Origin of the sequence: Paenibacillus shenyangensis (assembly GCF_000346635.1) — a bacterium.
Classification (GTDB): domain Bacteria; phylum Bacillota; class Bacilli; order Paenibacillales; family Paenibacillaceae; genus Saccharibacillus; species Saccharibacillus dauci.
The window spans coordinates 1-115343 of the sequence record NZ_AOIG01000012.1 but is presented as its reverse complement, the minus strand read 5'-3'; the positions used below and the strand labels follow the sequence as shown (position 1 = coordinate 115343).

The following is a 115343-nucleotide window of genomic DNA, read 5'->3' as shown; positions in this document are numbered from 1 at the left end:
TTCCGACAGCTCCTGCCAATTCTCACGGAAAGAATGATCCGCCATGGGCGAAGTCACACGATACGTATTCCAGCCTTTCAGCGGACCAATTTTCAACGTGATTCCTTTGTTGTGAACAACCGGTTTTTGGGCAATGCGTCCCATTTTGAGTGCCAGATTCAGCCGTTTGGAATTAGCCATCAGCACGGCAAATCCCTTCATGCCGAGCCCCTCCCAGCGGTTGCCGTGTCCTCGTTCCACTTTGCGGCGGCGCAGATAGACCAGCATATCATGCAGCGGAATCTTGACCGGACAGGCTTCCGAGCAGGCACCGCACAGACTGGATGCATTGGCGATATCATCCCATTCCGCGACATTGCGGTTCAGAGCCGGTGTCAGCACCGCACCGATCGGGCCGCTGTACGTACCGCCGTATGAGTGACCGCCAATATGCCGGTAGACCGGACATACATTTAGACAGGCACCGCAGCGGATACAATTCAGCAATTCCTGGAACTCAGGATCGCCCAGCTGCTCCGAGCGTCCATTGTCTACGATAATAATATGCATTTCTTCCGGACCATCACCATCGGCAGTACGTTTCGGGCCAGTGATACCGGACATATACATGGTCAGACGCTGACCGGTAGCAGACCTCGGCAACAGTGTCGCCATAACCTCCAGATCTTCCCATGACGGAATAATACGCTCCATGCCCATCAAAGTAATCTGGGTCTTCGGCAGCGTTGTTACCATACGGGCATTGCCTTCATTTTCAAAAAGCACCATTGATCCGGTCTCTGCGATCGCAAAGTTGCATCCGGTCATTCCGATATCTGCTCCAAGAAACTTCTCGCGCAGCTTGCGCCGCACATAACCCGCCAGAATGGTCGTGTCCGGCGGCAGCTCTTCCCCGGCATCCTCTGACAGCAGCTCAGCGATCTGATAGCGGTTTTTGTGGATCGCGGGAATTACGATATGCGATGGTCCTTCACCGGCAAGCTGGATAATGTATTCTCCCAGATCACTCTCAATCGTCTCGATCCCTGCCAGCTCCAGGGCACGGTTGATATGCAGCTCTTCAGATACCATCGATTTGGACTTGACCACCGATTCGGCCTGCTTATTCCGGGCAATTGTCATGACGATATCGGTCGCTGCCGCTGTATCCGGAGCAAAATGTACATGTACACCGTTTTTGCGGGCATTGTCTACAAATAGATTCAGATAATAATCCAGATGGGCGATGGTATGCAGACGAATCTGCCGACCGCGTTCCCGCCACTCTTCCCAGTTGCCATGCTCTGCCGATGCAGCCTGCTTGCCACTACGCAGCCGCTCGGTCGTGAACTTGACAGCATTACGCAGAAAGTCATTATTCAATGCGACGCCGGCTCTTTCCTTGACGGTGCCCTGTGTGGATTGTGCCGGATTCATGATACCCCCACCCCTTCATACAGCAGCTCTGCCAGATGCATAACCCGTACCTGTTCACCCCGATGGCGCAGATTACCGGCAATATTCATCAGGCAGGCCATATCCAGTCCGACCAGTACCTGTGCTTCCGTTTCCTTGATATGATCTACCTTCTCTTCCACCATCGCGCCCGAGATATCGGACATCTTCACGGCAAATGTCCCTCCGAACCCACAGCAATCTTCGGCAAAAGGCAAAGGCACCAGCTCCAGCCCGCGTACGTGCGACAGCAGCGCGATCGGCTCTTCCTTGACCCCAAGCAGGCGGCTACCATGACAGGATGGGTGATAGGTAACTTTATACGGAAAATGTGCCCCCACATCGGTGATTCCCAGTACCTGAACGAGAAACTGGGTAAATTCATATGTCTTGGCTTCCAGTTCATGGGCAAGCTGCAGCCAGTAGGGATCATCTTTGAACAGTTCCGGATAGTGATGCACCATATAGGTACAGGAACCAGATGGTGAGACGACAAAATCGCTCGATTCAAACGCTTTCAAAATCGTTTTGGCAGCGGTTCGTGTTTCTTCCCAATAGCCGCTATTATACGAAGGTTGTCCGCAGCAGGTCTGTACCGGTGGAAAATCCAGCTGTACGCCATGTGCAGCCAGCAGACGAACCATGGCTTCTCCTACACGGGGATAGATGGCATCGCTCAGACAAGTAATAAACAATGATACTTTCATGCTGCACCTCTTTTCGCTCCATAATACACAAAAGATGGCAGTATGCAGGAAACCCGGCTGCCATCTTTTCATTTTGTGCTTCGGTCGTGATGCTAATATGGTACATTTATTCCGATTGCATGATATGCAAAATCCAAAAATCCGCTCTGTACTTGTATTTGCTATCGAAGCGGCTTGGACTGTGAGCATTAAATAATTTTGCTTATTTTATCAAAATTCCATAACACTCGCTTAGACGATGGTCATCTGGAGTTCACGTTCTTCCAGCTGGCGAATGGTTTCCTGGGGAAGACGGGTATCGGTGATCAGATGATCGACCTCGCCAAGATCCATCACATGGGCAAAAGCCTGTACACCGAATTTGCTGGCATCGGCCAGTAGAATGACCTGATCAGCCATACCGACCATCTTTTGCTTGACCCGCGCCTGCAGTTCATTGGATTCGCTGATACCACGGTCCAGATGAAGACCTTTGCAGGACAGAAACAGCTTGTTCACATAGTACGTATCCAGTGAACGTTCTGCCAGCGGACCGACAAAGGATAGTGAGCGAGAAACCAGCTGGCCGCCGGTCGAGATGACTTCAATCTTCTCTCTGGTGCTGAGCTGGGTCGCTACACGAATCGAATTGGTCAGTACGGTCAGTGGAATATCCGGCAGACTCGCTGCCATATACCATGCTGTCGTACTCGCATCCAGCAGAATCCGGTCCTGCGGCTGAATCAGCCTCACCGCTTCTTCGGCAATGCGCCGTTTCTCTTCGGTGTGCATAATCTCGCGCTCCGAAAATGGGGTCTCCGGCTGTTCATCCTTGACACTGACTGCGCCGCCGTGCGACCGTTTCAGCAGCCCCTGCCGCTCCAGCCGGTCCAGATCGCGGCGAATCGTCTCTTCGGTGACCTGGCAGCGCTCACTCAGCTCCGTCACCCGCATACTGCCTTTCTCATTCACCAGCTTTACAATCATGTCATACCGTTCCACGACTAACATAATGTCCTCAACTCCGAATCGTTATTGTACGGGAATCGCCGTCAATCTCAGGAAGCGTCCGTAGGCATCTTCCCACGCTTCACTCTCCTGCGGTTCATATACATCCACCGGAAAGGAATCTCGGATAACCGCCCGGGCTTCCCGGATATCGCTAAATGTCCCCTGTGCTATCCATTGTACCGCTAAATTGCCAATCGCGCTTCCCTCTGCCGGTCCTGCCCATACCGGGCGTCCGAGTGCATTGGCTGTCCACTGGCATAACAGACGGTTCTGGATTCCTCCACCGACCATATGCAGCCCGTCGAACTGCTTGCCTGACAGCTGTTCGGTCTGCTCCAGTACATAACGATATTTTAATACCAGACTCTCAAAAATGCAGCGGGCTACCGCACCATACGTATCCGGCAGCTGCTGTCCGGTCTGACGGCAATATTGACGCACCCGGGAGCGCATATCACCTGCATGCAAGAACAGTGTATCATCCGGATCGATAAAGGAAAGAAATGGCTCCGAACCTGCTGTATGCTGAATCCATTCGTTATAGGAAGCATGATGACCGTCACGCTCGCACTCCCGCTTGTATTCCTGAAAAATCCATAGTCCCATAATATTTTTGAGCAGTCGATAGGTACCATAGGCGCCGCCTTCATTGGTAAAGTTCAGTTCCCTCGCCTGCTCGGTAATGACCGGTTCGGATACTTCCGTACCCATTAGCGACCAGGTCCCACAGCTCAAGTAGGCAAATGAATCCGATAATGCTGGAACAGCGACTACTGCCGAAGCCGTATCATGCTCTGCCACAGCCGTAACCGGAATCGCAGGCAGCCCCAGATCCACCATTAGGGAAGAGCGGAGATTCCCTGCGGGAGCTCCGGGCTGTACCGGTCTGCCGAACCAGGATGAAGGAATCCCGATATGCGACAGTAGCTTGCGATCCCAATCCTGCTGCCTTGAATTATACATCTGGGTCGTTGTTGCATTGGTAAATTCATTGATCATCTCACCGGTCATAAAATACCGCAGCAGATCCGGAATCATCAGAAAACGCTCTGCCTCTTTGAGCACCGGAGAACCTGCCCGGCGCATGGCCGCCAGTTGATACAATGTATTAAAGCTCAAAAACTGAATGCCGGTCGATTCAAAAATTTGCTCTGCTCCGAATTCTTGTTGCATCTGTTCCATCACGCCATGGGTATGCCAATCCCGATAATGGGATGGGTTCGCAAGCAGCTCACCCGTACGTCCAATCAATCCAAAATCAACTGCCCAGGAGTCGATACCGATACTTTCGGGCAACATTCGCTCCTGCTTCGCGATGATCAGTCCCTGCTGGATCTCATGATACAGGCGCAGTATATCCCAGTAGAGGCGATCTCCCACCTTCACCGGATCATTGCTGAACCGGTGAATCTCCTGTGTCACGATCCGGTTATCATTCAGTCTGCCGATAATCGCTCTGCCGCTGCCTGCTCCAAGATCATAGGCAAGGATGGTCACCAGCTGGCACCACCTTTGCCTCTCGCCAAAATCGATTGTCCGTAGCTGTCTGACAGGTACGCTTTCATCGGATCAAGCGGCAGTCCCTGTTCTTCGCGCACGGCATGCAGCAGCGGAGTTACATCGAATTCAAATGCACGACGCACGGCATCCTCTGCGCCCAGTACATCATTATTCGCCTGGGCTTCCGCGACTTCATCATGATTGATCAGCAGCGCTTTGGCATACTGGGTCTGTACATTCAGTACCGAGCGGATCATTGCCGGAATTTTCATTTCAATATTATGCGACTGGTCAATCATATAGGCGATATTGTTCACCGCCTGCACAAGACGGTCTTCCCCACTCTCTGACGCATCCAGAATCTGATAGAAAATTAGGAACAGCTCATACGGATTGATTGAGCCGACGATCAGATCATCATCCGCATATTTATAACTATTAAAGTGGAATCCGCCCAGGCGGCCTTCATCGATCAGATAAGAGACGATATGCTCCACGTTTGCTCCCGGCAGATGATGACCGGTATCGACCAGCACATGTGCCTGCTCGCCCAGCTTGACTGCGTAATTGTATGCCATCCCCCAGTCGGCAATATCCGTATGGTAAAAGGCCGGCTCAAACGCCTTGTATTCGATCAGCATACGCATCTCCGGTGTCATCGCACGATACATCTCGCCAAGCGATTCCAGCATCCAGTTTTTGCGCTTGCGGATACTGCCTTGTCCGGGATAATTGGTACCATCGGCGAACCATAGACTCAGATCACGCGAACCGGTCTCTTTGGCTACATCGATACATTCCAGCAGATGATCCGTTGTTTTGCGGCGAATAGCAGGATCGCTGTTGGTAACGCCGCCGAGCATGTATTCTTCTTCCTGAAACATGTTCGGATTGATCGCGCCGATCTTCAGATTCAGGCTTTCTGCGTGGCTGCGCAGCTTGCCGTAATCTTCCACCTTATCCCACGGAATATGGATCGCTACCGATGGACACAGACCGGTGACTTTGTGCACCTGTGCAGCATCTTCCAGTTTCTCGAATGGATCGCGTGGAACGCCTTCTTTCTGGAATACTTTGAAGCGGGTACCGGAATCACCGTATCCCCATGACGGCGTCTCAATTTGTAGCGCTTTCAAACGGGATTTAATTAACTCCAGATCCATTCCCCTGTTCTGCTGCTGTTCCTCGAATAAAGCATAGGCCTTGTCTGTCATCCTGTATCCTCCTCCATAAGTTTTGCCCTGATTATGCTATCTGTTTATTCTAACATTATCTGGTAAATGCTGCCGGTACGCCACCATCAATCGTCAGCATACAACCTGTTGTTTTGGCCGCTTTGGAAGAAGCAAAGTAAGCTACTCCTTCAGCGATATCATCAGGATAAATATTCACGAGCAGTGTTGTCCGTTTGCGGTAATGATCTTCCAGCTGATCGGGTTCGATACCATAGGCAGCTGCACGTTCGTTACGCCAGTTGGAGTTCCAGATTGCCGACCCCTGCAGAATGGCATCAGGGAGAATGGTGTTAACACGGATCCCAAATTCGCCGCCTTCGGTTGCAATACAGCGGGCCAGATGAGCTTCGAGCGCTTTGGCAGAACTGTAGGCGGTTACATTTTTACCGGCATAGACGGAGTTTTTAGAGCCGATAAACACCATACTGCCGCCGAGTTCCTGATCTTTCATGATTTTAAAAGCTTCACGGGCGACGAGGAAATAACCGGTTCCCAGTACATTCATGTTCAGTTCCCATTCTTTGAGCGACGTCTCGTCAAATGGGCTGGAAGTCGCCAGACCAGCATTATTTACGATAATATCAACGCCGCCGTAGGCCAGTGCTACTTCAGAATAGGCATCCTTGACCATTGTTTCTTTGGTCACATCCATCTGGACAGCCAGTGCCCGATTCGCTCCATATTGTTCATTGATCTCATCTGCTACTTTTTGTGCGCCCTCCAGATTGAGGTCGGCCAATACGACATGAGCACCTTCCTGAACCAGACGACGGGCTGTTGCACTGCCGATTCCACCTGCTCCACCGGTGATCAGTGCCACCTGACGGGAGAATTCTGCTTCGGCAGGTGCCAGAGTCAGCTTGTACAGCTCCAGCGGCCAGTATTCCACATTGTATGATTCCGATTCGCTGAGTGACACGAATTGTCCCAGTGCAGTAGCACCGCCCATCACAGCAATTGCTCGGTGATACAATGCGCCGCTCACCAGCGACATGGCATGACTCTTGCCGGTATTGATCATCCCAATGCCGGGAATCAGAATAACACGGGGTGCCGGTTCGAACATGATATCGCCTTCGTTGCGATTACGTTCAAAGTAGGCCTCATACTGCTCCTTGTACGCATGGATGCCCTGAATAACCGCCTGCTTCAGACCTTCTGCATCTCCTGCCGATGGTGTCCATTCGATGAACAGCGGCGTCATTTTGGTATGTACCAGATGATCCGGGCAGGCAGCTCCCACCTGGGATAATCGTGCGGAATCCTCTCCATTTACAAACTCCATTACATCGTCTGCATCGTCAAACGTCAGAATCATCCGCTTGCTGTCACTGACTGCACCGCGTACTGCCGGCATAATGCCTGCAATCAGCTGTCTGCGCTCTTCTGATGGAAGAGATTCTACTCTGGCACCGCCAAATGCCGGTTTTTCTTCCGCTTTGCGGGCAATATATTCTGCCGCCTGATTAATAATCTCGATCGTTTTGTTGTAACATTCTTCCTGCGTCTCTCCCCATGTCACCAGACCATGCTTCTCCATCAGCACCAGTTCGGCACCCGGATGATCCAGTACACCCTGTGCAATCATTTTAGAAAGGGTAAAGCCAGGACGGATATAAGGTACCCACACGAATTTGTCACCAAAAATTTCGCTGGCGATCTGTTTACCGTTATCGGCGCAGCAGAGGCTGATAATCGCATCCGGATGTGTATGATCCACATGCTTGAACGGGAGAAAAGCATGCAACAATGTCTCAATAGAAGGCCGCGGCGCTTTGGCATCGATCATGCAGTTAGCCAGGTAAGCTACCATCTCTTCGTCCGGCATCTCATCACGCTCAAACAGTGGACGAATATCCTCCATGCGCAGTCCGGTAAAATGCTGTGCCTTCATGGATGCGAGATCAGAGCCGCTTCCTTTGACATACATGACTTCAATCTCACGACCGCGAAAATCGCGTACCGTTCCTTTGGTAGAAGTATTACCGCCACCCCAGTTGCATACACGGCGATCCGAACCGATCAGGTTGGAACGGTATACGAGCTTGTCCACACCTTCATGAATAGCATCCGCCTGCTGTACATTCCATTGATTAGGTATCATTCTTCATCCTCCATTGATCTGCGTATTCGTGGCAGTGCCGCTATGTATATTCCAGCGATTCGCTGCCCGTCAAAAAATTATTTGAATTTGTTACATTGAATCCAACTATATTTCTGGAACATGATGCCAAAAGCAGTTTCTTTGTTTGCAGTATATCACTTCTGTTTTTATTTGAAAATATACAAAACAAAAATAAACAAAAATAAATTTAAAATTGATAACGCTTAACCAATACTAAATAAATAAAAATTCTTTAATCTACCTGAAAACGCACTCCTCCATATAAAAAAACAGTCGCCTCAAAATAAGTGACGACTGTTTTTATAAAATGCTTGGATGCTATTCATTTATCGTTTGCGCCTAATCATTCATGATGATCCAGCTCCCGTACTTCAAAAGGCAGCAAAATCTGTTTCAGTTTGGCACGATGCTGTTCATATTGCTCCGGCAGCTTCAATTCGGTACCCAGTGTTTCCGGCGATTCGTCATGTACAAACCCCGGTGGATCGGTAGCAATCTCGAACAGAATCTCTCCATGCTCCCGGAAATAAATGGCGTTAAAATAATTGCGGTCACGTACCGCAGTTACGCTGTATCCGAGATCATGCAACTCATTTTGCCAATTCAATTGATCGCTGTCATCCACTGCGCGCCAGGCAATATGGTGAACCGTACCGACACCCATTTCGCCGCGTACACCAGTCGTCATTTTCAAATCAATAATATTGCCGATATCGGCCGTCGAACGATAACGCGTATAATCGCCTTCCTGTGCAATCAGTTCCAATCCCATTACCTGTTCCAAGAGCTGTGCTGTCTGGTCAGGATGAGAGGAAAATAGCGTCGCGCCACCAAATCCCTTGATCGCTACCTCAGTCGTTACGCCGCCAAAGCTCCATTGACTATTCGCACCGGCGCTGCGTTCTACAATCTCCAGATGCAGACCGTGCGGATCGTCAAATGTCAAATATTGCTCACCAAAGCGTTCCACTTCACGATACGAAATATGAAATTGCTGCAAACGTGCTTTCCAGAAAGGCAGTGCGTGCTCCGGTACAACATAAGTAGTGACACCTACTTGACCATCACCGATCACACCCTGCTGTGCGCCTGCCCAAGGGAAAAAAGTAATAATCGTGCCTGGATGACCGGCTTCATCGCCAAAGTAAAAGTGATACGTTCCTGGATCGTCAAAATTTACCGTTTGCTTTATCATCCGCAAACCAAGCACACCTGCGTAAAAATCAACATTCTCCTGAGGATGTCCTACAATTGCCGTAATGTGGTGAATACCTGCTGTTGATCTGTTCATTATTTATCCGCCCCTTTTCCCTTAAATAATAAATCTTAATTTAAAGATTATTAATCATGAGATAATAATAAGTTCATTTCAAAATAATGTCAACCCTTTATTTTCATATTCATTTGAGAGATCATTTGTAACTATTCTGGACATTCGTTTATATGACCTTTTCGCTATTAGCCTGTTTCCCTTTTGTCCAATCGGGTAATGAAGAACAGAGCATACTAAACAAAATAAAGTGAATTATTCACTGAGGAGGAGAGCATCATGACAGAAGACAACAAAATGGAAAATCCAAATTCAGAAGATACACTAATGGAGAAGCACAAGAAGGAACAAGGTGCAAATCCTGAAACTCAGGCAGACGATTGGGCATCCAAACCGTCTCCAGTTGCCTCGGGCGACGATGATAAAGACAAAAAAGATTCCGACAAGTAATCCATATTAGTATTGGATCGCTAAAGGAACTTGATACATGCATACAAGCAGGCAGTACCGATCACAATCATCGGTGCTGCCTTTTTATTATGCGGATATAATACCTATAAACAAATCTACTCTCTATACCATTACGATTAGCCTATACTAAGCGAAACGTTCAATTTTGGCATAGTCGATAAAACATATGCAAAAGCGTGTATGACGTTTATCCTTCGTCATACACGCTTTTTGGCTATACCTACAATATTGATAGTTACCCTTCAGGCTGTAACACAGTTTATATTCAAGCCGATCTGCGCGGTTGCGCACTGTTGTCTCCCGATGTGGCACGACGGATTAGTTTTTCCAATTCCATCAATACCAGCGCTGCTGCAGCAAGGCCGGTAGCAATCGCCCACTCCTGTACGCCAAAACTATCCGGAATCGAGAAGATTCCGCGTACACCCGGTAGCAGAGTAATACCATATAGACCAAAACATAATACGACCGAACCGATTACATATTTATTGCTGAACAATCCTGCTTCTATGGCGCTCTGTACATTGGAACGAGCAGCAAAGGTCTGCAGGGTACGTGCCAGGATCAGCGTTGTAAAGGCCATCGCTACACTCATCTCCGGCGAATGCTGCAATCCAATATACTGGGATAGTATAACTGCTGCACCAATCATAATTCCCCGTGTAATAACGGCTCTCAGCGTACCGCCGGCAAATAGTCCTTCATTGATATCACGCGGCTTGCGATCCATAACACCTGGCTCTTCTTTTTCCATACCCAGCGAAATGGCCGGCAGCGAATCATTCGCTAGATTGATAAATAGCAGTTGAATCGCTGTGAACGGATTTACCCAATCCATAATAAGCGCAAAAATAATCGCGATAATCGCACCCAGATTGCCTGCAAACAGATAGGCGATCGACTTTTTGATATTATCGAATACGGTCCGGCCGACACTGACTGCATTGACAATCGAGACAAAGTTATCATCCGTCAGAATCATCGCTGCCGAATCTTTGGCTACATCGGTTCCGCTGCCCATGGCAACTCCGATATCTGCCTGCTTGAGCGCAGGTGCATCGTTTACGCCATCGCCGGTCATTGCGGTGATCTTGTCTTTTTTCTGCCAGGCACGTACGATACGAATCTTGTTCTCCGGTGATACCCGGGCATAGACCGATATATTTTCCAGATTGCGGTCCAGCTCTTCATCCGACATTTTGTCCAGTTCCTGACCGGTCACTGCAATATCATTCTCATCCATCAGTCCGATATCACGACCAATCGCCTGAGCGGTCGTTTTATGATCTCCGGTAATCATAATGGTACGAATACCAGCACGTTTGGATTGTTCGATCGAACCATAGACCGCTTCACGCGGTGGATCGATCATCGCTGTCAATCCTACCAGGATCAGCTCCTGCTCGTCTTCTATACCGACAGTCATCTGATTATCGGGGATCACCTTATATCCATAAGCGAGTACACGAAGTGCCCGACTGGAAAAGTCCTCGTTTGCTTCATAGAGACGCTGGCGAATCTCTTCATCCAGCGGAATGACCTGTTCGCCCAGCAGTACCTGGGTACAGCGGCTGATGAGTACATCCGGTCCGCCCTTGGTCAGCAGCATTTTCTGATGATCAAAAGTATGCACAGTAGACATCAGCTTACGGTCAGAGTCAAAAGGAATCTCCGCTTCCCGTGGAAAGCTATCGCGGATCTCGGTATATTTTTTATTCTTTTTGTTGCTGAATGCGATCAGTGCAACCTCGGTAGGATCGCCCATCTCCTTGCCTTCTTCATCGATATTGGAGTCGTTGCAGAGTACGGCAATATGAACCAGCTTGCGCTCTCCCTCCGACCATTCTGCCGGATTGTCCGGGAAGTCATCGCGGCTACCATCCGGCAAGTAATAATCGACAACGGTCATCTTGTTCTGGGTCAGTGTACCGGTTTTGTCCGTACAGATTACACTGGTGGAGCCGAGTGATTCCACGGCAGGCAGGCGGCGGATAATCGCATGCTGCCGGGCCATCTTGTTCGTTCCGGCAGATAATACGATCGTTACAATAGAAGACAAAGCTTCCGGTATGGCGGCCACTGCTACAGCCACTGCGAACATCAGCGCTTCCAGAATCGCAGCGGTCGTATCTACTGTATCCGCAGAGAACCAGATACGAGCAGCTTCTACTGCAAAAATCAGAATACAGAGCAGTAAAATGAACACACCAAGCTTTTTGCTAAAGCTCTCCAGTTTGCGCTGCAGCGGTGTCTGCTTGGATTCGGCACTCTCGATCAAGCCGGCAATCTTGCCGATCTCGGTATTTAGCCCGGTACCCGTAATAACCGCTGTACCGCGACCGTACACGATTAACGCACCACTGAATACCATATTTTTGCGATCTCCAATCGGTGACTCTTCCTCGATTACCTGAATATGTTTTTCGACTGCTTCCGATTCACCGGTCAGCATGCCTTCATCTACCTTGAGACTCTCTGATGTCAGCAGACGCGCATCTGCCGGTACAAAATCTCCGGCGTCCAGCTGAATAATATCACCAGCAACCAGTTCACGGGCAGGCAGTGATTTGCGCGTACCGTCACGCAGTACCTTGGCTTCCGGGGTGGACATCTGTCGCAATGCTTCAATCGAGCTCTCTGCTTTGCGTGTCTGTACTACACTGATAATCGCATTCAGGATCAGTACGAAAATAATAATTCCCGCTTCAACCACATGCCCGAGCACGATCTGTACAATCGAGGCAATCAACAAAACAACCACCATCGGGTCCCGCAGATTTTCCACAATCAGCTTCCAGGTAGGCGTACGTTCTTTGCCCTTGAGTTCATTGTACCCATCACGTTCCAGACGCTGCCGGGCTTGCTCCGAAGTCAATCCTTTCTCGGTCGTATCTACCTTTTGCAGCGCTTCTTCTGTACTTGTCTGATAGAATTCCATTCACAACACTCCTATCCTCAAAATGTGAAGAACTGTCTCTAATCTGTTCTCCCGTTTGCTGCATGTACGATAAGGCGTGTATCTGTACCAGTCGTTATGTATATCTTTTTATATCGTATAACAACTGGTTATCCCTACTGATTTTTACCCTTTAAAATACATTTGGTTTCAAAAAGAACGTGTAGATTTGATGACGATTGTTGTCGATATTAGTGGAACTATAAAAAAGAGACATCATTTACAAGTACCTTCCGTTTATTCGTAGGTTTCTTGTAAATGATGTCTCTTGCTCTTATATGGATTACATTCAGTTATATTAAAGTATTAAAATTCCTGCACGAGAATGTATTACATTAGGATATTCCCTTAAATGATCTGAAGTTTGCGCGCCTGTTCTTCTGTCAAAATGTACTGCTCTTGCGGATAAGTCTCATCTTCATTCTGTACACCGAACATCTGCATAACTTCATTCCAGATTCCTTTTTGTACTGCTTCTTCCTGTGTAATGATGATTTTCATTATAATCGCCGCCTTCATATTAGAATGTATAGTACTTATCGTATAGAGATCGCTATGACATTTATTTAAACGAATTACAGCAGTAATCAAACGTGCCTGCAGATTCTCATTGCAGAACTTCTGCAAGTGATCAGGATGATCGTTGTGTCACCCATTTACAAGTGCACTGTATCCATGGCTGAATGTGACTGTATAGAGGATAGACCGCATAAAAAATCCCCATACCAATGATCCTGTTCAGGATGCACCATATGGGGATTTGCTATTAATCTGAATATTCAATCATTGGCAGCCTAATGAATGGTTTATCAGTATGGATCGGCCTCGTGTCCTTTTTCTTCGGCTTTTTTGGCAGCCATATGGGCACGATGCATTGGCTTTCCTTTTTCCGGGTCAGCCTTTACTTTTTCCATCATTTCTCTGACACGCTTTCCATAATCAGCATCGGCTTCTGTAATATTGGTGAGTACTTTCTCCTGAATCACTTCATTACACTGGGCCAGATTGCCGCCCAGGTTGCTGATCAGTTCATCGCGCTCCCAATCTTCAAAGTTACGATACGTCTCGCCAGCCTGCGCAAAGTCATTCGGACGGTCAATCTTCTGACGCATCAGACGGGTATTGTAATATTCCGGTTCATGATCTTTGCCTGCTTTTGGCGCTTCCTGAAGACCACCCAGTGAAGACGGCTCATAATTCACATGCGGGTTCTGACCCGGCGCACGATCCGTCTGATAACGCATCTGACCTCCGGAATGGTTGGTTGCCACTCTCGATTTAGGTGCATTGATCGGCAGCTGCTGATAGTTCGCTCCGATACGGTGACGCTGGGTATCCGAATAGGAGAATGTGCGACCCTGCAGCATTTTATCATCCGAGAAGTCCAGTCCGTCTACCAGTACACCTGTACCGAAGGCTGCCTGCTCCACTTCATTGAAGTAATCTTCCGGATTGCGGTTGAGCGTCATTTTGCCTACTTTGAGGAACGGGAATTGATCTTCCGGCCACAGCTTTGTATCATCGAGTGGATCAAAATCCAGCTCTGGATGATAGTCATCGCTCATGATCTGCACACACAGCTCCCATTCCGGATACTCTCCACGCTCGATCGCATCATACAGATCAACAGTCGCGTGGTTAAAGTCGAGCCCCTGAATCTGATTGGCTTCCTCCTGCTTGAGGTTGCGAATACCCTGCAGTGGTTCCCAGTGGTACTTGACCAATACCGCTTGCCCTTCGGCATTCACCCATTTGTACGTATTAACACCAGATCCCTGCATCATCCGGTAATTCGCCGGAATCCCCCATGGGGAGAACAGGAAAGTAATCATATGTGTAGCCTCTGGACTATTCGCTACAAAATCCAGGAAGCGCTCCATATCCTGCACATTTGTAATCGGGTCCGGCTTAAAGGCATGTACCATATCCGGGAATTTGAGCGGATCACGGATAAAGAAAATTTTCAGATTGTTACCGACCAGATCCCAGTTGCCATCTTCAGTATAGAATTTGGTTGCGAATCCGCGCGGATCACGCAGTGTCTCCGGAGAATGACCTCCATGAATAACGCTGGAGAAACGTACGAATACCGGCGTGATTTTACCTTTTTCCTGAAATAGTTTGGCGCGGGTATATTTGGATACAGGCTCATCACCTACAGTTCCATAAGCTTCGAATACGCCATGCGCTCCCGCTCCACGGGCATGAACAACACGTTCAGGCACACGCTCACGGTCGAAGTGTGTTATTTTCTCGAGAAAATTGTAGTTCTCCAGTGTAACAGGACCCCGGTTCCCTACAGTTCTTACATTTTGATTATCAGTGACAGGGTGTCCCTGCCGGTTAGTCAGCGTTACATTTTCTTCTTGATCATTCGATTGCGGTTGCTTCTTGTTCTCATCTGCCATAAGATCTTCCGCCTTTCAAGAAAGTATAAGTGTGCTGAATCTGTATTCTTCATGACACAGGAAAACAAAACATACGCCCGGCATAAGGACATATTACCTTTTTTTACCTGCTCCTACTCATTATAAAACACTTTTCAATCAAAAAGTGAACCGATTTCATAAATTTGTCCAATTTGTGAATGAAGATGATATGAAACCGCATTTTGCTTTTGTTTTTGCCCTCCTTTATACTGGGCCTATTCCAGAATTATGACTTCTATGCAAATCTCTTTGTAAGAATATCGGGCAGTAGGCTGTCTTACAATATAGACGTATTTCAATAACGAGAGGTGGAGTATTATGTATTTGCGAAGGATTACCCTGCTCAAAGAAAACATCGATGATTACACTGTTTATCCCTTTTCTCTACCGCTGATTCAGCGTATGGATATGCTGGAGGTGCGCAGTCCAGTTACTTTTTTCGTTGGAGAGAATGGTTCGGGCAAATCAACACTGCTGGAAGCGGTAGCTTACCAGTGCGGATTTCATACAGCCGGCGGTTCACGTCATAACAGTTATGAAGTTCAGTCCTCTGAAGCGGCGCTCGGTGACCATGTTCGTCTCTCCTGGCTGCCCAAGTTGACCGATGGGTTTTTTCTGCGGGCGGAATCTTTTTATCAATTTGCCAATCATATTGACGAGATGGATATGAACAACTATAAGTATTACGGTGGCAAATCACTACATCAGCAGTCACATGGAGAATCTTTCCTTAATTTGTTCAAGCATAAGTTCATGAGTACAAGGGAATCCGCTATCTATCTGCTGGATGAGCCGGAGGCAGCGCTCTCTCCTGCCCGTCAGCTGTCTCTGATGCGGATCATTCATGATCTCACACCGCGCTGCCAGTTTATTATTGCCACGCATTCTCCGATTCTAATGGGCTATCCGGAAGCCGATATTATCAGTTTTGATGAGGATCGGCTGCAGCGAATCAATTACCAGGATACCGATCATTACCAGATTACCCGGCGTTTTCTGGAAAATCCGAAGCCTCTGCTTCGTGAACTGTTCAGCGATTAGGTAACTACATTAGCCGCATCATTGTATAGGTTTTTTTATACATAAATATGCCAAAAACGCTGCAGCCCATAAGCCGCAGCGTTTTTTGACAGATTTGGATCAACAGTTCGAAATCGGCAGACTGCCGGGAAGCATGCAAATCCTATGACCAGCTTGATCCATCTTACCAGACTGGCAGCACTTATGCTAATCCCAATCCTTTATAACTTTCCCCAATCTATCGGTTTACAAAATATCCAGGCGCAGACGCTCCAGACGGGTATGCTTGATATACCAACGTCCTTCAAGTTGTACAAAAGTCTCATGATAATATCCATATCCATGAAATGACTTATGCGCGCTGCCTTCCGGAAAAGTCACATAATCCTCCATCGGGGACAACACTCTGGCTTCTGTTGCCGATAGTAGTTCGATATCCGCACTATGTACCTGATGCACCGTCACCGCCGGATCTACCAGATCCTCGAATACCCGTACAATCGTATCGCGTCCTTCCAGTACCGGAATCGGGTTGCCTTCCGTGCTGAAGTCCGCGACTGCATCCGGGGCAAATATGTCCTTGAGTGCTTCCCACTGCTTGGTATCAATCAACCGGCAGTAGCGGGATTTGACCATGCGAATCTCCTCGTAAGCGAGCAGCAGATCCGTACCTGACAAAAATGAACTATTCATTGTTTGATTCCTCCATAATGACGATTAGGTTACTGTCCAGTTACCTGAATCTCCATTATAAGTCATCTGCAATAGAATCAGCCAGTTATTCCAGCTCCAGCCCTTTGGTTTCTTTGCCCAGGAATAGCACAGCTGCTGCTCCAATCAGAATCGCCACGAAGAAAATCGTGAAAATTGTACTCACTGGTATACCGTCTCCTACGAGCATACCGACCATAAATGGTGCAATCACGCCGCCAATCCGTCCAAATCCTGCAGCCATACCCGTACCGGTCGAACGTACCCGTGTCGGATAGAGCTCCGGTGTATAGGCATACAATCCGCCCCATGCACCCAGGTTGAAGAATGACAGACACACACCTGCCAGAATCAATGACAGTTCGCTGGTTGCATAACCAAACCAGATTGCACTTACCGCCGTCAGTACCAGATAGACGACCAATACGAACTTGCGGCCGAATTTCTCGATAAAATACGCTGCGGTAAAGTAGCCTGGCAGCTGCGCGATTGTCATAATCAGCACATACTCAAAACTTTTGATCAGTGTAAATCCTTTGAGCCCCATTACCGATGGCAGCCAGAGGAACATACCGTAATAAGAAAATACGACAGTAAACCAGAGAATCCAAGCCATCAGTGTGGTACGACGATGCGGACTGCTCCATATTTCCCGAAGACCACTGCCAAAAGAAGCCTGGCGACCAGCACCGTCTTTGATAAAGCGTGGTGAATCATCGATTGCACGACGAAGATACAGCGCATACAGAGCCGGTATCGCTCCAATTACGAATCCCCACTGCCATCCATAACGTGCGATGACAAAATAAGCAACTACCGCCGAGATAATCCAGCCAAATGCCCAGAAGCTCTCGAGCAATACTACTGCGCGTCCCCGATCCTTGACAGCGACCGATTCTGATACGAGTGTCGAAGCCACAGGCAGTTCTCCGCCCAGACCGAATCCGGCTATAAACCGAAGCAGCAACAAGACGCCAAATCCGGTAGCCAGTGCGGATAATCCGCTTGCGATCGAGAAAATCAGCAGCGTCCACAGCAGAATCGATTTGCGGCCATAACGGTCTGCCAGATAACCGGCAGCCACTGCGCCGACTGCCATCCCTACCGAGTTAATACTGGTAAGGTACCCAATCTCCTGTGGACTGAGACTCCAGCTTTTGGCCAGCGCCGCTGCGATAAAGGAAATCATACCGACTTCCATCGCATCGAACATCCAGCTGAATCCCGCACTGAACAGCAGCTTGCGCTGTTTGGGATTCTGAAGTAATTCCATCTTGCTCATGTGATTAACCCCTTCTTTCTGTTTCGCTTGTACTTTTTTGAACATACTTTTAGCTGCTTACGTCTGCTGATCGAATCCACGTCTCTGTTGTCTTATTATCCAGATCCATTATCGATAGCAGTTCCCCTTTGTATTTTTCACGCTGAGGTACAGACAGCTGCATAATTGTAGTCACGATTTTTATTATACTCAAATCGTGGAAATTTACCTCACATTATTTTCAAATTGTTAAAATTTAATTCATTCTTCCTGTATAGCCAAACAAAACAAATACATAAATAAGTAACAGCTTTAATACTCGCCTACTACATTAGGAAAGGGAAAAATATTCCCAATTATTACATATCAAGGAGGAATATCATGTCTATTCAACGTAAACTGCTGGTCTGTACGCTTGCTGCCGGACTGGCACTATCCGCTTTTCCATCTCAGGCCTTTATGGCTCCTGCTACTCCGGCTGTAGCTGCTTCACCAGGAGCCTGGGCAGCAGGACAGACGCCTGCCAATGGTTCTGCCGACAAACCTGTTATTTTGTTTGTACATGGTCTGACCAGCCAGGCCAAAGTCTGGTACGAGAATAATGATATGTACGAATACGCCTACAATAATGGTTATCAGACAGCTTTTATCAATATGTATGATATTTCCGGTACACCGGAAGATATGTGGAAAGACGGCGAACTGCTCGCCGCCAAGATCAAGGAAATCAGTCAGTACTTTGGCAAAAAAATTGTTATCGTCGCCCACAGTAAGGGTGGCGTGGATACCGAATCCGCTCTAGTTCGCTATAATGCCTATCCGTATGTGAATCGCGTGATTACACTCAGTACCCCTCATCACGGCTCACAGCTAGCGGATCTGGCATACAGCAGCTGGGCTGGATGGCTGGCAGATCTGGTTGGTTCGCAGAGTCCGGGTACCAATTCTCTTCAGACTTCCAATATGACCTATTTCCGAACGGAGATGGCCAAAGACCCCGATGTTAACAAAGTGCCTTTTTATACACTTAGCGGTAACAAGTGGTCCGGCTCCGGCAAATCCTCCTATACCTTTGGCGGCGCCTATCTGGCTCTATTTGGCAGCAATGACGGCGTAGTTACGACCGAGAGTGCACTGCGTCCGAACAGTACGCTTATTCAGATGGGTCCATGGAATCATGCTACCGTACGCACCGGTTCCTACACTTTTGATCTGTTCAAATCCTACATCGGCAATGCTGGTGTCCGCGCGGCTGCCTTATCCAGTGCTTCAGTAGGTTCCAGCGTCTACGGCGATGTATATACTTCCCCATCCTCAAGTTTACCGACTGTCGATATGTCCGGCTCCGGTCTGGCCGCTTCAACCAATTATGGACAATACTATGTACGCGGCGGCGAATATAAGGGTACTGCCACCGAGACCCTGACTGTAGAAGACCATGTAAAATCCATCACTCTGGACTGGATTACCAACCAGCCAATCGACGAGCTTCGTCTGATCTCTCCTCAGGGCAAAGTACGTCATGTACAGATCAGCACAGACCGTGATGAAGAAATCTTCAAAGGTGCTTACCATCAGGTGACTGAGCTAAAGAATCCGGAAGCCGGTGAATGGCAGGTTCAGGCGGTCAGCCATCAATCAGGAGCCTATCTGATGACTGCAATCTATGCACCAGGCACAGAGAAAGCGCATATGAATGCTTCTTTCTCCGGTCAATCGCTGGATATGACCATCAATACGCACGGACTGGATACCGAGCAGACGACACTTACTTCCAAAGTCGAATATTATGATGCCCAAGGCAAGCGAATAGCTCCAGCAGCCGAAAGTCATCGTTCCCTGTCCGCTAACAGCGTGGAGGAAAGTCTTCCCGTTCCTGATTCCGGACAGGCTTCCAACTATGTAATCACAACAGACGTTGAAGGTAAAACAGCCACTGGCGCGCCTTATAAACGTACACTCATTAAGTCCGTCTATGTAGATGCAGCAGGTCATACGTATTCACAACAGGATTGAGGACAAGTTGTAATATGATTGATCAGCTAATTACAAGATAATGCACGAACAGCCTGTATGATGCCGAAGGCAGCATGTACAGGCTGTTTTATATGGAATAGCGTATATTCGAAGTTCACATTACTATAGCATTTTCCGTTTTCTGTATCTATTCTTCCAATTTTGGAACCTGTTTTGATGGGTTATCACCTGTATTCGACACTTTTTGGTCTGCAGCAATATGGTAATATTCCAGTTCATATTCATTATCACTGAACACAATCAACCGATCCGGACGGAACAGGATCAATGTCATATCCCGATTCCCCTGATATTCCCATAATCCTTTTAGAAAAAGGTCCTTATCGGTAATAGTCATACTCAGCCAAAATGCAGGATCTACCGCTTGAATGACTTTGTTCACCCCCGCCTCCTGCAGCTGGCTTTTGACCCAGATATGGGCAAAATCCGTATCTGCCGTATAAGGCAGTACTGCTGTAGGTACAGGTCGATGCGTATAGCTGTAAATACTACGCAGCATCTGTTCATGCCAGGCCGTATCGACAGATTGACGATCCATAATCATTACCCCTGATACACCTTCCAGCTGATTTGCATATTTTTTGATTTGACTGTAAGCCAGTTTCTGCTTCATTCGTTCATTACCGGACAATGACATCATATCCCTCTTTTTATATCCATTTCAGTACGCGTATACGTGTATAAGTCACCTACGTTCGGACGGAATATCTGCTGTATCAACAGCATTATGTAAAACACCCCGGCTTCCGCGTCTGCGTACATGCCGGGGTGTTAAATTCAATGCATATTACTTCGCAGATTCTTGTGCTTCTACGATAGGGAACCAGCCTGGAATATTAATAACCATATTCCAGAGTGGATCTGGCAGTATCAGCGCTTTTTGATCGTTTTTGCTAATAGTGTACAGAATCTCGTCTTCGCGACCGGATTCTACTTTTTCAACCCATGTTGGATCTACAATCAGCTGACGGCCCAATGCTACCAGTGGAGCACCTGTTGCCAGTACCGCTGCTGCATCATCAGGTGTTTTCACGGAGCCTACACCGATTACCGGAACTTTGGCACCCACACGTTCCTGGATGATTTCCAGACGGGAGCGTGTATCTTCTACACCACGACGTGGTACAGAAGTATACTCCATCAGGGAAGTGTGCAGATAGCTGAGGTTTTTGTCAGCCAGTGCATCGATCAGCACCAGAGTGTCTGCCATTGTGATTCCCGGAGTTTCCGGTTCTTCTGGCGAGAAGCGATAGCCAACGATGAATGGACCTTTCGCTTGTTCTTTGACAACACGCTGAACTTCATCTACAACGGCCAGTGGGAATGCCAGACGCTGATGCACATCGCCGCCCCATTTGTCTTCACGACGGTTGGAGTGCGGGGAGAAGAACTGCTGAATCAGATAGCCATTAGCGCCGTGGATTTCCACGCCGTCAAAGCCTGCCGCGATCGCATTCGCTGTTGCTTTACCGAAATCTTTGATAATATCTTCGATTTCCTGGCCGGTCAGCTCACGTGGAGTAGGACCTTGACCACCATCACCGCGCTCGCTTGGCACTGCGCTTGGTGCAGTTACGTCGCCATCTACCAGCTCAGCTGGAGCCAGACGACCTGCATGGAAAATCTGCAGTACTGCTTTGGCACCATTCTTTTTCAGTGTTTCAGCCAGACGTGTCAGTCCTGGAGTGAACTCTTCGCCTACAGCACGGAACTGGTTGGCAAATCCTTTACCACCCGGAGTTACGTGTGCAACTGCAGTAATTGCCAGACCTACACCTGCTGTACGGCTTGCATAGTATTCCAGTTCTGCATCGGATACAGTCTCATCCGGGTTGGAAGAAGAGTGAGTCATCGGTGCCAGCACCAGACGGTTTTTCAGCTGAATACCATCATTCAGTGTAAATGGTTCAAACAAAGCATTATATTTTGGATTCAAGGTTTCTCTCTCCTATCTAATATGTGTAATGGATGAAGCTTTTCTACTGCTCAAAAGCTATTATTAAAAGTAACAATATATATTATAGTAAACAATTATATTTTTCACAAGTTATTTTAATGCATATCTTTATTTTTATAAAATAAAGCAATTTGGGACTTTTAAACGGACATAAATTCTTCATTTTTATACAAAAACAGGTCTGTCAGCAAAGTGATTTATTCCTTTGACTGACAAGACCTGCTGTCATATTGTTTGGTAATCCTGCGTACAATTTATTTATATTCAGGACTGGGATGCAGGCTTGGCATGTTTGCCGGAAGCTTCGGCAGCCTGCTCTTTGGGTCTTGCATCTGCGCGCGGTGGTTCTTTGAGGAAGAACATCATGATCAGCGCCAGTACCGACAGTGCCGAAGCGACCAGGAAGGCCATATTCGTACCGTGTATCAGTGACAGATCTGCTCCCTGACCAGCAGAAGTCGCCGAGATCGAAGCATTCGTATAAATGGTGATTAATACCGCTGTACCGATCGATCCCCCTACCTGACGGAGGGTATTGTTCATCGCCGATGCGTGTGACAACAGATGCACCGGCAGCTGATTCAGACCGGCTGTTGTTACCGGCATCATCACCATCGATAGACCGAACATCCGCAGGGCGAACATAATTACAATAAATGGAACCGGAGTCTGATCTGTCAGGAAAGCGAATGGAATCGTACCAATCGTCAGCATCAACAGACCGATAATCCCAATACGCTTGGCACCGAATTTATCAAAGATTCGTCCTGTAATGGGTGACATAATCCCCATTAGTATGGCACCCGGCAGAACGATCAGACCGGACTGCATGGCTGTAAGATGACGTGCATTTTGAATATACAGCGGCAGCAGTGTCGATGCACCGATCATCGCCGTAAATACAATCACTGTAATAATCATCGAAATGGTAAACAGTCGATTCTGGAATACGCGGAACTCCAGCAGCGGCTGCTTCAGCTTGAACTGGCGTGTCACAAACAGAATCAGACTGACGACACCGACGGCTATCGTAACAATGACCACCGGATCTGCCCAGCCTTTGGAAGCCGTACTGAATCCGTACAGCAGTCCACCAAATCCAAGTGTAGACAGAATAACCGAAGGGATATCCAGTTTGGGATCACGCAGCTGCCCTACATTTTTGAGAGCAAAGATAGCGATCACCAGATCGATCAGGGCAATCGGCAGAATAATGTAAAACAGATCGCGCCAAGAGAAGGTATCCACAATCCAGCCGGATAGTGTCGGACCAATCGCAGGTGCGAACGAAATGACCAGACCGATCATCCCCATGGCTGCCCCGCGGCTTTCTTTGGGGAAAATAACCAGAAATACGGTCTGCATTAGCGGCATAATAATCCCCGCTCCGGCAGCCTGTACGACCCGTCCAACGAGCAACGTGCCAAAGTTGGGCGATATGGCCGCAATCAGCGTACCCAGCGCAAATAATCCAATCGAAGTAATAAACAAAGCTCGTGTATTAAATTTGTCAATCAAATAAGCAGTGACCGGAATCATAATCCCGTTCACCAGCATAAAAATCGTCGTCAGCCATTGTGCAGCTGTGGCATCAATATTCAGATCCTTCATAATATGCGGCAGCGCCGTCACCAGTAGTGTCTGGTTCAGTATCGCCACAAACGCACCTGCCAGCATAATGCCGACAATGAGCTTGATATTCACTTTTGGTTGTGGCTGTTGTGCTACAGCATTACCCATGTTTCTCTTCCTCCCAATTTGCAAAATAGACATGTTGAAGATAGGAGACTTCTTCACTCAATTCTTCACGCTGCCGAAGATAGGCGATCAGTGCATCCATCATGAATGCCTGTGGTACTTTTTTGCGGCGTTCTACATCCAGCCGCTCTACGGCTGCCAGCAGATTGGCACGGATATGCTCCGGTGAACGCTGATGTACAGCCAGGGTTAGCTCGCGTACCGATTTGCGCCACTCACTTTCACCAAAATACTTGCGTCCGACCTCGGGATCATACAGATTCAGATGGGCAGCCAGCTCCGTATTAACGACCGGTTCCTTGCCCATACGCTTATGGATCACCGCTTCCATGCTCTCTACAATAAAGGCAGCCAGTGCTTCCAGGTCGAGCTTGGTTTTGCGATCTACATGGGACAAAAAGACAAACTCTCTCAGCATCCCCTGCATAGCTACCGCCAAATCCCATACAATCGGTTCGATTTCGGTACCAAATGCCTGGACAAGAGCTTCCTTTTGCCAGCTGATCATCGTTCGTTTGAAGTTCAGCATCACATTTCGTATCTGACTGCCCAGTTCCATCGGCACATTTTGGTTCAGGTTAATAAAAAAGTTGTGTCTGACTATAAATTCACGCAACTGAACAACCAGTTTCTGAACCAGCTGTTCCCGCGGCGGCACGTTATCTTCAAAATGAAGCGTACTGCTCGCCTGTACAATCTCTTCGTGCAGCGTGCTTACGATCTGAAGCAATATGTCTTCTTTGGACTGAAATAATTTATAAATGGAAGCCTTGGACATATTGCACTGCTCGGCAATATCCTGAACAGTTGTTGCAAAATAGCCTTTTTCTGCGAATAACTGGCTTCCTGCATACAGGATCGTTTTCTTTCGGTCCTCTACCATAATCGTGCATCTCCTATTTTCTAATATACCCCATAAAACCTGACGGTACTCAGAAAACCCGTCAGTTCTTACTTACTATTTTATATGAACTTATTTACAAAGTCAATCATTGTCACAACAAAAGTATGTATACAATATATATTGCAGTTTCTATTCTTTTATACAAAAAGGGATATAAAAAAGCATCCATTACCTTGGTGGTAAGGATGCTTTACAAAGATCCGAAGCTGCCTTGCAGCCAACTGACGGATGATCCAAATTATTCGTTGAGCGCTTTTGTCAGAGCCGCCAGATTTTCACGCATAACTGAAATATAATTCTCTCCAGCTGCTTCTTGTTCACTGGTCAATCCTTCTAACGGGTTCAGTACAGCTGTTTGTGCACCTACTTCATTCGCGATGGTGTCAGCTACTTTGGAAGATACCAGCGTTTCGAAGAAGATGGTTTTCACATTATTACTCTTGGCAAAATCAACTACTTCTGCCATCTTGGCAGCTGTAGGCTCTTCTTCCGGAGACAGTCCGCTTATACCGACCTGGGTCAGACCATAATCACGTGCCAGATAACCAAATGCGGTATGCTGGGTAATAAAGTCTTTACGTTTGGTATTGGACAGGTCCGTCTTGTAATCGGTATCGAGCTTTTGCAATTCTGCCAGATAGGCATCTGCATTTTTCTTGAAATCTGCAGCATGATCCGGTGCCAGTTCACTCAGTGAAGACTCGATATTACGAACCTCGGTCTGTGCCTGCTGCGGAGACAGCCATACATGCGGATCAAAACCGCCATGATCGTGATCATGGCCTTCTTCTGCAGCAGCATGAGCTTCTTCACCGGCATGAGCTTCTTCGCCTTCGTGCTCTTCCTCTTCATGGTACCCATCCATCACTTGTATACCTTTGCTTGCTTCTACCATTTTCGGTCCATTGGTACCCACAGCATCCTGCACCTGAGTCATCCACGATTCAAGACCCGCACCATTGTAGACGAGCATATCGGCATCAGTAATTTTGGCAATATCCTGCGGAGTAGGCTCCCAGTCATGCGGTTCGGTTCCAGGTGGAATCAGTACCTGTACATCTGCCAGATCGCCAGCAACTTTGGAGGTGAATTCCTGCATAGGATAGAAACTGGTTACAATATGAAGCTTGTCCGTACTGCCTTCGCCGGCAGTTGTACCTGTTGCAGCCGGACTGCTGTTTCCACATCCTGCGAGCACTGTGCTCATTCCCAATACGACCACCGCAGGCAATGACAACCAATTACGCTTGTTCCATTTCATTTCAGTACTTCTCCTCCCCACTCCATCTACTGTACCCAAACATGATCTTTATCTATATTTGCAAAAGATTCATACTCGTTGATGACTGCTTGCTTGATGATATTCAGTACAATGGATATCCCTATTAAGTGGTTATATTAGTTTTTGTTCAATACTTCTGTTTTGACATTGCTTTTCTGGGAGCTGCGGCTCTGACGTTGCCAGAAACGACGGCTATCCACATCAACGACATAGCCAGGGTCTTTGTCCCGGCGAATGCGATATACGATGCGCTGAACTCCCATACCTATCAGCAGGAAAGCCAGCAGCAGCAGTGCTACCGTTGCTCCCGGAGGCGTGTTGACATAATAAGAAGTGGTCAGTCCGCCGAACATGCCGATCAGACCAATGCTAACCGCCATGATTAGCGCGGAAGTAAATCCTCTGGCAAAACGAAGAGCAAGAGCCGCAGGCAGTGCCATCAGTGCCGATACGAGCAGCACGCCGACAATCGGCATGGCTGCTGCTACAGTCATCCCGGTCAGTACCGAGAATGTCTGGGATAACCAGCGTACATGCGTACCGCCAATCTGCGCAGTCTCTTCATCAAACGTAATATTGTACAGCGGCCGTCTCATCACTGCCCAATAAATCAGTACCAGCAGGAACACCGTACCAATAATCCACAGCTGGGTCGTACTCACTGCTACAATCGAGCCAAACAGATAGGAACTGAAACTGCGATTCAGCCCGGAATCCATACTCATCAGCACCAGTGCCAGTGCCAGACCACCGGTCATAATAACAGCAATAGATACTTCCCCATAACCACGGAAATTCTGCCGCAGCCGCTCTATAACCAGCGCACCGGCAACTGCAATTACAAATCCTCCCACCGAAGGATTAATGCCCAGAATAGCCCCGATCGCTACACCTGCCAGCGAGACATGAGACAGCGTATCTGCCATTAGAATCTGCCTGCGCAGAACCAGATAAATACCGAGCAGCGGAGCGATGACAGCAATCATTCCTCCGGCCCAAAACGCGCGCTGCATGAACTCGTAGTCAAACATGCCCATCCTCCACCCTCCTCTCGTTCCAGACGGATCATACGATCCAGATAAGGCTCTGCTTCTTCCAGCCCATGGGTTACCATTACTACTGTACGTCCATGTTGTTTTACATGATGACGCATCAATTCGTAGAATCCTTTGCGACTCTCCAGATCCATCCCGGTTGTCGGCTCATCCAGAATCAGTACATCAGGCTCCTGTGCCAGTGCACGTGCAATACATACACGCTGTTTCTGCCCACCGGACAGTTCACCGATTTTGCGATCGCGCAGTTCCCACATACCTACTGCTTCGAGCGAGGAACGCACCAGTGCTTCCTGTTTATCACCAAATCGCTTGAACAGGCCCAATCTCATATAACAGCCGGAACGTACCAGCTCAAATACCGTACTCGGGAATCCACTATTAAATGATGCCACCTGCTGAGGCACATAACCGATCACCGGACGTTTGCCTTTGTCATTACGGTTAATCTGTACCCGTCCGCTCCAGGGCTTCAATATACCGAGCAGCAGCTTCAACGATGTTGTTTTCGCAGCACCATTGGGTCCGCTAAGCGCCATAAATTCATTACTATATATTTCCATCGACAACCGATTAACCACCGGTTCCCGGTCATAGCCAAACACTATATCCTGCATGGAAGCCAATAACAAGATTAGCCCTCCTTTCGTTCTTATCGTAACCGTTACGAATACCACCTGACTTACTTTACTCCTCGTATGTCAGCATTGTCAATATGTTTATCCAAAATTATTACGATCTGGCGCATCAAACTTCTTGTGGATCGATCACACTTTACTCAAAACAAACAGACACAATGCTTCTACAGATTATTAACCCGTAGTATGCATCGTGCCTGCTCATGCTGTGGATTTACAGCTTATTGACTTGCTTGGATGAATATTTGTAGCCAAAAATAACTACGCGCTAAATCACTTTGAATCAGATACCGTCTATAACTACACGCTTAATCACTTCTGGATCAGATACAGTCTGGATGTTTCTTCCCAGATCTCTCCCTGCTTCAGGCTGAAGAATCCTTTTTCTTCATCCGGCAAATCTACATTCGGTGCATTGACCAGATTGGTCTGCGGCTCGGGACAGAGGAATGTACCTGAAGCTTCGCTATTCCAGATCATCCAGTGTTTGTAACCTGTACCTACATCATAGACCAGCTTCTCCCCAAGACGATTGTCGATAATCTCGGCATAGTTGCGTCCATTTTGAGGAACAGCAGTATAGTGGTTGTCCATCACTTCGCCATAAGGATTGGCACCTTCTGCTTTGAGTTGCTCTTCCCAAGAAGACAGCGGCTGAAACTCACCTGTAGGCAGCATACGCTCGGTCATCTGACGGCGCTCTCCATAGGTAGCACGGAACGTCACATCGTCTGCAGTACTTTCCGGTGCAAATGGTGCATTGATCGCTGTATGGAATGCCAGCATCATCGGCATCGGATCATTGCCTTCATTACGTACGGTCACCTGCTGCTGCAGTCCATCTTCCGACAACGTGTACTGCAATTTTACCGTGAACTGGTGCGGCCAGTATTGATAGACTGGATGGGAATCATCAATACTCACGCTCAGACAGACAGTACTGTAATATTCATTCGCATCATAGGACACCACATCCCATACAATCGTATGCAGGAAGCCATGCAGATGATTATTGGTTGCTTCTTCATTAATAGGGAAGCTGTATCTGCGGCCGTTCCATGTAAATGTACCATCTTCATAACGGTTTGGCGGGAACAGTACCGGAATACCATGTGTACCCGGACTGGAGCGGAACTCTTCCATTTCAGCCTCTTTAGGCTCGCGCAGGAAATTATATCCTTTGACCGTATCGCGATAAGCAATCAGATTTGCTCCTACTCCTGGTAGCACAGCTGCTTCATAAGGACCATATTTCAGCCACACAGCAGGTTCTCCCTGATAAGATTGTTCATAAGCACTGGAATGATTGGACATAATGAAAGTCTCCTTTGTGGTCAAATCAAAATGACATAGACAGAGAATTCGATATGTAATGGATACTCCGTCTATGCAACTGCAAGCATTGTTAATATTTTCATTTACTAATTAATAAATAAAACAACTATTAATGAGTGTAGCATAATTTTGCTTATTCGCCAAAGGCAATACAGGACCTGAATCTAACTTGATCCTGTGACCTTTCTTCTGCTACTATATCGCGGACTGCGCTTAGACAATACGAACTTTTTCACCTTTGCGTGCCGATTCCAGACAGGCAGCAATGACTCTGGTATTGCGCACCGCATCTTCGGGACTGTAGGGTAATGGCGTTCCATCGAGCACGGAAGCAGCAAAAGCATCCATTTGAAGTGCAAAATGATTAGCAGGTTCAATATACTCTTCTCGTTTGCCTTCATCGGTATAGATAGTAATCTGCGGTTCTCCATGAATATCATCACGGCGAAATGCATAAGGCAGCTTGATTCTCCCCTTGGTCCCAATGATCTCCAGCGCACAGCTCGAATACGCCCACATCCCGCATTCAAAAGTAGCCGATCTTGCATCCGGAAATTCCATTAATCCCGAAGCCATCATATCCACATGATCATGCTTGGCCGAGAACATGGCATGTACGGTTACCGCTGTAGGCTCAGCCCCAAAGTACATACGGGCTGCAGATACCGGATAGACTCCCAGATCATATAACGAGCCTCCACCCATAGCCCGCTGGTACCGTACATTATCCAGATCATCTGCATTGCTTGAAGTAAAACGCCCATGCATACTGCGTAGTACACCAATTTCTCCGGATTGAATAATTTCCCTTACCCGATTATGCTTGGGATGATAACGGTACATAAATCCCTCGGCAAAAGTAACACCTGCCTTGCGACAGCGGTCAACCATCTCGGCAGCATCTGCTGCATCAAGCGCAGCAGGCTTTTCACATAATACATGTTTGCCTGCTTCTGCCGCTCTGATTGTCCATTCTTTGTGCAGATGATTGGGCAGTGGAATATAAACTGCATCAATATCAGGATCTGTCAGCAATGCCTCATAACTGCCATACGATCTGGGAATTTCGCAGTGCGCCGCTACATGTTTGGCAACTTCTGCGTCACGACTGGAGATCGCTAGTATTTCATTGCGATGTGATTCTTTGAGAGCAGGTATAATAGCGCTTACAGCAATTTCCGCAGTGCTGATGATTCCCCACTTTAATTTACGTTCAGTCATGGCTGTATTCCTTCCCTTCGCTTCAGATTCGGTCTGCCTGCTTGCCGGATATACGTCCATCCTGAACGAAACCCGATCCCCGATTTCTGCTGAAGATTAGATTTCTTCTATAATATAGAGCAATACACCTGTCTGCACCATTTGACTCTCCAAAAACCCGTATTCATTTATCTACTGCCATCAAGCTCTGCAGCAATTGCTTCGCTTCTGTAGATTATCGACGCAATCCCTGCAGGGACAATAGGCAGTCTATCGGCCGCACAACTTAATTACCATGCAGCTTGTCAGTTATAGTTATCCGCTTCCGCTTTGGTCAGCATCCCTATACAACGATCAAGATCGGTTTTGACCTGCTTTTTGTAGAGTTTGGCTTTTTCACGGCCATCGTCTGTAAAATGATAAATAACAATTTCCTGAAAATCAACCTTCGGATCATTCCCTTTTAACTGCTTGGTCCGATAAAAAACGCCTTCATGCACCAGTTCGTGAAGTGCACGATAAATTTCGCTTTGTGGTGGAGAATAGCCGAATGATTTGAAGCGTTCCTTCATGTTCTCCAGCATCTCGTAGCCATAGCCACGGTGCTCTTCCACCATCGTAATCAGATATAATTTGATAAAGGCGCGCTGGGCGATCATAAATGCCATATCACTCTGCTCCTTTCCATAGTTGCCTGTACATTTATCGCAGTGGAACAAATTATTCCACTTGTTCTATTATATGAAACTTTCACTACTTTGAAAAGTTAAGTAAAGGTAACAAAAAGACCTGTTCATCAGCGAACAGGTCTTTGATCCATCTAGGTTGATTTGGGAACTTTCCGGTATGGAATTCCAGTGAGCCATGCACCGTAAGGGATACGCGATAGCAGATAGGTGAGTAGTATGGACAGCCCCAGAGTAATAAGAGCCGTAATAAGGGTCCGCACAGTTACATCCCATCCCGCCATGATCCAATCGTCTACTCCATACGTAATTCTGAGCATCAGGGCATGTGCCAGATAACCACCATAGGAATATCGGCTGATTATGATCCACCATTGACGATGCCTACTGCTCTCCGACCGCGTAATACTAAGCGCCAGCTGATATACCAATAGCACAGATGCCGTCAGAAATATAGCCATTAACGGCTGCAGTAGCGTAAGTCCAATAAATCGTCTGCCGTAAGAGGCATCTGCTGGAAATCCTCCGGTAACCATGCCTGTATAATACAGTACAAATAACCCGCATAGCAGCATTACCGGGAATTTGACCCGTTGCAGCATACCCAGGAAACTATTAATATGTAGACCGGCTAATGCTCCCAAAAAGAAATAATACAGATAGTACACAATATTCCGGTCCGCATACGTAGTAAAGTACGGAGTCAATACCGGGATTTGCCAAGCTTCCGCCAATTCCGATAGCCAAGGCCGTAAAAACAAAATAAGCTCATAACCCGCAAACAGGATCAAGAGCAGTAGCCATAACGCATATTGCCGTTGACTCGTCCACTGTACCGATTTTCGTACAATCGTACGCAGAAAAGGAAACAGCAGATACATAGGTATAATCATGACAATATACCATAGATGGTAGCTGGACTTGCCAGTATACCAGTACCGGGTAACATCCGGCAGCCATTCTATAACCGGTCTGGCATAGGTTCCATTCAGCCCGGCATAAAGTAGTGACCATAATAAATAGGGCACAATAATATCTTTAAACCGTTTGCGGATAAAAGAGCTGTAGGATATCACCCCGTCATAGTTATAAAAAAGCACCAGCCCAGTAATAAAGATAAAGGCCGGTACCGCAAATTTGGCCGCTAATAGCATCAATGTGAGTCTGACACCATCTCCCGCCGTCACTTCAGGCACGACGGAGTAATGAGCGATCGAGTGCTGCAGCACAACGGCGGCAAAAGCCATGCCACGCAGAATCTCAATTTCTCCAAGTCTTTGTTTTTGTATCATACTGCTCTCCCGATCATCATAACGACTGCATGATTATTTACACATCATAATAGTTTCATCATTCCATGCGCCTGCATTTGACATCGCTGGCGGTGCAGGAATTTGAGCGCCCTGTTTAGGTGCCTGCGTAGATGAACCTGGCATACGCAGTTCATTGCGCAATTTTTTAATCCATTGACGGCGCGTCTTTTTCTTGTCTTTGATCGAGCCTGACGTCTGATGATTAAACATTAGCTGAGCTTGCATCAGTATTACCTCCCCATTCATAGTTTTGGAAAGCATAGCACCTTCCACTGCCAGTATAACGTCAATCCTGTAAATCGGATAGGGCATTTATAACCTAATCCGCAAAACTTACTCAAAGATTATAGCGAAACCTGCAGAAATATGACGAAAAGCCCATCCCCGGCAGTATTCTACCGAAGATGAGCCTGTTTAAGCGTCATGTTTGCAGGAGACAGATTATTCATCTGTCCAATTTGCTGTATATTCTGGTGTATTTACTGGTAAGATCTGCATGGGTCATACGGTTGTATTTATACGCCGTATCCGCCATTGGAGTAGGAAGTCAGTTTGTTATCCGAACCCTGACTGTCATTATTGGTATCTTTTGGAGTAACATCGCTGCGAACTTCCGACGCATTCGGATCATCTTCGGTACGTGTTTCTCTTTGGTTCGTTGTTGTGGTTCCCGCTGTTGTAGAACCGATCGTTTGTCCGTCATCACGGGTACGATATCTGGATTCGTTCAGTGAACGATTGTTCCGGAATACACCGTAAGCATGATCATAACGATCATCTTCATCTACGAGTACCAGAATTTTACCTTCATTTACGTAGCCTTCATATTCATTGGCTTCGTCTTCTGGAATACCCATTCCGACCAAACCGCCTACAAGTCCGCCTGCACCTGCACCTACAGCTGCGCCGGTAATCGTCGCTGCAATAGGGCCGGCCGCCAGAATCGGTCCAATTCCCGGAATAGCCAGTGCGCCCAGTCCGGCGAGCAGACCTGCTGTACCGCCGAGAATACCGCCTGTAGTAGCGCCGGCAGCCACACCTTCCGGTGCTTTCGTATCGGTCTCGTCCGTAATGGCACGCATATCTTCTTTATCCTTGGTAATCACCGAAATTTCGTCTGTAGTGAATCCTTGGGCTTTCAGATCTTCTATCGCTTTAGATGCTTCGCGTTCCGTTTCGAATACACCCACAATTTTCTTGTCCATGATTGTTACCTCCCTATGGTTGGCTTTATATCAGCCTTCGTGAAGATGTTGTAACTTTCAAGATTTGGTACATTGTTGTACATGTGGTCCTGCATATACTTACCCGTGCAGGGATTCGTTCAAACGTCAGAACATAATGATAACTGCTTATTGACGCGGTTTGGCCCGATTGGTTGCTTGGGCTTCCAGCGGCTGATCCGGCCAGTAATGCTTCGGATAACGTCCTTTGAGATCTTTTTTTACCTCAAAATATGCCTCTTTCCAAAAGCTCTCCAGATCATTGGTTACCTGAACCGGACGACTTGCTGGCGATAGAAGCTGGATTGTCAGCGGAACGCTTCCCCCGATCAGCGGTGTACTCGCACAGCCGAACATCTCCTGCAGACGTACAGCAATGGAAGGACGCTCCGGATCGGTATAATCGATAGGAATACGGCTTCCACTTGGCACCTGAATATGGGTAGGTACCTGCTGATCCATTCGCTGCTTTTGGTCCCAGGAGAGTCGGTTGGCAAGTAATTCAGCCGGATTGAGCTTTCTTGCTTCAGAAAGACGGCGCATTCCCTGCAAATAAGGCAGCAGCCACTCGTCTGCTTCATTGAGCAGCAGCTGCTCATCAACCGACGGATAATCCGGATCAACCCGGTGCATACAATCCATTCGCTGACGCAGCTGGAGCGCAGCGCGTGACCACTGAAGCGCTCCAAGACCCTTTTCCCGAAGCGCATTCAGCAGCGCTTGCTGTACATCTTCAGCGGAAGGTGATGGATCATTGACTGCCTGCAGCTCGATCGCACCCAGCCTTGTTATTTTGCGGGCAGATACCGATTCGCGTTCAGCATCATAAGTAACTTCCCGAATCATCTGGATCTGGCTAGCATGAATATGACGGATCGTCTGTTCACGGATACCTGTTGCCAATAAAATCCGGCTTTCACTACCGTTATCGTCCAGCTCGGCAGCTACTAGATAAGCAGCAGTAGATAAATATTCTGTTCGGCCACGATAGGTTGGAATATGAGCTCCGCGGCCTATCCGCAGCAGAAATTTGCCGTCTCCTCTTCCTTTGGCGACTCGATCCGGATAGGCGAGGGATATCAATGCACCAAGCCAGTCATCACCGGGTTTGTACTCGGTGCTTTCAGATGTATTATTTCTATTCTCTATCCTGGCGGCTCCCGCCTTGTGCAGTTGATTTTCCTGCTGCAATTGACTCAGCTGTTTATAAAAACGGCCTGCCCATTCTTTGATCCGCTCTACTAGATGACGATCAGCCGTATAACTGCCTTTTCCCTGGAGGGCTTCGATCCGGTGAGCCAAATCAATACCTGCTGCAGTTGGAGACAGAATATCTTTTTCCTGCAGCAGGGCGGCTACATCACAGGCTTTGCGCTCCATATTCCATTCGGCAGCTTTTAGAATCATATGACCAAGACGTGGATGAGTACCCATGTGGGCCATTCGACGTCCGTGATCGGTAATGCGTCCATTCTGTTCGAGAGCTTCCAGCTGCTTAAGCAGCTCTACCGCATGATTATAGGATGCAGCTGGCGGTTGGTCCAGCCAGCTCAACTCTTGTACTGTTGTTCCCCAGGAAGCTACTTCCAGTGCCAGCGGAGCCAGATCACTCTGCAGAATCTCTGGAGTCCGAGAGTCTGCCAGACGCTGATGCTCTTCCTGGCTCCACATTCTGTAACATACTCCCGGTCGTTGCCGTCCAGCCCGGCCCCGGCGCTGGTCAGCAGCATCAATAGATACTTGCAGCGTCTCCATTCGCTCCATACCTGTACGTGCAGAGAATAGACGTGTACGCATTAATCCACTGTCTATCACGATATTGACTCCATCCACTGTAACGCTGGATTCGGCCAGTGATGTAGCCAGCACAACTTTGCGACGATCGGCTGGACCTGCCTTAACTGCCAGATCTTGCTGTTCGGGCTTCAATCCACCATGAAGCATAACAATATCCATCTGACGCAGCAGCGGATCACTGCTCGTCAGTAGCTCATCCTGTACACGCCGAATCTCTCTTACTCCCGGGAGGAAAACAAGTGTATGCCCCTCATGTCGGTGCAAAGCCTTCAGGATCAATGCCGCCAGCTTCTGCTCTATTCGTCCCGAAGAGCGGCGATATAATGTATATACCGACTCACCCTCTTCATAATAAGTCTCAACAGGATAACTTTTGCCAGCACTGGATAATATAGTGGCACCACCGAGTAATCCAGCTACCGGCTCGGGATCCATCGTAGCAGACATAACGAGTACTCTCAGATCTTCACGCAAAAGAGACCTGCTCTCCAGTACAAAAGCAAGTCCAAGATCGGCATGCAAATTCCGCTCATGAAATTCATCCAGAATAATCAGTCCTGCCTGTTCTAGTGATGGATCATGCTGGAGCATCCGTGTCAGTACGCCTTCTGTTACCACTTCAATGATGGTCCGCGGACCTACACGAGTATCCATAGCAACCCGGTAACCTACTGTTTCTCCTACACGCTCTCCTAGCGCTGCAGCCATATAACGGGCAGCAGATATGGCTGCCAGTCTTCTTGGCTCCAGCATAATAATACGCCGACCGTTCAGCCAGGATTCATGCCGCAGTGCCAGCGGCAGCCGTGTAGTCTTGCCAGCACCCGGTTCTGCAGTTAGTACAGCAGTGCCGGAATGCGCCAGCGCCTTTTTCAAATCGGGGATTAATTCATCCACCGGTAATCGTACAGATTCGTTTGACATAGTATTTCCTTTCCGGTCAACAATTTAGACAAATAAAGAGGAGCTGCAACGTTTTATTGCAAAAAGCTGCATACTTACATACCGGTAAGACGTTTACGGATTTTATGTTCATAGCGTCCATAAGAGGGATTGTTTGTCCATCCATTTTGGGCTGTGAGCATATTCAGACGAAGCGTCTTCTCATCCAGCCGTCTGCGAAGTTCCTGACGCTCTCCATCATGCTGACAGGCTGCAATAAGATCGGTTAATGTCAACATTTCCTGACGGAGAGTCAATTCTTCCGGCATAATATTGGCATTTTTCATAATTTTATAGGCAGCCCGTAGTTCTTCGGGTACATGAGACAGATCTTCCAGTTCCAGCGGTTTGCCTTTGCCGGGCAGATCATCGAATTCTCCTTTTTGCATAGCTTCTTCAATCATTTGATCCGCTAGCCAGGATAACATATCTTCCTCTCCTTTCGGCAGTTCCCTATTATCGATTTGAAATTCCTATTTATTTTGAAATGGGATTCATGTCTGGTGTACTTATAATCATCGTCCCAAAATAATGTATCCATCTTGTCTGCATAATCTATCGAAACTATTCACTTTAAATAGGCTGTGTCCACTTATCTACAGCAATATTCCTATTCTCTTAACGTAATAATAGTCTGCTTATTTCACTTTTAATTATACATGATCCTTTCTATTGAAACGAGTTCGCTAATGAACAAGCACTCAATCTAATGATCCATTTTATGCGGCAATAATATCTAGAAAAGAGATCTTCGTATAGAAAAGAGAAGTCATAGTTTGGTTGTTTCTCTCGACTTGAATCCAGCATACAAACAGCTTTCATTCATTAAAACCATTTATTTGATAAAGATTAAGCGATGTTGTATTTAATTAAATGTACAAAAAGAAAAGCTACCGAGAATTGCTCGGCAGCTGCAGCGTTCCTAATAGGACGAACTGTTTTTTGTTTTAAAAAGGAAATCAAATCTGCTTCCTTGTCTATTCAGAAACGCGGAGACTTAGTAGACGAGCTTGTTCCTCCAATGCAGTAAGAGTGTCTTCAAAGGTTCGGATCGGTCGGTAGCCCAGCTGGTCGGCAATTTTCCCAGTCTTGTAGATGGTGAGAATCGGCTTGCCCTCAGGAATGATAGGCTGTTGCTTCAGCGCTTGAAGAATACGTAGTCTAAATTGACTCTCCGGATAGTTACCGTCTACCGCATGGTAGACCTGACCGACGGCTGACGGACGGACTGCAGCCAATATACACATTTCGGCTACGTTTTCGGCATGCACCCATGGTGCCATATCTTCGGGGTGAATCCAGTCTACTTTCTCAGCTTCGGCCAACTGCTTCACCAATTGATCGCCCCAATGGGAATGATGCTCGGAAGAGATCAATCCGGGACGCAGGACAACTACATTCAATCCTTTTTCTTCTGCCTGTCTGACGATTCGTTCGGATTCACATTTGGTAGAGAGATAGACTTCGGAATGACCAAATGACAACTCACTGGATTCTTCCAGTTCAACAGCTTCATCGAAATGACCATAAACAGATACAGTCGAGATATGAACGAAACGTTCGACACCAGCCATAAGAGCGGCATCAACCAGTGTTTGAACCCCTTTGATATTTGCTGCTTCGGCAAGCTGTCGATCATCCCCCAGATAAGCGGCAGCATGAATAACAAATTGCACGTTTTGCATTGCTTGTTCAAGCGTCCCTCGATCATTTAGATCGCCGACGACCGCCTCGATGCCGAGATTCTCACAGATCGAAATCTGTTGCTCATTGCGGATCAGACCTTTAACCTGCGCGCCTTCTGCTAAGCACCTGGTGGCAACCTTGTCACCAAGCGTCCCAGACACCCCTGTGACCAGGACAGTTTTATTATGAAGTTTCATGATACATGCTCCTTATGTATACAGGCGAATCAAAGTTCAAATGTAAGCGCCTGCAAATTCGTTTAATATTCAGGTTAATCAATCCCTTATTTTTTGGCAAGTTCGGCACGTTATGGAATTGAAAGGTCACACACTCCATTGAATCCTGAAGCTGATAAGCCGCTTAAGTTTTTGCTGTGAACACATAAAAAGGCTGCGTTCCTGTAAAAAGGACGCAGCCAAGCTGTTGAGAATGTCTTATTTGCTTGGTAGCTAGTTAACAGAGCAGAGATTCCGCACCATCAATAACAATCTGGGCGCCTGTAATATGACAAGCTTCGCCAGAAGACAAGAACGTAACCAGATCAGCTACATTGTCTGCCGAACCCGATTGACCAGCCAATGGCTGACGACCATTCGGGAACTCGATAGGAATGGCAATTTTTTCAACCGTTTCATTACGTTCAGTACTCTGATCAATATTAGTCGAGATGGCTCCTGGGCAAATTACATTCACACGTACCTTGAATTGAGCCAGTTCGAGTGCTGCCATCTTGGTAAAAGCAACCTGCGCAGCTTTGGAAGAGCTATAGGCCGACATTCCAAAGCTTGCAAAGGTAGTATTACCATTAATGGAACTAGTAATAACAATACTGCCACCATCTTTTTTCAAAAAAGGAAGCGCATACTTTACAGTTAGGAAAGTACCACCCAAATTGGTATTGATCGTACGCTGCCAATCTTCGTAACTAATTTCCTCGATCGGAGCTAAAGCACCGTTGATTCCTGCATTGGCAAAAACAACATGCAATCCACCGAAATGTTCTGCACCTTTCTCAATAGCATGTTTAACTTGTTCTTCATTTGCAATATCTATCTCAAAAGCGAGCACGGCATCGGCGCGGATCGCCTTAATCTCTTCTTCGGTCTCCCGGATTCGTTCTGGTGACAAGTCACAGATAATGACATTAGCTCCCTGTGCAGCAAACTTTAATGCTGTAGCCTTGCCAATACCGGAGCCGCCACCGGTAACCAGTGCCGTCTTGCCCTCAAAACGGTTAGATTGAACTGTGGATTCCATATTATTCACTCCCTCACATGTGTTGTTGGCCACTTGCTAATTAGCTTGCCACAACAATTACCCACATACGACCAATAAGGAATCACCTTAATATATATTTATATACAGATGTAGGAGAGAAATGACAAAACCGGACAGCCTAAAATCCTGTCCGGTCTTATTTAACTTCTGATATGAACGTTCTGACAATCGCGAAGATGAATCATCATGCACGACGAAACTTTTTTGGTAACTGTCTGTTTTAGTCCATCAACTCTGCATCTGGATAAAGCCTTAAACCGATTCGGGCTGTTGTACCCAATCGAGCAGCATCTGACGAAAATGAACCTTGTCTGCCGGTACCGCAATCATCCAGTCTTCTTCATCCTGATTACTGCGTCGTACAATCCAGTTGGTATCATCATCAGCCAGCAGAATAGCGCCTTTGCGTTGCCAGTTCTCTTCATCCCAGTAGGAGAATTGAACTTCTGCATATAACCGATTCTCCGACAATACACCGGCGAACAGTCGGGACCCTTCCAGATCTCCAGTCATTTCACTCAGCTGATTAGTTAATTGGCGATTACGATGAGTCTGCTTGTTCCGTATATAGTCATCAAACCATTGACCGGAAAAAGTCAGTGCCGGCATCTCATTGGCCGGATACGTATTCAGATTCATCTTTTCCATAACAAGGCTGCACGCCTCCGTCAATGTACCCATTGGTCTGAGCGTATAATATCCTGGGAGGTCTTCAGCTTGCCTGATCTCAATGACTCCATCACTGCTAAAATAGGTATGGCTATCATATAGCTGCTTGCCTGACTCCGTTTTGTACTGGTACCGCAGACAGCATCCACGCTTATAAATACCTGTAAATGGGTGCTCACCAGCTGACGTCTGAGTCACCAGAGCTTCAAACTGCTCTGCACTTAAACATCCCTTTTGCAGCAGCGATACCGCTACCTGCTTCCAATTGGTCGTTAACACTCCACTATTCTGTATCGAAAAAGGGTTTTCTTTTCCCAGAATCCGATCAAAACCCAGAATGCCAGCCAGAAAAAACATCTCTTTGTCTGTCAGTGTCAACGTTCTCTCATTAAATGAGTTAAAGGCGAACATATGGCAGGTCTTCTCCCTTCAATATTGACATGTAAGCTTTTATATCTATATAAAAGGGTAATCATGTTTATATAATAGCATTTAAAGGTTCTTTGTGCCCATTTAAATGTAGCACTATAGACTTAATTTTGTCAATTATAGTTTAAATAATAATCTCATTTTTCTATACCTTATCACTGTATTATGAACAAATGATTACTAACTTGCACTGAATCGTACAATTAATTGATAAATATGTGTCCTGGAAGGTTATTTCCATGGATGTTTTAGGTGAATATCAGGTTCCTTTAAGTTTTCTTTAAGGAAAGGCGATTACAATAAACTCAAGTTAACGGAATACTATATCTATTTTCCCGAATGATAGACTTATGATCACTTGCCGTTAACTAGGAATGACTTATAAATAGATGAGGTGATTAATAGTGAAAACGACAATTCTGTTAGAAAGCAAAATCGTTCCGGTTTACTTTAACGCCGATAATACACAGCCAGTTTCCAAACTTCTCAGACTATTACGCAGAACCATTGAAAATAAAGTGATTAACGGCAAAAAGATGATTAAAAACTGTCTGGATACTGTGATTAGTATTGAAGTTATCGGATCGGAAGCGATTTTGCATACTTACCGTGAAAGTGATACTTTAGCATTATCACTTTACTAAAACCAATTACAGACATAATGAAGATGATCACTAATCAGACGATCATGAACAGAAGCTTGGACGGGCCTGGGAACCGGAAATCGATTTTCCGAACGGCCCTTTCTGTTTTTAACAGGATAAATACATAGACCGGATTTCTGCTGATCCTTACCTATCCAGCAGGAATCCGGTCTTTTCACGTCTAATGTTATAAATACGAAGATATAAGTAATGTTACTGTATTGTATAACAATAAATTGATAACAAATTAACTTTAAGTAATTTAGTAGCATTTCATAATAAAGATGTATAAAGTTATTATATTACCAAAAGGTTAGTCTGTATCAAATATATATTATGTGCTATAATAGGTTAAATAAAAGAGGTGATATAGATGGATACATCAATGCTTTGTCCCCGATTTGAAAAAGGGATGCAGATTTTAAGTAAACGTTGGAATGGTCTTATTATTTATCAGTTGCTGAATGGTCCTCAACGCTTTTGCTCAATTCAATCATCACTTCCTGTAAGCGGTCGTCTTTTATCCGAACGTCTCAAAGATCTGGAGCATGAAGGAATGGTTGTTCGTCATGTCTATCCGGAGACTCCTGTACGTATCGAATATGAACTGACCCAAAAAGGATTGGCATTGGAAACTGTCATCCGTGGTATTCAGGATTGGTCTCAAGCCTGGGTACAACCCGGGGAGCAGCAGGCAGAATGCGAATATACTCAAGCTGCCAAGTAAACAACCCATAGTATAACAAAAACATCCGGTCTTCCTCATTCAGAGGAGCCGGATGTTTTTTGGTATAGAATACGGTGGGCTATAGGATCTCATGCATTTATACACCAGTCATGTATCGCTAGATTAAACATATATAGTGAGTATGATATTTAAATGATAATGATTGCAGCAGTATATGATCACTAGCTGACATATTGTCTGTTTTTACCGGCTTCCATCTTTTCCGCTCTGCGAATGCGAATGATGAACAGACGCAGCAGGTTCGTACGCGTATGTTCGTCGGCATTCCGGCCCAGTTTCTCCAATATAAAACGATCTATTGACATGCCTGCTCACTCCCTTTCAAGTCGCCGGAAAGGTATAGCCTGATATCGTCGTTGTAAATGTTCCGGTATCCATTAATAACCTTTTCACGCGACCTCTAAACTGCAATTTACACTATTTGGATGTATTTATTTGGTGAAACTTTTGTAACTATTTGTCATTTTCCTTTTATTTAGTGAAGCTGTTGATTAGAACCTATTTTGCTGGCAGAGGGTATAATAACAGCTCTTAAAGTTATTTTCTATTTACCCATAAAAGACCTATCCCTTCTATAGTGAAAGGATAGGTCTTTTAGTTGATTCTTGTAGTCAAACTAGATTAAAGCAAGCAATAGCTGCAATCTTTACAGACTGCTGTACAGCAGTTCTATATCTGCTTAGAAGAAATCACGGTATTGATGCTGAATGCTGATCCAGCGGGTACGGGTAAATTTCTCAATCGCCCATTCACCACCAAAACGACCTACTCCTGAAGCCTTCTCACCGCCGAACATAACATGGGCTTCATCGTTAACAGACTGGTCATTAACATGAATCATGCCTGTCTCCATCTGCTGGGCAACCTGATAGCCGCGTTCCAGATTGGTAGTAAATACTGAACCACTTAGTCCATATTCACTGCTGTTCATAATGCGCAGAGCATCTTCTTCTCCTTTGGCACGAATCAGCAGCGCTACAGGACCAAACAGTTCTTTCTGAGCTGCAGGATTGTCGCCTGTCACTTCACTCAGTACAGTAGGTTCAAGCACACTACCGTTCGCTTTGCCGCCATACAGCAGCTTGGCTCCGGCTTTTTGAGCTTCTTCTACGACACCTAGCAGACGCTCTGCTTCTTTTTCATGAATTAGCGGGCCTACAATAGTCTTCGGATCGGAAGGGTCACCAAATGGCAGAGTTTTGACTTTGGCAACAAATTTGTCTGTAAACGTATCATAGATGGAATCATCAACGATAATGCGATTCAGTGCCATGCAGATCTGTCCCTGGTGGAAAAACTTGCCGAATACAGCTGCTTCTACGGCACGATCAATATCCGCATCATCCAGTACGATCATCGCATTATCTCCGCCAAGCTCCAGTGCTACTTCTTTCAGGTTCTCGCCAGCCAGCTTGCCGATCCCTTTACCCACCTCTGTAGAACCGGTAAAGGAAATGATTTTGGGAATAGGATGCGCGACAAAAGCATCGCCGATCTCACTACCGCTGCCGCTTACGACGCTGAGCACACCTTTGGGAAGTCCTGCCTGGTCGAAAATATCAGCGATCAGTAATCCTGCTGTAATTGGCGTATCGGAAGCCGGTTTGATTACTACACCATTACCAAGTGCCAGCGCAGGAGCTACTGTACGCATACACAGATGCAGCGGGAAGTTCCATGGACCGATCATGCCGACTACGCCTTTGGCTTCGCGAACTACACGGTTCTCTTTGCCCGGAATATCAGAGCCCATAATATCGCCTTTCATCCGGTATGGGAAAGAAGCGGATTCTTCCATAATACGTCGCGCCGCTGTCCATTCACGTTCAGCTTTGATCCGTGTGCTACCTGCCTCGGCGATCAAAAGTTCTATGATTTCTTCTTTGCGTTCATCCATTTGTGCCAGCGCTTTGTAGATCACCTGTGCGCGGACGCCAAGTGGTGCTTTGGCCCACTCTTTACCTGCTTTGTAGGCTGTCTGATAAGCACGATCCAGATCTTCCTGACTGGAAGCTTTCATTTCGACGAGCAGCTCACTATTATATGGATTTATATTTTTGATTGTTTTATCCGAAGTACCTTCGGTCCATTCACCTGCGATAAATTGTTTGTTCCATTTAGCAAATTTGGATTGTACGAGTGTCATAGGTAGTTCCTCCTTGTAGTAAGCGTACGATTAGATCATTATTCATACCGTAAAGATAACAATAAGTTAGTACATTACCGTTTAATGGTGCCTCTGTATTGTTACCCGCATGTTACTAATGGCAAACATGAATTTTATATTCAATATTTATCATATAGAAATTCCGCTATATACGGATAAAGAAGCAACAAGCTATCTATATATGAAATCGGACAAAAATAGGGTCAGAAGCTGTTTCAATTATAAAAATTGTGGTTTCGGTTTATCTATTTATGATTTTAGCCATATTTACTCCTGATTCAGACTGTTCAGAACGATTAATCAGACAAAAATAGGGCAGAACGACAGGAGCTACAAAAAGACACCCTATTTTGGTCTCTTTTACCCTAGAAATGTCTTTGTTCACCCTGATTTTGTCCTGATTCGCCCTATTTTTGTCTGATTAGCAACCCTTTTTCTGTCCATACTTTACCCTTTAAATGTCCATATTTGACCCTAAAAATGTCGCAGTATACCCTATTATTGTCCGTTAAAGCGTCTGTTATCCCTTATAACACAAGGAATATAGCCAGCCGAAAACAAGCAAAAGATTTAAAATCTATTAAAACTATGTTTATAAAACAAGAGAAAACATCACAAAGGGCTGTGGCGAAGCTCTTCCCTGTTTTTATCCTTCGGCTTGCTTTATAATGAGCCTATGATTCAGATACGGAGGCTTATATGCGGAAAAACAGTCTGGTTACCAAATCGAATAATTTAATTGAGACCCCTCTTAATCTGGGTGTTGTGGAGCTGCGTATTATTTTTGTACTTATCAGTACCATCTCTCCAAATGATGAAGAATTCAAACCTTATCGCTTCAAAATTAGCGACTTCGCCAAATTGATTGGTGTGAAAAATAAAAATGTATATCAGCAGATCAAAGATTATACATACAGCCTGATGTCCCAGCCTTTTTATGTACATGATAATCTGCAGGTTACCTGGCTCGCTTCGGCAGAATATTTTCCCGGAGAAGGCATGATTGAGGTAGAATTCTCTCCCAAGCTCAAGCCTTATCTTCTGCAGCTCAAAGAGAAATTTACCACCTACCGGCTGCAGGATATTATCAAGCTGAAAAGTGCCTACGCGATGCGGATCTATGAACTGCTCAAACAGTATGAGCGTATCGGTACGCGGACATTTACTATTCAGCGGCTCAAGGAACTGCTGGGTGTGGAAGACCAGTATCCGGTCTATTCGGATTTTAAAAAGCGGGTGATTGTCAAAGCGCAGGAAGAAATCAACAAGCACACGGATATCAAAATCGACTATACCGAGATCAAATCCGGACGCAAGGTAAGCGAAGTTAAATTCACTATCACTTCCAAAACACCCGACAAAAAAACGACTCTGCTTCCAAACAGGGAAACAGCAGCAATTGCCCAGCCGAATACATCCCAGCAGCTGAGCAGTTTGTTAAAGTATGAGTTTGGGCTCAAACAACCGGCGATACAACCTATTCTGGCTGAATATAGCAGAGACTATATTATGGAGAATCTAGACAAAGTACGACAGGATGTACTCCGTGGCAAGGTCAAAGATATTCCTGCCTACACGATGGCTGCCCTGAAGCATGATTACCGCACGCCCAAGACCGGTCTGCAGGCAGAACAGGAACGATTGCAAGAGGAGAAATCTGCACAAAAGCAAAAAGCAATGGAAGCGGAGAACTATTACAAAGCACTTTCTGTCAAAGTAAGCGACTATATCCAGCAGTTGTCAGCAGAGGAGCTGCAAGCTGAGCTGTCTGGGCTCAAGGCAAGTGTGAAGGATAAAGATATCGATATTATTGATGAAGATGCAACTGATCCGCACCGGATGACCGGAGCCTATTTTCAGCAGTTTATTCAGAAAAAGTTTTTTGCGGATTATACGATTGAGGTCTACCGCGGAGAGCAGGTACAACAAACAGCAAACGCAAATAATTAAAAGCTATTGCCGAACCCATGCGCGATTTTCAAGTCAATAACAATTTGCAATACAAACAGCGTATTCTTTTCTCTCTATCAAGAAAAGAATACGCTGTTTTAGTATGGATTAAATGATTTATCTGTTACGTGGAGTGCCTTTAGAATTTAATGTCGGCTAATTTATAGAGCATTTTCGTCATTATTTAGTTAGCCAATGAAAATTAAGTTTTATTGAAATCGGACAAAAATAGGGTGTTTGAATAGCAGATTGTTTAACAATGCATCTTTTCAAACCAATACACCCTATTTTTGTCCGTTTTAGGGTTCTTTTAATTGCATCCTCGATAGCCACTACTTTTTTGCTTATAATCAACCCTAAAAATGTCGCATTTAATAGTTTACTCCATTGTCGCTGTATCGTTCCATTATTGAACCAAACTGCAATGCCCCGATATAACTTTCAATTCATTATTGCCCACTTCGTCTTTCTTGGATAAGGCCTGTCCAAAATGATTGACAAATACCAGCTGTTTGTCGATAAGCTGATCAAGACTATCAATATTGCCTTCGATCATTGCTTTACGTAATCTTTCTTCATATGAAGTTACGAGTTCCTCATTCACAACCCCAACACCATTCCCTGTTCTATGCGCAGCAGAGTTTCACTTCATTCCTTATTCCTTGATTCACATCGTTTGGTGATATGGATTTTTTATTTATCGATCTTCATTTCTACGGCAGCAATCTCCAGCAGCGGCTGTTCACTCCAGCTATTCAGAAAAGAATAGACCGACAGGCTATCCAGCGTCTCCTGATCGAGTTCGCCGGTCTCTATATCGGCCAGCAGCGATTCACGAATATGCGGCTTTACAAGGTGAATCGGCTGCGTGATCATACCACCAATCTCCTGACCGGCAGCACGCTTCTCCCAAACAGCTGCTGTTTGTTCAAATGTAAATACGGCAGCAGCTCCATTCTCTGTTCTGAAATAGACTTTAGCCTGATCAGGCAGCAATGTAATCGATTCGATTATCCCATCGACCAGTGGTATATCCGCTGCAAACAGCTCCAGATTTAGATTTGATTTTCTCATTGTACTTGTTCTCCTTTATTCTCAAGACGATATGATTTTCAGCTACCGCTGGTAGATGCGCAGTTAATCGGCAGCTGGATATCTATTCTCACTATTTACCGATCGCCTCTCTCCTCAGCAGCAATCCGGCTGATCAGAACCAGCAGCCATTCGGACAGTTGGCGGAACCGGAATCCGGCACGGTAAGCTTTGGACGTGTCCATGATCCAGGAAGAAGGTACGCCAAATGGAGATTGTTCGCTCTCTTCGGTCTTGCTGCGTACGATAGCTTTGCAGCCGGTCTCCTGCTCGATCAAAGTGATAAGCTCCAATAGGGTGATTTCTCCATCCGAACGGGCATTTACCGGTCCTGTCAGTTCAGAAGACATTCCCAGCCAGTACAGAAAATCTGCCGCTTCCTGCTCGTGGATAAAGTTCATACGGGCTGACAGATTGGATATACCGATCACTTCGCCACGCTGTACTCGTCCAACATGAAAATGAAGGCGTTTGGTATAGTCATTGGGACCCAGCACAATCGGGAATCGTACAGCAGCTACCGGAAAATCAGCCTGCTGGAAAAATACAGCTTCTACCTGGCGCTTGCCTTCTGCATAATCCGGCTTGGCTTCCGGATTCGAATCAATTGGATGATGGAATGTATCCACCTGCCCTTCCAGCAGTACTTGTTCTCCAAACTCATAGACAGACAGCGACGACGTTACGATATAACGTCCTGCCCGGCCGCTGAATACAGAGCAGGCTTCCATTGCTTCGCGCGCATTATAACAGATATTATCGTATACCACATCGAATGTGCGGTTGCCTACAGCATGCTGCAATGCCTGAACATCGGTCCGGTCAGCCGTCAGCCGCTGTACTCGATCTCCAAAGGAATCTTCGGTTTGCCCACGTGTGAGCAGGGTTACTTGTACTCCTTTGTCCAGCAACAATTCCACAAGATCTCTACCGAAAAATCGGGTACCTCCAATAACAAGTACATTCTTCATTATGCTCGACCTCCTGTAATGATTAATGACGCTACTCAAAAGCACCTGCAATATGCAGCTTTAATTCTGAATAATCAGGATTATCCTTATTCATATTCCACTTATCAGGACTGCCCATACAGGGATTTGTAAAATTCCAGACGTGCAGTATCCAGTGGGAAAAATCCTTCGGAAACTTCATATAATCGTACCGGCCAGAAATGCTCTTCATTCTCCATAGCCTGCCGATCCAGCGTATAATACATCTTTTCAAGCATCTCCAGCATATCGTCGCTGTTTTCCGCATTCGGAAATTTAATTTTTCTCAGAACCATATCAATAAACGAACGATGAAAATGCACAAAATGTTCGATTTGCGAGTTACAAAAAGTCTTCTTGTACTGATTATCTTCGGGATGCAGGTAACCTATATACATAAGCTGCAAATTCATAAAAAAATATCCGCTCATATCATGACCAAAAATAATGAGATGCTCTTTTTCCAGTGACAGATCATATAGTTCCTCGTAAAACACTGTACCATTATTGTGATAAGGAACTAGCTGACGGGACTGATGAACGATATCGCTCAGCACTTTATTATTTTCTATTTCGATATGAGACAGGGGAGAAAGTTGGTCCGCGATTGCCTGTATCATGGGATTCATCTTTTGTATCCTCCCTTAATTGTTATATTTATACCCATAGATAACAATCATGATATGAGCTATACTCTCTACATTTTTCATTTACTTTTACGATGTTCTCTTAATGCTATGATTGCGCTGAAGGAAGCTCCAGTTGCTTATGTGCTTTCCAGGTCAGAGAAAGCATCAGAAGATAAACGATAAGATTAAGAATGACATAGATTATAGCAAGTATGGCAGAAACGGTCGCCCAGATATTGGCTTGTTCGGCATCGGCGAACAGACTGCATACGAATGAAAGCACCAGTGTTACTTCACAGTACAAGTACATTCTCCAGCGGCGATAAGCAGATTGCTTCAAATTAGGCTGCAGTTGCTGCTGCGCAATCTGCTGGATACCGAGACACAGGTAATATGCCATATACAACTGAGCTGCAGCAACAGGCACCGTCAGCAGACTTCCCCAGAATGCCGTTGCCGGTGTCACTGGAAGCACCATCTGGATCAAAGATAGTAGAATCAGCGCGACAGCTCCCCATTTTCCTCTGCCCATCAACGGCTGGAACGGTTGAATGCGCACGAATCCGATAATGATGATGATATAACCAATAATCAGCGGTACAGAATCGACCCATCCACTAACCAGGCTAGCACTGCTCAGGCCTTCCGTTACTATACGCAGCAACCACTGAACCAGAAATCCCCAGAAAAAATACAAAAAACTCATAACAATCCCCTTTCACTTCTATAGGTCTATGCATGTGCAGCGGTCTCAAGGCTGTGAACAGGTTGAACGGCTCTCCTTTACTCTTCATTTCAGCCCAGGCATCTTTTTTATTACAGAATGCACACTGCACAGCAGCAAGGAGCAGCAGAAAATAATAATATATCCTATTGAATACTATGTACTAAACCACCTGCTGCACCTCTTTTATCTTATCATTGAACCCTTCGTTTTCCAAAGTAATACACTTTCTCGATCTGTCCGGTATAGCTCCATGCCATTATATGGTATAGCCAAAACGTATAACCACGCTGCTCTATAATGCTGTAATATGAAAAACAACTTAAGCGATAGCATCGCAATCCATATCTGGGAGGAAATGAATATGCCAAGAGTACTTAGTAGCAACCTCGGTTACCCGCGCCTCGGTGAACAACGTGAATGGAAGAAGACACTGGAAAGTTACTGGAGTGGCAAGAGCGACAAAGCGACATTCCTTGACACGATGAAAAGTCTGCGTCTGGATCATCTGCGCAAGCAGCAGCAAGCGGGTGTAGATCTGATTCCGGTCGGCGATTTCTCGTATTATGATCATGTGCTCGATACAGCTGTCACGTTCGGCCTGGTACCTTCCCGCTTTGGCTATACCGGCGGCGAAGTGTCGCTGGAACAGTACTTTGGTATCGCTCGTGGTACCAAAGATGCTGCAGCTGGTGAAATGACCAAATGGTTCAATACCAATTATCATTACATCGTACCCGAACTGAATGATCTGACTCCTCAACTGACCGAGAACCGTGTACTGAAGCTATATCTGGAAGCCAAGCAGGAACTTGGATTGGAAGGCAAGCCGGTTCTACTCGGACCTTATACATTCCTCAAATTATCCAAAGGTTATGACAGCAGCGAATTCGCCGGCTGGCTGAACAAGCTGGTACCGCTGTACGCCCAGGTACTCAGTGAACTGAATCAAGCTGGAGCCAATTGGATACAGATCGATGAGCCTTCACTGGCATTGGACGTATCCGCTGATGAATGGACACTTGTGCAAGAAGCCTATACACAGCTCAATAAAGCTTCCGGCAGCAGTAATCTGCTTCTGCAAACCTATTTTGAAGGCGTCGATGGATTCGGCAAGCTGATCGATCTGCCTGTGCAGGGTATTGGTCTGGACTTTGTCTACGGTCTGGAGCAGAATCTGAATGCTCTTGATGACTGGGGCTTCCCGGAAGACAAAGTGATTGGTGTCGGCCTGATCGATGGACGCAATGTATGGCGCTCCAATCTGGAAGAAAAACTTGGACTGATCAATGTGATCGCCCAGACCGTTTCTCGTGACCGTATTCTGCTTCAGCCTTCTTGCAGTCTGCAATTTGTGCCGGTCACTTCCCGTCATGAGACGGCACTGGAGCCTGTCCTGCAAAGTGCGCTTGCTTTTGCAGATGAGAAGCTGGCTGAGCTGGCACTGCTGACCCGTGCAGCGAATATCGGCGGCGCTGCGGTGCAAAGCGAACTGGATCAGAGCCGCAAAGCAGTATCCCAGCTGGCAGGCTCGGACTGGCGTTCCCCGCAGCACCCGGATCAGGCAGCCAATGAAAATGATACGCGTAATGTTCCTTTTGAAGAGCGTCGCAGCCTTCATGATGAGAAATGGAAACTGCCTGTTCTTCCAACTACAACAATCGGCAGCTTCCCACAAACCGTTGAGGTTCGTCGTGCCCGCCGCCTCTGGCGCACCGGGGAATGGACGCCAGAGCAATACGAGCAATTTATCCAGCAGGAGATCCGTGAGTGGATTCAGATTCAGGAAGAACTGGGACTGGATGTACTGGTGCATGGTGAATTCGAACGTACGGATATGGTGGAATTCTTCGGTGAACAGCTGGATGGATTTGCTTTTACCAAAAATGGATGGGTACAGTCCTATGGATCACGCTGCGTCAAACCACCGATTATCTATGGCAATGTGAACTTCGTCGAGCCAATGACGGTCAAAGAAACCAAATATGCGCAGTCTCTCACTTCCAAGCCAGTCAAAGGCATGCTGACAGGTCCGGTTACAATCCTCAACTGGTCATTTGTTCGTGATGATATCCCTCGCAGTCAGGTATCGTACCAGATTGCCCGTGCCATTTCCGACGAAATTCTGGCACTGGAAGCGGCTGGTATCGAGATGATTCAGGTCGATGAGCCGGCACTGCGTGAAGGTCTGCCACTCAAACGCTCCAAATGGCAGGAATATCTGGATTGGGCAGTGGGTTCGTTCCGCCTCTCTACTGCTGCGGTCAAGGAAACAACGCAAATCCATACGCATATGTGCTATTCAGAATTCCATGATATTATCGACGCGATCAAAGCGATGGATGCCGATGTTATCTCAATCGAGACTTCACGCAGTCATGGCGAACTGATCTCTTCCTTTGAAGTGCATGGTTATGACAAAGGAATCGGTCTTGGCGTATACGATATCCACAGCCCGCGCGTACCAGGCAAAGAAGAAATGGTACAGCTGATCGAACGTGCCCTGCGCGTCCTGGATCCGAAGCTGTTCTGGATTAATCCGGACTGCGGTCTGAAAACACGTGCTCATCCGGAGACAGTCGCCGCACTGAAACTGATGGTAGAAGCCGCTCAGGATATCCGTCGCCAGCTTGGCCAGGAAACCAAGGTAGGCGTGTAATCCAGATATATCGGTTAGTCCCGGATCTTATAAAGTATAGTTAAATAATTACAGGTTATATCTGCTGCACTTGGATTTAGTAGAGTTAGCGTTAATGAGGTTATGCTTTATGTAATTAAATAATTATGTATTCGCATAGCATCAGCCTTGATTACTATAACCCTTAATAAAAAAGCACGCTGCGCAGTCATCTAGTTGATGTCTGCAGCAGCGTGCTTTTTATTTGGTATTTATAAATAAACATAGAATCAACGATAAGCAGATAGACCATCAGTATAGATGAACAGGTATTTTAATATACTGAGTTATTCTATCCACACAGGTACATATAATCAGCGGCAGCTATGTGATACATACTTTCCCGCTGATAATCAATATTCGTCCCGAATCACATAAGCATAATCAGGTTGTTCCTCTGTAAATCCGGCGAGCTGACGGGATTGGTACTGGATCAGTGTCTGACTACCCATCATAATAATATTGCGTACATCACTGTTCTTCTCGACCGGCAGCTGGAAACAGCGCACATGAGGAAATACTTCGCATATCGTCGTATAGATAGCATGAATACGTGTATCATGGGTTCCCCTGCCGATCAGATTCATGATCAGTGCTCCCTGTTCATGCAGCTTATGCTGCACCAATGTGAAAAACTCCAGCGACACCAGCTGATTCGGTGTCCCCGATTCATCGAATGCATCGACAATCACACTATCATACTGATGATCTGGCTGCCTTTCCAGCAGTTCCCTGCCATCCCCAATCCAGAGTGGATCACGTGCACAACCAAAATACTCTATACTCAGTTCTGCTACCGTACGGTTCAGCTCTGCCACCTGAATATGGCGATCGGCAAAATAACGACTCAGTGTACCAATCCCCTGGCCAATCATAAAGATATGCTGCAGATCGCCCAGATGATGTTCGAGCAAATGAATAATAGCTCGTGGATATTCAAAAACAATTCGCTCTGGATTATTCAGATCAAGGGCTCCCTGTACATCGGCATTAGCGAACTGCAGGACACGGAAATGCCCTTTTTCCCCGTAAAGTCGATCTGTCTCGTAGACGGTTATATCCGCATGAGGTGTTACCTGATGAAAAAGCACCTGCACAATCATATTCTCCTTCGGTATCGAGCAGCCTGGTTTATATAACTACTCTGTCATGTAATACTCTATTTTTGCGTCAAGATGATCTTTTCTGTTCTATAAAGGCAGCTGTACTACTTTATAGCTGTACTCGCGCTGTATCGATCAGTCAGCTGAATGCGGCATCTGCTCGGTAGTACATTCTTCATCTGCCTATTGCTTTAGCCACTAAAATAGTTACATTTTTTCATGTTTACGAGTGTATTCCCTTTTCTTAATCGGTGTATGGGGTATGTAATGAACAGTAACTATTTTACTTCCTTCCGGGCCATCAAGTGTCCTCCTGATCACGCAGTATATCTACTCTACATCCACTTATATCCTTAGCTGCAGAGAAGACCAGCGGCTCATCCATTCACCAACCTGATAACCGGCTGTTCGAGCCGCCATCTCCCTATGATGAAAGGAGTACGCCATGTCCAAATTCATCCCTACTCTGCTTAGCCTCTCTCTGCTCACCACGATGCTGCTCGGCTGTACAGACACCGGCCCATCGTCCAAAGCCAGCTCTGCCCAGGCATCTCATACCGATCAATCCGCTCCTTCTGCCGATACTACCCTGGGACTGGATAATATCCAGATGCAGGATGCCATGAAAGCAGCCGCCAACTATCTGAAAACCCAGTACACGGTTGATAATATCTACGATAAGAAGGACGAAACCAAGCAGCTAAAACGGGTTCAGCAAAAGCTTAAACCGCTGCTGACTTCCGAATACTACGAATGGATTCGCACCGAGCAATCTGTTGGCTTTCCTTTGCAAATCGCGATTCAGGAAAAAACCTCTATCACTCCAAAAGAAATTACTATCCGTTCACGTACCGTTTCCAATACAGATCAGATTATCCGCCTGTCTTACCGGCTCGATTTCCATCTCAACAAGCAAAATGAGTCCATCCCTCTGGGCGGCAAGCTGATCATGCAAAATGAAAATGGAAGCTGGAAGATCGCCAGTGACTACAATAATGCAGACAGTCTGCGGGAATGGCATGCTATTCCCTATGATCACTAATTACATCATTAACAGAATAAAGCCTCAACATCATTATATTTGGCTGACCTGCATGCAAAGTTCATCGGAAATGGGATTTGGCTGACCGTTTCTACTATTGTGCAGTCAGAATTTGTGGGCCTTCTGCTGTAATGGCAATTGTATGTTCATACTGCGCGGCAAGTTTGCGATCGAGCGTCCGTGCTGTCCAGCCATCCGGATCGATTGTCATATGATAGGTACCTTCGGTGATCATGGGCTCGATCGTAAATACCATACCTTCTTTGAGACGTACACCTTTGCCGGGTTTGCCAACATGCATATACGTAGGCTCCTCATGCAGATTCTGACCAATACCATGAGCGAGAAGATCGCGTACTACGCCAAAACCGTTCGATTCGGCATGCTGCTGAACCGTACTGGTTATATCACCCAGTCGATTACCAGACTTTGCCTGTTCGATTCCCAGATCAAGGCACTCTTTGGTGACACGCATCAGTTTCTCGGCAGTGGGCGATATGGGTCCAACTGCATAGCTCCAGGCTGAATCACCCAGCCAGCCGCCCAGTTCTGCTACGGTATCGATCGTCACGATGTCTCCTTCTTGAAGAGGCTTGTTGTCAGGGAATCCATGTGCGATGACATCATTTATAGAAGCACAGGTAGCATACTGGTACCCTTTGTAGCCTTTTTGGTAAGGTTTGGCACCGTGTTTTAGCATGATTTCTTCAAAAATGCGTTCAATCTCATTCGTAGTAATACCCGGTTGGATCATCGGTGCGATAGTGCGATGACATTCAGCTACCACCTGGCAGGCTTTGCGGATCGCTTCGATTTCGTGTTTGCTTTTTAAGATAATCATGTTCGTATCAGAACTCCTTTATAATAGCTTGCATAGCCAATTGGGCGATTCGATCCGTATCGGGACTGGAATTATCCGTGTAATAGTGCAGACCACAGCAGCCGACCAATACAGCCAGCATATAGCGAAGGCTATCATCGCTGCACTGTGTAATTGATTGAAGGGGGATATATAATTGCTCCATGAATCGCTGCCGGGCTGAATAACACTCTTGCTCTGTCAGCCCTGCATAATATTCCGATGCCATTTTGTAGACGAGATAGGCGCGAGCGTCCGACTGCCAGAGCTGAAGCAGTGATTTGCAGTATGATAACAGCTGCGCCTGATCCGCATAATCACCTGTGGTATGGATCCACTCTGTCAGCACATGTTCGCATCGCTCAAATCCGCTATCCAGCACATCCTCTATCAGCAAATGACGATTGGGATAATAATGATAGACTGTGCCGTAACCGAGCTCTGCCTCACGAGCTACATCGCGAATATCGAAGCTGCCACCGGTCCGAAAATAGGAACGTGCAGCAACATCCAGAATCTGCTCTCTGCGCTGCATACGTATATTCTCATTTTGTTCTTTGGTACGAGGACACATGAATGCAGACACCTCCTTTTATAGACATACAAATTTGTCGATATAAAAAGAATAGCCGATCGGCTGCTGAGATGCAAAAGAAATCTATAGGTACGTATAAGACTATAGATGAGACAGGTTCTTTTTGAATAGATTCTTGCCTTTGATCTGTCCTACAGCACTGATACAATATATGGAAAGGATGCTGAGAATAGTACAGATAGAATGGAACCATAAAGTCATATGTCCAGATGGCTCTATTCTCCCCTGCTATTTGGGTAATCCTGTGGATCGTAGCTTCATAATCAAATATAGAAAGGAGCATTCTTATGCGTCAGGTTCAGGTAAAAGCGTGGACACCGGAGTGGAGCACAAGATATGAAGCAGAATCCGCTATCTTACAGGCGATTTTTACAGACCAGCTACTTGCTATGCACCATATCGGCAGTACTTCGGTACTTGCAATAGGTTACGCCAAACCCATTATCGATATTCTGCTGCTGGTCCGGCAGATTGATGATGTTCCACTCTATTATGAACCATTGATTCGTGCTGGTTATAAACCACGCGGGGAAAATGGAATTGCCGGAAGAGAATACTTTACCAAGGGAGACGATCAGCGCACGCATCATCTACACATCTATGAACCCGCTCATCCACAGACTATCCAGCATCTGCTGTTCCGGGATTATCTGATTCATCATCCGCAGCAAGCACTGCAATATGGAGAACTCAAGCGGCGGCTGGCAGATCAGTTTCCCCATGATCCGGCCGCTTACCAGCAAGCCAAAGCAGATCATTGCCAGAATATACTAAGCGATGCCCAGCAATGGCATAATATGAACCGGGGAGGATAAGCCCATGGATACCATCTATCAGGCAGATCAAATTTCGAACGATATTATGGATGCTTGTGTACAACGGCTGGGATGGCACATTCAGTCGATCTCCCCTATACATCGCGGCTGGCTGAATCTGAAATGGAAAATACATACCGATACGGGAACCTATCTGATCAAGCAGTATAATCGTGAACGCTTCAGGGACTATGATCCTGCTGTGCTGAACCGGGCTTTTGCCCAGCAGATTCGTCTGTATCATGATGGTATTCCTGCACCAAAATTGATTACTGATGATCATACCATCTGGCATACTTCCCATCTGGGAGAACGGTTTCTTGTTATGGAATATTGTGAAGGTGACATAGTATCACCTGGTACGGTGAATGGAGATCAGCTATATGATCTGGGTCGACTGACCGGACAGATGCATCTTCGGTTGAATGATGGCTCTTTGCCTGTATCAGCCTCTCCTCTATTCCAGCCGCCTACACGTGAACAGCGCTTGCAGCATTGGGACCGACTATATGCTCAATTGCAAGCAGAAGAACAGCAAGCCTGTTTACCACTCGTCGAGCAGCAGCGCCAGGCCACTGTGTTAATGAATACGGATATTCTGCATCATCTTCGTCCAGGGTGGGCTCATCGTGATCTGTGGACAGACAACCTTCTGTTCTATCCGGATAAAGTCGCTGCGATACTGGACTATGATCGGCTGAATTATGATTATCCGCAGCTGGATATTGCGCGGGCTATTCTGTCCTGTATCTGGAATGGGGAGCTGGATTACAGTCGGGCTTCTGTCTTTATGCAAGGTTACCGTGAAATTCATCCTCTGTATAAGGAAAAGCTGGGTGTATCCTTGCAGGCGCTCTGGTATATGGAGAGTGTCTGGTGGATTCGATCAGGGATGGATGTGGAAATCGGTCCCCCGCAGCGATTCGCCCTGGAGATGAACTGGCTGGCCGAGCATTATGGAGAATTGGAAGAGATCACAGGCTCTCTTTGAATAAGGATCATATTAATCAAAAAAGCAAATCAGCACAGCATATACTGTGTACTGATTTGCTTTTTTAGTTGCGGCTTTGTCTGCCAACTTCAATTGTATGAAAATGGAAGTTGGCAGACGCTGATATTTTGAAGATCCTTTTAGATAGAATATCAGGTATTGCTTGGCTCCTGTTTTTCAAATTAACGGATCTGTTCGAGCAGTTGATAAGCCTCTTCACGACTGCTTACCTGCAGCAGCTGATTGCGATACTGCTCATCCATTAGCTTTCGGGACAGCATTTGCAGTACTTTGAGATGGGCATTGCCCTGACTGTTGCGTGGAACGGCAATCATGAAAATCAGTCGTGCAGCCGTACCATCCATGCTATGCCAGTCTACACCATCGCGCTTCAGGCCGAATACGACTGCCGGACGCTGAACGGCCTGCGACTTGCCATGCGGAATCGCTATATTCATCCCGATACCGGTAGTACTCTCCTGCTCACGCTCCAGAATAGCTTGCTTGAACTCGGCTGTAGAAGTCAGTTTGCCCTGCTGATCAAGAATAGCAATCATTTCATCAATGATCTGATCCCGGGTCTCTCCCTGCAAATTCAGTTCAATCAGATCCATATCCATAATATCAGTCAACTGTTCCATTCGGATCGCCTCGGCTTTATCCGCTGCTGATACAGAATCTGTCGGTACCACCGATCCAGCGGAATGAGCAGATGACGGACTATTTATAGAAGATGAAGCCATGCTCGCTGCTGGTGCAGCAGTTGTTCCTTGATTGTCCAGTCCACCTTCGTTCTCCATCTGTTCATCGAGCGGCACATTTCGCTTCAGTAGTGTAATGAGCAGTGCAGCAACGACGGCGCCGACAATTACGGCAATGAAGAACATGAGCACATGATCTACTGCACCCAGAACTGCAACGATCGGACCACCATGGGCTACGCGGTCTCCTACATGACCTAGCATGGCAATCACCGACCCGGTCATGGAGCCGACCATAATACTTGGAATAACGCGCAGTGGATCTTGAGCCGCAAATGGAATCGCCCCTTCGGTAATACCGAACAATCCCATCGTAAATGCCGCTTTGCCAGCTTCGCGTTCTGCCGGACGGAACTTGTGCTTGGCGATAAATGTAGCCAATCCCATACTGATTGGCGGAATACAAATTGCTACTGCAATCGGGCCCATAATCTCATAGTTGCCTTCCGCGATCATCGCAGAACCGAACAAAAAGGCTACTTTATTCACCGGTCCACCCATATCAAAGGAAATCATCGCTCCCAGAATCAGTGCCAGCAGCACCGAACTGGTTCCCTGCATACTCGCCAGCCATACAGTCAATACTTCAAAAACATGGGCAATCGGCGCACCGATCAAGAACACAAATACCAATCCGACTACAAGTGATGACAGAATCGGAATAATAATGATTGGCATAATCGGCTGAAGGGCACGTGGAACTTTGAGCTTTTTGATACCCAGCGCTACATAACCTGCCAGGAAACCAGCTACAATCCCGCCGATAAATCCGGCTCCCGATTCACTATGATAAAAGCTTCCCGTTGCTGCGATATAACCACCGATTACACCAGGTGCAATACCCGGCCGGTCCGCAATACTGTAAGCAATAAATCCGGCGAGTATCGGTACCATAAAGGTAAAGGAGGCAGCTCCAATCTGCTCAATTGTTTTCCAGAATGATCCATCGGGAATAACCAGTCCACCGGGTGTCTTCTGTCCACCCAGCGTCAGTGCAATAGCAATCAGCAGACCACCGACCACGATAAAAGGAATCATGTAGGAAACCCCGCTCATCAGATGGCGGTAGATCGGATTCTGCTTATCCTGGCGTTCCTGCTTACCTGACGATGCAGAGCCTTTTGTAACCTGATGAACCGGGACTTCGCCTTCGCTAAATCGCTTGATCAACTCCTGCGGTTTGCGGATGCCATCTTGTACACCGACTACCAGCAGCCGTTTGCCACCGAATCGGGAGGTATTGACCGTTTTATCCGCTGCGATAATAATGCCATCGGCTTCACGTATCTCCTGTTCGGTAAATTCATTCTCGACACCAATTGAACCCTGAGTCTCTACTTTCATCTGTACGCCCAGCTGATCCGCTGCCTTTTGCAGATTTTCTGCTGCCATATACGTATGTGCAATTCCATTAGGACATGAAGTAATTGCCAATAATTTCATGTGTATCATCCTCCATTGTTGTAACGCTTACATGTATTATAAACCGGAGGATGGATGTTAAATGTTCAACCTTTTACCGGAAGAGACAGGAAGATGCGGTAAAAGGAATTTTATTTATCAACGAGCAGCGATCTGCTGTGCAGCTGAACATCTTTCACTTATTCGTTTAATGCTTTTTGTAGAGCAGCCAGATTGTTGCGCATAATGCTTAAATAGTTGACATTCTGAGCTTTTTCTTGATCGGTGATTCCTTCCAGAGGATCCAATACAGCCGACTTGGCTCCAATCTCACTGGCAATTGTATCCGCGAAGCTGGAAGAAACCAGCGTTTCAAAAAAGATTGTTTTGACATGATGCGTTTTGGCAAAATTGACAATCTCGCTCATTTTCTTGGCAGATGGTTCCTGATCGGGTGCGAGTCCGGCAATCGGAACCTGTGTCAAACCGTACTCTCTGGCCAAATATCCAAATGCCGCATGCTGTGTAATAAAATCTTTGCGCTTGGTATTTTTCAAACCTTGTCTAAACTCCTGATCCAGCTTCTCCAATTGTACAATATACGCATTGGCATTGGCTTCAAAAATAGCGGCGTCATCCGGGGATAATCTGGACAGTTCCTGCTGGATATTGCGCACTTCCTGGATGGCGAGCGCTGGAGACAACCATACGTGGGGATCCAGATCACCATGATCATGACTGTCATGATCTGCATGTCCTTCTTCATGTTCTTCTTCGCTGCCTTCTTCCTCAGCTATTCCATCCATAATTTGCAACCCTTTACTCGCTTCGACTACAGCCAGTTTGCTGCCTGTGGTACTGGATAGAATCTGATCCACCCATCCTTCCATACCCGCGCCATTATACACGAGCAGGTCTGCGTTCGTAATCTCCGCAATGTCCTGAGCAGTAGGCTCCCATTCATGCGGTTCTATATTGGCCGGTATAAGAATATCTACATTGGCTCGGTCACCTGCCACCTGCCGGGTAAATTCATACATAGGATAAAAGCTCGCTTTGATCTCCAGCTTGGGTCTGGTAGCTGAAGTCTCTGATGATGCTGTGGCAGAATCAGTATTCTTCTCATTCACTTGGGGAGACGAACTGCAGGCAGACAGCACCAGGACCATAATAAGCATCAGTACAGTAATTAGATATTTTTTCATGAATAGACTCCTTTGGTTTAGACAGCTTAACAGTACGGAAAAACTATGTTTCCTGAAGGGCTGTTTGTTTTATTTCGTAATTATTACGATTTGTGAATAGGCAGATGAATTCCTTTGTTCATCCTTCCTACAAACCTTGAATTGTATACTGGTGATCACTAACTGATCCAATATTGGAAATACGGCTATCTTTCAAAAGCAGAAAATAAAAGGGCTGTGATCAGCAGCCCTTTTAGATCCAATGTATTAACCAGTACAGAATCAGAAAGAGCAACTATCACTTGCTCTCTGTTTCTGAATCCATATTCGTCAGGCCTTTCAACTAATAGTAATTATTACGAATAAAAAGAATTATACCGATGGACTCTTTTTTCGTCAATTGTAATTTTGAGAGCGGTTCTTGAAAATAACTCAAAATCCACTCAGGAAGGTCATTACATCGTTTTGTTCTCGCAAACGCTGAACAAGCAGCGGATTCTCGCTGATCCCTGACAGCTCCCGGAAAAGCAGCCGTGTCTCCTGCTGATTATCATTTTGCACAGCCAGCATAAATACCAGCGATACGTACTCATTGCCCCAGCGCAGCGGTTGCTGCAAAGTTGCGATAGCAATCGCCGATTGAATAATATGCTGCGGACTGCCATGCGGAATCGCAACACCCATACCTATCGTTGTCGCAGACATCTTCTCGCGGACAATGGCACTGTGCATATAGTCTGCAGTGACAAATCCTTTTTGATGCAGCAGCTGACCGAGACGTTCAATAATTTCATAGGGATGCTCCACCTGCTGCTGAAGCCGAACCAGAAAAGGTGTCGTATATTTGAGCAGTATGGATTCCTGTGGCTTTTCTGACGGGGTCTGCTCTGACTTCTGGATAAACCGCTCCAGCTTCTTCTCTTCTCCGGCTTCCAGCAGCGGAGAAATCACGATATAGGGAACAGGCACTGACGGAAGCTCAATCGTCGAGATAATCATATCTACCTGATGCTGACGAAGGAAATCATCCAGCTCGGTCAGCCCAATGCAGCCCACTACATGCACTGCATAGAATTTACGTTCGATCCGGGAAGAGAGCAGCTGGGACATTCCGATCCCCATATGACATACAATCACTACCTGTTTATGCTTCCGGCTGCTGTGATTAAGCCTTTCTACAGCTGCCTGAAAATGCAGCGTCAGATAGGCCATTTCTTCTTCCGGAATGACCAGTCCATATTCCCGGTTAATCTCATCTACAGCCGATACCATCATATCGAACATATAAGGATACATTTTCTTGATCTCATGCAGCATCGGATTAGTCACCGGCAGCCCGTACTGAAGGCGATTCAGCGTGGTCCGAAGATGTACATGCAGTCCGCTGATCAGCGTCTCATCCCTGGTAAAATCAATCAGATTCAGACTGCACATCGTTCGAACCAGCTGATCCACTATAAGGACAGGCAGTTCTTCCCTATTTTCGCCTGCTGGTTCGGTGACCCTGTCCGGCTTGTAACGTAGCTTGCCGCCCAGCAGATGCAGTGCCAGATAACACTTCTCCATTTCGGGAAAAGCCAGCGCAAATGGTCTACCCAGCGCAGCCGTCAGTTCACTCGCCCATTCATACTCACGCTTCTGTTGGATTTCTTCCATCTCATGTCCGGTCACCATGATCGGTTGGCCCAGCTTAATGCGACGGCTGATCAGCAAAATGTGAATGACCAGACTATCGAATGTCTCATCTGTAAAATCGAGTTGCTGTCGCCGGCATAACGCTTCCAACTCATGATAGACAGTATCCACTTCGTGAGCAGCGAACTGGCTTTTGAGCCATTTGCCTGCAGGCTCACCGTTATCCGCCAGCCGATTCAGCCGTACCAGCGCCAGTCGTTTGTGACGCTCTTCTCCAGCAATTATCATACCGATCCGCTGCCGGGTGACCACTTGCAGATGAAAGGGCTTCAGCCAGTCGGCAATCAGATCGAGATCACTGCGAATCATGTTACGGCTGACATAAAAAGTATCTGCCAGTTCCTGTGCGGTTACCGCTTCTGTACTCATCAGCAGGCGGTAAGCGATCTGTACGATACGCTCTTTGTCGGGAACGATGATTGAGGTTGGCTGTATGGTCTGCAGCTGCGCAATCATCGCATGAACTCCTTCTCCGGATGCGCTCAGACTGATGCCTGCCCCTGGTCTTCGAATCAGCGCTGCAGTTGGATAATCCGCTATATACTGTTCAATAATCTTGCAATCATTACGAACCGTCTTCTCCGAGCAGTGCAGATGATCTGCAACATTCTGGATCTGGATAAACTGACCCAAATGATTCAACAGAAGCTGCAAAATATCCTGCTGTCTGGCATTTAACAATATCATCGTTATTCGTTACTCCTTCATAATCGGTCAGGAACGATCTGCTCCGACCGTGACCGTCTCCCGGTACTGCAATATCTACTTACCAATCACAGTCTGAAATACAATAATAACCGGAGCCTCCGAGAAGGTCCGGTTATTATTATCCGTTACATTTTTATACAATGAAATATCATTACATGCAAGGTGATCGACAGAAAATTATAAGTTCAGCTGCATCAGCTTCTGTAAAGTACGGTCAGATAGAGCCGGCAAATATTCATGTCCATATTCATGATAAAGCAGCATTTCTTTGGGTGAAGTAATCTTGTTATAGGCTGCAAACTGTGTGGATGGCGGACAAATAATATCTGCAAGTCCGGTTACCCATAGTACATCTGCCTGGATACGCGGCGCCAGATTCTGGATATCAATATAGCCCAATTTCCCAAAAATCTCATCCTCCCGCTGATGATGAGGATCGAAAAACCGGAAATAATAGACCAGTTCTTCATAAGCGGAATTCGTTGGATCCAGCTGACTCGCCTGCTTATAGTCTGACAGAAATGGATAGACCGGAACAGCGATCTTCACACGCGGTTCCAGTGCAGCACAGGCTACAGTAAGCGCTCCACCCTGGGATAATCCATGGGCAGCGATCCGCTCGGGATCGACTCCCTCGAGAGACATCAGAATACGTGCAGTCTGAACGGTATCGAGGAATACATTACGGAAATACAACTTGTCCGGATCGGGATCATCTATACCGCGAATAAAATGTCCACGAATCGTCGAGCCCTTGACGGTCAGCGCATCCTCCGACCATCCGCCCTGCCCCCGGCAATCCATCGCGAGTACGGTAAATCCGTGAGCAGCATAGCCAATTTTGTCAAACCAGTCTCCACTGTCACAAGCATACCCATGGAACATGACCAGCCCCGGACCTGCAGGGTGTAATGCGGCATCTGTCGGCTGTACCAGCTTGCAATGTATTCTAGCTCCACCGATCCCTGTAAAATACAAATGATAACACTGCGCTACCGGCGAATGAAATTCAGCCGGTACCAGCTCGTACTCCAGCGACTGCTGATCCAATTCGGCGAGTCCCCTTGCCCAGTATTCATCAAAATCCGCCGGTCTTGGACTGCTGCCCATGTAGTTTTTTAACTGCTCCAAAGACATATCTACTGCCATCTGCTCTCCCCTTTTCCACTTATGCTGCAGTATTACTTTACAGTGTTATTCTGCACGTCGTTCGGCAGTGAAGTATAGAACTCCCGGATGACGTGCTCGGCGGGCTTGCCGTATACGCTGTATCCATCATGATTCAAGGCTTCCTCTTCCTTATACAAGGCGGCACTCCAGTCCCATAATCCAAAACCGCTTACCCATGGGCGAGTCTTGCAGGCGCTGAACATAGCCGTATAATAGTCCGCCTGTTCTCCTGGATTCACTGTGCCTGCCCATTCCCAGTCATTGGGGATCATCGCCGAACCACTACGGCTGGGACAGCCTGCCTCCGCAAAGAAAAATGGTTTGTTGTAAGGACGTATAACAGACTCAATCCGATCCAGCTGATGATCCCAATCATTGATCGGATAATAGCCACTGGATGAAATGACATCGACTGCGTCCCACCATTTCACATTATTTTCCTGATATTTGTCCGTGTTGTACGTGATCAGACCGGCGTAGTCCTGACGTACATCCGCTATCAGCTGCCGCCACTCTGCTGAACGTCGCTCGGTCTGCACCATTTCACAGCCGACAATCATCATCTCGCAGCCTGTTTGCTCGGCAATCCGGGCATAATGAAGCTGATACTCGGTATAACTGGCAAACCATTCGTGCCACTTGGGTTCACAAGGTACATCCTTATCAAAAAAGTTGATATGCGCCCGCCAGGTGCCATTACGACAGTTCACGGTTGGCTTCATGATCAGCTTGAGTCCGAGAGAACGGGCGTAATCCAGCATGGCGATCAGTTCATCATCCTCGACGATATGCTCCCCGCGATAATCCACCTTTGTAGAATGGGGCGTATCCTGCAATGCTGCCAGGGCAAAAATAACTGTAGTGCTGCCAGTACGCTCTTGCATCAAGCGCAGTGATTCTCTGGCTTCAGGTGAACGAAAGCTGCCGCGTCCGCTCATCCAGCCATAGGTAAATCCCTTGATGTAGTTCATGCATGCATTCCTTTCTTGCTCATAATAATAATCTGCCCTCGCACTGAATCCAGTTATGACAAGACCCGATTACATGCGGCCAATCTCTTGGTCATCTGCAATCTCTTCATGATGCTCAATCACATAACCGACGATCTCTTCCACTGTTGTATAAGCCACACCCACATACGTATCCGCTGCTCCATAATAAATAGCGATTCGTCCGGTGTCGGCATCATGCAGTGTCGCACACGGGAAAATAACATTGGCAACAAATCCACGTTCTTCATACCATTCTTCCGGTGTCAGTACAAAGGTCGAAGCGCGATATTTCACACGGGATGGCTCGTCTTTGTCGAGAATAACAGCGCCCATGCTATACACAAGTCCGTTACATGTACCGGTCACGCCGTGGTAGAACATCAGCCAGCCTTCACTGGTCTCGATCGGCGCAGGCCCGCCGCCGATTTTGACCGATTGCCACCAGCCCTGGCCACCTTTGCTCATCACATGACGATGCTTGCCCCAGTAGATCAGATCGGGACTTTCACTAACAAATACATCACCAAATGGAGTATGCCCGCTATCACTTGGACGGGATAGCATAAGGAAATTGCCGTTTACTTTACGAGGGAACAACACGCCATTACGGTTGAACGGCAGGAATGGATTCTCCAGGCGGGTAAAGGATTTGAAATCCTGGGTGCTGGCAAATCCTATCGCCGCTCCATAAAAATCGGTACACCAGATAATGTAATAAGTATCTTCTACTTTGACGAGGCGCGGGTCATAGGCATAGTTCGGTTGAAACGGCTCTCCTGCTTCATCCTGGAATTCAATGCGCTCTTCTTCAATCTGCCAGTCCAGACCATCGTCACTCCAGCCCAGATGCAGATGTGGGCGTCCGTTCACCGTTTCCGCACGAAATATGCCTACGAACCGTCCCTCATAAGGAACAACAGCACTGTTAAAAATACGTGCGATTCCTTTGACCGGATTACGGTCGATCACTGGATTCGCCGTATGACGCCATACCGGGAACTCGTAGCCTTCCGGCTTATCCTGCCAAGGCATTGCAGCCAGCGAATCGCCAATAATTTTCACCGTAGTTACAGTCTTGTTTTGAATATCAGTCATGATTAATCTCCTCCATTTTCTCTTTTTGGGTTTTGGGTTTTGGGTTTTGCGTTTTTGAATTTGGGAAAGGTTATGCCGAGAATAGGAAATAGCTAACAAACTAGTAAAATTGCTGTATATTCATAAAACAATTTTTATTTCACTGATCCATTGGTAAATCCATTGTAAATATACTTTTGCAGAATCAGGAAAATGATCAACGTCGGGATAATGGCGATCATAATACCTGCACAGATAACTTCCCACTGCGAGCCATATGGTCCTTTGAATTTGAACAAGGCAGTGGATATGACCTGCAGCCCGGACTTGGGCATGTACAGGAACGGAATATAAAAGTCATTGTAAATATTGATCCCTTTGACAATGATGACCGTGACAATCGCCGGCTTGAGCAGTGGCAGAATAATTTTCCAGTAAATCGTAAAGTATGATGCTCCATCCAGCATTGCCGATTCATCCAGTGCCGGAGCAATCGATTCCAGAAACTGCAGAAAAATATACACGGCGATAATATCGGTACCCAGATACAGGATAATGGCTGCCCAGTGCGTGTTGACCAGATCCAGTGCATTGACGATCTGGAACGTAGCCACCTGGGTCGTCACACTCGGAATGAGTGTCGCCAGCAGAAAGGCACCCATGATCAGCTTGCTGCCTCTAAACTGAAAACGATTGAGTACAAAAGCAATCATCGAACCAGTTAGCGTCGCCCCGACAATCGAGATCACCAGAATAAAGGTCGTATTGGCAAACCCGAGCAGCATTTTGCCATCGACAAAAGCCTTGGTGTAATTGGCAAAGTTCAGCCAGTTCTCCGGAGGCAGCAACGGACTGGTAACTGCATACTCCTGTTTGGTTTTGAATGAAGCAAAAAATACAACCAGGATGGGCAGCAAGGCAATGATCGCGCCAATAATCAGCGTGGCGTATTTGAATGTGGACATTGCCGAATATTTGAGTCTATACACAGCTTACTTCTCCTCCTTCACCAGCATGCGCTGTGCAGCGGTAACGATCACAACAATAAACAGCAGGATTACCGCCATGGCCGATGCCAATCCCAGCTTGCTGTATTTAAAGGCCAAATCGATTGTCTGAATAACAAATGTCTCACTACCGTTCGAGCCGCCTACCATAATATAAGGGATATCAAAAGCACTGATAGCTCCGCTTACAGCAAGAATAATATTCAGCTGCACAATCTTGCCGATACTCGGCAAAATAATATGGCGGAACTGATGCCAGCGGTTGGCGCCATCAATATCGGCCGCTTCGTACACATCCCGGTCAATCGACGAGATTGCACCGAGGAAAATAATAAAGTTGAAGCCCATATACCGCCATACGGAAGCACCGGCGAGCGAGTAGTTGATAATATTCGGATTGCCCAGCCACAGCTGTATGTAATGACCGAGTCCGAGTGCATTTAGCAAGGTATCCAGTGTGCCATCCGGACGGAAGAAAAATAGAAAAATAAAGCCGATCGCTACCCCGTTCAGCATATAAGGGAAAAATAGCACCCCTTTAAAAAAGTTTTTGAATCGGGTACTGAAACTGAGAATGGTCGCAAAATACAGCGCCAGTCCCATCTGTACAAACGTGGCAAAAAAGTAATACAAGCTGACTTTGAACACGGCAAAATACTCGGGTTCGCTAAAAATACGTTTATAATTCTGAAAACCCACATAATCCATATGCTTACTGTAGCCATTCCAGTCGGTAAAGCTGTATTTGAACATATTGAATACAGGCAGATAGGAAAATGTAATCAGCAGAATCATCGGAATTGCCGAAAAAGCGGCGATAATGATTTTCCGTTGGGTCGAATAGTTATAATTGGAAAGTTTGAACATCCTTTACCTCCAGCTTCGCTCAGATACCAAAACCATGCCGTCTTCCTGCAGCGGTTCGGGAAGAGAACAGAGCCCTCTCTGTCCTCCCGTCCGCATCACAGATTACTTCTCAGCGACGGCTGCTCTCGCTTTGATCCATGCGTCATTCAATTGTTTCATAATGTCATCGTATGATTCATTTTTGTTGCCAATCGCTGCTTCTATAATCCGCTTTTTGAAATCAGGCTGCCACAGTCCGATTTCGGCTTCTTTATCGATTTTGTCCACTAACCCTTCCTGACCCGCTTTGCCTGGAGTCAGTGTCTCAAAGCTTACGCCCTCTTTCTCGTATTCTTTGAGAACAGCTGGCAGTTCGGAGCCTTTGACTGGACTGATACTTCCGGCTTGCTCTACAGAATAATTCGATTTATTGATAAACCAGTCCACCCATGCTTTGGCAGCCGGTTTGTTCTCACTGTTCACATTGATGCCGATATTATAGTCTGCCGCCAGCGGTACAACGACTTTGGCAGCATTGCTCGGGAATGGCATGAAGCCAATATCGTCAGGATTGGAAGCTACGCCCTTGATCTGGTCAATAGCCCATGAACCCAGCACCATCGTACCGATTTTGCCATTAGCCAAATCGGCTTTGGAACTTTCCCAGTCGGTTGTTGTCGGGTCTTTCTCTATAAGTCCGGCTTTGGCTGCATCATACAGTACTTTGTACAATTCGTAATGCGGCTGTCCCGCTACAAAGTTATCATCCGAGTTCGGCTGTGCAATATTCACATAATCCTGATCGCCAGCTACCGTTGGAAGATCCGCTTCCCACTGGGTGAGTGGCCATCCGGCAGCATAGTTGGTATACAGCGGAACTGCTTGTGTCTTGTCCTTGATCTGTTGTAGCGCCTGTTGGAACTGTTCTGTTGTTTGCGGAACTTTATTGATGCCCGCCTGTTTGAATACCTGTTTGTTATAGATAATTCCCGAATAGGTGATCGCTACAGGGATACCGTAAATGTTATTGTCCACCATACGTTCTTCAATCCCGGTATATTTTTGCTTCAGTTCATCATAAGAACCGAGAGGTTCGAAGAAATCAGGGATATCCTTGATAGGAATACTGGTTGGAATGAGCAGTACATCTCCATAATCTTCTGTACTCATTCGTACTTTGATCTGTCCTTCATAGTCGGATAAGGCTTCAAAATTTACTTTAACGTCAGGATAAATCTTGTTAAATTCTTTGGCATAATCTTGAAATACCGTATCCACAATATCTGTACGCTGCGTAATCACGGTAATATCGCCTTCAATTTTATTTGGGTCGCTATTGTCCGAGCTGCCTTTGGAACAGCCTCCCAACAGTGAAACTACCAGCAATGACGCTACGAAGCTGGAAAACCATCTACGCTTCTTCATTCCAATCCCCTTCCTTTATTCCGTAACTTTATTTAACCTTATCGATTAGGTTACATACGCATTCTATATTGTGAGCGCTTTCTAGTCAATCGTTATTTTGATCTCTCTTTCTAAATAACTAGCTTTCACTTCTATATTTTTCAATTGACTTTTGCTTTTGTTAGTCATTATAGTGTTCACATAAGGTTATCGATAAAGTTATAATTAGGATGGTGCCGATGTGAAAATATTACAAAAAGAGATTCGTCAGGAATGGCTGGAACATATCCTGCCTTTCTGGATGAATCTCAAGGATGAACAGTATGGAGGTTATTACGGCGAGGTTGGCTATGATCTGAATGTCTCTACCGATCAACCCAAAGGTGGAATCGCTGCAGCACGGCTTCTCTGGTCTTTTGCTGCTGCTTACCGGATCACCGGAGAAGCACAATATGCCGAACATGCGAGACATGCATACCAGTTTCTGTGTGGTCCATTGTACGACCATGAACATGAGGGAATTTACTGGGCGGTTGATTACCAGGGTAATCCGCTGGATACACGCAAACATGTCTACAATCAGGCTTTTGCTATTTATGCATGCAGTGAATATTACCGGGCAACCGGTGACGAAGATGCACTTCAACTGTGTATCCGTCTATTCCAATGGTTGGAACACACCGGTTACAATCGCCTAATCGGCGCATATCGCGAGGAATTTGACCGTTTCTGGCAAGAACAGCCCAATGAAATGCTGAGCGAAAATGGCGTAATCGCTGATATTACGATGAATACGCATATCCACGTATTGGAAGCCTATACGAATCTGTACCGGATATGGCCGGATGAGCAGGTACGCCAGTCACTGGATAATCTGCTGCTGATTCTGCATGACCGTATGTATGATCCACAGCAGCGCAGACTGAATGTGTTTTTTGATAACCAGTGGAACTCCCTGCTCAATCTCACTTCATTTGGGCATGATATCGAGGCCAGCTGGCTCATCGATGATGCCTTGCAGGTGATCGGGAATACCAATCCCGTCTATCAAAAGATGGTTACCGATATGGCTTACCGTGTTGCCGAAGTAGCTATCCAGCCGGATGGTTCACTGATGAATGAACAGGAAGACGATCATATCGACACTTCCCGGATCTGGTGGGTACAAGCCGAGGCTATTGTTGGATTTTATAATGCATACCAGCGTACCAGTGATGAAACATTTCTTCAGTTGATCGATAGATTGTGGGCCTATATCAAAGATCATATTATCGATCCGCGTCCAGGCGGAGAATGGTTCTGGTCTGCTGGTGATCAGGGAGAACCGGGACAGCGTGAAGTAGCCGGTATGTGGAAATGTCCGTATCATAACAGCCGTTTTTGTATCGAAATTACCGAGAGGATGAATTAAACGATGATCCATGAACAATATGCAGCACTCGCAGCCGAGCAGGAACAATTACTGAACCGACGCAACGAGAAAAATACAGCCTTCTATAACGGGATCTATGACCGTTATCTCTATCCGGTACTCACCCGTCATCATGTACCGGTACACTGGCGATTTGATCTGGATGCACAGCGCAATCCGCATTTTATGGAACGTCTGGGCATCAATGCCGCACTGAATCCGGGAGCGATCTATCATGAAGGCAAATATATTCTGGTCGTCCGTACAGAAGGTCTGGATCGCAAATCCTTTTTCGCCCTGGCCGAAAGCGATAACGGTATAGACGGGTTCCGGTTTACAGGCAAGCCGCTGACCTGGGACGATATTGATCCTGCCGAGACGAATATGTATGATATGCGTCTGGTCAAGCATGAAGACGGCTGGATCTATGGCATCTACTGCTCGGAGCAAAAAGATCCGGATGCACCTGCCAATGATACATCCAGTGCAGTGGCGCAGGCAGGACTCGTTCGTACTCGTGATCTTAAGTCCTGGGAACGTCTGCCCAATATTCGCACCTCTTCTCCGCAGCAGCGCAATGTGGTTCTGCATCCGGAATTTGTAAATGGTAAATATGGATTCTATACACGACCACAGGACGGCTTTATTTCTACCGGTTCAGGTGGCGGTATCGCTTTTGGATTATGTGATGATATTCTGAATCCGGTGATTGATACCGAGACTGTCATGGATGAGCGCCGCTATCACACCGTCTATGAAGCCAAAAATGGTCAGGGGCCTGCGCCGATCAAGACCGACCGTGGCTGGGTGCATATTGCTCATGGCGTCCGCAACACAGCAGCTGGTCTACGATATGTACTGTATGTGTTTGTCACCAGCCTGGAAGACCCTTCCGTTGTGATTGCCAAGCCGGGGGGCCTGTTTATCGCACCTTATGACGATGAACGTGTGGGTGATGTATCCAATGTTATTTTCTGCAACGGTGCCGTGGTTAATGAGCAGGGTGAAGTGTACATTTATTATGCTTCCAGTGATACACGTATCCATGTAGCGGTTACTACCCTGGAAAAGCTCACCGATTATGCATTCAATACACCTGCAGATCCGCTTCGTTCTCTGGATTGTGCACTTCAGCGTTCTACGTTGATCGAAGAGAATGAGCGCCTGCTGGCATCCCTTTAACTTATGCGGCTTTTCATTTCCGGTCCTCGATTTCTTTATTACTCTACAGTAAAACTGTATACTGTGTTTACAATAACGACTTTTGTCGGAACAAACAGTATTCATTTACAAGAGAGGCCGGGAGAGAAATGATGAATAAAAATATTACGATGCGTGACATTGCACTCAAAATGGGTGTCAGCAGTGTTACCGTCTCCAAAGCGCTTAATGATAAAGACGGTGTCAGCGATGAACTCAAGGAAAAGATCAAGCTGGCCGCCTGGGAGATGGGCTATCGCATGAATACGGTAGCCAAGTCGATGCGTGAAGGACTTACTTATAATCTGGGTGTTATTATTCCCGAACGATTTACCGGCACCTCTCAGACCTTTTACCTGCGCCTGTACCAGGAGATTGCGGTCGCGCTTCAGCAGCATAATTATTATGGTATTCTGCATATTCTGAGCCGCGAAGATGAGGAGCAGCTGAATCTGCCGCGCATCTATCATGAGCAAAAAGTCGATGGCTTTATATTGCTCGGACAGGTCAGCAAAGAATATATCGAGGTGATCGAGCAGATCGAGCAGCCCAAAATGTTTCTCGACTTTTATGATGAGCATGCCGAGATTGACTCCATTATTACGGATAATTTTTATGGTGCATATGAGCTGACCAACTATCTGATCCGCCAGGGACACCGTGATATCGCCTATGTTGGCAATCTGTATTCGACCAGCAGTATTCAGGACCGGTTCCTCGGCTATTACAAATCGCTGCTGGAACATCATCTGCCTCTGCGCCAGGAATGGATACTGAGTGACCGCGATGAACAAGGTACATTCGTCGATCTGGAACTCCCTTCTCCCCTGCCTACGGCTTTTGTATGCAATTGTGATCAGGTTGCGCATCTGCTTCTGCAGCAGCTTCGCACCGAAGGATACCAGGTACCGCAGGATTGTTCGATCGTCGGCTTTGATAATGATATCTATGCCACACTGTCAGAGCCGCATCTGACAACGATTGAAGTCAATATCAACAAAATGGCCTATACGGCTGTCGATTCCATTCTCAAAAAGATACGTGACCCGCATACAAACTTTGGAAGAGTGCTTGTACCGGGCAATATCATATATCGGGATTCCGTAAAGGATATGACGTAAAGAATCACTATGTACGTTGATCCCATTTGTAATTTCTTTATTACATTCTGCCGTGCTGGATTCGGCAGATCATGCGCCAATGATCATCTGTACAATTTTAGCCCATGCGGTTCCGGCTGGCTGGCCAGCCTGTTCAAGCAATTGCGCCGGAATCGCTGGTTAAAATAAAAAAAATCTGGAGGTTGTTGTATGAAAAAGCTGTTGTGCAAAGGGTTACTGTCTACGCTTGTCATGATTCTGGCTATCTATGGAATGAACAGTTTTGCACCGAAAGCGTCAGCTGCAACAGGATTTTATGTAAGCGGTACCAAATTGTACGATTCCACCGGTAAGCCTTTTGCCATGCGAGGTATTAACCATGCACATACCTGGTACAAAAATGATTTGAACACGGCGATTCCTGCTATCGCACGTACTGGAGCCAACACGGTTCGCATCGTCCTGTCCAATGGGATGCAGTACACCAAAGATGATGTGAATTCGGTTAAAAATATTATTTCCCTCGTCAACCAGAATAAAATGGTTGCTGTACTTGAAGTCCATGACGCTACAGGCAAAGACGACTATAACTCGCTGGATGCTGCCGTGAATTACTGGATCAGTATCAAGGATGCCTTGATCGGCAAAGAAGACCGGGTGATCGTCAATATTGCCAATGAATGGTATGGCACATGGAATGGTAGTGCCTGGGCAGACGGTTACAAGCAGGCAATTCCTAAGCTCAGAAATGCAGGCATCAAAAACACCTTGATCGTCGATGCAGCCGGCTGGGGACAATACCCACAATCGATCGTCGATTATGGACAAAGTGTATTCGCCGCCGATTCACAGCGAAATACAGTATTCTCGATTCATATGTACGAGTATGCAGGCAAGGATGCCGCTACTGTCAAAGCCAATATTGATGGTGTATTGAACAAGGGACTTCCAGTAATCATAGGTGAATTCGGAGGTTATCATACGAATGGTGATGTAGATGAATATGCCATTATGAGATATGGACAGGAAAAAGGCATTGGCTGGCTCGCCTGGTCCTGGTATGGCAACAGCACCAACCTGAATTATCTGGATCTGGCAACCGGTCCAAATGGCAGCCTGACCAGCTTTGGTAACACAGTAGTCAATGATCCAAGTGGAATCAAGGCGACTTCCCAAAAAGCCGGTATCTTCTAAACCGTCCTTTCTTCTATACGGCTATCTGTAACTGCAAAAATCCCCTGTGCCATAAAATACGCACAGGGGATTTTTATATCAACGAATCATTTCAACCATCATTCGCTGATCGGTTAGCCTGTACCGGATCGTTCTTCTGCCAGCCGTATCTGGATAGAAGAGGTTGTCTGCAGATGGTTGATTTCCTCCGGTGACGCTTGTTCATCGGTAATGAGCAGATCTATCCGGTGAAGAGAAGCAACGCGTGTAAAGCAATCTTTACCCATACCCGTATGTTCTATCAGACAAATCGTTTGGCGGGATTGCTCCATAACCGCACGCTGAAAAACGGCCTCTTCCGGACGAGACGTACTCAGTCCATTAACAGATACACCCTCAACAACAGCAAAATTAAGATCTGGCGAGAACTGCCTCATCCATTCAACAGCCAGCGTATCTGTCATCATGCCGGATGCAGTCATTTGTCCTCCTAATAGATAGGTACTGATCCAGTTTATTTGCTGTAGTCCCTCTGCTATATACAGCGAGTTGGTTACTACAGTAAACGGCAACTGGAACGGAAGATACAATAGCATGAGTTTGTGCAGGGAAGAGCCGCCCAGAAATACGGTCTGACCTTCCTGGATACAAGATGCGGCAAGCCGTGCAATAGCATGTTGGCGGCTGCTCTCATCATTATGTATCCGCTGAAGCTGAACCGACTGGGAAATGGTACGCATATGAGACAGCGGAATGGCTCCTCCATGTGTACGTTTAAGTAGATGTTCCTCTTCCATCGCAGTCAAATCGCGTCGTATGGAATCAATCGAAACACCGAATATTTCTGCAAGATCCTTGGCAAGCACTCTGCCGTCGCGTCGCAGCAGCTCCAGGATCTGATTGCGTCTTTCCAGAGAGAACATGGTCTTCCTCCTTGATTATCTTTGCAGATCGTGATTAGCATTATCTGCTGATCCTATGCCAAGTTCACTGATTTTTAACAGAATATTGCAGGATAAGTGTTTGTTACCTGGACCGATAACGAGATATAATAGAGCATAGTACATATTTACTACCCGTCAGGAGGCCAATAATGAATATTGAAATTCTGGATGCCCGCCATGCCGAAGCTTATCGACAGCTGCGGTTAGAGGCACTGGAGCAGTACCCTGAAGCATTTGCTTCCAGTTATGAGGAAGAAAAAGATTTTCCATTGGAGCGATTTCATAGACGGCTCACTGGTACAGACTCCACGACACTCGGAGCATGGCATGAATCCGAATTGATTGGTTCGGTAACCCTTGTCTACGAACGCAAGCCCAAGCTGCAGCATCGTGCCAATATCATGGCTATGTATGTAAAACCGTCCCACCGGGGCTCAGGAATTGGCAAGGAGCTCATGCAGCAGACAATCCGAACAGCACGCAGTGCAGGAACTATCGAGCAGATTTACCTGTCGGTTATGGCACATAATGAGCCTGCCAAACGGCTGTATCAGGCACTCGGATTTGAAGCTTATGGCAAGGACTGGCGTGCCCTCAAAATCGGCCAGACGTATTACGATGAAGAACTGATGGCACTCTTCCTCTAAGTATCGCCCTCTTCTGCTTACAGCGATTGGTTCGATACCAACTGCTGTCGTGCTGCCTCGGCACGGCGTATACTTTCCCTGGTCCATGGCGGCGCAGACGGGTCACGAAGCAGTTCTTCACTCGTCATCCAGTAGACAGCCTCTACTTCTGCGGCGCTTTTGCTATGCGCCCGTCCCTCTGCATATTCACACAAAAATACGATATTAAGTACTGTGTGGCCGGCATCCGTCCTGAATACCGAATTGTATAGATACTGCGGATTCGGTACAATCCGGATGCCCACTTCCTCCTCTATCTCACGATAAAGGGCTTCTTCCAGCTGATCGGTTCCCTGTTCGTCAGACTCCAGTTTGCCACCGACGAGTGCCAGTGTACCGCCAGCATGCTCTTCTTGCAGACTTCGGCGGATGATCAGCCACTGATCTGCGCGATAAATCGCTCCTTCCACATTGATAATGCTCATCCTATCACCCTCCTCTATGTATCCTGTTATTATTCTGCATGTCCTATTTAGGATGGATACCATCATAATGCTAATTTCATTAGACTCTAGAACAGTGCTATTCCAGTACCGGCCGCATGAAGCTGCGCTCATAACTGATAATGCAGCGTGTCTCATTAGCGTAGGCATAAGCAGCCTGACACTCTTCATCAATCTCCATTCTGCGGCGGTACAGCTCATACTCTGCCAGGCTGGGGAAACTGAACAAAGCATACGCGATATTATTGGCGCCTTCATGAGGAAGAAAATAACCGTGGTGCATACCGCCCAGTCGATTGACCAGTGGGATCCACAGTTTGGCATAACGTTCGAATTCAGGGACTTTGTAAGGATCGATTATGTATTTGAGATAACAGGTGATCATCGCATATTCCTCCCAAGTATGTATTTCCGATAGTGTAGCACACGCTGTGAAGACTGTCATAAATCAAATTTAAAATAATTGGAGCAAATATAATAATTCGTCCACACCCAGGCTGAAATCGAAAGTTAATCAAAAGATCATGACTCTTGAGGGTCTAAGTGTTCATGCTATAATGAGCGTAAGAAGCAGATCATACGTGTACGGAAAGAAACGAAACCGTCACATTGGGCAGCTTCCATAGTGTTGGTGTGACAGACTTTGGTGCGGAGATGCGGATGGAGGAAACAATGGGGTCAAATACGGATAATCTCTCAAGAGGCAAACGGCCACTGTATATTTCGGTATATGATGAGCTGTTCAAACAAATTATGAACGGAACCCTGCCGCCAGGCAGTCGACTGCCTTCAGAACCCGAGCTTGCCAAGCGTTTTGAGGTTAGCCGGATGACGCTGCGTCAGGCATTGGCACTTCTGCAGGATGACGGTCTGGTCAAAAGCTTTCATGGTAAAGGCAATTTTGTAACCGGAACTACACACCGGGATGTCAGTCTAGGGTTGGAAAAGCTGGGTAATCCCCTGTATAAATGCCATACCGAAACCATTGATCGGGTAGAATTGAAGTTTCGGCTGGATCTGGAGAGCGACTACACCCAGGAGGTGCTTGGACGCCGCGCAGCAGCTGTAGTAGCAGCTGAACGCTGGTATTGGAGCGATGAACAAATCGTAGCTTATGCGTTTACCTTTCTGGCGATTGAGGCGGTATCTGAGCTTGGTATGGATCTGCAAAACGAGCCGTTGCTGCTCGATACGCTGGAACATGGCGTCTACGAGCAAGCTGCTTCGTCGCTGATTGAAGTGAAGCGCGCAAGTGCTGCGCCGGTGTCTGTACATAAATACAAGATGGATATTGGCGAAGGCTGCGATCTGCTGCTGGAGAGCGTATATGTCAATGAGCAGTATCCTGCCTTGTATAACAAATATTATATTCCGCGACAATACAGCTCTATCCAGATTCGAGCCAGCAGATAAAAAGTTCAGACCAAATGTATAAAGTGACCAAAGACGTTTTCCTTTAGTGGAAAGCGTCTTTTTGATATGTCTATCCTTACTTAGAAAAAAGAGGTTGTTGCGTCCAATGAAATGTGATACTTTATGTCTATACAAATTATACAAGTTTATATACAAGTATAAAATTTGTATATAAAAATCAAATACAGGAGTGAATAAAATGAGTAATATGGATAACGGACGTAACTTCTTCACAGAAACCCCTCATATCAAACCACAAGGTGCCGAAATCGCAGAGACCATTCTGCTGCCGGGTGATCCGCTACGAGCGCAGTTTATCGCTGATACGTATCTGGAAGACGTAGTCGAATTCAATCGGGTACGCGGTATGCTCGGATATACCGGTACATATAACGGAAAGCGTATTTCGGTTATGGGCACAGGAATGGGTGTTCCGAGCATGAGTCTGTATTCCTGGGAGCTGATTCATGTCTTTGGTGTGAAGAATCTGATTCGTATTGGTTCAGCCGGCGCTATTCAGGATAAGCTGAACTTGTATGATATCGTATTCGCTATTGGGGCATCGACCGATTCGAACTATGCCAAGCAGTATAATTTACCAGGTTATTATTCGATCATCGCTTCGTTCGATCTGCTGGAGAAAGCCAAGCAAACCGCAGACCGTCAAGGACAAAAGGTACATATCGGCAACGTGCTGTCGAGCGATATTTTCTATAACGAAGATCCGACGGCGCTGCACAGATGGAGTGATATGGGTATCCTCTGCGCAGAGATGGAAACGGCAGGATTGTATATGAATGCAGCACGAGCCGGAGTGAATGCGCTTTCGATTTTGACGATCAGCGACCATATTTTCCGTGAAGAAGCCACAACGCCCGAAGAGCGTCAGAATACCTTTACACAGATGATGGAAATTGCGCTGGAGCTGGCTTAGTACAGGCAGTTATACGAAAAGGAGATTACGTTGATGAATAAAACCCAGACGATACAACAGGGTACAAATGAGAGCGTTATCAACAGCAGTGAACCTTCTGCTGCAGATATCCCCACAGCCGGAAATGCTGCCGAGTCGGAGCCGAATGTATATTCAGCAGCAGAAGCACGTCGTCTTAAACAGGCTGTCCCTGTTATTCTGCTCTTTTTCCTTTTTGCATTGGTTATCGATAATTCGTTCAAGCTGGTCTCTGTGGCGATCGCACAGGATCTGCATCTGTCAATGACAACTGTCAGTTGGCAGGCTACACTGGCCGGACTGATCATCGGGATCGGAGCGGTTGTATATGCGACGCTGGCTGATACGGTCAGTATCAAAAAGCTGCTTGTAACCGGTATAGTACTCATCTGTATCGGTTCGGTTATCGGTTATGTGTTCCGGCATTCTTTCCCGCTGGTTCTGCTTGCACGTGTGATCCAGACTGCAGGACTGGCTTCGGCAGAGACATTGTATGTTATTTATGTCACGAAATATCTGCCACGCAGTGAACAGAAATTGTTTCTTGGTCTCAGCACAAGCAGCTACTCGCTGTCGCTTGTTATCGGCGCGCTTGCTGGCGGTTATATCTCGACCTATCTGAACTGGTCCGCACTCTTTCTGGTTCCTCTGGTCTCCATCCTGCTACTGCCGTTTATTCTGAAATTCTTGCCGAATGAGCAGTCCAGCCGCAGTCGCATCGATTTTGCCGGGTTGATTCTAATCGCTTCGATTGCTACAGCGGTGATGCTATACATCTCGGACTTCAACTGGCTGTATCTGATTCTGTTCGCTGCCGCTGCCGGACTGTTCCTGGCCTATATCAGCCGCAGCAAGCGAGCATTTATCGGTATTGAATTTTTCCGCAATCGCCGGTTTATCTCTATTCTGGTTATCGTATTCATTATGTATTCGGTACAGCTCGGTTATATTTTCCTATTCCCATTCCTGATGCAAAAAGTATACGGGCTGGAGCTCGACAAAATCTCCCTTCTGCTCGTACCGGGTTACATCACTGCTGTTATTGTCGGCGCACTTTCAGGCGGAATTGCCAAAAAGCTGTCCAATCGGCAGGCAGTATCGCTGGCACTGCTTCTGATTGCAGTTAGCGTAGCCCTTCCCGGTCTGCTGCCGTTCAGCTCGCCGATTATCTATGTACTGTCGATGATGATCTTCGCCGGATCGTTTGCGCTTATGTATGCGCCTCTGCTGGATTCCTGTGTCAGCTCGATTCCTGTGGAGAAAGCCGGTACTGCGATCGGATTTTATAACCTGATGATCAATGTAGCAGCCTCAATCGGTATTACGTATACAGCTGCCATGACCGAAGCACTGCCATTTCGGACCGTACTCGTGATCCTGGGTGCAGTATCGCTGGCTGCCCTGCTGCTCTATACGCTGTTAATGGGTCGTACTCAAAAAGTATAATAACTATCGTATGTAGAATCCGCTTTTGCGAAGTGAATCTGACAAAGAAAGCTATTCAAAGACGCTATTCAGTGAATGCAAACAAGCCCAAAATTCGGTTTCGGGCTTGTTTGCACTTACTTTATATTTAAAATTTTCGGTCCTTATCCTGTTCGTCATTTTCGATCAAATAGCTGATCAAACCGATAGAGCAAATATGAAATAAAGAAGGAAACAGCCATTTCACATTAAAATATAATAACATCAAAACCTGCGTTCACATAAATAAATTCGTATAGTTCCATTAAATCTCATCATTTATTTCCCATATATTATACTATTATCTTTTTATTAGAAAATCACTAATTTCCATATGAATTTATCTGCAATTATTCAGGTGTTATTTAAATAAGCACTATGATAATTTATAAATCAGAAAGCGCTTTCAAACAAAACGATTCAACCATCTTGTATTGAAAGGGAGAATGTAATGATCAAACGAAAGTACAAATCGCTGCTATCTCTGACGATGGCTGCTGCTCTGCTCCTCTCACTGATTCCCTCTGCCGCTTCGGCAGCAAGTACGGAAGAAGCAGTACAGCCCAAAGCTGCCGCTGCGACGAATATGCAATCTTATGTTGATGCGATGCAGCCCGGCTGGAATCTGGGCAATACTCTGGATGCTACAGGCGCAGATGAGACTTCCTGGGGCAACCCTCGTATCACTCAGACACTAATCAAGCAAATTGCGGCACAGGGCTACAAAAGTATCCGAATTCCGGTAACCTGGGATACACATATTGGTGCAGCGCCGAATTATACGATCGATCCGGCTTATTTAAGTCGTGTGGAAGAAGTCGTCAACTGGGCGCTGAACGAGAATCTGTACGTAATGATCAATGTACATCATGATTCCTGGCTCTGGATCAGCAAAATGGAGACCCAGCATGATACCGTACTGGCACGCTACAATGCGGTATGGAAACAAATCGCCGACCGCTTCAAGAATAGCTCGAACAAGCTGATGTTTGAGAGTGTTAACGAACCACGCTTTACGGATGGTGGTACAACAGACGAAGGCAAACAGCAGCAGATGCTGGATGAGCTTAATGTCTCTTTCCACAAAATTCTAAGAGCATCCGGTGGCCAGAATGCGACACGTCCTCTGGTATTGTCCACGCTGGAGGCAACTCCTTCACAGGAACGCATGACAGCACTGTACAACACGATGAGCAAGCTGAATGACTCCAATCTGATCGCAACCGTTCACTATTATGGGTTCTGGCCATTCAGTGTGAATATTGCAGGATATACCAAATTTAATGAAGAAGTACAAAAAGATATTACGACTACATTTGATAACGTCTACAATACCTTTACGGCTAAAGGCATTCCAGTTATTCTCGGTGAATACGGTCTCCTTGGATTCGATAAAAATACCGGCGTGATCGAACAGGGCGAAAAGCTTAAATTTTTCGAATTCCTCGGGTATTACCTGAAGCAGAAAAAGATCGCTACCGTGCTGTGGGATAACGGACAGCATTTCAGCCGTACCAACTACACCTGGTCCGATCCGGATCTGTTTAATGTAATCAAAACCAGCTGGACCGGACGTTCCTCCAATGCGGATAGCGACCTCATTTATATCAAAAAAGGAACGACTATTCAGGACAAGAAAATTACGCTAAATCTGAATGGCAATCAATTATCTTCCTTGAGTGTCGGCAGTACTACGCTGCAATCGGGTACAGATTATACACTCAGCGGCAATATATTGACCATCAAAGCCAGCCAGCTGACCAAGTTGACTACTTCGGGCAAATTCGGCGTAAATGCTACGATCACTGCCAAATTCAGCAAAGGTGCCAACTGGAAATTCAATGTTATCGTGTATGACACGCCAAAACTGAGCAATGCTCAGGGATCTACCAGCTCGTTCAGTATTCCGACTGCCTTTAATGGTGATCAATTGGCGACTATGGAAGCAACCTATGCTTCTGGCGGTAACGCAGGTCCACAAAACTGGACCTCCTTCAAAGAATTCGAAACTACTTTCTCACCAGTATACAGTGGGAATACTATCAAACTACAGCCTGCGTTCTTCAACGAAACCAAGGATGGTCAGGTAAACCTGAAATTCCATTTCTGGAGCGGTGCGATTATTAATTACACTATTACCAAGAGCGGCACCACAGTAACAGGTACAGCTGCCCAGTAAATGTCTTTTAGTAACAGATATATTAACAGAAGCAAGAATAGCAAAAAGACTGCCTCATTTCGGGCAGTCTTTTTTGTGTAACTTGGATATATGCTTTGTGACTTGTATATACACTGTTTGACTTTGTGTCCCTTATGTTATTCTGCCTAGTTGCCAATTTTGTTAATCTTCATTCTTGAATGGTTGATCTTCCAGCAGCGTCGCTTCGACATGCTGTACCATTTCCTGATATCCCTGTACCGATTGAGCGATAAAAGAAAGTACCGTATCACTCCAGCCATAAATATAAAACGTATTGCTGTCATCCGGGGGCACCATACTGCTCTGATAAGGCGCAATGTCCACAATAAAAGCTTTGGCATGCGGATTGATTTTGCGGCGATATTCTACAAGTTCCTGGTAAAAAGGACTACCGGTATTTTGCTGCTCATCAGTGATCATAATGATCTGATCCACACTCTCCCCCTGCTCGATCAGGCGACGTACCGGTGCACCTGTATTAGTTCCTCCGCGTGCCTTGATGCGCTCTGCCTGACTCATGATACTATCCCGGCGCGAAGGCTTGGCGTCTTCCACCAGTGTATCGAACAGCCAGAATAATGAGTTGCCGTCTGTCTTTTTATATAAAGCCAGAGCAAAAATGGATCCGGTCTGCAAATACTCACCAGTCATTGATCCGGAAATATCAAGAAATATAGCAGTACGTCCCGGCACATCCGGTAAATTGTCAAAGCTTAAATCTACAGCTTCACGAAGTGTGTCTCGCAGATCGGGATGGTTCACTTCTGCAAAAGCTTTGGCAAAGCGAAAAGGCAGAATTTTGGCTTTGCGCAGTGCTTCGGCATCTGTCAGACGCTCCTGTACATATTTTAGATTCTTTTTGCGGCTGAATACACCATGTCGATCAAGCGTATTCAGATGGCGCAGCAGGGCAAAAGCAGGCATTTCCTTCATTAGCGTTTGCCAGATGCCACGTGTTGGCGAGATAGCACTTGTTACGACTTCATAAGGCAGCTTGCCTTCCTGAATCAAACGAATGCGTTCATTGTCATCGGTAGCATTTTTGAGCTTTTCCAGCGCTTCAATCTGTGGAAGCAGCGCCAGATTTGTCTCCTGACCACGCAGATAGCGGTAAAGCGCCTGCTGCCGAAGAGTAGTAGGCTTAGGATGTGCAGTAGCGATCGCATCGCCCAGACTGAATCCGCGTCCACGACCGTTATATTTCATCGCCCAGTATTCGGTAGTTCGACCGAGAAACAAGGCAACCTGACGCTTAACCGCTCGTCCTCCCTGCCCCCGGCGCATCCCTCGCAAAATAGTCAAAAAATCGGCCAGATCGGATGGGATCCGAACCACCTGCTGAAAAATAGAAGCAAACAGATCCGGATGGGCACCTGACAGTACAGCCAGACCATACAGCGGCTGTAATCGCATAAAGCCTTCATTACGTGCAAATACCAGCGCTTTGGTCATAAATTCAGGGTTCAATTCTACCATCCCCTGGTGAATCGATTGGGCTTCGGCGATTAATTCCTGGCTGTTCGCGTAGAAGGTATTGCTAAATGTATTGGTTAGCAGCAGTTGAAGGTATTCCTCTTCAATACTGCGGTTATAGGCGACAAACCCTTCTTTGTTGGTAGTTACAGCGATTCCACTGCCGAATAGTTTTTTGGCATGACTCATGATGAGGTCCTCCTTGTGCTTGGTATGTATTTTACAATTCTGGGGAGATAGATATTATATGTGCTATTGATATGTACGATCCGGGGAAAAGAAGAAAAGGGCTGCTCTACCACTGAGCTATTCCGCAGCACATAACGGAAGCCGGAGTCGAACCGGCGACAGGCGAAGTAACCTTTTCGGGCGCCTCGGATCGGATATTGATTTGAGTAGTTGTGCTGGCACAGCTGCCATTGATGTTGAAGCTGCGTTTGAGTTTTGGTTTTGGTGTTGGTGTTGGCTTTGAAGCTGTGTATTGGAGGCACCGCTCCGGAAAGAGATTCTGCCACTCCCTACGGTTAAGAAGGGAGATCTTGAACAACCGCTTTTAGCGGTCGATCTCCCTTCTTAAATGTCGGTCATTGGCAGAATTCTCTTTCCTACGCTCAGTGCGGACTGCCTCTGTTTCTTATCTTCACAGCTTAATGGTTGTACAGCAGCTCCAGATTGCAGTAAACATGTTTGATTTTTTGCTGCTGATATACATAAGATTTATCGAACTATTTATGAATAGGGTCTTGCTAATATGGAGCTCAATACTTCGGTTGGAGCTTATTTGTTTAGGTTGCTAATTAAGCTGGTTTTTGGCTGTTTTATTTATCGTTGTGTGCTAAGTGTTTAGTGGAGCTCTGTACTTGCTTTTAATTTAAGCTGATAAGTGCTTATTTTGAGTGGGATCTTTTATATACGTGTGTATTTTCTACTTCTACTTCTACTTCTACTTCTACTTCTACTTCTACTTCTACTTCTACTTCTACTTCTACTTCTACTTCTCAAATTATGATGCGGATGAATGATAATAAAACATACCCGAGGAAATTAAAGTGAAAAGGTTTTATACCGCTCTACCTACTGAGCTATTCCGCCATGAACGGCGGAAGCCGGACTCGAACCGGCGACCTGTCGATTAACAGTCGAAGTAACCCTTTCAGGCGCCTCGGGTATGGGGATTACCGTGACAACCAGACAATCGGCATTTGCAATGTTTGACCGATGGATGTTGGCTGTTGTGTTCTCTTTGATGTACTTATCTTCTCATTTTCATACATGAACGAACAGGGCAAAAGTATGGCGACTTTGAAGAATCGAGAAATAGTTAGATCATTTTCTTCACAAAGACAGTTTGTAAAAAGAATTCGTTTTGATACAATAAGAAAACATTTTGCGAGGAATTACGTCTGGAGATAGAGACGATCCAGATGGATTGTAGATTGATGGAGGTAGACTATACCATGGCCAAAGAAAGTTTTGATAAAGAAATCCAGTTCCTGCGTCTATTGGCGCTGACCGGGGGTAATTATGATCGGCAGCAATTTGCCGGTAGACTCGGTATATCCGTACATACATTTGATAAAACCATTCGCCGATTGAAAGAAGTCAACGGCGATGCCGACTTTGCAGATCTGTTCCGGTATAACTATGCAGATTCGGCAGAACCGGTGCTGCTGTTCCTGTACCGGGCCAAATCGATGAAAGAATCCGAGAGTCGACGGCTGCCGATCATCCTGACTGCGCTCAAGCAAGAGTCGATGACCGCTGCAGCATTGCTCGATATATGCGATGAGCAGCTAATGGACAGTCATGCTGCTCCACCGGATGAGAAGACGATCCGTTCCGACCTGCGTTATCTGGAAGAGATCGGTGTGATTTGCCGGGAGCCTGGCGGTCGTCCTTACCGTTACCGGCTGAATAATGATCTGACCGAATGCCTGACGAGAGAGGAACTAATCGAGCTGTATGAATTTGTGGATATTATGGCAAATACACAGATTCCATCTGTTCAAGGCTATCTGCTGCGCGACAATCTCAAAAAAGCGCTCAAAGCAGCAGCGTCTGAATCTTCTGATGACAGCTGGCAGGAAGAATGGCTGGAGCCGTTCAGCTACCGTTATCATTATGATGCACGTATTCTCGATGAAGCCCATCTGTATACCCTGCTGCGTCTGATCCGTGAGCACCGTTTTATTTCTTTTCAATATTACTCTCCCAGCCGCAAGCGCAGTTATACAGCGCAAAATACCAATCCGCTATTTAGCCAGGATAGTGAGCCCCGTCGGCAGCACATGCTGCCGCTGCGTGTAGTGTACGATCATCAGTATGGCAGGTGGTATCTGCTTGGTACTACACCGGGCGGGCGGATCGTCAAATACCGTATGGATGGTATAGTGGACATTACAGCTGAAGAAGAAGCTGATACGCTGCTATGTGAACAGCATACCGCCAAGCTGGATGAACATACCCGCTATAGCTGGCTTGTGGATACAGGCAGAACATTCACAGTACGGGCACGCTTTTTCAAGCCAGCGCCGCCCCAAAATGACTTTATCCAGGAACGTGTACGTATGCAAGGGCAATGGGGAGAGATCATAGAGGAAGATTCACGCAGCTTTATTTATGAGATCAAGGTAAATGGATATACTGAGATCCGTCCCTGGCTGCGAAGCTTCGGTTCGAGCTGCGAAGTGCTGGAGCCTGCTGCTCTGCGGAACTCCCTGATCGAGGAATGGAAGGAATTGATGAGCGATTATGAATCTATTTGAGAAGATATTCAGCTACCAGCTGGCATCACGTCTGGAAGAAACAGCTACCTATACGCTGACATCTCAAGAAAGAGCCTGGCTGAAAATGATGCTGGAGCAGCCTGCCGCGCTCCATGCACTTGATCCACAGACTTTACATAAAATTGGAGATTGCCTGCTCGAAGAAGAAATCCCCCAGCTGCAGCAAGCCTTAATAGAAAAGGCGGGGTCCGCAGATGGCCAGACCTATTCTCCTCTGCTGCGTCCACTGCGCCTTATTATGCGCCGCCGTCAGGCTATGGAGATCCAGCGACTGAACAAGCATGGACAGCTGATTCCTACCCAATACGGGGTGCCATGGAAGCTGGAATTCTCGATGGCACGACGCGAATGGTATCTGCTCTGGTATAATCTGCGTACCCGAGCAGCGATGACAACAAGACTGATTCATATTCAGTCTGTAGCCGAGATGGTGCTGCCGGAAGATCAGTATGAACCGATTTGCCAGCGTATGCAGGAGATTTGCAGTGTAGAGCGTCAGGAAGCAGTTATCCAGCTGCTACCCATGTACAATATGGAATTGACACGTATTTTGCATGCCTTTTCCTGCTTTGACAAACGGGTAGAGTTTGTAGCGGAAGAACAGACGTATTACATTCATCTGAACTTTGCCGGTAATGAAAGTGAGTATGTGCTGAATCGTCTTCGCTTTCTCGGCAAACGTGTTCGTGTGATCCAGGGCGATCATCTAAAACGGCGCATGCATGAAACCGCGACGCGGGCGTTGGCGCGCTATGAACAGAATGCCGATAAGTAACCATTGTTGGAATACTCAAGTATCCGCCTATACGGAAATATAAAAATGCACCCCTGATGTCGATTAGTGTACCTATCAAGGTTTTCTAATCTCCAGTAAAGGGTGCATTTTATGCATTTCTTATGTTTTCACAGCATTCAGGATATAAGTAATTTCATTCGCTTCAACTAGTTAGCGTATCGATGCTTTATTATTCGGCCAGAGAAGCGCTCGCCATCTGGATATACGCTGATAGACGGAAATAGTCTGAAATGATGGTCCGATCTTCACTACCCAGCAATGCAGCCTGTCCGGTATCCGCCAGTTGTTTAAGCAGACGGCAGAGTTCATCCATATGCAGCTGTGCTGCTCGTTCTGCATAAGCACGAAGCTGATTCAGATCACCGGGAGACAGCTGGTTCAGACCGCGCAGCATCATTCCATTCAGCCAATCCTGAACCGTATCGGTTATCTGCCGGATTTCCTGCATGAAGCCACATCCTTTTCATTTGTTCTGTTATTCATCCAGCTTCAGATGTCGCATGGATGTGCCCTTGAGGAAACTGATCGGATACAGATACTGTCCATCGGCACGCACGAGCACTGTCATATCTCTGGACATCTGATCGGGATTCGTCTTTTCCAGCTTGCGAATCGTCTGCTGCCATTCCTGATGATATGGAATGACCAGCGTCACCTGATGACCCGATTGCAGCGTAGCATGGATCAGCAACTGCTGCGAAGAAGGATCAAATACCGTATGTTGAACCGACGTTAGCGTCAGCAGTAGTATACGAGGTTTCTTTTCTCCAAATAAAACTACCTCGGTCTGCTTGTGGATAAATTCCGGATCTTCCACTCGATAATGGCCAAAATCTATCTGTTCAACCGGCACTCGCTCAACCATATCAATGTTGGTGCTCTCAGCTGCAGATATACGCCGATCCCGATTGATTCGGATATGACGAAAATTCCACTGGCCTGCAGCCAGCTGCTTCATGGACAGACTTGCTCGCCATGGAGAACGTCCGGTATATTGAGCATCATACCGAAATGTATTGCCTTCGTAATAGACAGGCCTGGCATCTGTGTACGTATACATTTCCCCGTCTTCAGGACAGTACAGATAATAAGTGATTCCTCTGTAACCCGATCGGGTCTCCCACGGCTCAGCACCCAGTGCGTACAATTGCAGCTGTGCACGTTCGTAATAACGACTACGGAAGCTGCCAACCAGCTGGGCACGCTGACTGGCAGTTAGCTCTTGTTCCCAGACTTCCAGCATTAGATACGTTTCGGTTAATCTGTTCATCAATGCATTCATATCAAAACGGATATGACGCGCAAAGAAAAGCTCCAGTTCTCCCCGGATACTGCGCAGTGTACGTTCCAGATTCGGAAATTCTTCGCTTCGTGCGGTAATAGCGAGTGTCTCCAGACGCGCAATCACGGTCTGCGGCAATCTCGCCAGTCCAGTATGACTGATATCTGTCAGCAGCTTACGGCATTCTGTCATGACACTGGAAGAAGTCGGTACGCTATAACTCGATTCTTCCAGCAACTGCTGTTCTTCCAGACCCTGAAGCGCACGATAACGCAGAATAGCTTCCAACTTATATAGAGCTATACGGCTGGCATTATCGCGTACATTACAGAGTGCTTTGCTCAGATCCGGCTCACGGGTAAAGGAAACCTCGATCTGCTGGGATTCCATGCTTACAGTTAGCAGCGTATCTGTAGTAACATGAATCGTTTCCTTAATACTGAGTCTGAAATCCATCTCGGCAAGCTGTACAGTTGTATAAGACCGAAGTAGCTCACCCAAAGGAATCTCCATCATCCATTTAAACTCTGCTTCCGATTGACCCGATTCGCTGGAAAAGTCTGGAGAGTGCTGCTCTTGTTCACGACCTTCTGTCTGCTCTTCTTCTTGCATGACCGGCGTCGAATGACGCTGCGCGTATAGAATACCCAACAGAATATGACGACAGATTTTATCGGAAGGACAGCTGCATGCAGACTGATCCAATGTATCAACCAGCGTACATACCGTTCCATCACTCAGGATACATTGTACCTGTTCCTGCCCGGTCCATGTATATTCAGCGGTGATGCCTTTCTCCATATCTTTGAGCGCGCGATTATACAAGCCTTTATTCGCATATCGAATTAGATAATCTTCGGTACATTCATGGATAAACTGACGGAATCGTACGGGAAATGGCTGCATGCCTATCCTCCTTTCTCCTATTTGCCGATCTTTCTGGCAGATGATACAGGTTATTCATGGATAATCATGCCGATTCAGTCCACTTGTCCGGCAGCGCGTAAAATATCGTATACCGTCTCACTGAACACCCGGCTCGGGATTTTGCCTAGCTGTCTGGCCTGGGTCGGATCATAATAATGATAGCGGCTTCGACCGTTTTGCTTATAGAAACTGAGTGCCTCCAGCGTAATATCTTCCATACCTTCATAATAGGTAATGCTGGTACCACTAAAATGCAGCTGGGCTACCAGATCATCATAATCCTTGTACAGATCGGAGTACGCGCCTCCATCTTCGGCCATCCCTTTGTACCAGCCGTACTTTTCCAGTGCTTTCGGGAAAGCGGTCGGAGAGAATTCATCCTCCGGTAATCCTGCCCACTCCTTGAGTTGCTGTTGTTCTTCTTCTACGATATAGATTTGGCGCTCCAACTGGGTAAATGGCTGGCTGATCTCATAATCTTCCAGTTGGCTTTTCCAGTCTGTAATCTGCTGGGTTGTCATTTCCAGTGGATGAACCAGACCAATCATGGCACCCTGCTGCAGTTCGTACTCTTCTTCATCTACGGTATTAAATGTACCGTCGTCCATATAGCGGAATGTCTCGGTTAGCTGTCCATTTTCATAGATGCCCCAGATCAATCCGGCAGCAAATTGGCGCATAATGATATTATTCACAAATAGATCCGACCATTCACCCTGCGTCCACAGACGACGTTTGGAGAGAGATTCTTCCAGACGCTGCGCTTGCAGAGTGACCATGGTTTTGAGGTCTTTTTTGAGCTGGGTGAATCGTGCTTTGGACTGCTTGGCTTGTTCAGGATCATCTTTTTGGGCAGGTGCAGGCAGGCTTTTGACCATTTTGCCATTTTCTTCGTTGATTACCGTCAGCTGCAGATCACTATTTACCTTGACTGTAAAGGAACGCTCGCCGTAACTAAGCTTCTGCTGACCGTTTTCATCAAAACCAAGCGTAGTGATCAGTCGGTCAGCCAGCTGTTCCGCTGTCAGATTCATATTCTCTGCGGCCAGCTGCAGCGCTTCGGTAGCTGCATTCTTCACCTGACGATTCTTGATCGTACGGGACAGACGATCAATCAACATCAGTGCGGATACATCATTTATATAAGCCATAACTTTGACAGCTTCGGCTGCTATTGCACCCCGGCTGCTTTCGGTCCACTCTTTGACCTGATGACTGAGCAGATCACTAAGACGGCGATCCCCATATAGGGAAGCCAGATACAATATCCATTTTTCTTTGGCTGCTGCTCCATGCTGAATCCATACCTGTACCAGTTCCAGCGCAAAGTCGGCCAGCGATGCAGCCGTCGCGTACTGCTTGATTTCCTGGAGTTGTTCATTCGGTGCTGCCGTATAATCCAGAGACTGAAGCAGCATATAACGCTTGATTTCATCATTAAGCGGATGTCCATCCCTATGCTGTAGCTGTGGCAAACGCTCGATTGGCAGCCAGTCCAGACGGCTGCGTTTTTTGGCATCGCCTGTGGCAGCCAGCGCAGTATGCGCCTGTTCGGGAGTCTGTCCAAGTGTATCCATAAATACTTGAATGAGCGTACGGAAAGTATCTGACTTCTCTCGCTCCAACAATTCGGTATAAGCTTGCTTGGCATGGTCGCTGCTGCGCAGTGCATCCAGTACCATTTCTTTGATACCTACTTTTTTCTCTTTCCGGTAAATATTCATATACAACTCATAATCAGCCGAACGGGAGAATTCTGCACGTGATAAGGCATTGATCCGTTTGGACGAATCCGCCAGACCGAGTCGGATCGCTTCGGACAATTGATCCGGACTTAGCTGCTCACGTTCTGCGAATACAGTCTCCAGTACAGCCGCTCTACCGTCGGTAGGCAGCTCGCTGTAATATAGCAGACTTTCTGGTATATGGCTTCGCACAAGCTCGGTATAGATTTCATCCGGAATAGAAATATAATAATAATTGCTGTATCCATTTAGCATCAGCATGTTTTTCAGCATATTCTGGGTATCTATCTGTGAATCATTCTCATATACTTCCAGCACTCGCTGTCCATCAAAGAACGGAGAACGATACAGCAAGGATAACGAACTCAGCATCCACTCCGCTCGACAGGCAATAATGATAAACCTGCGGAATAGATCGGATTCTACCGGCAGCAAAGTGACTGCTGTTATTAGTACGCGATCCTTGGGATTATGGCCTGTTCCGTTCCAGATGGAGCTTACCTGTTGATCATTGATCATGCTCTCCAGTCCAAACTCCCCTGCCAGATAACGCCCGAGCTTGCGTCCTGCGGTGTAACTGTAGACTTTATCCGCCAGCACATCCAGAACCAGCTGTTCCAGATAGCTATCTTCCAAATCAATCATATTCTGCTCTGTCAGAATTTTGTACATGATCGCTTTGACTACGGGTTGTCTAGCGATCTCCATCGCACGGCGTGTACGATCCGGCTCAGCAACAATATCGGTTCGGATAGTATTCCATGCCGGCATATAGCTGTTCAATTCGCGCTGTACTGTCATAATCAGATCGTATGGTTCTTCCAGCGGCACGATCCCTTCAAACATTTGCATATCGGTAGAACGTCTCTCCAGTGAGGTCAGATAATAGCCTACTTCGATCGGCAGAACGGTATATAGATGCCGAACCGCTTCCAGCAGCAGTCTGCCTTCCGTACCTGGATCGTTCAACAGCTGGGTTTTGCCTCCACGGCTGTTCAATACGTAGAAAAAGGCTGCATGTACCTGGATTATTCCCTGATAAAACTGTTCGCGGCTGAGATTGTTCTCTTCAGGTATAACAAGACCATCAAAAGCATTTTTGCGAAGCTCCATCTGCTGATTTTCCAAAAAGGAAGGTTCCAGATCCAGAGCGGACAGATAATCATTCATTGGCATTTTGCCGAGTGCCATAGGCTCTACAATCCGCTTTAATTCCAGTCTGAGCTGTTCTTCATTGTCTGTTAGCACCGCCTGCAGTAGTGGTGGAAGCTCATCAGCCATCGTATTTACAAATTCGGGTTCCAATTCGCTGTACAACTTCATCAGTTCCAACAGCTCGACAATTGTATCCAGCCTGCCAATCATGTTCTCTCCTTTGGAAGGGGACTTTCTGTTCAGAGCTGCCTGCTTCATTTGCCGCTGGATCACTCCTTCGATGATATCGCTACCCACATATTTATGCAGCATACGGAGCGCTTCCAGCCCTTGCTTCCTTCTATGTACTGCATCGCTGCCTTTGGCGCTCAGGCTGGTCGGATGGATATATTCTTCCATACACAGACTGAACGGGTCCATATAGTACCGCTGCTGCCATTGACTGCTTGTAAGAATCACTACGGCTGCCGCTCGATAAAAAGAATCTCCCCGCTCTTTTTTGCCCATTTTCTCCAGCAATTCCATTGTACGATATCCATAGCTGTTGGAATTTTGCAGCATATCCGGCAGCTCGTCGGTCTGTCCGCTGATATACTCGAGAATAGACTGTTTGCGGTCTACAGCAAGAGAATATTCCTTCGAGCAGGCCTCTGCGAACCTGGCCAGCAATGGATCTGTTGATTCATTGATTAACATGGTAATTCCTCCTTTGATCATGTATCGGTATGTGTATGAATAGAAATGAAATCAGGTAATAATTTTCCCGATCCAATCGGCGAGTTGATTCGGTGTAATCGCTGCTACATGGGCGCCCATATCGGCAAGCCTCCGCGCCGCACGCTGATCGTAGACAGCACTTCCTTCAAAATCAAGCGCCGTCAGCACCAGCATCCGGCAGCCTGCATCGATAATATCACGACTTGCCCGGTACATCGGCTCTGCTCCATAGCCTTCTTCCAGATCACTCACGAGAATAAAGATGGTCCGCGATGGATTCTCAATGAGACTCTCCCCATAACGCAGAGCTTTGGCAATATGCGTACCGCCGCCCAGCTGAACACTCATCAGCAGATCGACCGGGTCTTCCAGTCGATCGGTCAGATCCACTACCTCGGTATCAAAAATAAACAGATGCGTCTTGAGCGCATTCAGACGATAAAAAATACTCGCCATTACCGAGCTGTAGATGACTGAATTCATCATACTACCACTCTCGTCGACAGCAATAATAATATTCCAGCGGTTATGAGGCTGAATATTACCATCAAAATATAGGCGGTCCACTACAAAGCGTTTGTTGCGCTTATCATAGTTTTTGAGGTTTCTGGCAATCGTTTTTTTGAAATTCAGATTCCGCAGGGAGCGGGAACGATTGCTGGTGTAGCGGCTGCGTCTGCCCATAATACTGGCTTTTGCATCATTTTCCAGCTGCCGTCGCAGGTCTTCTACGACCTGCCGGACAATCTCTTTGGCACTCTGCAGCACTTCGCCTTTCATTTTGCCTTTGAACTGCATAATATTTCGCAGCAGATTCATATTAGGCTCCATGGATTCCAGTACTTTTTTATCGCGCAGCAGTTCATTGAGTCCGTAACGGTCCAGCGCCTGCTTTTCCAGAATCTCGACGGTTTCCTGAGGGAACAGCTTGCGTACCTGACTTAGCCAGCGGGGAACCGTCAACTGTGAGGCACCTCTGCCTCCACCCCGTTCCCGGTATCCCTGATCCGCACCATACTCCCTATCATACAGATAGCCCAGTACTTCATCCATTTCCTTATATTCAAATTGCGCCGGGTTATAACATCCGCTCTCATTCAGTGATGATTCAGCAGATGGCCCAAGCAGCAGACGCCATCGATTCAGCACTTGCCGATCTTTAAGCGTCTCATCAGGCTGCTTGTTCAAATCAGTCTCCATCGGCTTAGCTCCTCTCGAATAGCATGATCCAATGCTGCAGACTGCTGCAATACTTTTTCGTCTACTGCAGGTTCGGATAACGATCCGGCTACTGCTTCGAACAGACTGCCAATGCGTTCTGCAATCCGGTCGATCTCCGTCGGTGTGAAAAAGGTAAACGCCAGCCTCAGCTCCGGAATCATCCGCAGGAAGTCTTCATGTGGCAGCCGGGAAAGTAGTGTATTCAGATCGCCAATCAGCGTACTGTCATACAGGAGCACATCTCTCGCAGCAGCGAATACCCCTTGCAAATAAGCTGCTGTATGCATCATCTGCTCCGGTGTCCCCTGCATATATGCCCGGGCACGCAGGGTAATCTCGGCAGGATCTCGCCCGTCGATCCGTGACAGAATTGCTATGCATACGCCTTCCAGTCCTGGCGGCAACTCAGGCACGGATAGCAGCTCGGACAAGCGATCCACGAGTGGCTCTGCAGCGAATGTTCCCCGTCCGGATTCGGCGAGCATATACAGCTGTTTGAGTGCTTGTATAACCTTCGGTTGTTCGTCCTGATGCACATGCTGCAGCCCTGTGATTTTGGCCAGGGTATTGTGATAAGCTTCCTGCAGCAATTCGAGCAGCACTTTATCCCGATACAACCCCAACAGTCTTCGATGTTCATAAATTCGTTCCAGAATCTCCACTGTACGTGATAGTGACAGGAAACTTCCATCCTGTCGCAGCGTCCGGCCTACCTGTTCGAATAACCGATCGGCACTGTCTTCCAGTCCCATGAGCAGCACTCGTAGCAGCCAATTCGCTGCTTCTTCACTATGATGTGCCGGTAGCTGCTTGATTCGTTCTTCTGCCCGCTGGGCTGCCGCTTCGCGAATCGTCCCACCATGAATAGAATTCTCAATCAGACGTGCTTCGGTATAGGAAGAGTATGTATAGCTCCACGTCTCCCGCATCAGATTCACATCCCGATAAGTAACCCAGTCCGGTCCTGATTCAAGTGTGCCAAATTCGGTTCCCAGAAATACCATGCAATGCAACAATCGGCTGGTCTGACGATGCAGCGGTTTGGAATATAGATCCAGTACTTTTTTGTGCCTTCCGGTAGTACCGATCTGCAATTTACATTCGTTGGCAAGCCGCCTGAAATCTTCTACAATCGGTACGGTAAATGTATTCGGAGCCACCGTTCCGATTCGGTTACCTGTCAGTAGACGGGATAGTTCCTGCAGCGGCTGGTCCGAAGCCAGGTTATGCTCGCCTTTGACAAAGGAAGAGACCACACTGTCCAGTAGCTCATAGACACCGCTCTCCGGTTTGCTGCGCAGAACGGCGAGTCCCTGCATCATGCCATAGGCCTCAATCGCATCACTGGTAGAGACTTCCTCCTGCTGTTTGCGCAGTACGCGCATTAGACGGGAGAGCATTTGGATAGCAGTCTGCTCATAAGCGGCGGCTTTATTTTTCTTTTGCAGCAGTGTCCAGATCTCTGCATAATAGCCCACATAGGGCATCCCGCTTGCATAGCCATTCAGTCGGTCAGCCTCCTCAAATGTATACACCATCGGATAGATTTGCTCCCGGTAATCAGCCGATTGAATCCTACGCGGCACTTCAGCAATCTGGCTGCTCGCCGGTTGGTCCAGCAGTCCATACGTATGGAATCCACCCGTTATAACTAATATGCGCTCGTACTGTTCTTTCGCTTCATCAATTCGCTCTCTCATATGCTGTTCACGAGCAAGGGTACCTTCTCGTTCAAGCTCTTCCTGTGAATAGCAAAAGCGTGACAGAGAGCAGTATACAAATACACCGCGCATGAAGTCTTCGGTACTCTTCTGTGTCGCTCCCAGTTCGAACATTTTTTCCCACAACTCATCAAAGCTGCGGCAGTTCAGCCTGCGGCAAAGTCGGTTGATAAAAGAAGATCCGGTGAGCAGCTTCTCATCCTGATAGGATACCCGATCCTTTTCCATGAGTTCTTCTGTCGCCGGTTCAATGATCTGTTCCTTTGGCTGTGGACGATAATTCAGATCAATAAACTGTGCCGGAATGCCCAATTGAGCAGCCTTTCGGATAGCTGCATATTCGGGTGAGTAATCCAGCATAGGGAAATAAAAAGCAGCCTTTTCTTCGTTAGTCTCATATGTATAGTACAGGCTGACTGGTGCTTCGGTACGCTCATCTGCCAGGATCGGGATGAGCGGATTCCCGCTGATTGGTCCTTCAATCAAGAGAACCTGCGGATCGTAGTCATGGATCACCTGGAGCAAATGATACGAACAGGCCGGACTGTGATGACGGATTGGAAAATGTACAACCTGTTCCTGCTTGTTATATACCTGCTGCTCAAAAAGCTGCTGCAGCTCCGCCTGCTCTCCTGCTTCCTGCGCTATCAGCCGATCCATTTCTTTTCCTCATAATAGGCAGCCCACAGTTGGTCTTCTCGGGCGCGTTCTTTGATTACACGGGAAAAATAGGTTTTGAGCGCAGCCAGATCTTTTTCATTTTCCTTGGCGACAGTACCGAGCATATTCTGTACGAGGCGGTCCAGCGTTACATTTTTGTCTTCATAATAGTAGGAAGTCATGGCGCTTTGCACATAGACAGACACTGCTTCGGCTGTACTCATAACAGCCTGTGGCACATCGATTTTGTAGCCTTCCCGCGTCAGACCGGTGCGCAGCTCCATAAAGGTCGTTGCCAGCAGTTCCACAATCTCCAGATCAATTGGCATATCAATGCCGCTGTGAACCAGTAGATTACGAGCCTGATCCTCGATAATACGTGCTTCCAATTTGACATTGCTGATCGGACGGATCGTCTCGAAGTTGAAACGGCGCTTGAGGGCACTGCTCATCTCATTGACCCCTTTGTCCCGGATATTGGCGGTCCCGATAATATTGAAGCCTGGCTTGGCAAACAACACGCCTCCATCCAGCTCGGGGATATTCATAACTTTATCACTCATGATACTGATCAGACTGTCCTGGGCTTCGGATGGACAGCGTGTAATCTCCTCAAACCTGGTGATAATGCCCTTTTTCATACCATGATACAGTGGTGAAGGCACCAGAGCTTGTTCGGATGGTCCTTTGTCCAGCAGCATGGCATAATTCCAGGAATATTTGATCATATCCTCTGTTGTACCTGCTGTTCCCTGAATGGTATTGGTACTCGTCCCTGAAATGGCAGCAGACAACAGCTCGCTCAGCATAGTCTTCGCTGTACCCGGTTCTCCAACCAGCATCAATCCACGGTTGCCGGCAAGTGTAACAATAGCACGTTCGATCAGAATATCATTGCCATAGAATTTGCGGGTTATAGGCACTTCCTCGCCATCCAGCTTGGCAGGCTGTTCGCGTCCAATAATAAAATCACGTATGTATACAGGCGACAACAGCCAATGAGGAGGACGCTTGTTTTTATCTTCCTGCTGCAGAGCCTGCAATTCCCGGGCATACAGTACTTCCGCAGGTGGTTTCATCATTTCCATTGTTATGTATTCCCCTCTCGATATAGGATCATATGTTCCCATATTATCATAATTATAACGTCTATAGCGAATGACACCTACAAAATAGTCAGAACGTCCTGTTCGTATGAAACAGATAACTTGCCGCCAAAGACCTGCGTCGTATAGCTATGAATCAGTAATATTACCAGATGATTCATAATTCATTTTACGCGGAATCCAGCCGAACTGCCAATCTCATCTATACATAAAGGCTCCTTTTATCCGGAGATAAAGGAGCCTTTGTCCAAAACTGCTTTTAATGAAGGAACATCCCGCAATTTTTATACATATTTATTCGATACTCCTGTTGATCTATCCTTCAGCAGCCATACGCTTCTCCAGGCCGGGTACATACATTAGCAGAAATGCCGAACGTCCGATTCCGAACAGTATAAAGCAAGCCCACAGCCCGTGATTACCATACATCGGTATCAATACCAAACAGCTGATTATAAACAGTACAACCGAGAGCAGCATCGAATTGCGAACCGGCGCAGTCATCGTTGTTCCCGTAAACACCCCATAAAATACAAGTCCAAAACCCGTTGTCAGCGGGAATAACAGCAGCCAGGCATTATACTGCAGCGCAATATCAACTACAGCTCTATTGTCTGTAAACAGGGCGACAAATTGTTCACGTCCTGCCAAATAGATAAGTGTGAGTAATACAGCCGTGACCGTTGTCCATATCCAGGACAGCGTCAGACTCCGCCGTAATAACGGTCCGCTACGGGCTCCTCTGGCCTGCCCGGCATAAATCGAACTTGCATTAGCCAGCCCATCAAAGAAATACGCCATCATATAATGGATTTGTAGCAAAATCGAATTGGCTGCCAGCACCTCCGGACCAAATGATGTGCTGCGGGCTGTGAAAATATTAAACATGGTAAGCAGGCATATCGTTCGCACAAGCAAATCGCTGTTAGCCCGAAACATCGGTTTAAGCTGACTCCAGGCCAACATTCCTTTGAGACGAATTGAACGACGATCCATATAAGGAGAACGCCAGACAAAATACACTCCTGCTGCCAGCGCCAGTGCTTCAGCGAACAGAGTGGCTGCTGCTACACCAGCTACGCCCCAGCCGAGTCCCTGGGTAAACCAGATCGCCAGCAGCATATTCACCACATTCATGGAGATCTGCGTGATCAGTGTCTGACGAATATGCGACATGCCCATCAGCCAGCCGATCAATACATAGTTGAGCAGAGTCAGCGGAGCTCCCCAGATACGGATATGAAAATAAACACCTGCCCAATGAGCAATGTCCGGGCCCGGCTGCATGAGCAGCAGTGATGCCTGCAAAATGGGAATTTGCAGTGCGACAAAGATCAACCCGATGACCAGAGCGATCATCAGGGGCCGTATCAGAGCTGCTACACCTTCCTGCCGATCATCGCTTCCTCTCGCCTGAGCAGCAAAACCCGATGTACTCACCCGCAAAAATCCAAACAGCCAGTATATGGTATTAAAAATCAATGTACCAATTGCTGTTCCTCCCAGATATGCTGGATCAAATAAATGCCCAACTACTGCAGTATCTACCAGTCCCAGAAGAGGTGTTGTAATCGTCGATACAATCAATGGCAGACTGAGTAGTAAATATTCCTTGTGCGATGGACTCTTATGTATAGTTGTTGATAAATGACTCATTTCCTGTAACCTCCAACCGCTTAACTGTACCTTTATACTTACAATGCCTGCTTATTATAAGAGAGAGTTATTAATTTGTAAATATTACGATTAACATCTCTCTTTTTTGATTATGGCAAAGAAGCCTCCCGTAAATAGAAGGCTCCTTCAAAAAAATATATATTATTTCTTTTAGAAGGAATAAAATACGGTCTGGTTCCGTCCGTTTTCCTTGGCTTGGTAAAGCGCTGTGTCTGCATGCTTGAACAGCTGCTGCGCTTCTGATTCTCCATCCTGGGAAAGGGTAACACCAAGTGAAATGGTGATTTTCGGTCCCATAGGTGTAGGGAAAATAGCAGTCGTCTGACGAATCCGTTCTGCGATCTCCATCACTTCATGCTCGCTCACTTCATACAACAGAATTACAAATTCCTCCCCACCATAGCGGAAGCAAAGGTCCTCCGTTCGTACCTGGCTGCGTAGTACGCCGGCCAGCATCTTGAGTACCTCATCTCCTACCGGGTGACCATACGTATCATTAACCGACTTGAAATGATCGATATCCAGAATAATAACTGCAAATGAATACTGATTATACACCCAATTGTCGGTGATGGACTGCAGTGCACGACGATTCAAAAGTCCGGTAAGCGGATCCTGATTGGCTTCACTTTGCAGACGTCTTTCCTTTTCACCTGTTTCTTCTTCCAGCATCATAATCGCATGATGCAGCTGCCGGGCTTCATAGTTCCACCGATTCAACTTCGGACGATTCTTGCCGCGATGTCCAGCAGCCAGATTCTGTGCATAGGCAGCGAGCAAATACAGTGGTTTGCCCAGCCAGCGGGAGAGCCAGAATATAAACAGCATAAACAGAATAATAACAGGAACCAGATAGATTAGAGTAGAACGAACAAGATTGCTGGAATAGACATTGGTATTCTCAATCGGTGTCTGAAAAACAATCCCCCATCCTACATTGGATATTACTGAATATCCTGCCAGATACGTACGGTTCTTGGAGTTTACAACAATCTGCTTTCCGCTCTTGCCCTGCATTAGTGCCTGTACGACTTTATTTTGCTGTACATTGATATTAATCATCGACGGATTCGGATGATATATAATATTTCCTTCACGATCTACTACATAGAAATAGGAACCGTCTGTTTTTCTGCTGTTCGTTCCCAATAATTCCTTCAACTCGTTTTTCTTTTGTAAATACAGCGTACCAGCCAGCATTCCCTGATACTCACCGGAAGAGTTGAACAACGGATGGGTCAGTAATATGATCGTCCGGTTGATTTTGCCGATATAAGGACTGGAAATAGTAGGCCGCTTGGCTTCCAAAGCATCGATACTGATACGTGAAGTCAGCTTCGTTCCGGCCTGATTCAGGCTCGTCGGTGAATTGAAAGCTATGGTTTTATTCGGCTTGATCAGAAAGACTGCATTAAAAAAACTACTGGAATTACGAAAATAATCCAGATTGCTTTGAGCCAGCTGCTCACTTTCCGCAGGATGGGCAATAATATACTTGGCACTTTCCTCCAGAGAATGCTGCATCGCAGCAACCAGAGATTCGGTGATATGGCTTAATTCTTTGGCGTGAATTTCATTTAATTCCAGCACTTGCTGTTCAATGGATTGCCGTTCCTGTGTATAGCCGATAAACAGGCAGGACAGCAGAATCACAAAGGAGGTCAGAAATGCCAGGCCGCACATATATGTTGATAGGCGAATTCCGCGTATCTCGCGCTGTGTTACTTTCTTCATGGCAAAGCCCCTTCAATACCTCTAATTAAAATTATTATCGGTTCGCCGGGGCTCTATAATGAGTACAATCGATGTATAAAAAAAGGAGTGCAGCACTTTTCTATTTACATAGGAATCAAAGTTCAATCTCTCTGATAATGCGTGCCGGATTGCCACCAACAATCATATTATCGGGTACATTTTTGGTAACGACAGCTCCCGAAGCGATAACTGCATTATTGCCAATCGTAATGCCCGGGTTAATAATAGCTCGTCCGCCAATCCATACATTATCGCCGATTGTTACAGGTTTGCCGTATTCCGGTCCAGCAATTCGTTCTAATGGATGAATGGGATGAGCAGCTGTATAAATATGTACTCCCGGAGCCAAAGAGCAATTATTACCAATTCGTACTTCACATACATCCAGCATCGTACAATCAAAATTGGCATAGAAATTCTCACCCACATGAATATTATAGCCATAATCCACCCGTATATTCGGTTCCATGCTAATATGTTCACCGGTTGATCCCAGAAGTTCCTTGAGCAAACGGGTACGGTCCTCTACTTCCTGCTCGGTTGTCTGATTATACAAGCGAACGGTTTTGCGAGCGTATTCCCTTTCCTGGCTTAATTGCGGATCAGCAGCCGAATATAATTCTCCAGCAATCATTTTTTCTTTTTCAGTTTTAGTCATCACTTATTTTCTCCTTTTCTAATTATGATTATACTTTTTAAAAGTATTTTAATTATATACTATAGATTATGCAATGTTTGTTTGTCCAATATCGTTTGTTGATGTCCTACATTTATATGTAAAACTATAATATACAAGCATAGAATGATCTCTATTATCCAAATTTTAGATGATTCTTAAAATTGTATGTAAAAAGTTGATAAACCCTGTTTATTCTATCTTTTAAAGGGTAATAAACAAGGTAACAAACGATATTCATGGATGTTTTTGTAGTAAAAGGTGATAACCCACAGATTGCAACCATACTTCAAGACTAAGGAGAATGTGAAAGTGAACGTATTTATCCAGGAAGCCATTCATAACCAGGAACCTCTGAACATTCATCTGATCAGTGGTGAGACCTATATTGGCACATGTGAAGCTCATCATAATCCTAATTTCTTTATTATTCATACTAATCATGGAGCACTGACTTTTCCTTATTGGACAATCAAACGTGTGAAGCCTGATACCCAGCTCCAGCATTGATATAGCATGATCCTCCTTCTTAAGTGATGGAGTCGAATTGAAATTCGGTTTTATTAGATGTTTCCCCGATTTATTGCATAGTTTGTCTATATATTAACCAACCCACTCTTCTTTTTCGCATTTGTAACTAATACCCTGTCTCTTACTCTTCTATTTCTTTTATCATTTATTTTCTTTCCTTTACTGGTCTTTGTGTTTAATGCAGTATTTTATAATTTATTCTAATCGCATAGAGTGTTTATCGTGGGCCAGTAACCAAATTGCTGGCCTATTTAATTTGTGTGCTGTTTGGATACCATTATTTCAGATCAAAACACAGCTTGTTTCTGCTTATGGATATACGGTCGTCTTTTCCGGTTTTGTATAGTCATACAGAAAAAGCAGCTCCCCTGAATCAGGGAACTGCTTGCAACTGAATATTTAATGGTATACGCAATATGACTTAGTACTGTGATATCGTTATAGCTGTATTGTCACCCATCAGAGCCAGATTATTCTCGACAACCTGCTCGCCGTCTTTTAGACCGCTAGTAATCAGGGTCTGAGAACCGGACTCGCTGCCGATGGTTACTTCTTTGCGTACCGCATGGTCTTTGTTGATAACATATACATAGGCTTTTTTACCGTCTTTTTGGATCGCTTTGCTTGGTACAATAATGCCCTGTTTGGCATCTTTACCGACAAAGCTTACATCTGCCAGCATACCGGATTTCAGTTTGCCGTCTGCATTGGACACTGTAATTTTAACCGGATAACCATTACCGCTCGCATCCATCGGATTAATATTTTTCACTTTACCATTGGTTACGATATTGGAGGAAGCAACACGCACCTGTACCTGATCGCCTGCTTTGATATTGTTAATTTCATTAGCCGGAACATAGATCAGCATATTGACTGTACTCAGATTCGCGATAACCAGTGAAGCCGCAGAAGGACCGGCCATCTCGCCTACTTCAGCATTTTTGGTTGTAACAATACCATTGATTGGTGATTTAACAACCGTATCATCCAGGGAATCCTGGGCAATCTGTACATTCAGTTGTGCCTGATCCAGCTTTTGCTGGCTGGCTTGTATACCTGCTGTGCTTTGGGAGACTTCCAGCTGACGCTGTGCGTTGCTGTAACCGGAATTAGCATTTTCATAGCTACTGGTTGCATTCTCATAAGCAGATTTAGCTGTAGACAATCCTTTTTGGGCAGTGGACAACGCTTTCTGAGCGGCAGACAGCTGCTCTTCCGCATTGGCTTTGCCATTAACCGCATTATCATACGCTGTTTGCGCACTGACTGCAGCAGCTTGCGCCTGCTCCAGCTCTGCCTGAGTAGCCAGTCCATTGCTTGCGAGCGACTGGGTACGTGTCAGCGTCGACTTGGCATTGGTCAGTGCTTCTTGAGCTTGTTTGATCGTATTACCGGCTGTAGAGACAGCGGTCTGTGCCTGCTTGAGCGCTGTTTGCGCCTGATTCACAGAACCCTGCGCCTGGTTAATGCTGCCCTGCGCCTGATTGATGGAGCTTTTGGATGAGATAATGCCGTTTTTGGAGCTAACGACACCGGAGTTCGCCGAGACCATACCGGTTTCACGGGAATCCTTGGCTGTATTTACGCCTGCTGCAGCTGCTGCTACATTGGATTTGGCAATCTCCAGATTATTGCGCAGATCATCATCTTCCAGTTTGAGCAGCACCTGTCCTTTTTTAACTTCTGCACCTACATCAACAGCGACTGTAGATACTTTGCCGGAAATTTTAGGCATAATATTTACGGTAGCTGATGGCGTTACGGTACCGGTATAGATTTCACCCTGTCCGATAACACCTTGCTGTGCCTGGGCTACTTTTACATTCACGTTCATGTCCTGGGCTGCCTGAGTACTAGCATTACCACAACCAGACAGGACAACCGTACTGAGCAGCAGTGCCCCTGCAGTTACTTCCCATTTTCTAATCTTCATTGGTTATTCCCTTTCTTTCTATCTAGAATATCAACCGGCAGAGACACCGATTATACTTTGCTTTCCTGAAGTGTTTCCTTGGCCGCTTTGCGTCTGCTAATGAACAGGAATACAAACGGAATCGAACAAAACAGCGGGATCGATGATACCAGGAAGGTATCCGCGATGCCTCTGGAATAAGCATCCAGTGAAATCAGACCTGATACGGTCGAGGTCCAGGAACTGCCCAGCATCGCCTGGAAAGACTGTGCCGCATCTGGCGTAATCGATTCGGAGATCTGCTGGCTGTGCAGCGCTGTACGGTTCTGCATCAGGAAGGTCAGAATGGCAATCGCCATCGAACCGGCAATTGTACGCACCAGATTGGATGCAGTTGATGCTTTACCGACTTTATCCCGTGGTACGGCGTTCATACCGACGGTAGACAATGGCATCATACAGATCCCGATTCCCATCCCGCGGAACATCAGCACAATTTGCAACCACAAATGCGGAGTCTGCGGAGTCAGGGTATGCAGATGGTAAGTCATAATACTGGTCAGTGTCAGACCTACCAGACCGATCGGCACGATACCGATCTTGTCAAACAGTTTACCTGCAAATGGCATCATAACCGCCATCGCAATCGCCTGAGGCAGCAGGATAATACCGGTGTGTACCGGTGATACCGATTGAATATTTTGCAGGAACAATGGTGACAGGAAAGTACCGCCATATAGACCCATCATGACAAAACTTGATGTAATAACACTAATAGCAAATTTATAGTTCTTGAACAGTGAAATGTCGATAACCGGATTCTCCTGTCCACTTTCGACGAAGATCAAGAATACCAGTGCCCAGAAAGCAATAAAGAACAGGCCGACAATTTTGAAAGAATCCCAGCCATCGCTGGAACCGCTGGATAATGCATACAGCAGTGTACCTGCACAAGTTGCTGCCAGCAAAAATCCCAGCAGATCAAACTTGACGATAGCCCCTTTGGGAGGCTCTTTGATCAGCAGGATAACCATCAGAATAGCAAATAAAGCAACTGGCACACATACGATAAACAGGAAGCGCCAGTCAAACCATTCGATCAGATAACCACTCAGCGTCGGTCCGATCGCAGGAGCTGCCATAGCGGCAATCCCCCAGATCCCGAGCGCCATACCGATCTGTTCACGCGGAATAATTTTGTAGACGATGGTCATACTCAGCGGCATGATAACGCCGCCGCCCAGACCGGCAATAATACGCGCTGCAATCAGCGATGTATCGCTCCAGGCAAATATGCAGAATACAGTTCCCAGTGTAAAAAGACTGAGCGCTGCGATCAGAAACTTTTTATATCCGATGCGCTGCTCCATGAATCCCGTAATCGGAACAATGATTCCCGAAGCCAGTGTATAGCCCGTAATAACCCATTGAATTTTCGTCGTGGTTGAACCCAGATCTGTCGTCAGCTGAGGAATCGCCACGTTGATCAGACTGTTATTCAGAATGGCGACGAACGCCCCCAGTACAATGGCAAAAAAGGCTAACCAGCGTTCTCTGGGTGAATCACTGGGAGGAGCAGCGGCGATTTCATTAGTAGCCACTAAAGACCCCTCCTTCTTAGGATGTGTGAATTTTCACTTCAACGTTACTGCCCGGAATGAGCTTCATGTCTTTCGGTACGCTGAGCGCAATTTCTACAGGAATACGCTGGGTGACTTTGTTAAAGTTACCACTTGTATTCGTTGCCGCAATCGAGGCGAATACCGAATTCGATGCTTGTCCGACTTTACGTACTTTACCCTGAATCACTTGATCACCAGCAGCGTCCAGTGTAATATCCACAAGTTCGCCTGGCTTAATGCGATCGATATCGGTTTCTTCAATATTGGTGGATACATACAGATTTTTCATATCCGCCATGATTGCTACAGCCGAACTTGGGGAAGCAATCTCGTGTTCTTTGGAATAGACTTTGATGACGGTACCGTCGATAGGTGCGCGCAGCACGGATTTGCTGATCGCGCTGGACTCCAGTCCGGATACATTTTGCTCGGCGATCGGTTCATTGCGTGTCAGCACGTCGCCTTCTTCTACATCGATATGATCGATTTCTGCCGTGATTTGCGGCATGACTTTGTATTGATCCGCTGTAATGCGGGCATCATCACTTTTCACATAATGTGCGCCCTGATACCAATAGTAGTACACCAGCGTGCCACCGCTAATAACCAGTAACACGACTAGAATGGATAAAACAATCTTTCTACTCACTTACTCCACCTCTGCTGTTCAGATAATTTTGGTCCTTCTACAGGCATGCTGCGCACAAGTTGTTAACGCAACATGCCTAAATGCTAATTCTTGAATTTAAGATAGCTAACACCAGTATTTGATCGTTCCCGGCTTATCCACTCTCGCCTACAAGAATATGTACTTGTATGAATCGACGCAACCTGCTACTCGGACATATCACCCGAAGGTGCATAAAGACCTCTTTTTAGCAGATCCAGCTCCAAAGCAAAATTGCGAAGCACCTCTTCATAATCCGCTTCCCCCGCAAAAAATTGGATAAAGTTCTGAATAATAATAGCCCGCAGGATTTTAATCAGATGAAAAAGTTCTTTCTCATCCCTGATATTCAGTCCTGTCCGGTTGATCAGACTCATGTAACTTCGATAGAAGTCACGAATCCGCTCAGTGGTCGTGGGATTTTTCACATCCAGAATCAGTTTGTATTCAATCTTGTAATTCATGTTGAGGAAAATATTACGTGCGAAATCACGATGTTCATGGTGCATAAACCGGTGCAGTGTCGATTCAAAAAATTCTGCCGATGAGGCAAACAGATCGCCCTTGTGCTTGACCGCCATAGACATCATCAGCTCGCGGTTACTGGCGCTGTGCTCCTCCAGAATGTAAAAAAACAAATCCGCCTTGTCTTCAAAATACTGATAAAAACTACCACGCGGAATGCAGGCGTCCTTGATAATATTCGCAATCGATGCATCCGCCAGCGAAGCCCTGGAAAATTCACGCATTGCTGCATTCATCAGGTTTTGCCGCTTTTCCTCCGGCAGGTTAAAAAAGGTTTTTGTTGGCATACATTCACTCCACTGCCTCCCGCAACCTCCGGTTGATGATGCCGATCAGAGCTTGCTGCTGTACGCAGAATATTCCATCAGATGTAGGCAGGCATAATTTGTTGTAAAAAGTTACATAAAGAATTATATGTGACACGGTGTCATGTGTCAATATTGTTATTGAAATTAATACATATAAGGTGGCAAATTCTTGTTAGAAGCAGTCGGATGTGTAGACTTTTATACATTCAGATTAGTTAGTAACTGCTAGCTAAGAGTAATCCGTATTGAAAAACTGTCTGATAACTACGAGAGGTATCCGATTTGATTAGCAGTTGTTCCGCCAGGTCAGCAATTTTATTTATGAAAGGACTGTTTATAATAAAATGCCAATCATTTTCAGTATCTGCAAACAGCAGGCTGAATATAATTGGCATTTTGGAATAGTATATAGGATTTGAAGTTGGCTTATAGTAGTCGTTACGGCAGCATTAATGATCGGATGATATCCCATAGCCGATTGCTTATTGCTTATTGCTTATTGCTTATTGCTTATTGCTTATTGTCTAAGTCTACAGCTCATGGACGCGAAAGTGAATACCTCGATGCTGCTGTCGCTTGATACTATACATCTGCTGATCCGCATAGCGCAGCAGACCGATCATATCAGCAGCATCTTCCGGATAAATCCCTAGTCCCGCAGCAAAAGAAACGGGAATTTCCATATCCTCCTGCCGGAAAACTTTATCGTTCAGCAGCGATAGTCGGGTATGCACCATCTGGGCTGCATCGACATGCTCCGGACAGGCGAGCAGCATGACAAACTCGTCACCACCGATGCGGCCGACGACATCCCCCGGTTTTTGTGCCAGCATACGCAGCTGTCTAGCGACATACTGCAAATATTGATCCCCAGTTATATGACCGTACGTATCATTGATTGGTTTAAAATGATTCATATCGATCATCACCAAGACAAAGCGCTCGCCGCCCGCTATTTTGATCTGTAGCTGTTCCTCCACTGCTGCCCGGTTATATAATCCGGTAAGTGCATCATGGTGTGCACTGTACTTGTAATTTTGCTCAGATTGGATGAGACGACGCTCGGCTTCCTTGAGCGAAGTTACATCCGTCAAATGCAGCACGAACAATTCTTCATTCGCCTCGGTAATCAGATCAATACCTGCTACCAGATCCAGACGGCTCTGTCCCTGCCTGATCACATGCATCTCCAGATGAGTCACACTGTCCGGTTGCTCCAGACAGGAAGACAGCATCTGCTGAAGTGACTGTCCATCAGCAAATGTAAAGTGCTGGGGAATCTGATCTGCCGGAATATCGGCAAACCAGCGCTGTGTACAGGGATTGATCTCTTTTACATTCCCTTTGAGATCCAGCATTAGAATAGGATTGGGGGCAGACTCGAACAGAATCTGAAAACGTTTGTGATAATCGGGCATGATATTGTATTTGCCAATCAGATGACGCAGACGCATCGCCCACACCAGATAACCGATAAAATACAGGATCATCGATACCCTCGTCACGATTATACCGCTTTGAAGCAGTGTGGTAATCAACGCAAATGTACCGAACAGCTGGAAATCATTAAGCAACAGCCAGCGATAGATGACTTTACGCCGGGGCTCTCGGGTACGCAGCCAGCTATAGGCAAGCAGCAGCACAGACAGCAAAATATATCCGATAATGAACGTAATCGATACCAGCAAATACGTTGGATGCAGTGGACTGCGACCGTCGGTTACATGCTCGTTATACAGCAGATGGTGATCCCAGGTGACGAGAAAGTACAGCCATAATCCATAAGGTGACGCATATACCAGCGGCAGCCATTTACGAAACCTGTATGTAACCGAATCGCCCAGCAGAATGCTGAGATGCACCAGTGTACAGACGAACATCAACAGCGCAGGTGCACTTCCGTACAGCACCAACTGCATCTGATGCTGTGGCAGTAAAGACGTTTTTAAATACTCAAATAAAAAGTACATGACCAGCGCCATCATCATCAGCGCGGCTACACGGTTAATTCTGCTTTTCCGGTTGCGATAAATCAGTGTAATCGCCATATAAAGGAAAAAATAGGTAGGTAGCTGAATCGTCAAAAAATCCATGAACAGATCGTTCATTCAACACGGTCCTCTCAATGGGAGTATTCAGAATAAAGCCTATACTACTTTCCGATTTACATGATCCATAATGTTTTTCGCAACAGTATAAGTTTCTATTACAATTATCGTAAGGAATTAAATGACTTTTGACAACAAAAATCGTCTCAAAACACAAATTTGCTGCTCTGCGCCGCATTTGTCTGGATATTGTCCCCAAACGAGGAAAAAGCAGATACCGGATAGATTACAGAAGGCTAGGATCATTCACAGCCTTCTGCACCAAACCGGTGTCTGCTTTTTACGAATAGATAGGAATGAATATTAACGAAGACTATCCGATAATGTCGTGAAAATAATGCCAAGTGCATGAGCGCCTGCATCCGGATAGCCGAGACTGCGCTCGCCGACTGTTCCGGCACGTCCCATACGGGCTACGATATTCTTGGTACTGGCTGCACCGTGTACAGCTGCTTCGGCTCCTTTGCGGAAAGCGGTATGCATGTCATCGCCGGACTGTGCACTTTGTGACCAGCTGTCTGCACAGGGTACCAGTGCATCAATCAGCGTCTTGTCACCTACGACAGCTCCCCGTCCAAACGAACGCTCGCCGGTCGACTGGATTCCTTCTACAGCAGCCTGCATCATTTCCGCAAATTCGGCAACTGTCACTTCCTGTTTGTCCCCCGCCGCTTTGCCAGCTGCCCGGAAAGCAGAACCCCAGATCGGACCGGATGCTCCGCCGCAAGCTTCCATAATAATGAGTGACGACGCGTGAAGGAAACTGCCTATCGTCAGCTGATCCTGCGCCAGAACCTCTTTCCATTCCCGTTTCAACTGACGAAATCCCTTGGCAATACTCATGCCGAAGTCTCCATCGCCTGCATGGGAATCCAGGTCACAAAACGGCACTTCGTTGTCGATAATGACTTCGCTCATCTTATCAATCAGATAGATAAGATTATTCAGCTTCAGCGTATCTCCCTGGATCACTGCGTCCGCTTCAGGCGTCTCGACCTTATAGGATACTGGGTGATCTGCTGCCGGTTCTTGCGCAGCTTCCTTATAGGACACAGGTTCCACTGGACCGGATACTTTGAATGCCGGTGTATCACTTTCCCGGGACAATAATGTTCTCAGCTCCTCATCCAGCTTCATGAAGGTCAGCGATATGCCTGCCATATCGATACTGGTCATATAATTCCCGACAAAGGCGCGATTGATCGAAATATTCTTCTCGGACAGCTCACGGGTAACCGCATGATTGAACAGGTATAACTCCTGCAGCGGCGTAGCACCGAATCCGTTGACCAGAACAGCGATTTCACCATCAAATCCTTCGGTCAGCTGCATATCCTTCAAGAGATCATGCACCATGCGCTGTGCCAGTGCATCCGCTGAAGCCATATCATCACGCTCGATACCTGGCTCGCCATGAATACCAACGCCATATTCGATTTCGTTCTCACCCAGCTCGAATGTAGGTGAACCTTTGGCTGGTACCGTACAGGATGTTAGAGCAAAGCCAATACTGCGTACATTGGCAGCAGCCTTTTCGGCGGCAGCTTTGACCGCTTGCAGATCGCGCCCTTCCTCAGCGGCGGCACCGGCAATTTTATGTACAAGCACTGTACCGGCGACACCTCGGCGTCCGACCGTATACAGACTGTCTTCTACGGCAATATCATCGTCCACTTTGACATAATCGACCTGAATACCGTCTTCTTCGCACAGGTAGGCTGCATTTTTGAAGTTCATCATATCGCCGCTGTAATTTTTGATAATCAGCAAGGCGCCTTTGGTACCGGCTGTAGCTTTGATCGCCTGATATACCTGTATCTGTGAAGGCGAAGCAAAAATATCTCCACATACCGCTGCATCAAGCATGCCTTTACCAATATAACCTCCATGTGCCGGTTCATGCCCGCTTCCACCGCCGCTGATCAGTACGACTTTATCTTGTGGAATCTCTTTTTTCTTGATGACTTTATATTTGGGGATCAGTTCCAATTCGGGATGGGCGAGAACCATGCCTTTGGCCATTTCCAATACCATGTCTTCTGCTTTGTTCATTACCTTTTTCATTATAATGCCTCCTCTGATCTGTGAGATCGCTATGAATCGGATCGCTGCGCAGCGAACACGCGCAAACAGTATCTATTACCCTTCAATGCACAGCTTGCCGCAGAGGTTCGGCAAGCTGCTGCGATTGGTCCCTCCTAATCAGGCAGACGGGATATTCGGCTGCTGATACCAGTAGAATACATAATCCGTCATAGTGGATGCATGTCCCAACTGACGCAGCATCGTGGAGATATTGCCGCGATGATAGGTTCCGTGATTGGCCACATGCAGCAGAATCTCCGATAACCGGACTTCGCGAATACCTGCATAAGGATTATCCAGCACCATGCTCTGCTCCAGATCGGTCTGTTGATGCAAAGCGGCATGATACCGTTCCGACAATTGATCAAACCTGCTCGCGTACTCTTCGGTGCCAGACAGCACCTCGGCTGCGAGAGGCATCGTGTCCTGCAGCGCCTTCCTCATCTCGATACCTGTGAAGATCCTGTACCACATCTCGTCTACGGCATACATATGCGACAGTGCATGAGCGATCGTCGGGAAGGAACTGTTCACTTCCTGACTCAGTACAGTAGGCGGAAGTTCAGCAATTCTACCCAGAATCGTACGAGTAGCCCAGATATGATAATCAAACATTTCTACAGGGTGATTGGTCATAAATAACATTCTCCTTTGAATATAAGATGGATGGGAACTGACTTCATTATAAAAAAAGAAGTATGACAGCAGTCTGTCATACTTCTTCATAGAGTCGGAGTGTTTTTTGAAGCTGTTCCTTGAGAATGCTGCGCAGCCCGGTTGGCTGCATTACCTCTACCCCACTGCCAAAGCTTAGCAAGATCGAACAGAGCCAGCGAGCTTCGAGAGGCTTGTAGACGCTAATCCGCATCGTCATACTGCCATCTTCATGAAATTCCCTGTCCATCTGCTGGAACTGATCAAGTGCTTCGGCCAGTGCTTCTGGTTGTACCCGGATGACCACTTCTTCCAGCTCACGGGGCATACTGCTCCACCAGTCAACCTGGCTTTCTCCAGGTACTTCGTGATTGGCCTGAAAAGGCTCTGTCGTCAACTCCACATCCATCATCCGCGACAACCGGAACTCCCGATACTCCTGCCGATTACGGCAGTATCCATATACATACCAGTTACCGTATTTGAAATAAAGATGTACAGGCTCTATATCACGGCTCGTACGCACATTATCTGCATTAATATAATCAAACTGTACAACCTGCCGCTGGGTAATGGCTGTGCGCAAATGGGCAAGTACATGGGGCGCTGTACGCCTGGTCTCCAGATCCACACTCAGACTCGGCGGGTGATGCTCCGCTTCTATCGTCTGCAGCCGCTCAATCGTCGATTGTACACGTTCATCCTGAAATACAGAAGACAGACTGCGCAGTACAGTGATCAGAGAAGCCACATCATAGGAACCCAGCAGGCTTTTGTCCATTTTGTATCCCTGCATCATGCCATAGCCACCATGGGTGCCCTGATGGGAAATGACCGGAAACCCTGCAGCACAGATAACATCGATATCCCGGTAAATGGTTCGCTGGGATACCTGAAATTCTTCAGCCAGCGTAGCAGCAGATAGAATCTCATGATTCAGCAGTTTATAGATGATGGAGATTAGACGTTCCAGTTTCATGTACCGCTCCTTATCCTACAAATAATGACTCACTGCCATCGACATAGATGATCGAACCACTTACATGCGCAGAATCGTCCGACAGCAGGAATAATACAACATTCGCTACCTGATCGGATGTACCGTTACCTTCAGGCAAAGGAACCGTTCCGTCCGGGTATTCCACCTTTTTAACTTTCATGTCTTTCATTTCCGGCATCTGGTTGCCTGTACCCTGGATATTCGTCTCGATGGTACCTGGGGCAACGATATTCACCCGGATATTGTATGGCGCCAATTCAAAAGCAGCCATTTGTCCAAAAGCGGCAATCGAAGCCTTGGATGTGCTGTAAGCCGCAAAACCCTGCTGGGAAAATACCCGTGTACCGCTGAGCGAACTGGTAAGTGCAATACTGCCTTTACCATGTTGCTTCAGATAGGGAATTGCATATTTTACACTGGTAAAAGCACCTTTGACATTATTGGTCATTGTTGTGTCCCATTCCTCATCCGGAATAGCTTCGATCGGACCGACCACACCAAGAATACCAGCATTGGCAAACAGGGTATCGATCTGGCCCCACTGCTCGGCAATCTGCTCCAGTGCCTGCTTGTATTCCTGGGGAACCGAGATATCGGCTGTGAATGCGAGCGCTTCTCCACCGGCATCCTCTATAATCTTCCTGGTGTCCTGTACGTCTTCTTCGGTTTTGTTGATCAGTCCAACTCGGGCTCCTTCGGCAGCCAGGCGGATCGCCGCTGCACGTCCAATCCCCGAACCTGCTCCTGTTACGATAGCTACTTTCCCTTTCATCCGATCCATATCATCCAGCTCCTCTGTTATGATGGTTTCAGCAGATTCTTATGAAGTAAGCGTTATCTTATCGAACAGTTATTACCCTTGATTATGGTAAATGATTTCATTTAAAGCGTCATATATCGACCGTATCTTGCCAGATACTCTTCTTTTTCTTTGTAATCAGGCATAATCCCGCCAACCTTGCGCCAGAAGGAACGGTCATGATTCATATGCAGCAAGTGGCACAGCTCATGAACAATAACGTAATCGATAACCTCGACAGGTGCCATGGCAAGCCGGTAGTTGAAGGTTAGCTTTTTGTCAAAGCTGCAGCTGCCCCATTTGGTTGTCGATTCAACGATATCAATACTCTTCGGTTTGACCTTTAGCTGCTGCTGGTAGGCGGCAATCCGCTGATTGATCACTTTTTTACAGCTGGAAAAATAGAACTTTTTGAGCCGGTTACGCAGCATATCCTCATCGGCATCTGTGGTCTCAATTAGTTCCTCCAGCTTGTGCTCACGCCCCAGATACATAAAGGTACCATAGTCTTCATAGGCCCTCGCCTCCGGTGCTGGCTGGCTGCTGCTTATTCGGCGCAGATTGTCCAGCACCCACTCGCTATGTTGCTCGACAAGACGGATAATAGCGTCTTCTGGTGTACCATTAGGTGCCTTCACGGTCAGCAGACCGTTTGGATCGAGCTGGATCGATACTTTTTTGCGTTTGGAATACTGTACATTGCAGGCTATAGTCTGGTTCTGAATCGTAATATTCATGGCAATCTTCTTTCTTGTGGATTCGTTGGAATGTGCAGATGCACAGGTGATCCTATCATATCACATCCGGGACGTTCCAGAAGCTACGATAGATACAGGATAACAAAAGAGCAGCACCGGTATTAAACTGTACCCTACAAGATG

The 115343-nt window shown here is 46.6% G+C and carries 94 protein-coding genes and 1 tRNA gene (1 of these 95 running past the window's edge); 22 read left to right on the top strand and 73 right to left on the bottom strand.

What is annotated here, in order from left to right; all coding sequences use genetic code 11:
• From H065_RS0111310 to H065_RS0111280, 7 genes are all read right to left on the bottom strand, one after another.
• Positions 1-1416: the 5' portion of a LutB/LldF family L-lactate oxidation iron-sulfur protein gene (locus tag H065_RS0111310; protein WP_017813173.1), read on the bottom strand. The gene continues 108 nt to the left of window position 1, outside the view; 1416 of the gene's 1524 nt are visible here — the first part of the coding sequence; its start codon is at positions 1414-1416; its stop codon lies beyond the left edge, outside the window.
• Positions 1413-2141, bottom strand: coding sequence for a (Fe-S)-binding protein (locus H065_RS0111305; protein ID WP_017813172.1), 729 nt, complete (start codon positions 2139-2141; stop codon positions 1413-1415). The genes H065_RS0111310 and H065_RS0111305 overlap by 4 nt, the downstream gene beginning before the upstream one ends.
• A gap of 231 nt (positions 2142-2372) precedes the next feature.
• A complete protein-coding gene (locus H065_RS0111300; RefSeq protein WP_017813171.1) occupies positions 2373-3131 on the bottom strand; it encodes a DeoR/GlpR family DNA-binding transcription regulator in 759 nt (252 codons plus the stop codon).
• A gap of 21 nt (positions 3132-3152) precedes the next feature.
• The gene (locus H065_RS0111295) at positions 3153-4628 is read right to left on the bottom strand and encodes a rhamnulokinase (protein WP_017813170.1); all 1476 of its coding nucleotides are present in this window, start codon (positions 4626-4628) and stop codon (positions 3153-3155) included.
• Positions 4625-5845, bottom strand: a complete 1221-nt coding sequence (gene rhaI / locus H065_RS0111290; protein WP_017813169.1) for an L-rhamnose isomerase — start codon at positions 5843-5845, stop codon at positions 4625-4627. Before rhaI ends, H065_RS0111295 begins: the two co-directional genes overlap by 4 nt.
• 55 nt (positions 5846-5900) lie before the next feature.
• Positions 5901-7970 carry a bifunctional rhamnulose-1-phosphate aldolase/short-chain dehydrogenase gene (locus tag H065_RS0111285; protein WP_017813168.1) on the bottom strand — a complete coding sequence of 690 codons (2070 nt, stop codon included), beginning with the start codon at positions 7968-7970 and terminating at the stop codon, positions 5901-5903.
• Between the two features lie 364 nt (positions 7971-8334).
• Positions 8335-9282 (bottom strand): ring-cleaving dioxygenase, encoded by a 948-nt coding sequence (locus tag H065_RS0111280; protein WP_017813167.1) that lies wholly within the window; start codon positions 9280-9282, stop codon positions 8335-8337.
• Positions 9283-9540: 258 nt separating this feature from the next.
• Between H065_RS0111280 and H065_RS27885 the strand changes: the two genes are divergently transcribed.
• Positions 9541-9711, top strand: coding sequence for a hypothetical protein (locus tag H065_RS27885; RefSeq protein WP_017813166.1), 171 nt, complete (start codon positions 9541-9543; stop codon positions 9709-9711).
• A gap of 286 nt (positions 9712-9997) precedes the next feature.
• On the opposite strand, the gene H065_RS0111270 is transcribed toward H065_RS27885, so the two are convergent.
• The 3 genes from H065_RS0111270 to H065_RS0111260 form a co-directional block, all read right to left on the bottom strand.
• Entirely contained in the window at positions 9998-12670 is a 2673-nt protein-coding gene (locus tag H065_RS0111270) for a cation-translocating P-type ATPase (RefSeq protein WP_017813165.1), read from the bottom strand.
• A 366-nt stretch (positions 12671-13036) separates the two neighbouring features.
• Complete coding sequence (locus tag H065_RS27880) at positions 13037-13189, bottom strand: hypothetical protein (RefSeq protein WP_017813164.1); 153 nt, start codon at positions 13187-13189, stop codon at positions 13037-13039.
• Between the two features lie 308 nt (positions 13190-13497).
• Complete coding sequence (locus H065_RS0111260; RefSeq protein ID WP_017813163.1) at positions 13498-15096, bottom strand: catalase; 1599 nt, start codon at positions 15094-15096, stop codon at positions 13498-13500.
• Positions 15097-15435: 339 nt separating this feature from the next.
• On the opposite strand from H065_RS0111260, the gene H065_RS0111255 reads away from it, so the two are divergent.
• On the top strand, positions 15436-16158 hold the full coding sequence (locus H065_RS0111255) for an AAA family ATPase (RefSeq protein ID WP_017813162.1): 723 nt from the start codon (positions 15436-15438) through the stop codon (positions 16156-16158).
• 225 nt (positions 16159-16383) lie between these two features.
• Here the strand turns inward: H065_RS0111255 and H065_RS0111250 are convergent, their stop codons facing one another.
• A complete protein-coding gene (locus tag H065_RS0111250) occupies positions 16384-16830 on the bottom strand; it encodes a nuclear transport factor 2 family protein (RefSeq protein WP_017813161.1) in 447 nt (148 codons plus the stop codon).
• Positions 16831-16915: 85 nt separating this feature from the next.
• Positions 16916-18130 carry an MFS transporter gene (locus H065_RS0111245; protein WP_026136171.1) on the bottom strand — a complete coding sequence of 405 codons (1215 nt, stop codon included), beginning with the start codon at positions 18128-18130 and terminating at the stop codon, positions 16916-16918.
• Positions 18131-18490: 360 nt separating this feature from the next.
• Between H065_RS0111245 and H065_RS0111240 the strand changes: the two genes are divergently transcribed.
• Positions 18491-20125, top strand: coding sequence for an esterase/lipase family protein (locus H065_RS0111240; RefSeq protein WP_017813159.1), 1635 nt, complete (start codon positions 18491-18493; stop codon positions 20123-20125).
• A 148-nt stretch (positions 20126-20273) separates the two neighbouring features.
• Here the strand turns inward: H065_RS0111240 and H065_RS0111235 are convergent, their stop codons facing one another.
• The 18 genes from H065_RS0111235 to H065_RS0111150 all read right to left on the bottom strand — a co-directional run bounded on the left by H065_RS0111235 (position 20274) and on the right by H065_RS0111150 (position 40280).
• A complete protein-coding gene (locus H065_RS0111235) occupies positions 20274-20786 on the bottom strand; it encodes a hypothetical protein (RefSeq protein WP_152425877.1) in 513 nt (170 codons plus the stop codon).
• 147 nt (positions 20787-20933) lie between these two features.
• On the bottom strand, positions 20934-22082 hold the full coding sequence (locus tag H065_RS0111230) for an NADH-dependent flavin oxidoreductase (protein ID WP_017813157.1): 1149 nt from the start codon (positions 22080-22082) through the stop codon (positions 20934-20936).
• Between the two features lie 285 nt (positions 22083-22367).
• Entirely contained in the window at positions 22368-23843 is a 1476-nt protein-coding gene (locus tag H065_RS0111225; protein ID WP_017813156.1) for an MDR family MFS transporter, read from the bottom strand.
• Positions 23836-24744, bottom strand: coding sequence for a TetR/AcrR family transcriptional regulator (locus tag H065_RS0111220; protein WP_017813155.1), 909 nt, complete (start codon positions 24742-24744; stop codon positions 23836-23838). The genes H065_RS0111225 and H065_RS0111220 overlap by 8 nt, the downstream gene beginning before the upstream one ends.
• A 259-nt stretch (positions 24745-25003) precedes the next feature.
• Positions 25004-26026, bottom strand: coding sequence for a metal ABC transporter substrate-binding protein (locus tag H065_RS0111215; RefSeq protein ID WP_017813154.1), 1023 nt, complete (start codon positions 26024-26026; stop codon positions 25004-25006).
• A gap of 137 nt (positions 26027-26163) precedes the next feature.
• Complete coding sequence (locus H065_RS0111210; RefSeq protein ID WP_017813153.1) at positions 26164-27084, bottom strand: metal ABC transporter permease; 921 nt, start codon at positions 27082-27084, stop codon at positions 26164-26166.
• The gene (locus H065_RS0111205; protein WP_017813152.1) at positions 27030-27734 is read right to left on the bottom strand and encodes a metal ABC transporter ATP-binding protein; all 705 of its coding nucleotides are present in this window, start codon (positions 27732-27734) and stop codon (positions 27030-27032) included. Before H065_RS0111205 ends, H065_RS0111210 begins: the two co-directional genes overlap by 55 nt.
• 318 nt (positions 27735-28052) lie before the next feature.
• Positions 28053-29054, bottom strand: coding sequence for an aldose 1-epimerase (locus H065_RS0111200; protein ID WP_017813151.1), 1002 nt, complete (start codon positions 29052-29054; stop codon positions 28053-28055).
• 234 nt (positions 29055-29288) lie between these two features.
• Positions 29289-30296 (bottom strand): Gfo/Idh/MocA family protein, encoded by a 1008-nt coding sequence (locus tag H065_RS0111195; protein ID WP_017813150.1) that lies wholly within the window; start codon positions 30294-30296, stop codon positions 29289-29291.
• Between the two features lie 284 nt (positions 30297-30580).
• On the bottom strand, positions 30581-30943 hold the full coding sequence (locus H065_RS0111190; protein WP_017813149.1) for a replication termination protein: 363 nt from the start codon (positions 30941-30943) through the stop codon (positions 30581-30583).
• A gap of 152 nt (positions 30944-31095) precedes the next feature.
• The gene (locus H065_RS0111185; RefSeq protein ID WP_017813148.1) at positions 31096-32253 is read right to left on the bottom strand and encodes an acyltransferase; all 1158 of its coding nucleotides are present in this window, start codon (positions 32251-32253) and stop codon (positions 31096-31098) included.
• Positions 32254-32286: 33 nt separating this feature from the next.
• A complete protein-coding gene (locus tag H065_RS0111180) occupies positions 32287-32499 on the bottom strand; it encodes a hypothetical protein (protein ID WP_017813147.1) in 213 nt (70 codons plus the stop codon).
• A gap of 290 nt (positions 32500-32789) precedes the next feature.
• Positions 32790-33479 (bottom strand): general stress protein, encoded by a 690-nt coding sequence (locus H065_RS0111175; RefSeq protein ID WP_017813146.1) that lies wholly within the window; start codon positions 33477-33479, stop codon positions 32790-32792.
• 147 nt (positions 33480-33626) lie between these two features.
• Positions 33627-36218, bottom strand: a complete 2592-nt coding sequence (hrpB, locus tag H065_RS0111170; RefSeq protein ID WP_017813145.1) for an ATP-dependent helicase HrpB — start codon at positions 36216-36218, stop codon at positions 33627-33629.
• Positions 36219-36292: 74 nt separating this feature from the next.
• A complete protein-coding gene (locus H065_RS0111165) occupies positions 36293-36664 on the bottom strand; it encodes a DnaJ family domain-containing protein (protein ID WP_017813144.1) in 372 nt (123 codons plus the stop codon).
• Between the two features lie 549 nt (positions 36665-37213).
• The gene (locus H065_RS0111160; RefSeq protein WP_017813143.1) at positions 37214-38119 is read right to left on the bottom strand and encodes an NAD-dependent epimerase/dehydratase family protein; all 906 of its coding nucleotides are present in this window, start codon (positions 38117-38119) and stop codon (positions 37214-37216) included.
• Between the two features lie 256 nt (positions 38120-38375).
• Entirely contained in the window at positions 38376-39179 is an 804-nt protein-coding gene (locus H065_RS0111155; RefSeq protein WP_017813142.1) for an SDR family oxidoreductase, read from the bottom strand.
• Positions 39180-39452: 273 nt separating this feature from the next.
• Positions 39453-40280 carry a hypothetical protein gene (locus H065_RS0111150; RefSeq protein ID WP_017813141.1) on the bottom strand — a complete coding sequence of 276 codons (828 nt, stop codon included), beginning with the start codon at positions 40278-40280 and terminating at the stop codon, positions 39453-39455.
• Positions 40281-40702: 422 nt separating this feature from the next.
• Here H065_RS0111150 and H065_RS0111145 point away from each other — a divergent pair, with 422 nt between their 5' ends.
• Positions 40703-40942, top strand: coding sequence for a hypothetical protein (locus tag H065_RS0111145; protein WP_017813140.1), 240 nt, complete (start codon positions 40703-40705; stop codon positions 40940-40942).
• 373 nt (positions 40943-41315) lie between these two features.
• The gene (locus tag H065_RS0111140) at positions 41316-41669 is read left to right on the top strand and encodes a winged helix-turn-helix transcriptional regulator (RefSeq protein ID WP_017813139.1); all 354 of its coding nucleotides are present in this window, start codon (positions 41316-41318) and stop codon (positions 41667-41669) included.
• A 182-nt stretch (positions 41670-41851) separates the two neighbouring features.
• Here the strand turns inward: H065_RS0111140 and H065_RS27875 are convergent, their stop codons facing one another.
• Together H065_RS27875 and H065_RS0111130 are read right to left on the bottom strand one after the other, a co-directional pair.
• Positions 41852-41995, bottom strand: coding sequence for a hypothetical protein (locus tag H065_RS27875; RefSeq protein WP_017813138.1), 144 nt, complete (start codon positions 41993-41995; stop codon positions 41852-41854).
• Positions 41996-42369: 374 nt separating this feature from the next.
• Positions 42370-43836, bottom strand: a complete 1467-nt coding sequence (locus H065_RS0111130) for an aldehyde dehydrogenase family protein (RefSeq protein ID WP_017813137.1) — start codon at positions 43834-43836, stop codon at positions 42370-42372.
• 720 nt (positions 43837-44556) lie between these two features.
• Between H065_RS0111130 and H065_RS26980 the strand changes: the two genes are divergently transcribed.
• Complete coding sequence (locus H065_RS26980) at positions 44557-45807, top strand: replication initiation protein (protein WP_017813136.1); 1251 nt, start codon at positions 44557-44559, stop codon at positions 45805-45807.
• Between the two features lie 406 nt (positions 45808-46213).
• Here H065_RS26980 and H065_RS25765 read toward each other — a convergent pair whose 3' ends face one another.
• The 5 genes from H065_RS25765 to H065_RS0111100 form a co-directional block, all read right to left on the bottom strand.
• Positions 46214-46411 carry a nuclear transport factor 2 family protein gene (locus tag H065_RS25765; RefSeq protein WP_017813135.1) on the bottom strand — a complete coding sequence of 66 codons (198 nt, stop codon included), beginning with the start codon at positions 46409-46411 and terminating at the stop codon, positions 46214-46216.
• A gap of 89 nt (positions 46412-46500) precedes the next feature.
• Complete coding sequence (locus H065_RS0111115; protein ID WP_017813134.1) at positions 46501-46881, bottom strand: hypothetical protein; 381 nt, start codon at positions 46879-46881, stop codon at positions 46501-46503.
• A 95-nt stretch (positions 46882-46976) separates the two neighbouring features.
• Positions 46977-47870 carry an NAD-dependent epimerase/dehydratase family protein gene (locus tag H065_RS0111110; protein ID WP_017813133.1) on the bottom strand — a complete coding sequence of 298 codons (894 nt, stop codon included), beginning with the start codon at positions 47868-47870 and terminating at the stop codon, positions 46977-46979.
• A gap of 104 nt (positions 47871-47974) precedes the next feature.
• Positions 47975-48517: an SUKH-4 family immunity protein gene (locus H065_RS0111105; protein WP_017813132.1), complete on the bottom strand. Its 543-nt coding sequence runs from the start codon at positions 48515-48517 to the stop codon at positions 47975-47977.
• A gap of 106 nt (positions 48518-48623) precedes the next feature.
• A complete protein-coding gene (locus H065_RS0111100) occupies positions 48624-49223 on the bottom strand; it encodes a hypothetical protein (RefSeq protein ID WP_017813131.1) in 600 nt (199 codons plus the stop codon).
• A gap of 382 nt (positions 49224-49605) precedes the next feature.
• Here H065_RS0111100 and metE point away from each other — a divergent pair, with 382 nt between their 5' ends.
• The gene (gene metE, locus H065_RS0111095) at positions 49606-51900 is read left to right on the top strand and encodes a 5-methyltetrahydropteroyltriglutamate--homocysteine S-methyltransferase (RefSeq protein WP_017813130.1); all 2295 of its coding nucleotides are present in this window, start codon (positions 49606-49608) and stop codon (positions 51898-51900) included.
• 371 nt (positions 51901-52271) lie between these two features.
• Here metE and H065_RS0111090 read toward each other — a convergent pair whose 3' ends face one another.
• Positions 52272-53021, bottom strand: coding sequence for a spermidine synthase (locus H065_RS0111090; protein WP_338010875.1), 750 nt, complete (start codon positions 53019-53021; stop codon positions 52272-52274).
• 445 nt (positions 53022-53466) lie between these two features.
• Between H065_RS0111090 and H065_RS0111085 the strand changes: the two genes are divergently transcribed.
• Positions 53467-54063, top strand: a complete 597-nt coding sequence (locus H065_RS0111085) for a hypothetical protein (RefSeq protein WP_017813128.1) — start codon at positions 53467-53469, stop codon at positions 54061-54063.
• A 94-nt stretch (positions 54064-54157) separates the two neighbouring features.
• Here the strand turns inward: H065_RS0111085 and map are convergent, their stop codons facing one another.
• Complete coding sequence (map, locus tag H065_RS0111080) at positions 54158-54904, bottom strand: type I methionyl aminopeptidase (RefSeq protein WP_017813127.1); 747 nt, start codon at positions 54902-54904, stop codon at positions 54158-54160.
• 7 nt (positions 54905-54911) lie between these two features.
• On the bottom strand, positions 54912-55496 hold the full coding sequence (locus tag H065_RS0111075; RefSeq protein WP_017813126.1) for a TetR/AcrR family transcriptional regulator: 585 nt from the start codon (positions 55494-55496) through the stop codon (positions 54912-54914).
• A 308-nt stretch (positions 55497-55804) separates the two neighbouring features.
• Here H065_RS0111075 and H065_RS0111070 point away from each other — a divergent pair, with 308 nt between their 5' ends.
• Both H065_RS0111070 and H065_RS0111065 read left to right on the top strand, forming a co-directional pair.
• Positions 55805-56332: a GrpB family protein gene (locus H065_RS0111070; RefSeq protein WP_017813125.1), complete on the top strand. Its 528-nt coding sequence runs from the start codon at positions 55805-55807 to the stop codon at positions 56330-56332.
• A 4-nt stretch (positions 56333-56336) separates the two neighbouring features.
• Positions 56337-57323 carry a phosphotransferase gene (locus tag H065_RS0111065; protein ID WP_017813124.1) on the top strand — a complete coding sequence of 329 codons (987 nt, stop codon included), beginning with the start codon at positions 56337-56339 and terminating at the stop codon, positions 57321-57323.
• 182 nt (positions 57324-57505) lie between these two features.
• Here H065_RS0111065 and H065_RS0111060 read toward each other — a convergent pair whose 3' ends face one another.
• The 9 genes from H065_RS0111060 to H065_RS0111020 all read right to left on the bottom strand — a co-directional run bounded on the left by H065_RS0111060 (position 57506) and on the right by H065_RS0111020 (position 69586).
• Positions 57506-59527, bottom strand: a complete 2022-nt coding sequence (locus tag H065_RS0111060; protein WP_017813123.1) for a PTS fructose transporter subunit IIABC — start codon at positions 59525-59527, stop codon at positions 57506-57508.
• Between the two features lie 158 nt (positions 59528-59685).
• Complete coding sequence (locus H065_RS0111055; RefSeq protein WP_017813122.1) at positions 59686-60690, bottom strand: metal ABC transporter substrate-binding protein; 1005 nt, start codon at positions 60688-60690, stop codon at positions 59686-59688.
• Positions 60691-61101: 411 nt separating this feature from the next.
• A complete protein-coding gene (locus H065_RS0111050; protein ID WP_017813121.1) occupies positions 61102-63051 on the bottom strand; it encodes a BglG family transcription antiterminator in 1950 nt (649 codons plus the stop codon).
• A 198-nt stretch (positions 63052-63249) separates the two neighbouring features.
• A complete protein-coding gene (locus H065_RS0111045) occupies positions 63250-64221 on the bottom strand; it encodes an acetylxylan esterase (protein ID WP_017813120.1) in 972 nt (323 codons plus the stop codon).
• Positions 64222-64253: 32 nt separating this feature from the next.
• Positions 64254-65213 (bottom strand): glycoside hydrolase family 113, encoded by a 960-nt coding sequence (locus tag H065_RS0111040; protein ID WP_017813119.1) that lies wholly within the window; start codon positions 65211-65213, stop codon positions 64254-64256.
• Positions 65214-65282: 69 nt separating this feature from the next.
• Complete coding sequence (locus tag H065_RS0111035; protein ID WP_017813118.1) at positions 65283-66329, bottom strand: glycoside hydrolase family 130 protein; 1047 nt, start codon at positions 66327-66329, stop codon at positions 65283-65285.
• Between the two features lie 134 nt (positions 66330-66463).
• A complete protein-coding gene (locus tag H065_RS0111030) occupies positions 66464-67273 on the bottom strand; it encodes a carbohydrate ABC transporter permease (protein WP_407944423.1) in 810 nt (269 codons plus the stop codon).
• 27 nt (positions 67274-67300) lie between these two features.
• Positions 67301-68182, bottom strand: coding sequence for a carbohydrate ABC transporter permease (locus H065_RS0111025; protein WP_017813116.1), 882 nt, complete (start codon positions 68180-68182; stop codon positions 67301-67303).
• A gap of 102 nt (positions 68183-68284) precedes the next feature.
• Positions 68285-69586, bottom strand: coding sequence for an ABC transporter substrate-binding protein (locus H065_RS0111020; protein WP_017813115.1), 1302 nt, complete (start codon positions 69584-69586; stop codon positions 68285-68287).
• A gap of 220 nt (positions 69587-69806) precedes the next feature.
• Between H065_RS0111020 and H065_RS0111015 the strand changes: the two genes are divergently transcribed.
• From H065_RS0111015 to H065_RS0111000, 4 genes are all read left to right on the top strand, one after another.
• A complete protein-coding gene (locus H065_RS0111015; protein WP_017813114.1) occupies positions 69807-70976 on the top strand; it encodes an AGE family epimerase/isomerase in 1170 nt (389 codons plus the stop codon).
• Between the two features lie 3 nt (positions 70977-70979).
• A complete protein-coding gene (locus H065_RS0111010; RefSeq protein WP_017813113.1) occupies positions 70980-72158 on the top strand; it encodes a glycoside hydrolase family 130 protein in 1179 nt (392 codons plus the stop codon).
• Between the two features lie 131 nt (positions 72159-72289).
• A complete protein-coding gene (locus H065_RS0111005) occupies positions 72290-73297 on the top strand; it encodes a substrate-binding domain-containing protein (protein ID WP_017813112.1) in 1008 nt (335 codons plus the stop codon).
• A gap of 189 nt (positions 73298-73486) precedes the next feature.
• A complete protein-coding gene (locus H065_RS0111000; protein ID WP_017813111.1) occupies positions 73487-74470 on the top strand; it encodes a glycoside hydrolase family 5 protein in 984 nt (327 codons plus the stop codon).
• 113 nt (positions 74471-74583) lie between these two features.
• Here H065_RS0111000 and H065_RS0110995 read toward each other — a convergent pair whose 3' ends face one another.
• Positions 74584-75372, bottom strand: a complete 789-nt coding sequence (locus H065_RS0110995) for a DeoR/GlpR family DNA-binding transcription regulator (protein WP_017813110.1) — start codon at positions 75370-75372, stop codon at positions 74584-74586.
• 170 nt (positions 75373-75542) lie between these two features.
• On the opposite strand from H065_RS0110995, the gene H065_RS0110990 reads away from it, so the two are divergent.
• Positions 75543-76040, top strand: coding sequence for a GNAT family N-acetyltransferase (locus tag H065_RS0110990; RefSeq protein ID WP_017813109.1), 498 nt, complete (start codon positions 75543-75545; stop codon positions 76038-76040).
• 17 nt (positions 76041-76057) lie between these two features.
• Here H065_RS0110990 and H065_RS25760 read toward each other — a convergent pair whose 3' ends face one another.
• Together H065_RS25760 and H065_RS0110980 are read right to left on the bottom strand one after the other, a co-directional pair.
• A complete protein-coding gene (locus H065_RS25760) occupies positions 76058-76504 on the bottom strand; it encodes an NUDIX hydrolase (RefSeq protein WP_017813108.1) in 447 nt (148 codons plus the stop codon).
• Between the two features lie 97 nt (positions 76505-76601).
• Complete coding sequence (locus H065_RS0110980) at positions 76602-76907, bottom strand: NIPSNAP family protein (RefSeq protein ID WP_017813107.1); 306 nt, start codon at positions 76905-76907, stop codon at positions 76602-76604.
• 287 nt (positions 76908-77194) lie between these two features.
• Here H065_RS0110980 and H065_RS0110975 point away from each other — a divergent pair, with 287 nt between their 5' ends.
• The 4 genes from H065_RS0110975 (at position 77195) to H065_RS0110960 (ending at position 82530) form a co-directional block, all read left to right on the top strand.
• Positions 77195-77935, top strand: coding sequence for a GntR family transcriptional regulator (locus H065_RS0110975; RefSeq protein WP_017813106.1), 741 nt, complete (start codon positions 77195-77197; stop codon positions 77933-77935).
• 199 nt (positions 77936-78134) lie between these two features.
• Entirely contained in the window at positions 78135-78869 is a 735-nt protein-coding gene (deoD, locus tag H065_RS0110970; protein ID WP_017813105.1) for a purine-nucleoside phosphorylase, read from the top strand.
• Positions 78870-78902: 33 nt separating this feature from the next.
• Positions 78903-80333, top strand: a complete 1431-nt coding sequence (locus tag H065_RS0110965) for an MFS transporter (protein WP_017813104.1) — start codon at positions 78903-78905, stop codon at positions 80331-80333.
• 469 nt (positions 80334-80802) lie between these two features.
• Positions 80803-82530 carry a cellulase family glycosylhydrolase gene (locus tag H065_RS0110960; protein ID WP_017813103.1) on the top strand — a complete coding sequence of 576 codons (1728 nt, stop codon included), beginning with the start codon at positions 80803-80805 and terminating at the stop codon, positions 82528-82530.
• 162 nt (positions 82531-82692) lie between these two features.
• Here the strand turns inward: H065_RS0110960 and H065_RS0110955 are convergent, their stop codons facing one another.
• Both H065_RS0110955 and H065_RS27700 read right to left on the bottom strand, forming a co-directional pair.
• The gene (locus H065_RS0110955) at positions 82693-84213 is read right to left on the bottom strand and encodes a TROVE domain-containing protein (RefSeq protein ID WP_017813102.1); all 1521 of its coding nucleotides are present in this window, start codon (positions 84211-84213) and stop codon (positions 82693-82695) included.
• A 908-nt stretch (positions 84214-85121) separates the two neighbouring features.
• Positions 85122-85186 (bottom strand) — tRNA-OTHER (locus tag H065_RS27700).
• Between the two features lie 295 nt (positions 85187-85481).
• On the opposite strand from H065_RS27700, the gene H065_RS0110950 reads away from it, so the two are divergent.
• Both H065_RS0110950 and H065_RS0110945 read left to right on the top strand, forming a co-directional pair.
• Positions 85482-86789, top strand: coding sequence for a helix-turn-helix transcriptional regulator (locus H065_RS0110950; protein WP_017813101.1), 1308 nt, complete (start codon positions 85482-85484; stop codon positions 86787-86789).
• Positions 86776-87585, top strand: a complete 810-nt coding sequence (locus tag H065_RS0110945; protein ID WP_017813100.1) for a WYL domain-containing protein — start codon at positions 86776-86778, stop codon at positions 87583-87585. Before H065_RS0110950 ends, H065_RS0110945 begins: the two co-directional genes overlap by 14 nt.
• A gap of 190 nt (positions 87586-87775) precedes the next feature.
• On the opposite strand, the gene H065_RS0110940 is transcribed toward H065_RS0110945, so the two are convergent.
• The 9 genes from H065_RS0110940 to H065_RS0110900 all read right to left on the bottom strand — a co-directional run bounded on the left by H065_RS0110940 (position 87776) and on the right by H065_RS0110900 (position 102230).
• Positions 87776-88054, bottom strand: coding sequence for a hypothetical protein (locus H065_RS0110940; protein ID WP_017813099.1), 279 nt, complete (start codon positions 88052-88054; stop codon positions 87776-87778).
• Positions 88055-88081: 27 nt separating this feature from the next.
• Entirely contained in the window at positions 88082-89794 is a 1713-nt protein-coding gene (locus H065_RS0110935) for a hypothetical protein (protein WP_017813098.1), read from the bottom strand.
• A gap of 74 nt (positions 89795-89868) precedes the next feature.
• Positions 89869-93411, bottom strand: a complete 3543-nt coding sequence (locus H065_RS26975; RefSeq protein ID WP_017813097.1) for a DUF4132 domain-containing protein — start codon at positions 93409-93411, stop codon at positions 89869-89871.
• A 51-nt stretch (positions 93412-93462) separates the two neighbouring features.
• On the bottom strand, positions 93463-94632 hold the full coding sequence (locus H065_RS0110925; RefSeq protein ID WP_017813096.1) for a VWA domain-containing protein: 1170 nt from the start codon (positions 94630-94632) through the stop codon (positions 93463-93465).
• Positions 94617-97034, bottom strand: a complete 2418-nt coding sequence (locus H065_RS0110920) for a DUF5682 family protein (RefSeq protein WP_017813095.1) — start codon at positions 97032-97034, stop codon at positions 94617-94619. The genes H065_RS0110925 and H065_RS0110920 overlap by 16 nt, the downstream gene beginning before the upstream one ends.
• The gene (locus H065_RS0110915) at positions 97022-98122 is read right to left on the bottom strand and encodes an ATP-binding protein (protein ID WP_017813094.1); all 1101 of its coding nucleotides are present in this window, start codon (positions 98120-98122) and stop codon (positions 97022-97024) included. Before H065_RS0110915 ends, H065_RS0110920 begins: the two co-directional genes overlap by 13 nt.
• 333 nt (positions 98123-98455) lie before the next feature.
• On the bottom strand, positions 98456-99796 hold the full coding sequence (locus tag H065_RS0110910) for an MATE family efflux transporter (RefSeq protein ID WP_017813093.1): 1341 nt from the start codon (positions 99794-99796) through the stop codon (positions 98456-98458).
• A 171-nt stretch (positions 99797-99967) separates the two neighbouring features.
• Positions 99968-101551, bottom strand: a complete 1584-nt coding sequence (locus H065_RS0110905) for a sensor domain-containing diguanylate cyclase (protein ID WP_017813092.1) — start codon at positions 101549-101551, stop codon at positions 99968-99970.
• 115 nt (positions 101552-101666) lie between these two features.
• Positions 101667-102230, bottom strand: coding sequence for a maltose acetyltransferase domain-containing protein (locus H065_RS0110900; RefSeq protein ID WP_017813091.1), 564 nt, complete (start codon positions 102228-102230; stop codon positions 101667-101669).
• A gap of 330 nt (positions 102231-102560) precedes the next feature.
• Between H065_RS0110900 and H065_RS0110895 the strand changes: the two genes are divergently transcribed.
• The gene (locus tag H065_RS0110895) at positions 102561-102758 is read left to right on the top strand and encodes a hypothetical protein (RefSeq protein ID WP_017813090.1); all 198 of its coding nucleotides are present in this window, start codon (positions 102561-102563) and stop codon (positions 102756-102758) included.
• A 442-nt stretch (positions 102759-103200) separates the two neighbouring features.
• Here the strand turns inward: H065_RS0110895 and H065_RS0110890 are convergent, their stop codons facing one another.
• From H065_RS0110890 to H065_RS0110845, 10 genes are all read right to left on the bottom strand, one after another.
• Positions 103201-104715 (bottom strand): efflux RND transporter periplasmic adaptor subunit, encoded by a 1515-nt coding sequence (locus tag H065_RS0110890; protein ID WP_017813089.1) that lies wholly within the window; start codon positions 104713-104715, stop codon positions 103201-103203.
• A 50-nt stretch (positions 104716-104765) separates the two neighbouring features.
• Positions 104766-106295, bottom strand: coding sequence for a DHA2 family efflux MFS transporter permease subunit (locus tag H065_RS0110885; protein ID WP_017813088.1), 1530 nt, complete (start codon positions 106293-106295; stop codon positions 104766-104768).
• Positions 106296-106311: 16 nt separating this feature from the next.
• Positions 106312-106965 (bottom strand): HlyD family secretion protein, encoded by a 654-nt coding sequence (locus H065_RS0110880; RefSeq protein ID WP_026136166.1) that lies wholly within the window; start codon positions 106963-106965, stop codon positions 106312-106314.
• A gap of 185 nt (positions 106966-107150) precedes the next feature.
• A complete protein-coding gene (locus H065_RS0110875) occupies positions 107151-107795 on the bottom strand; it encodes a TetR/AcrR family transcriptional regulator (protein ID WP_017813086.1) in 645 nt (214 codons plus the stop codon).
• 551 nt (positions 107796-108346) lie between these two features.
• Positions 108347-109924 (bottom strand): sensor domain-containing diguanylate cyclase, encoded by a 1578-nt coding sequence (locus H065_RS0110870; RefSeq protein WP_017813085.1) that lies wholly within the window; start codon positions 109922-109924, stop codon positions 108347-108349.
• A gap of 303 nt (positions 109925-110227) precedes the next feature.
• On the bottom strand, positions 110228-111988 hold the full coding sequence (dhaK, locus tag H065_RS27365; protein ID WP_017813084.1) for a dihydroxyacetone kinase subunit DhaK: 1761 nt from the start codon (positions 111986-111988) through the stop codon (positions 110228-110230).
• A 138-nt stretch (positions 111989-112126) separates the two neighbouring features.
• Positions 112127-112645 (bottom strand): DinB family protein, encoded by a 519-nt coding sequence (locus H065_RS0110860; RefSeq protein WP_017813083.1) that lies wholly within the window; start codon positions 112643-112645, stop codon positions 112127-112129.
• 76 nt (positions 112646-112721) lie between these two features.
• Positions 112722-113642 (bottom strand): helix-turn-helix transcriptional regulator, encoded by a 921-nt coding sequence (locus H065_RS0110855; protein ID WP_017813082.1) that lies wholly within the window; start codon positions 113640-113642, stop codon positions 112722-112724.
• A 10-nt stretch (positions 113643-113652) separates the two neighbouring features.
• Positions 113653-114444, bottom strand: a complete 792-nt coding sequence (locus H065_RS0110850; protein WP_017813081.1) for an SDR family NAD(P)-dependent oxidoreductase — start codon at positions 114442-114444, stop codon at positions 113653-113655.
• 101 nt (positions 114445-114545) lie between these two features.
• The gene (locus H065_RS0110845) at positions 114546-115199 is read right to left on the bottom strand and encodes a M48 family metallopeptidase (RefSeq protein ID WP_017813080.1); all 654 of its coding nucleotides are present in this window, start codon (positions 115197-115199) and stop codon (positions 114546-114548) included.
• Positions 115200-115343 lie beyond the last annotated feature (144 nt).

What these genes read in the sequence shown, in the direction of transcription:
- H065_RS0111305 (WP_017813172.1), bottom strand. Translation starts at nt 2,141, where the DNA reads ATGAAAGTATCATTGTTTATTACTTGTCTGAGCGATGCCATCTATCCC.
- H065_RS0111300 (WP_017813171.1), bottom strand. Translation starts at nt 3,131, where the DNA reads ATGTTAGTCGTGGAACGGTATGACATGATTGTAAAGCTGGTGAATGAG.
- rhaI (WP_017813169.1), bottom strand. Translation starts at nt 5,845, where the DNA reads ATGACAGACAAGGCCTATGCTTTATTCGAGGAACAGCAGCAGAACAGG.
- H065_RS0111285 (WP_017813168.1), bottom strand. Translation starts at nt 7,970, where the DNA reads ATGATACCTAATCAATGGAATGTACAGCAGGCGGATGCTATTCATGAA.
- H065_RS0111280 (WP_017813167.1), bottom strand. Translation starts at nt 9,282, where the DNA reads ATGAACAGATCAACAGCAGGTATTCACCACATTACGGCAATTGTAGGA.
- H065_RS27885 (WP_017813166.1), top strand. Translation starts at nt 9,541, where the DNA reads ATGACAGAAGACAACAAAATGGAAAATCCAAATTCAGAAGATACACTA.
- H065_RS0111270 (WP_017813165.1), bottom strand. Translation starts at nt 12,670, where the DNA reads ATGGAATTCTATCAGACAAGTACAGAAGAAGCGCTGCAAAAGGTAGAT.
- H065_RS27880 (WP_017813164.1), bottom strand. Translation starts at nt 13,189, where the DNA reads ATGAAAATCATCATTACACAGGAAGAAGCAGTACAAAAAGGAATCTGG.
- H065_RS0111260 (WP_017813163.1), bottom strand. Translation starts at nt 15,096, where the DNA reads ATGGCAGATGAGAACAAGAAGCAACCGCAATCGAATGATCAAGAAGAA.
- H065_RS0111255 (WP_017813162.1), top strand. Translation starts at nt 15,436, where the DNA reads ATGTATTTGCGAAGGATTACCCTGCTCAAAGAAAACATCGATGATTAC.
- H065_RS0111250 (WP_017813161.1), bottom strand. Translation starts at nt 16,830, where the DNA reads ATGAATAGTTCATTTTTGTCAGGTACGGATCTGCTGCTCGCTTACGAG.
- H065_RS0111245 (WP_026136171.1), bottom strand. Translation starts at nt 18,130, where the DNA reads ATGAGCAAGATGGAATTACTTCAGAATCCCAAACAGCGCAAGCTGCTG.
- H065_RS0111240 (WP_017813159.1), top strand. Translation starts at nt 18,491, where the DNA reads ATGTCTATTCAACGTAAACTGCTGGTCTGTACGCTTGCTGCCGGACTG.
- H065_RS0111235 (WP_152425877.1), bottom strand. Translation starts at nt 20,786, where the DNA reads ATGATGTCATTGTCCGGTAATGAACGAATGAAGCAGAAACTGGCTTAC.
- H065_RS0111225 (WP_017813156.1), bottom strand. Translation starts at nt 23,843, where the DNA reads ATGGGTAATGCTGTAGCACAACAGCCACAACCAAAAGTGAATATCAAG.
- H065_RS0111220 (WP_017813155.1), bottom strand. Translation starts at nt 24,744, where the DNA reads ATGGTAGAGGACCGAAAGAAAACGATCCTGTATGCAGGAAGCCAGTTA.
- H065_RS0111215 (WP_017813154.1), bottom strand. Translation starts at nt 26,026, where the DNA reads ATGAAATGGAACAAGCGTAATTGGTTGTCATTGCCTGCGGTGGTCGTA.
- H065_RS0111210 (WP_017813153.1), bottom strand. Translation starts at nt 27,084, where the DNA reads ATGGGCATGTTTGACTACGAGTTCATGCAGCGCGCGTTTTGGGCCGGA.
- H065_RS0111200 (WP_017813151.1), bottom strand. Translation starts at nt 29,054, where the DNA reads ATGTCCAATCATTCCAGTGCTTATGAACAATCTTATCAGGGAGAACCT.
- H065_RS0111195 (WP_017813150.1), bottom strand. Translation starts at nt 30,296, where the DNA reads ATGACTGAACGTAAATTAAAGTGGGGAATCATCAGCACTGCGGAAATT.
- H065_RS0111190 (WP_017813149.1), bottom strand. Translation starts at nt 30,943, where the DNA reads ATGGCATTTATGATCGCCCAGCGCGCCTTTATCAAATTATATCTGATT.
- H065_RS0111185 (WP_017813148.1), bottom strand. Translation starts at nt 32,253, where the DNA reads ATGATACAAAAACAAAGACTTGGAGAAATTGAGATTCTGCGTGGCATG.
- H065_RS0111180 (WP_017813147.1), bottom strand. Translation starts at nt 32,499, where the DNA reads ATGCAAGCTCAGCTAATGTTTAATCATCAGACGTCAGGCTCGATCAAA.
- H065_RS0111175 (WP_017813146.1), bottom strand. Translation starts at nt 33,479, where the DNA reads ATGGACAAGAAAATTGTGGGTGTATTCGAAACGGAACGCGAAGCATCT.
- hrpB (WP_017813145.1), bottom strand. Translation starts at nt 36,218, where the DNA reads ATGTCAAACGAATCTGTACGATTACCGGTGGATGAATTAATCCCCGAT.
- H065_RS0111165 (WP_017813144.1), bottom strand. Translation starts at nt 36,664, where the DNA reads ATGTTATCCTGGCTAGCGGATCAAATGATTGAAGAAGCTATGCAAAAA.
- H065_RS0111160 (WP_017813143.1), bottom strand. Translation starts at nt 38,119, where the DNA reads ATGAAACTTCATAATAAAACTGTCCTGGTCACAGGGGTGTCTGGGACG.
- H065_RS0111155 (WP_017813142.1), bottom strand. Translation starts at nt 39,179, where the DNA reads ATGGAATCCACAGTTCAATCTAACCGTTTTGAGGGCAAGACGGCACTG.
- H065_RS0111150 (WP_017813141.1), bottom strand. Translation starts at nt 40,280, where the DNA reads ATGTTCGCCTTTAACTCATTTAATGAGAGAACGTTGACACTGACAGAC.
- H065_RS0111140 (WP_017813139.1), top strand. Translation starts at nt 41,316, where the DNA reads ATGGATACATCAATGCTTTGTCCCCGATTTGAAAAAGGGATGCAGATT.
- H065_RS27875 (WP_017813138.1), bottom strand. Translation starts at nt 41,995, where the DNA reads ATGTCAATAGATCGTTTTATATTGGAGAAACTGGGCCGGAATGCCGAC.
- H065_RS0111130 (WP_017813137.1), bottom strand. Translation starts at nt 43,836, where the DNA reads ATGACACTCGTACAATCCAAATTTGCTAAATGGAACAAACAATTTATC.
- H065_RS26980 (WP_017813136.1), top strand. Translation starts at nt 44,557, where the DNA reads ATGCGGAAAAACAGTCTGGTTACCAAATCGAATAATTTAATTGAGACC.
- H065_RS0111115 (WP_017813134.1), bottom strand. Translation starts at nt 46,881, where the DNA reads ATGAGAAAATCAAATCTAAATCTGGAGCTGTTTGCAGCGGATATACCA.
- H065_RS0111110 (WP_017813133.1), bottom strand. Translation starts at nt 47,870, where the DNA reads ATGAAGAATGTACTTGTTATTGGAGGTACCCGATTTTTCGGTAGAGAT.
- H065_RS0111105 (WP_017813132.1), bottom strand. Translation starts at nt 48,517, where the DNA reads ATGAATCCCATGATACAGGCAATCGCGGACCAACTTTCTCCCCTGTCT.
- H065_RS0111100 (WP_017813131.1), bottom strand. Translation starts at nt 49,223, where the DNA reads ATGAGTTTTTTGTATTTTTTCTGGGGATTTCTGGTTCAGTGGTTGCTG.
- metE (WP_017813130.1), top strand. Translation starts at nt 49,606, where the DNA reads ATGCCAAGAGTACTTAGTAGCAACCTCGGTTACCCGCGCCTCGGTGAA.
- H065_RS0111090 (WP_338010875.1), bottom strand. Translation starts at nt 53,021, where the DNA reads ATGATTGTGCAGGTGCTTTTTCATCAGGTAACACCTCATGCGGATATA.
- H065_RS0111085 (WP_017813128.1), top strand. Translation starts at nt 53,467, where the DNA reads ATGTCCAAATTCATCCCTACTCTGCTTAGCCTCTCTCTGCTCACCACG.
- map (WP_017813127.1), bottom strand. Translation starts at nt 54,904, where the DNA reads ATGATTATCTTAAAAAGCAAACACGAAATCGAAGCGATCCGCAAAGCC.
- H065_RS0111075 (WP_017813126.1), bottom strand. Translation starts at nt 55,496, where the DNA reads ATGTGTCCTCGTACCAAAGAACAAAATGAGAATATACGTATGCAGCGC.
- H065_RS0111070 (WP_017813125.1), top strand. Translation starts at nt 55,805, where the DNA reads ATGCGTCAGGTTCAGGTAAAAGCGTGGACACCGGAGTGGAGCACAAGA.
- H065_RS0111065 (WP_017813124.1), top strand. Translation starts at nt 56,337, where the DNA reads ATGGATACCATCTATCAGGCAGATCAAATTTCGAACGATATTATGGAT.
- H065_RS0111060 (WP_017813123.1), bottom strand. Translation starts at nt 59,527, where the DNA reads ATGAAATTATTGGCAATTACTTCATGTCCTAATGGAATTGCACATACG.
- H065_RS0111055 (WP_017813122.1), bottom strand. Translation starts at nt 60,690, where the DNA reads ATGAAAAAATATCTAATTACTGTACTGATGCTTATTATGGTCCTGGTG.
- H065_RS0111050 (WP_017813121.1), bottom strand. Translation starts at nt 63,051, where the DNA reads ATGATATTGTTAAATGCCAGACAGCAGGATATTTTGCAGCTTCTGTTG.
- H065_RS0111045 (WP_017813120.1), bottom strand. Translation starts at nt 64,221, where the DNA reads ATGGCAGTAGATATGTCTTTGGAGCAGTTAAAAAACTACATGGGCAGC.
- H065_RS0111040 (WP_017813119.1), bottom strand. Translation starts at nt 65,213, where the DNA reads ATGAACTACATCAAGGGATTTACCTATGGCTGGATGAGCGGACGCGGC.
- H065_RS0111035 (WP_017813118.1), bottom strand. Translation starts at nt 66,329, where the DNA reads ATGACTGATATTCAAAACAAGACTGTAACTACGGTGAAAATTATTGGC.
- H065_RS0111030 (WP_407944423.1), bottom strand. Translation starts at nt 67,273, where the DNA reads ATGTCCACATTCAAATACGCCACGCTGATTATTGGCGCGATCATTGCC.
- H065_RS0111025 (WP_017813116.1), bottom strand. Translation starts at nt 68,182, where the DNA reads ATGTTCAAACTTTCCAATTATAACTATTCGACCCAACGGAAAATCATT.
- H065_RS0111020 (WP_017813115.1), bottom strand. Translation starts at nt 69,586, where the DNA reads ATGAAGAAGCGTAGATGGTTTTCCAGCTTCGTAGCGTCATTGCTGGTA.
- H065_RS0111010 (WP_017813113.1), top strand. Translation starts at nt 70,980, where the DNA reads ATGATCCATGAACAATATGCAGCACTCGCAGCCGAGCAGGAACAATTA.
- H065_RS0111005 (WP_017813112.1), top strand. Translation starts at nt 72,290, where the DNA reads ATGAATAAAAATATTACGATGCGTGACATTGCACTCAAAATGGGTGTC.
- H065_RS0111000 (WP_017813111.1), top strand. Translation starts at nt 73,487, where the DNA reads ATGAAAAAGCTGTTGTGCAAAGGGTTACTGTCTACGCTTGTCATGATT.
- H065_RS0110995 (WP_017813110.1), bottom strand. Translation starts at nt 75,372, where the DNA reads ATGTTCTCTCTGGAAAGACGCAATCAGATCCTGGAGCTGCTGCGACGC.
- H065_RS0110990 (WP_017813109.1), top strand. Translation starts at nt 75,543, where the DNA reads ATGAATATTGAAATTCTGGATGCCCGCCATGCCGAAGCTTATCGACAG.
- H065_RS25760 (WP_017813108.1), bottom strand. Translation starts at nt 76,504, where the DNA reads ATGAGCATTATCAATGTGGAAGGAGCGATTTATCGCGCAGATCAGTGG.
- H065_RS0110980 (WP_017813107.1), bottom strand. Translation starts at nt 76,907, where the DNA reads ATGATCACCTGTTATCTCAAATACATAATCGATCCTTACAAAGTCCCT.
- H065_RS0110975 (WP_017813106.1), top strand. Translation starts at nt 77,195, where the DNA reads ATGGGGTCAAATACGGATAATCTCTCAAGAGGCAAACGGCCACTGTAT.
- deoD (WP_017813105.1), top strand. Translation starts at nt 78,135, where the DNA reads ATGAGTAATATGGATAACGGACGTAACTTCTTCACAGAAACCCCTCAT.
- H065_RS0110965 (WP_017813104.1), top strand. Translation starts at nt 78,903, where the DNA reads ATGAATAAAACCCAGACGATACAACAGGGTACAAATGAGAGCGTTATC.
- H065_RS0110960 (WP_017813103.1), top strand. Translation starts at nt 80,803, where the DNA reads ATGATCAAACGAAAGTACAAATCGCTGCTATCTCTGACGATGGCTGCT.
- H065_RS0110955 (WP_017813102.1), bottom strand. Translation starts at nt 84,213, where the DNA reads ATGAGTCATGCCAAAAAACTATTCGGCAGTGGAATCGCTGTAACTACC.
- H065_RS0110950 (WP_017813101.1), top strand. Translation starts at nt 85,482, where the DNA reads ATGGCCAAAGAAAGTTTTGATAAAGAAATCCAGTTCCTGCGTCTATTG.
- H065_RS0110945 (WP_017813100.1), top strand. Translation starts at nt 86,776, where the DNA reads ATGAATCTATTTGAGAAGATATTCAGCTACCAGCTGGCATCACGTCTG.
- H065_RS0110940 (WP_017813099.1), bottom strand. Translation starts at nt 88,054, where the DNA reads ATGCAGGAAATCCGGCAGATAACCGATACGGTTCAGGATTGGCTGAAT.
- H065_RS0110935 (WP_017813098.1), bottom strand. Translation starts at nt 89,794, where the DNA reads ATGCAGCCATTTCCCGTACGATTCCGTCAGTTTATCCATGAATGTACC.
- H065_RS26975 (WP_017813097.1), bottom strand. Translation starts at nt 93,411, where the DNA reads ATGTTAATCAATGAATCAACAGATCCATTGCTGGCCAGGTTCGCAGAG.
- H065_RS0110925 (WP_017813096.1), bottom strand. Translation starts at nt 94,632, where the DNA reads ATGGAGACTGATTTGAACAAGCAGCCTGATGAGACGCTTAAAGATCGG.
- H065_RS0110920 (WP_017813095.1), bottom strand. Translation starts at nt 97,034, where the DNA reads ATGGATCGGCTGATAGCGCAGGAAGCAGGAGAGCAGGCGGAGCTGCAG.
- H065_RS0110915 (WP_017813094.1), bottom strand. Translation starts at nt 98,122, where the DNA reads ATGGAAATGATGAAACCACCTGCGGAAGTACTGTATGCCCGGGAATTG.
- H065_RS0110910 (WP_017813093.1), bottom strand. Translation starts at nt 99,796, where the DNA reads ATGAGTCATTTATCAACAACTATACATAAGAGTCCATCGCACAAGGAA.
- H065_RS0110905 (WP_017813092.1), bottom strand. Translation starts at nt 101,551, where the DNA reads ATGAAGAAAGTAACACAGCGCGAGATACGCGGAATTCGCCTATCAACA.
- H065_RS0110900 (WP_017813091.1), bottom strand. Translation starts at nt 102,230, where the DNA reads ATGACTAAAACTGAAAAAGAAAAAATGATTGCTGGAGAATTATATTCG.
- H065_RS0110890 (WP_017813089.1), bottom strand. Translation starts at nt 104,715, where the DNA reads ATGAAGATTAGAAAATGGGAAGTAACTGCAGGGGCACTGCTGCTCAGT.
- H065_RS0110875 (WP_017813086.1), bottom strand. Translation starts at nt 107,795, where the DNA reads ATGCCAACAAAAACCTTTTTTAACCTGCCGGAGGAAAAGCGGCAAAAC.
- H065_RS0110870 (WP_017813085.1), bottom strand. Translation starts at nt 109,924, where the DNA reads ATGAACGATCTGTTCATGGATTTTTTGACGATTCAGCTACCTACCTAT.
- dhaK (WP_017813084.1), bottom strand. Translation starts at nt 111,988, where the DNA reads ATGAAAAAGGTAATGAACAAAGCAGAAGACATGGTATTGGAAATGGCC.
- H065_RS0110860 (WP_017813083.1), bottom strand. Translation starts at nt 112,645, where the DNA reads ATGACCAATCACCCTGTAGAAATGTTTGATTATCATATCTGGGCTACT.
- H065_RS0110855 (WP_017813082.1), bottom strand. Translation starts at nt 113,642, where the DNA reads ATGAAACTGGAACGTCTAATCTCCATCATCTATAAACTGCTGAATCAT.
- H065_RS0110850 (WP_017813081.1), bottom strand. Translation starts at nt 114,444, where the DNA reads ATGGATCGGATGAAAGGGAAAGTAGCTATCGTAACAGGAGCAGGTTCG.
- H065_RS0110845 (WP_017813080.1), bottom strand. Translation starts at nt 115,199, where the DNA reads ATGAATATTACGATTCAGAACCAGACTATAGCCTGCAATGTACAGTAT.